Source organism: Pseudomonas sp. R37(2017) (assembly GCF_002113375.1).
GTDB lineage: Bacteria > Pseudomonadota > Gammaproteobacteria > Pseudomonadales > Pseudomonadaceae > Aquipseudomonas.
In genome coordinates, this window is the sequence record NZ_NEHO01000022.1 from 1 (window position 1) to 86,958 (window position 86,958).

48 protein-coding genes and 1 rRNA gene are annotated in these 86,958 nt (G+C 62.4%); 34 read left to right on the forward strand and 15 right to left on the reverse strand.

Going from position 1 to position 86,958, the window contains the following annotated elements:
* Nucleotides 1-17 precede the first annotated feature (17 nt).
* Nucleotides 18-133, forward strand: a 5S ribosomal RNA gene (gene rrf / locus CAG47_RS24870).
* Between the two features lie 183 nt (nucleotides 134-316).
* On the forward strand, nucleotides 317-2,209 hold the full coding sequence (gene mrdA, locus CAG47_RS24875; protein ID WP_085728388.1) for a penicillin-binding protein 2: 1,893 nt from the start codon (nucleotides 317-319) through the stop codon (nucleotides 2,207-2,209).
* 12 nt (nucleotides 2,210-2,221) lie between these two features.
* Here mrdA and CAG47_RS24880 read toward each other — a convergent pair whose 3' ends face one another.
* Nucleotides 2,222-3,181 (reverse strand): LysR family transcriptional regulator, encoded by a 960-nt coding sequence (locus CAG47_RS24880; RefSeq protein WP_085728390.1) that lies wholly within the window; start codon nucleotides 3,179-3,181, stop codon nucleotides 2,222-2,224.
* A 154-nt stretch (nucleotides 3,182-3,335) separates the two neighbouring features.
* On the opposite strand from CAG47_RS24880, the gene CAG47_RS24885 reads away from it, so the two are divergent.
* The 6 genes from CAG47_RS24885 to CAG47_RS24910 all read left to right on the forward strand — a co-directional run bounded on the left by CAG47_RS24885 (nucleotide 3,336) and on the right by CAG47_RS24910 (nucleotide 8,864).
* Entirely contained in the window at nucleotides 3,336-4,637 is a 1,302-nt protein-coding gene (locus tag CAG47_RS24885; RefSeq protein ID WP_085728392.1) for an MFS transporter, read from the forward strand.
* Nucleotides 4,634-5,389 (forward strand): class II aldolase/adducin family protein, encoded by a 756-nt coding sequence (locus CAG47_RS24890; RefSeq protein WP_085728395.1) that lies wholly within the window; start codon nucleotides 4,634-4,636, stop codon nucleotides 5,387-5,389. Before CAG47_RS24885 ends, CAG47_RS24890 begins: the two co-directional genes overlap by 4 nt.
* The gene (locus tag CAG47_RS24895; RefSeq protein ID WP_177409075.1) at nucleotides 5,386-6,327 is read left to right on the forward strand and encodes a glyoxylate/hydroxypyruvate reductase A; all 942 of its coding nucleotides are present in this window, start codon (nucleotides 5,386-5,388) and stop codon (nucleotides 6,325-6,327) included. The genes CAG47_RS24890 and CAG47_RS24895 overlap by 4 nt, the downstream gene beginning before the upstream one ends.
* A gap of 142 nt (nucleotides 6,328-6,469) precedes the next feature.
* On the forward strand, nucleotides 6,470-7,849 hold the full coding sequence (locus tag CAG47_RS24900; RefSeq protein WP_085728397.1) for an MFS transporter: 1,380 nt from the start codon (nucleotides 6,470-6,472) through the stop codon (nucleotides 7,847-7,849).
* Nucleotides 7,850-7,867: 18 nt separating this feature from the next.
* A complete protein-coding gene (locus tag CAG47_RS24905; RefSeq protein WP_085728399.1) occupies nucleotides 7,868-8,260 on the forward strand; it encodes a RidA family protein in 393 nt (130 codons plus the stop codon).
* Nucleotides 8,253-8,864: an RraA family protein gene (locus tag CAG47_RS24910; RefSeq protein WP_085728401.1), complete on the forward strand. Its 612-nt coding sequence runs from the start codon at nucleotides 8,253-8,255 to the stop codon at nucleotides 8,862-8,864. The genes CAG47_RS24905 and CAG47_RS24910 overlap by 8 nt, the downstream gene beginning before the upstream one ends.
* A gap of 91 nt (nucleotides 8,865-8,955) precedes the next feature.
* Here the strand turns inward: CAG47_RS24910 and CAG47_RS24915 are convergent, their stop codons facing one another.
* Genes CAG47_RS24915 through CAG47_RS24950 form a run of 8 tightly spaced genes read right to left on the reverse strand, consistent with a single transcriptional unit; the run spans nucleotide 8,956 to nucleotide 17,945 of the window.
* Nucleotides 8,956-10,086 carry a glycosyltransferase family 4 protein gene (locus CAG47_RS24915; RefSeq protein ID WP_085728403.1) on the reverse strand — a complete coding sequence of 377 codons (1,131 nt, stop codon included), beginning with the start codon at nucleotides 10,084-10,086 and terminating at the stop codon, nucleotides 8,956-8,958.
* 1 nt (nucleotide 10,087) lies between these two features.
* Nucleotides 10,088-11,218 carry a glycosyltransferase family 1 protein gene (locus CAG47_RS24920; RefSeq protein ID WP_085728405.1) on the reverse strand — a complete coding sequence of 377 codons (1,131 nt, stop codon included), beginning with the start codon at nucleotides 11,216-11,218 and terminating at the stop codon, nucleotides 10,088-10,090.
* Nucleotides 11,202-12,569: a glycosyltransferase family 1 protein gene (locus CAG47_RS24925; RefSeq protein ID WP_085728407.1), complete on the reverse strand. Its 1,368-nt coding sequence runs from the start codon at nucleotides 12,567-12,569 to the stop codon at nucleotides 11,202-11,204. Before CAG47_RS24925 ends, CAG47_RS24920 begins: the two co-directional genes overlap by 17 nt.
* Nucleotides 12,566-13,819 carry an ABC transporter ATP-binding protein gene (locus CAG47_RS24930; RefSeq protein WP_085728409.1) on the reverse strand — a complete coding sequence of 418 codons (1,254 nt, stop codon included), beginning with the start codon at nucleotides 13,817-13,819 and terminating at the stop codon, nucleotides 12,566-12,568. Before CAG47_RS24930 ends, CAG47_RS24925 begins: the two co-directional genes overlap by 4 nt.
* Nucleotides 13,819-14,616, reverse strand: coding sequence for an ABC transporter permease (locus CAG47_RS24935; protein ID WP_085728412.1), 798 nt, complete (start codon nucleotides 14,614-14,616; stop codon nucleotides 13,819-13,821). Before CAG47_RS24935 ends, CAG47_RS24930 begins: the two co-directional genes overlap by 1 nt.
* Nucleotides 14,617-16,059 carry a mannose-1-phosphate guanylyltransferase/mannose-6-phosphate isomerase gene (locus CAG47_RS24940; protein ID WP_085728414.1) on the reverse strand — a complete coding sequence of 481 codons (1,443 nt, stop codon included), beginning with the start codon at nucleotides 16,057-16,059 and terminating at the stop codon, nucleotides 14,617-14,619.
* Nucleotides 16,060-16,062: 3 nt separating this feature from the next.
* A complete protein-coding gene (gmd, locus tag CAG47_RS24945; RefSeq protein WP_085728428.1) occupies nucleotides 16,063-17,034 on the reverse strand; it encodes a GDP-mannose 4,6-dehydratase in 972 nt (323 codons plus the stop codon).
* Nucleotides 17,031-17,945 (reverse strand): GDP-mannose 4,6-dehydratase, encoded by a 915-nt coding sequence (locus CAG47_RS24950; RefSeq protein ID WP_085728498.1) that lies wholly within the window; start codon nucleotides 17,943-17,945, stop codon nucleotides 17,031-17,033. Before CAG47_RS24950 ends, gmd begins: the two co-directional genes overlap by 4 nt.
* 421 nt (nucleotides 17,946-18,366) lie before the next feature.
* Between CAG47_RS24950 and CAG47_RS24955 the strand changes: the two genes are divergently transcribed.
* The 6 genes from CAG47_RS24955 to CAG47_RS24980 all read left to right on the forward strand — a co-directional run bounded on the left by CAG47_RS24955 (nucleotide 18,367) and on the right by CAG47_RS24980 (nucleotide 25,187).
* Nucleotides 18,367-19,944, forward strand: a complete 1,578-nt coding sequence (locus CAG47_RS24955) for a glycosyltransferase (RefSeq protein ID WP_256577536.1) — start codon at nucleotides 18,367-18,369, stop codon at nucleotides 19,942-19,944.
* Nucleotides 19,938-21,233: a glycosyltransferase gene (locus CAG47_RS24960; protein ID WP_085728432.1), complete on the forward strand. Its 1,296-nt coding sequence runs from the start codon at nucleotides 19,938-19,940 to the stop codon at nucleotides 21,231-21,233. The genes CAG47_RS24955 and CAG47_RS24960 overlap by 7 nt, the downstream gene beginning before the upstream one ends.
* Nucleotides 21,230-22,114 carry a bifunctional 2-polyprenyl-6-hydroxyphenol methylase/3-demethylubiquinol 3-O-methyltransferase UbiG gene (locus CAG47_RS24965; RefSeq protein WP_085728434.1) on the forward strand — a complete coding sequence of 295 codons (885 nt, stop codon included), beginning with the start codon at nucleotides 21,230-21,232 and terminating at the stop codon, nucleotides 22,112-22,114. Before CAG47_RS24960 ends, CAG47_RS24965 begins: the two co-directional genes overlap by 4 nt.
* Nucleotides 22,111-23,268 (forward strand): acyltransferase, encoded by a 1,158-nt coding sequence (locus CAG47_RS24970; protein ID WP_085728436.1) that lies wholly within the window; start codon nucleotides 22,111-22,113, stop codon nucleotides 23,266-23,268. Before CAG47_RS24965 ends, CAG47_RS24970 begins: the two co-directional genes overlap by 4 nt.
* Nucleotides 23,262-24,095 carry a class I SAM-dependent methyltransferase gene (locus CAG47_RS24975; RefSeq protein ID WP_085728438.1) on the forward strand — a complete coding sequence of 278 codons (834 nt, stop codon included), beginning with the start codon at nucleotides 23,262-23,264 and terminating at the stop codon, nucleotides 24,093-24,095. Before CAG47_RS24970 ends, CAG47_RS24975 begins: the two co-directional genes overlap by 7 nt.
* Nucleotides 24,096-24,479: 384 nt before the next feature.
* Nucleotides 24,480-25,187, forward strand: coding sequence for a response regulator transcription factor (locus tag CAG47_RS24980; protein WP_085728440.1), 708 nt, complete (start codon nucleotides 24,480-24,482; stop codon nucleotides 25,185-25,187).
* Between the two features lie 45 nt (nucleotides 25,188-25,232).
* Here CAG47_RS24980 and CAG47_RS24985 read toward each other — a convergent pair whose 3' ends face one another.
* Nucleotides 25,233-26,741, reverse strand: a complete 1,509-nt coding sequence (locus CAG47_RS24985) for a sensor histidine kinase (RefSeq protein WP_085728442.1) — start codon at nucleotides 26,739-26,741, stop codon at nucleotides 25,233-25,235.
* Nucleotides 26,742-26,813: 72 nt separating this feature from the next.
* On the opposite strand from CAG47_RS24985, the gene CAG47_RS29120 reads away from it, so the two are divergent.
* From CAG47_RS29120 to CAG47_RS25025, 8 genes are all read left to right on the forward strand, one after another.
* Nucleotides 26,814-27,146, forward strand: a complete 333-nt coding sequence (locus CAG47_RS29120) for a hypothetical protein (protein ID WP_085728444.1) — start codon at nucleotides 26,814-26,816, stop codon at nucleotides 27,144-27,146.
* A 298-nt stretch (nucleotides 27,147-27,444) separates the two neighbouring features.
* Nucleotides 27,445-38,391, forward strand: coding sequence for a peroxidase family protein (locus CAG47_RS24995; protein ID WP_085728446.1), 10,947 nt, complete (start codon nucleotides 27,445-27,447; stop codon nucleotides 38,389-38,391).
* Between the two features lie 217 nt (nucleotides 38,392-38,608).
* Nucleotides 38,609-39,838: a Zn-dependent hydrolase gene (locus CAG47_RS25000; RefSeq protein WP_085728448.1), complete on the forward strand. Its 1,230-nt coding sequence runs from the start codon at nucleotides 38,609-38,611 to the stop codon at nucleotides 39,836-39,838.
* 124 nt (nucleotides 39,839-39,962) lie between these two features.
* A complete protein-coding gene (locus tag CAG47_RS25005; RefSeq protein ID WP_085728450.1) occupies nucleotides 39,963-40,988 on the forward strand; it encodes a histone deacetylase family protein in 1,026 nt (341 codons plus the stop codon).
* Nucleotides 40,989-41,218: 230 nt separating this feature from the next.
* Nucleotides 41,219-43,123, forward strand: coding sequence for a sigma-54-dependent Fis family transcriptional regulator (locus tag CAG47_RS25010; RefSeq protein WP_085728452.1), 1,905 nt, complete (start codon nucleotides 41,219-41,221; stop codon nucleotides 43,121-43,123).
* Nucleotides 43,123-44,841 carry an ABC transporter ATP-binding protein gene (locus tag CAG47_RS25015; RefSeq protein ID WP_085728454.1) on the forward strand — a complete coding sequence of 573 codons (1,719 nt, stop codon included), beginning with the start codon at nucleotides 43,123-43,125 and terminating at the stop codon, nucleotides 44,839-44,841. The genes CAG47_RS25010 and CAG47_RS25015 overlap by 1 nt, the downstream gene beginning before the upstream one ends.
* Complete coding sequence (locus CAG47_RS25020; RefSeq protein ID WP_085728456.1) at nucleotides 44,831-45,508, forward strand: S8 family serine peptidase; 678 nt, start codon at nucleotides 44,831-44,833, stop codon at nucleotides 45,506-45,508. Before CAG47_RS25015 ends, CAG47_RS25020 begins: the two co-directional genes overlap by 11 nt.
* The gene (locus CAG47_RS25025) at nucleotides 45,505-46,800 is read left to right on the forward strand and encodes an NAD(P)/FAD-dependent oxidoreductase (protein ID WP_085728458.1); all 1,296 of its coding nucleotides are present in this window, start codon (nucleotides 45,505-45,507) and stop codon (nucleotides 46,798-46,800) included. Before CAG47_RS25020 ends, CAG47_RS25025 begins: the two co-directional genes overlap by 4 nt.
* A gap of 123 nt (nucleotides 46,801-46,923) precedes the next feature.
* On the opposite strand, the gene CAG47_RS25030 is transcribed toward CAG47_RS25025, so the two are convergent.
* Nucleotides 46,924-48,414 carry an aldehyde dehydrogenase gene (locus tag CAG47_RS25030; RefSeq protein WP_085728460.1) on the reverse strand — a complete coding sequence of 497 codons (1,491 nt, stop codon included), beginning with the start codon at nucleotides 48,412-48,414 and terminating at the stop codon, nucleotides 46,924-46,926.
* A gap of 434 nt (nucleotides 48,415-48,848) precedes the next feature.
* Here CAG47_RS25030 and peaA point away from each other — a divergent pair, with 434 nt between their 5' ends.
* The 4 genes from peaA (at nucleotide 48,849) to peaD (ending at nucleotide 53,420) form a co-directional block, all read left to right on the forward strand.
* Nucleotides 48,849-50,429 carry a quinohemoprotein amine dehydrogenase subunit alpha gene (gene peaA / locus CAG47_RS25035; protein ID WP_085728462.1) on the forward strand — a complete coding sequence of 527 codons (1,581 nt, stop codon included), beginning with the start codon at nucleotides 48,849-48,851 and terminating at the stop codon, nucleotides 50,427-50,429.
* Between the two features lie 92 nt (nucleotides 50,430-50,521).
* Nucleotides 50,522-51,952 (forward strand): quinohemoprotein amine dehydrogenase maturation protein, encoded by a 1,431-nt coding sequence (peaB, locus tag CAG47_RS25040; protein ID WP_085728464.1) that lies wholly within the window; start codon nucleotides 50,522-50,524, stop codon nucleotides 51,950-51,952.
* Between the two features lies 1 nt (nucleotide 51,953).
* Nucleotides 51,954-52,277: a quinohemoprotein amine dehydrogenase subunit gamma gene (gene qhpC, locus CAG47_RS25045; RefSeq protein WP_085728466.1), complete on the forward strand. Its 324-nt coding sequence runs from the start codon at nucleotides 51,954-51,956 to the stop codon at nucleotides 52,275-52,277.
* Between the two features lie 24 nt (nucleotides 52,278-52,301).
* Nucleotides 52,302-53,420 (forward strand): quinohemoprotein amine dehydrogenase subunit beta, encoded by a 1,119-nt coding sequence (gene peaD, locus CAG47_RS25050; RefSeq protein WP_085728468.1) that lies wholly within the window; start codon nucleotides 52,302-52,304, stop codon nucleotides 53,418-53,420.
* A gap of 131 nt (nucleotides 53,421-53,551) precedes the next feature.
* Here the strand turns inward: peaD and CAG47_RS25055 are convergent, their stop codons facing one another.
* The gene (locus tag CAG47_RS25055; protein WP_085728470.1) at nucleotides 53,552-53,956 is read right to left on the reverse strand and encodes a lysozyme inhibitor LprI family protein; all 405 of its coding nucleotides are present in this window, start codon (nucleotides 53,954-53,956) and stop codon (nucleotides 53,552-53,554) included.
* A 161-nt stretch (nucleotides 53,957-54,117) separates the two neighbouring features.
* Here CAG47_RS25055 and CAG47_RS25060 point away from each other — a divergent pair, with 161 nt between their 5' ends.
* On the forward strand, nucleotides 54,118-54,600 hold the full coding sequence (locus CAG47_RS25060) for an SRPBCC family protein (protein WP_085728473.1): 483 nt from the start codon (nucleotides 54,118-54,120) through the stop codon (nucleotides 54,598-54,600).
* Nucleotides 54,601-54,915: 315 nt separating this feature from the next.
* On the opposite strand, the gene inhA is transcribed toward CAG47_RS25060, so the two are convergent.
* A complete protein-coding gene (inhA, locus tag CAG47_RS25065; RefSeq protein ID WP_085728475.1) occupies nucleotides 54,916-55,602 on the reverse strand; it encodes an isonitrile hydratase in 687 nt (228 codons plus the stop codon).
* An 88-nt stretch (nucleotides 55,603-55,690) separates the two neighbouring features.
* Here inhA and CAG47_RS25070 point away from each other — a divergent pair, with 88 nt between their 5' ends.
* A complete protein-coding gene (locus CAG47_RS25070) occupies nucleotides 55,691-56,701 on the forward strand; it encodes a GlxA family transcriptional regulator (RefSeq protein ID WP_085728477.1) in 1,011 nt (336 codons plus the stop codon).
* Here CAG47_RS25070 and CAG47_RS25075 read toward each other — a convergent pair.
* Both CAG47_RS25075 and CAG47_RS25080 read right to left on the reverse strand, forming a co-directional pair.
* Nucleotides 56,677-57,066, reverse strand: a complete 390-nt coding sequence (locus CAG47_RS25075; RefSeq protein WP_085728480.1) for a hypothetical protein — start codon at nucleotides 57,064-57,066, stop codon at nucleotides 56,677-56,679. The two genes, CAG47_RS25070 and CAG47_RS25075, sit on opposite strands and share 25 nt — an antisense overlap.
* A gap of 182 nt (nucleotides 57,067-57,248) precedes the next feature.
* The gene (locus CAG47_RS25080; RefSeq protein ID WP_085728482.1) at nucleotides 57,249-59,072 is read right to left on the reverse strand and encodes a glycoside hydrolase family 15 protein; all 1,824 of its coding nucleotides are present in this window, start codon (nucleotides 59,070-59,072) and stop codon (nucleotides 57,249-57,251) included.
* A 193-nt stretch (nucleotides 59,073-59,265) separates the two neighbouring features.
* Between CAG47_RS25080 and CAG47_RS25085 the strand changes: the two genes are divergently transcribed.
* The 6 genes from CAG47_RS25085 to CAG47_RS25110 all read left to right on the forward strand — a co-directional run bounded on the left by CAG47_RS25085 (nucleotide 59,266) and on the right by CAG47_RS25110 (nucleotide 86,563).
* Nucleotides 59,266-60,000 carry a thioesterase II family protein gene (locus CAG47_RS25085; RefSeq protein WP_085728484.1) on the forward strand — a complete coding sequence of 245 codons (735 nt, stop codon included), beginning with the start codon at nucleotides 59,266-59,268 and terminating at the stop codon, nucleotides 59,998-60,000.
* A gap of 259 nt (nucleotides 60,001-60,259) precedes the next feature.
* Nucleotides 60,260-69,493, forward strand: a complete 9,234-nt coding sequence (locus tag CAG47_RS25090; protein WP_085728486.1) for a non-ribosomal peptide synthetase — start codon at nucleotides 60,260-60,262, stop codon at nucleotides 69,491-69,493.
* Between the two features lie 39 nt (nucleotides 69,494-69,532).
* Complete coding sequence (locus CAG47_RS25095; protein WP_085728488.1) at nucleotides 69,533-70,591, forward strand: TauD/TfdA family dioxygenase; 1,059 nt, start codon at nucleotides 69,533-69,535, stop codon at nucleotides 70,589-70,591.
* A gap of 11 nt (nucleotides 70,592-70,602) precedes the next feature.
* Nucleotides 70,603-73,701: an amino acid adenylation domain-containing protein gene (locus CAG47_RS25100; RefSeq protein ID WP_085728490.1), complete on the forward strand. Its 3,099-nt coding sequence runs from the start codon at nucleotides 70,603-70,605 to the stop codon at nucleotides 73,699-73,701.
* Complete coding sequence (locus CAG47_RS25105; protein ID WP_085728492.1) at nucleotides 73,698-85,502, forward strand: amino acid adenylation domain-containing protein; 11,805 nt, start codon at nucleotides 73,698-73,700, stop codon at nucleotides 85,500-85,502. The genes CAG47_RS25100 and CAG47_RS25105 overlap by 4 nt, the downstream gene beginning before the upstream one ends.
* A gap of 95 nt (nucleotides 85,503-85,597) precedes the next feature.
* Complete coding sequence (locus tag CAG47_RS25110) at nucleotides 85,598-86,563, forward strand: alpha/beta hydrolase (protein WP_085728494.1); 966 nt, start codon at nucleotides 85,598-85,600, stop codon at nucleotides 86,561-86,563.
* Nucleotides 86,564-86,958: the final 395 nt, after the last annotated feature.

The following is an 86,958-nucleotide window of genomic DNA, read 5'->3' on the forward strand; positions in this document are numbered from 1 at the left end:
ACTCAGTAGCCGAATTTCTTGACGACCATAGAGCGTTGGAACCACCTGATCCCATCCCGAACTCAGAAGTGAAACGATGCATCGCCGATGGTAGTGTGGGGTTTCCCCATGTGAGAGTAGGTCATCGTCAAGATTAAATTCCAAAACTCCTATCTGCGCAGGCAGGTAGGGGTTTTGTCTTTCTGGCTCCTGCACGGTCAATTTTAAAAAAAATCACACAAACCTGGCTCCGCGCTTTTGGTAAGGTGCAGCTCATTTTTAACGGACTGAGTTTGCGCCCACGGATCGGCATTCTTTTCAAAGAGTTGCTGCACAAGTGCCTGAACCCATACCGATCAAGGACCACGAAAAAGAGACACGCCTGGTCAACAAGAGGCTCATGGCCTGCGCCGTGTTCGTTGCCGCCATTACCTGTGCTCTGGTGGTACGCCTGTATGTCCTGCAGGTAGTCGAGTTCGACTATCACTCGACCATCTCTGAAAATAACCGCGTCCACGTCTTGCCGATTACGCCTACTCGCGGATTGATCTATGACCGCAACGGTGTACTCCTGGCGGACAACCGCCCCAGCTTCAACCTGACCATTACCCGCGAACTCGCCACCGATGTGAAAGCCGAGCTGGACGAAGTGGTCAATCTCCTGCACTTGCCCGCGGAAGACCGTTCGCAGTTCGACAAGGCGATGAAGCAGGCACGTCACCCCTTCGTACCCGTGACATTGTTCTATGAGTTGAGCGAGGAACAGATTGCCGTACTCGCCGTCAACGAGTTCCGCTTGCCGGGCCTCGATGTCGAGCCCCAATTCGTTCGGCACTATCCGTTGGGAGCGCATTTCGCTCATTCGGTCGGCTACGTCGGACGTATCAACGAGAAAGAGTCAAAGGCTCTGGATACGGTCGAGTATCGAGGCACCCAATCGATCGGCAAGACCGGGATCGAAAAGTTCTACGAGACGCAACTGCACGGCCATGTCGGCTATGAGGAGGTCGAAACCAATGCTCAGGGCCGCGTGCTGCGGGTGCTCAAGCACACTGACCCGGTACCGGGGGAAAACATTGTCCTGAGCCTCGACGTCAAGCTTCAGGAAGCCGCCGAGCAAGCCCTGGGTGATCGTCGCGGCTCGGTGGTCGCGCTCGATCCGTCCACCGGTGAAGTGTTGGCCATGGTCAGTAATCCGAGTTTCGATCCGAATCTGTTCGTTACCGGCATCAGTTCCAAAGAGTACTCCACGCTGCGCGACTCCATCGACCGACCGCTGTTTAACCGTGTACTGCGCGGCCTGTACGCGCCGGGTTCGACCATCAAGCCGGAAGTGGCAATCGCCGGCCTTGACGCGGGTGTCGTTACGCCACAGACCCGTGTGTTCGACCCCGGCTATTACCAACTGCCGGATTTCGATCACAAGTACCGCAACTGGAACCACAGCGGCGATGGCTGGGTGGACATGGATGCGGCGATCATGCGTTCCAACGACACCTACTTCTACGACCTGGCACACAAGCTCGGTATCGATCGCCTGCACGATTACATGGCGATGTTCGGGCTGGGTGAGAAAGTCTCCCTGGACATGAATGAAGAAGCCCCTGGCCTGATGCCATCCCAAGCCTGGAAGCGCGCCACCCGTCGTCAGGCCTGGTTCCCGGGCGAGACGGTGATTCTAGGCATCGGCCAGGGCTACATGCAGGTCACGCCGCTGCAATTGGCCCAGGCCACGGCGCTGATTGCCAACAAGGGCGTATGGAATCGCCCGCACCTGGCCAAAACCGTGGACGGCGTCGCGCCGGTGGATGAGCATCCGATGCCGAACATACTGCTCAAGGATCCGCGTGACTGGGAGCAGGTCAACCATGGCATGCAGATGGTGATGCACGATGCCCGCGGAATTGCCCGGGCCGCAGCCGCGGGCGTGCAGTACCGTATTGCCGGCAAGAGTGGTACCGCGCAAGTTGTGGCGATCAAGCAGGGTGAGCGTTACAACCGCGAGAAAACCCGCGAGCGTAATCGCGACAATGCCTTGTTCGTCGGTTTCGCCCCGGCCGAGCGCCCGAAGATAGTGATTTCGGTGATGATCGAAAACGGCGAGGCGGGTGGACGAGTCGCCGGGCCGGTCGTCCGGGAGATCATGGACGCCTGGCTACTCGATCAGGACGGACACCTCAAGCCCCAGTACGCCGCGCCAAGCAAGGCGCCGGGCGATCCTCACGTCTGATTCATCAAGGCTTCACAGCACAGGCTCACGGATGCTGAGCATGTGCTGGAAGCTTTCGAGGAACACCGCTTCGGCCTGGCTCATCTTCTGTTCGCGATTCCACAGCAACTGGATATCGAAATCCACAACGCCGTCTTCCGGCGGCAAACGCCAGAGCAGGCCTTGCTCGACATCCCGGCGCACCAGGTGCGTGGGCAAGGCACCGATTCCGTAACCTGCGCAGATCAGGCGGTGAATTTCTTCGAAACTGGTGGAGGAGGCGACAATCTTGCCGGTAAAGCCTTGCTGGTCGCGAAACAGCGTCAGGGGTGAAAGATTGCCGCCCAATTGATCACTGGTGAAGCTGACGAAGTTTTCCGCCGCCAGCTGTTCCAGGGTCAGATCCTGTTGCCCGAACAACCGATGTCGCTGGCCGCAAAAGTATGCGTAGGTCTCGCGAAACAACACCCGTTGTTCCAGTCGTGGCTGGGGCAAGCGGCACAGGCCGACGCCGATGGTCGCCGTCTTTTGCAGCAGCGAACTGATGATGTTCGAACTTCCCATCACCTCGACTTCCAGCTCGATTTTCGGGTGGGTTTCATGGAAATCGGCGAGGAAATCATCGTAATGCCGAGCCTGCACACCACTGACGGTAAGGATACGAATCTTGCCCACCACATCGTCGTGACGGTTCTCCACCACTGTCCCCAGGCGTGAAATGTCTCCATAGATATCCGCCGCTATGCGCAGCACTTCTTCCCCGGTTTCCGTCAGGTCAAAGCGTCGCCCGCTGCGGGCAATCAACACGCACTCCAGTTGTTCCTCCAGGCGTTTCAGTGCCTGGCTCACGGCCGACTGGGTGATGTGCAGTCGCGCGGCGGCGCGGCTCATGCTGCCTTCCTGACCGATGACCAGATAGGTGCGCAGCAGGTTCCAGTCGAGGCGGTCATTGAGAAAGCGCCGGCCGACCCATGGGTTGGAAGTGGAGGGCATAAAACCTCATGCAGTAGCACTGCTAATAGTAAAGATAAGGATTTGAAAATTGACTAATCCTGGCACGGAAGCGATAAAGCCCACAAGCGCCACAGAGCGCAACCGTCATCAGCCTCAACACCTGCCCAAAACTATAAGTACACAGGGTCCTTGCATGCACACTACCGCCCAACCGCGCCGAGCCGCGGCCGCTGCCTTCATTGGCACGACCATCGAGTTCTACGACTTCTACATCTACGCCACCGCGGCGGCATTGGTGCTCGGGCAAGTATTCTTCCCCAGCAGCGACCCGGTCTTGAGTACCCTGGCCGCGTTCGGCAGTTTCGCTGTCGGCTTCATTGCCCGTCCCATGGCCGGCATGGTGTTCGGTCATCTGGGGGATCGTCTCGGGCGCAAGAAAATGCTGCTGGTAACCATGGCCCTGATGGGTATCGCAACCGCCGGGATTGGCCTGTTGCCCAGTTATGCCAGCGCCGGTATCTGGGCCCCCGTCGGGCTGATCGTCCTGCGTTTGATCCAGGGCATTTCCGTTGGTGGCGAGTGGGGTGGCGCGGTGCTGATGGCCAGCGAGCATGCACCGGCCAGGCGCAAGACGTTCTATGCCTCGTTCGCCCAACTCGGCAGTCCGGCCGGCTTGCTGCTGGCACTGATCGCTTTCCGTCTGGTGACGTCCCTTGAGCCGGAGGACTTCCTCGCCTGGGGTTGGCGCCTGCCGTTCCTCGCCAGTGGCGTGTTGATGATGATCGGCCTGTTGATCCGCTCCGGGGTTCACGAGTCGCCGGAGTTCGCCAAAGTCCAGGACAGTAACGAAACCGCCAAGTACCCGGTCATGGAGGTGATCCGCACCTGCTGGCGGCAGATCCTGTTCGCCGCCGCTGCGGTGACCATCGGCTCGGCCGGTTTCTTTTTCACCAACACCTTCATGATCACCTACGTCACCCAATACCAGGGCATTGCCCGCTCGACGATTCTCGACTGCCTGTTTCTGGTGACCGTCATCCAGTTGCTCTCGCAACCCGTCTCGGCGTTGCTGGCCGAACGTATCGGCGAAGGGCGTTTTCTCAAATTGGTCGCACTGCTGTGCATGGTCACCCCCTATCCGATGTTCCTGTTGGTCGGTACGCAGAACATTCTGTTGATGACCCTCGGCATTGCCTTGGCCGTGGTGATTCTCTCGGCGCTGTACGCGGTGATCGCCGGCTACATGACCCTGGCCTTCCCGGTGCACCTGCGCTACTCGGGCATTTCCATCGCTTATCAATTGGCCTGCGCCGTGGCCGGGGGCACCACGCCGCTGATCGGCACCCTGCTGGCCAGCAAGTTTTCCGGACAATGGTTGCCGCTGGCGGTGTTTTTCACCTTGCTCTCGGCCCTGTCCCTGATCGGTGTTTGCGGCCTGGCCCGCCTGCGCGCCAACCCGGTCGTCACCCACGCTGTCAAAGAGGTGTATTCGTGAGTAAACCTGCACACATCGACCCGGTTGAATGGCAAGCCCGTTGCGAACTGGCGGCACTGTATCGACTGGTCGCGCACTTTCGCATGACCGACCTGATCGACACCCACATCACCCTGCGGATTCCGGGGCCTGAACATCACTTCCTGATCAACCGCTACGGGGTGATCTTTGACCGCATGCGCGCCTCGGACCTGGTGCGCATCGATCAGGAAGGGCGGGTGGTCGATCCAGAATACGCAGGCCATCGGGTCAACGCCGCAGGCTTCGTGATTCACTCGGCGATCCACATGGCGCGTCCGGACCTGAACTGCGTGATCCACACCCACACGGCGGCCGGCATGGCGGTCGCGGCGCAGAAGCAAGGCCTGCTGCCGATCAGCCAGCATGCGCTGAAGTTCTACGGCAAGTTGGCTTATCACACCTATGAGGGCATCGCGCTGTCGCTGGATGAGCGCGAGCGCCTGATTGCCGACCTCGGCCCGCACCGGGCGATGATCCTGCGAAATCATGGCCTGTTGGTTGGCGGTTCAGGGGTTGCCCAGGCGTTCCAGGAAATCCATTTTCTGGAACGCGCCTGCCAGGCCCAGGTGCAGGCGCTGGCCGGTGGTTCGGCATTGCATTACCCGTCGCCGGAAGTGTGCGCGCACACCGCCGAACAGTTTGACCGTGATGAACAGGACAACATCATCGACCTGGCCTGGGAGGCCGCTCTGACGTTGATCGAGTCCCAGCGCGAGTCATATATGTCATGAATGCCGCCATCAATACCGTGGTTCTGTTGTCCCGCGACACCTTGCTGCTCAAGCAATTGCTGGCGGCGTTCGCCCGCAGCGCGCCACAGCTCACTGCCGTGCTGGCCGACGATTACCGGGCAGCCAATGCACCGATGGCCGCGTGCTGGTTTCCGTTGCCGGGCAGTCTCGGCGCGTTGCCGAACCTGCAGGTGATTCACTCGGTGGCCGCTGGCATCGATCACCTCGATCACGACCCGTCGTGCCCGGATTTGCCGATCTGCCGCGTGGTCGACCCGGGCCATCGCCAAGGCATGACCGAGTACGTGCGTTGGGCGGTGATTCACTATCATCGTGGCTTCGACCAAGTGCTGTCGCAGCAATCGAAACAGCACTGGGAGCGGCCGCTGCAACGGGCGGCGGGGCAGTTCAAGGTCGGTGTGATGGGGCTCGGCTCGCTGGGCAGCGCGATTGCGCTGGATCTGGCTGCGGCGGGTTATGACGTGCGCGGCTGGGCGCGCCGCGGCAAGGACTTGCCGGGTGTGCACACCTTCGCCGGGGCGGATGCGTTGAACCCGTTTCTCGACGGCGTCGAGTTGCTGATCAACCTGCTGCCGCTGACCAGCGAAACCCGTGGCATCCTCGGCCGGGCCACTTTCGAGCGGCTCGCCAACGGTGCGGCACTGGTCAACTGTGGGCGCGGCGCTCATCTGAACATCGACGATCTCGAACAGGCCCTGGCGAAAGGGCAATTGCGCGGCGCCTTGCTGGATGTCTTCGAGCAGGAGCCGCTACCGGCCGATCACCGGCTGTGGACGATGCCCGGCGTCACCATCACCCCGCACATGGCCTCGGCGGCTTCCCATGATTGTATTGCCGAACAAGTAGCGGAGAACTTCCGTCGATTGAATGGCGGCGAATCATTATTGAACTGTGCCGACCGATTACTGGGTTATTGAACCAACCGCAATAAAACTAAAAATGCCCTGCGAACTCGCCCGCTTAGTTGGGCGAGTCATAACAACAACCTTCGCCTCAACCGTTTTACTGCCAGTCAAAACAAATAAATAACGAGTTCTTGAAGAATTCCTGGAGACAGTGATGAGCGATCTATCGTCCGCAGAAAAGTCCGGCGCACCACCGGAAGTTGCAATCAGCATGAAAAAAGTCGCGGTAGCCAGCGTGATCGGCACCACCGTGGAATGGTACGACCTGTTCGTGTTTGCCACGGCGTCGGCCCTGGTCTTCAACAAAGTGTTCTTTCCGGATTTCGTGCCGCTGATCGGAACGTTGCTGGCTTTCGGCACCTTCGCTTCGGCGTATCTGGCGCGGATTGTCGGTGCGGCATTGTTCGGGCATTTCGGCGATCGCCTGGGACGCAAGTCGATGTTGTTGATCTCGCTGTTGACCATGGGCGCGGCCACCTTCGCCATCGGCTTGTTGCCGGACTTTGCCACTATCGGTATCTGGGCGCCGATCCTGTTGTTGCTGCTCAGGGTCGTGCAAGGCCTGGCATTGGGTGGCGAGTGGGGAGGGGCGGTGTTGATGGCGGTGGAGCATGCACCGGCCAACAAGCGTGGCTTGTACGGTTCCTGGGTGCAGATCGGCGTACCGGCCGGGACCCTGATTGCCAACCTGGCCTTCCTGGTGATCGCGGCGTGGCTGTCCCCTGAGGATCTGTTGGCCTGGGGCTGGCGCATTCCCTTCCTGGCCAGCGTATTGTTGATCGCAGTCGGCTTGTACATCCGCCTGAACATCTCGGAAACCCCGGCCTTCAACAAGGTCAAGGAAGCCGAGGTGCAAGTGAAAATGCCCCTGGCGGAAGTGTTCTGCAAGTACTGGAAGCAAGTGGTGCTGGGCGGTATTGCCACCATGTCCACGGGCGCTTCGTTCAACATCATCGTGGCGTTCGGTTTGACGTATGGCACACAGAATCTCGGTTTCAGCCGCAGCGTGATGCTCGGCGTGGTGTTGCTGTCCTGCGCCTGGTGCATCGTCATGTTGCCGGTATTCGGCGCGCTCTCGGATCGTGTCGGGCGCAAGCCGATCATTGTCGGCGGCATCATCGCCGAAGCACTGGTGGCGTTCCCGATGTTCTGGTTGATGGACACCAAAGAGCTGTCGCTGGTGGTGTTCGGTTACCTCTTGTTGATGACCGCCTTCGCTGCCAACTACGGGCCGATCGCGACGTTCCTCGCCGAACTGTTCGGTACCCGGGTGCGTTACTCCGGATTGTCGATCAGCTACATGTTGTCCGGTCTGCTCGGCAGCGCGGCAACGCCGATTGTCACCACGGCATTGCTGGCCGCGACGGGCAAAGGCTCTTCCGTGGCCTGGTACATGATCGGTGCGGCCCTGATTTCCCTGGTGGCGTTGGTGCTGCTGACCGAGACCTTCAAGAAAGACATCAGCGAAATTCCCGGCGTTGTCCCGAATCACGATTCGGCCCCCGGCAAACCCTTCAAATCGGCTGCGGCCTGATCCCAGGAGTGAAACAGCATGCGCAGAATTCAATCGGCCCCGGGCTACATCGGCCCGGTCGGCCCTTACTCACAGGCCGTGGTCAGTGGTCACCTGGTGTTCACCGCCGGGCAGATTCCGGCCCACGGCAGTCTCGACGAGCAGCCTGCCGATTTTCCCGAGCAGGTGCGGCAAACCCTGCGCAACCTTGAAGCGATCCTGATTGAAGCCGGGTCCGGTTTCAGCCACGTGATCAAGGTCAATGCCTACCTGACCGATCCCGCGCAGCTGGAGCCGTTCAACACCGTGTACCGCGAGTTTCTCGGCCATGCGCCACCGGCACGCACGACGGTGTGCGTGGCGTTGTGGGGCGTTTCACTGGAAATCGACTGTGTTGCCGAACTGATTGCCGGGGAGCCGCAACATGGATGAATTGCAACTGACCGAACAGCTCAAGGCCGTGAGTTTTCCGACCCTGGGGCATTTTCTTGAAGAGGGATTTGCCGACCCTCAATTGCGGGCCATGGTGCCCAATGTGAAAGTCGTTGGCCGTGCGCTGACCCTGAAGCTGGTGGGCGCCGATGCCATCGCCGTCAACCGGGCCCTGGCGCAGATCAGGCCGGGCGACGTGCTGGTGATCGACACGGGGGGCGACTGTCGGCATGCGCCGGTCGGGGCGGTGACCAGTTGCGCGGCGCGCAGTGCCGGGGCAGTGGGGATTGTGGTGGATGGCGCGGTGACTGACCTGCTGGAGCTGCGCGAAGCCGGGTTGCCGGTATTCGCCCGTGGCACCAGCCTGTTGACCACCAAGCTGCATGGTCGCGGCGACAGTGCAATCAATCAGCCCATCCAGTGTGCCGGGGTGACGGTGCAGCCGGGGGATTGGGTGCTGGCGGACGACAACGGTGTGTTGTTCCTCGACACCGCGTCGGCTATGGCCGTGATTGAGCAGGCGCTGGCCTCGGATCGTGCCGAGCCGCACCTGCTCGAACGCTTGCGTGCCGGTGAGCCGGTCGCACAGGTCTTGCGCGTCTAGTCCGTCAGCCATTGTTGCAGGTTTTCGAGAAAGTCGACGGCCTGCACAGGTTGTGCGCAAGCCATGGAAACTCTACATCGCGGGATCGGCGTCAGGCGTAAGCGAGGGCTTTTTCTTCCAGCAGTTCCTCATACAAGGCCGCCCATTTGCGACCCATTTCATCTGCGGTAAACAGATTCTGATAACGGGCCTGGGCGTTCTCGCCCATTTGTGCCGCCAGCACCGGGTTTTCCCAAAGCGTGCGCATCGCCTCGCGGAACGCCAATGGATTGCTCGGCGGCACCACCAGCCCGGTCTCGTTATGGATGTTGATGTAACTGGTGCCCGTGCCGATCTCACTGGAGATCATCGGTTTGCCATACATCGCGCCCTCCAGCAGCGAAATGCCGAAGGCTTCGGAACGCAGGTGTGACGGGAACACCACCGCATAGCTCAATTCGAGCAGGGCGACCTTGTCTTCGTCGCCGAGGAAGCCGAGGAAGTGCAGGTTCTGCAGGCCCAGCTCCCTGGCCTGGGCATGCAGCTCTGCTTCCAGTGGGCCGGCGCCGACGATCACCACGGGATAGTTCAGCCCCTGCATCGCTTCGAGCAGGATGTGCAGCCCTTTGTAATAGCGCATCACACCGACGAACAGGAAAAACCTGTCCCCCAGCTTCTCGCGCCAGCGCTCGGTCCGTGCCGTGTCGTGCTTCGGATAACCCGACTTGTCCAGGCCGTAGGTAATGACCCGGGTCTTGTCCCGGTAGTCCTTGAGCACATCGCTGGTGTGAAAGTAGTTGGGGGAAGCCACGGCGATTCGATCCGCGCTGTCCAGGAACCTGCTCATCAATGGACGGTACAGTTTGAGCAGATGACGCTGGCGAATGATGTCGGAGTGGTAACTCACCACACAGGGTTTTTTGGTGGCACTGACAAAATGCACCATGTCCATGAAGGGCCAGGGGAAGTGGTAGTTGACCACGTCGGCCTCAGCCGCGAGCTCACGAAACTGCTTGAACACGCTGTAGGAAAAACCGGTGGAGGCCAGTTGAAAATCCATCCTGGCCTGATGCACCCGGTGCTCGCGGATCTGCAACGCGCCCGGCGCCGGGTTGTTGCTCAGGGTCAGTACGGTGCTGTCGACACCATGGCGCGCACCGCTTTCGCTCATCTGGAAAATGACTTGTTCGATGCCTCCCATGGAGTCCGGCAAGTAGGTTTTGTAAAAGTGCAGAACGCGCATTTCAGTTCTCCATAGCCTGGCGGTAGGCGCGGGCGGTCACCGTCGCGCAACGCTCCCAGGAAAAAAGCTTCGCTCGCTGCAAACCCGTCTCGCGACAGGCTCGCCAGTGCGCCGCGTCGTCGATCAACCGTTGCATGGCATCGCGCAGCGAGTCCGGGTCCTGCGCCTCGATATAGTTGCCGGCGTCGCCAGCCACTTCCGGCATCGCCGATTCGCCCGTCAGAATCACCGGGGTGCCACTGGCCATGGCTTCCAGCACGGGCAGGCCGAACCCCTCGTACAACGAAGGGAAGACCAGCGCCCGGGCACCGGCCAGCAATTGCGCCAGATCCTCGTCGGGCAGGTACCCCAGCAGGCACACATGACCTGACGCGAGGGCCGAACGCAGTTCGTCGTTGAACTGCTCACGCTGCCAGCCAGCCATGCCGGCGATCAGCAGTGGAAAACACTGGCGTACGGTTTCCGGCAATCGGGCATGGGCGCGCAGGGCCAGGGTCAGGTTCTTGCGCGGCTCCAGGGTGCCGACGCAGAGAAAATACTCTCGCATCTCGACGCCGTGAGCCTTGAGGACCCGGTCGATGGCCTCGGGTTCACGGGGGTGGAATCGCGCGGCCACGCCCAGCGGTGCCACCACGAAGCGTTCGGCCGGCAGTGCGAAACAAGCCTGCGCCTGGTCGGCGATGTACTGCGAGTCGGTCAGAATCAACCGCGCCCGCTGGACACCGTCGGCCAGTCGCCGCTCGATTTCGCGCAGGCGCGCCGGGGGTTGGCTGTCGGGATAGTGCAGGTGCGTGAGGTCATGCAGCGTGATGATCGTCGGGCCATTGAACGACAGCGGCCACAGGCTTGGCTCGTGATACAGGTCAATGGCCTGGGAAGGGCGCTGGTCAAAACGCTTCTGTTCCAGCCAGCGCCGCGCCTGATAAGCCCCCGGGATCTTTCGCAGCAACGGCGTCAAACGCGAGTATCCGGGCATCGCCGCGCCAGGCAGGGTCGAACTCCAGCCCCAGCCATGGAACAACGCCAGTTCGACGTCCGGTTCCCTGGCCAGGGCCGTCGCCAGTTCGGCGACGTAGTGACCGATGCCAGTGCGCGGTGCCTGGAGGATGCGGGCGTTAAGGGCAATGCGCATGTTGTCTCTCTTGCATGAGCGGCACGTCTACAAGATTGCGCAGGGTGTGTTCGGCCAATTGCGCACTGGCTTCACGCCAGCCGATCCAGCGCCAGTCCGCGACGTCACGAGTGGCCGGGAATTGACCGCTGTTCTCGAAACGAATGACCAGATCAGCCAGGCTTTGTGGATCGGCCAGATCGAAGTACGCCATGAACTCGCCGCCGATTTCGCGAAAGACCGCAATGTCGCTACCCATGGCCGGCAGTCCACGCTGCATGGCTTCTACCAGCGGCAGGCCGAAGCCTTCCACAAAGGACGGAAACACCAGTGAGCTGGCGTGGGTGTAGGCATGCTCGAGGCTGGTGTCGCTCAGGTCATTGAACATGAACAGACGCAGGTTCAACTGCGGGTGATTACGGACCCGGGCCAGCAGTGCATCGCATTTCCAGCCGACTCGCCCGGCAATGCACAGCCGGGCATTGGAGCCAGCAGCCCAGGCCCGTTCGAAGGCGTCCAGCAGGTAGTCGTGATTCTTGCGCGGCTCGATGGTACTGACCATCAAAAACACCGGTTCCGGTGTTTTGAAAATGTGCGTCAGGCGTGGCTCGACGGCGACCGTGACTTCGCTCAGGTCCAGTTCCGAGCCGAGGTGGAAATAGTCGAACCACAATTCACTGGCCTTGGCAGGGCCCAGGCGGCGCTGCAATTCATCGCGCACCTGATCGCGCACCGTGGCGGAAATGGCCACATAACCGTCGGCGGTTTGGGTGATCCAGTCGAACCACTCGTTGAATACCTCTACCAGTCGTGTGTCGTAAAACTGCGGATGTGTCACGGGAATCAGGTCGTAAATCACCGAAACGATGCCAACGCCTTCACGTTTGAGTCGTTCGGCAAACGGGAAAAAATCGCTGTGCCAGGACGAGTCCAGCAGCACCAGTTGATCCCCAGGTTGGTGTTGCAGCGGCGTGCAACGTTTGGGCAGTTGATACTGGTTGATGCCCTCGATCGCACGCAGGGGAAGGCTGAAACAGGTGACCGCTGTCACTCGATAGGCCACATGCAGCAAACGCTTGATCACCCGCGAGTTGCTTCGACTGTGCAAGCGTTGATGCAATTGCCAGAAGCGGTGAGCCAAGCGCCCGAGTCGTCCACCAAAGATCATCAAGGCATCGAAGAACGGGATGTTCAGTGCACCGAGTTTCAGTACCCGATAGAGCTTGCCGTTAAGCATCACAACCGGGATGCATTCAATACCGTCGACCGATTCCGGTAGTTGGTTGACGACGTTGCGTACCACCCTCTGGATGCCCGAGTTGACCTTGGGGTGCTGGAATACGTGCGTGCATTCCACCAAAAGACGCGTCATTGCGTGCTCTCCGAGGTGGCCGGCGCGTTCGAGCGCGTGACGGTGGTCTTCGCGGCCAGCCACGAGCAGCCGACAAAATCCTCCTGGCGGTTGTTGATCACATGGAACACCAACCCGTAATCGCGCCACTCGAAGTTGCGGTCCAAGTGTGAATCCAGGCGTGACAGGCTCAACGCCACGGAATAGTTACCCTTGCCCAGCCCCATGACGAAAGCGAAGCGGTAGGTCACGCGCTCGCCAGCCTGCAGATCGGTCAGCGCCTGATCCTGGCGATGGGTGTTGATGCCGTACATGGCCTGGCCCAGGCGATCCTTGATCATGAAACCCAGTACCAGCCGCTCGATGTCCTGGCGAACTTCGACATCCACCTCCAGCACGACCGGCTGGCCGACTTCGGCAGCGTCGATGGACCGCTCATGTTTGTCGAGCAGCCGTACATTCAGAATCCTGGCTTCACCCGTTCCCGAAATGGTACTGACCTGGCCGCCAGAGAGCATTTCCTGACGCACGCTCTGACCTTCCCGCTCGGCGAGCAGGGCGTTGTAGTAATCCATGACGGTTTCGGGTGTGTCATGCATGGCCATGCGGCCGTTTTCCAGGAGGATCGCCGAGTCGCAGATCGACTGAATTGCCGAGCGGTCATGGGAGACGATCAGCAGTGTGGTACCGGCTTTGCGAAAACTGCGGATGCGGTCGAAACTTTTGTGCTGGAAGTAGGCGTCGCCCACCGACAGTGCTTCGTCGACGATCAAAATGTCCGGGCGCCGCGCGGTGGCCACACTGAACGCCAGACGCATTTGCATACCGCTGGAATAGGTGCGCACCGGGTGGTCGATGGCGTCGCCTATTTCCGCGAAACGTTCGATTTCCGGCATCAACGCTTCTATCTCTTCGACCTGCATGCCCAGCAGTTGCCCGGCCATGACCGCATTCTGCCGACCGGTAAAGTCCGCATGAAAACCCATGCCCAATTCCAGCAGGGCGGCGACGCGGCCTTCGAGTTCAATGGTGCCGCAGGTGGGATGGGTGGTGCCGGTGATCATCTTCAACAAGGTGCTTTTGCCGGCGCCGTTGACCCCGACGATACCCACCGATTCTCCGGGGGCAATCTGGAAGGTCACGTCCTGTAGTACCCAGTGCTGACGATGGCGGATCGGTGAGAACGGGACCAGCCATTCAACCAGTCGACTCCAGCGGGTAGGGTATTGTTTATAGGCCTTGCCCAGGCCGGTGACGCGTATGTGCCCCATCAGAGTTCATCCACCATTTCACCGACCCGCTGCCGAAACAGCCGCAGCCCGAAGATGAGGAGCAATACGCTGGCGAGCGTGATCGGCAGCAGCGAACTCCAGACAGGCCATTGGCCGTACAGGAAGATGTTCTGGTAGCTGGTGATCAGGTTGGTCAGGGGGTTGAGTTGCAGCAAACGCTGCACCCAATCGGGCAGGATGCTCATCGGGTAAACGATTGGCGTCAGCCAGAACCAGAATTGCAGGCAGATGGCGAAAAATTGCCCGACATCGCGAAAGAACACATTCAATACGCCAAGAATGATTCCCAACCCGGCACAGAACATCACTTGTAGCACCAGCAGTGGAATGAGCGCCAGCAACGCCAGGCCCGGTAGTCGACCGGTGATCAACAGAAAACCGAGGAACAAGCCGATGATGATTGCGAAGTTGATACCGGCATTCAACAGCACGATCACTGGCAGGCAGATCCGTGGAAAGCTGATTTTTTTCAGCAGGTTGGCGTTATCCAGAAACATGTTCTGGCTACGCACGGTGATTTCCGCGAACAAGCCCCAGGTCAGCAACCCGGCGCAAAGGTAGATGCTGTAGGCCATGCCGTCATCTACCCCAGGCAAACGCGCGCGCATGATCTGGGAAAAAATCACGGTGTAGACAATGATCATCGACAGCGGATTGAGCACGGTCCACAGGGCACCGAACAACGAATTGCGATAACGCGCCTGAAACTCTCGCTGGACGCTACCGAGGATGAATCCCCGATAGCTGCCCAGCGTACGGTAAAGGGAAAGCAGCATTCAAACCGTCCTGCCGTATTGATCTTCGAAGCGGACGATATCGTCCTCTCCCAGGTATTCGCCGCTTTGCACTTCGATGATCACCAGGTCGATCACGCCGGGATTCTCCAGGCGATGCTTGTGACCGGCGGCAATGAAGGTCGACTCGTTCTTGGCCACCAGGTGAGTGCCGGTGCCATTGTTGGTGACCTTGGCCATGCCTTCGACCACCACCCAGTGTTCATTGCGATGGTGGTGCATCTGCAATGACAGCTTGGCGCCAGGCTTGACCACGATGCGTTTGATCTTGAAGCGCGGGCCTTCCTCGAGCACGGTGTAGGTGCCCCATGGCCGGCTCACTGTACGGTGCAGGCGATAGGCTTCGTGTTCTTTGTCCTTGAGTTGCCTGGCCACCCGGCGCACATCCTGGGCGCGATCGGCATGGGCCACCAGCACCGCGTCGGCGGTGTCGACGATGATCAGGTTATCCACGCCCACGGTCGCTACCAGACGGTTTTCGTTCTGGACGAAGTTGTTGTGGCTGTCGATGAAAATCGACTCGCCGACGGCACGGTTGTTCTGTTCATCCGCCGGTACCAGCGCGGCCACCGCACCCCAGGAGCCGATGTCGCTCCAGTCGAAACGGGCCGGCACCACGGCCACTTTGTCGGAGCGTTCCATCAACGCGTAGTCGATGGAGATGTCCATGATTTCGCCAAACAGGGCCGATGACAGTTCCTGCTGCACGCTCCCGGCATTTTCCACGGGGGCACTGGCGGCCATGCAGGTCTGCGTCTGTTCCAGCAAGGCCGGAGCATGGGTTTGCAGTTCGGCCAGCAGGCTGGCGACCGAGAAGCAGAACATCCCGGAGTTCCACAGGAAGTTGCCGCTTTCCACGTAGTGCGTCGCGGTTTGCAGGTCGGGTTTTTCGACGAAGCGCCGCACGCTGGCAGCGCCTTTGTCGTCCAGTGGCGTGCCGGCCTCAATGTAGCCAAAACCGGTTTCCGGAGCGTTCGGCACGACACCGAAGGTCACCAGGTGACCGCTCCTGGCCAATGTCACGGCATGCTCGACCGCGTCCTTCAATGCCTCGACGTTGACGATCAGATGGTCGGCGGGCATCACCAGCATGATCGCGTCGTCGCCGTGCAGGGCCTGGAGGGAGAGGGCGGCGGCGGCAATGGCCGGCGCCGTGTTGCGACCCGTCGGCTCCAGCAGGAAGTGCCCGCGATGACGGCCCAGGTGCGCATCCCGAAAGTGATCCTTGCTCTGGAAGTAGTATTCGCGGTTGGTCACCGTGACGATATCGCCCCAGCCGTCGAGCAGCTCCGCGGCACGCCGATAGGTCTTGCCCAGCAGCGACTGGCCGTCAGGCAATGCCATGAACGGTTTGGGATGGCCTTCACGCGACACCGGCCACAACCTTGTCCCGGCACCGCCGGAGAGAATCACGGGAATCAGCATGGCCTACTCCTTGGCGACGCGTTTCATGTCCGCATCCATCATCATGCGGATCAAGGCATCCAGATCGGTCTTGGGTTTCCAGCCCAGCACTCGCTGGGCCTTGGCCGGGTTGCCGAGCAGCACTTCGACTTCGGCCGGGCGGAAGAACGCCGGGTCGATCTTCACGAAATCCCGGTAATCCAGGCCCACATGATCGAAGGCTATCCGGCACATCTCGCGCACGGTGGTGGTCACGCCGGTGGCCACCACGAAGTCGTCGGGTTTGTCCTGTTGCAGCATCAGCCACATGGCTTCGACGTAGTCACCGGCAAAGCCCCAGTCGCGCTTGACGTCGATATTGCCCAGGCGCAGTTCCTGCTGCTTGCCCTGCTTGATGCGGGCGGCGGCGTCGGTGACTTTGCGCGTCACGAACTCGATGCCGCGCAGGGGGGATTCATGGTTGAACAGAATGCCGCTGCTGGCGTGCAGGTTGAAGCTTTCGCGGTAGTTCACGGTGATCCAGTGGCCATAAAGCTTGGCCACGCCATATGGGCTGCGCGGATAGAATGGCGTGTTCTCGTCCTGCTGTTCGGCCTGGATCAAGCCGAACATTTCGCTGGTGGATGCCTGGTAGAAACGCGTGTGCGGGCTGAACTGGCGGATCGCTTCGAGCAGGTGGGTAACCCCCAGGCCGTCGACGATGCCGGTGGTCACCGGTTGATCCCAGGAGGCCGCGACAAAGCTTTGCGCGGCCAGGTTGTAGACCTCGTCCGGCGCCGACTTGATCACCGCACGCTGCACTGAACAGGCATCGGCCATGTCGCCGTCCAGGTAGACGATATCCGCCTCGACCCCCATCTCGCGCAGGCGCCAGCGCGAGTCGCTGCTGCGACGCGCGACCAGGCCGTGGACCTTGTAGCCTTTGTCGAGGAGCAGTTTGGCCAGATACGCGCCATCCTGGCCGGTGATACCTGTAATCAATGCACTTTTAGTCATTCTTGTCGTACTCGCTTCTCCCAGTCGGACAGGATCGCCCGCAGGGATTGTTGTGTTGTGATTTCAGACTTCCATCCGGTGGTCCGGGCCAGCCGGGCAGGGCTGCCGCATACCCGACGCTGATCGGCGGGGCGGAATCGCGCCGGGTCCTGGACCAGTTGCAGATCGACCTCGGCAAGATCTGCCAACTGTTCGATCAAACTGCGAATGCTCTGCTCGCGCCCCGAGCAAATGTTGTAGACCTGCCCCGGCGTGCCGTTCTCCAGCAATGCCAGATAGGCCGAGACCACGTCCCCGACATCGAGGAAATCGCGGGTGACGTCGATGTCCCCGACCTCCAGTAGTGGCGCTTGCAGGCCTTGTTTGATCCGGCAGATCTGGCGGGCGGCGCTGGCGATGACGAAGCTGTCTTTCTGCCCGCTGCCGATGTGGTTGAACGGGCGGGCGACCAGCACGGGCCAGCCTTCGCTCAGGCCCCATTGCAAACTCAGGAACTCTGCCGACAGTTTGCTCACAGCATAGGGATTGCGCGGGCAGGGCGGTTGCAATTCAGTGATGGGCAGATGCTCTTCAGCGACCTGGCCATAGACATCACCGGAGCTGACGTACAGAAACGTGCCGGTGAAGCCGCGCGCCTTGAGGGCTTGCAGCAGGTTCAGGGTGCCCAGCAGATTGATGTTCAGGGTGCCCGACGGATCACGAAAGGCCTGCGGGACGAACGTCTGGCCGGCCAGGTGAATCACCGCATCGGGCATGACCGGCCACAAGCCTTCGAGGCTGTCCGGCGCGGCAAGATCGTAGCGACCGGAAACAGGCAACAGCTCCCATTCCGAGGCGTCAGCCTGCAAACGCGATTGGATGTGCTGTCCAACGAATCCAGTCAGACCCGTGACAAACAGACGTTTTTTCAACAGCGACCCCCCGGTCATGCACTTCACCCTATTCCCACGGGCTTTACGGAAATTTCACGAACCAACAGGATGGTCCGAAAGGCAGGCGAAATGTTTGTTGTAGTTGTTTGGTGGTCAATCTGTGCCATTTGCTCGGCAATTTCAACAGGTCCAATCGTGACTGGTCAGTTCTCGTCAGCGTAGCCTGATTTATTCTCGTCGGGCGGTTCACGAATCCCCAACGGATGTGGTTAGAATGCCCCTCGTCACGATTACCCGGGGTTCGGCAGCGTCGCTTCGAAACTGCGAGAAACTGACCACTAAAACAAGAACGAAGACGGGCAGGATGACGATGGGCGAGCGCCAGTAACCACTGACTCGAACCGTGTTCTCCCCGTCATGGCGTGAGGCTGCCGGGATGGCGGTCTCACCGTGGGATACCATGAATTTTATTCTTTACTCCGACGTCAACGACAGCTCCATCAGCCAGAGTCTCGGCCGTCCCGAGTACAGTTATTACTTCGTGCTCAAGGCCTATCGCCCTGTGCTCGAAAGCCTTGGACGCGTGCATGTGGTGTCCTCCACCGTCGAGGTCGATCCGCTCTACAAACAGTTATTGGCCGCTGGCGAAAACAGCCTGTTCCTGTCGTTTACGCCGCCGCAGAAAACCCCGAACGACCTTGAGTGCCCGACGATCTGCGTGGTGGCCTGGGAGTTCGATTCGATTCCCGATGAACAATGGGATAACGACCCGCGCCAGGACTGGACGCAAATGCTGGCGCGCCAGGGCCGGGTGATCACGCTCTCCAGTCATACCGCAAGGGCAATTCGCCGGGCCATGGGCGAAGACTTTCCGGTGCTGGTGTTGCCGACGCCGTTGTGGGAAAACTTCGCCGACATTCGCAGTCGCCACACCAGCGCCCCGATCAGCGCCGGCTCGACCCTGAGCATCACGGGTTGCATCTTCGATACGCGCACACTCGGGTTGAGCGCCGATGCGCTGATTCCCGCCGTACCGACCGCCGAGGAACTGGCGGCGCTCGAGGCTGCGCTCGAGGCATTGAAGCCACCGCCGCTGACGCTCAAGCGCCGCTTGGTGATTGCTCGCCATTACCTGCATATGTGGCGCCTGGACAAAGGTAGATCGCTGCCAATCCCGGTGCATCGCACGCATTTTCTAAGCCAGTGGTATTGGGAAGGGATACGCGACTTGTTGTCGGATGCCGCCCATGAGCGCCTCGCTGGCTGGTTGCCGGCCATCGCAGGCCCGCAGACGATTGCAGTACCTGAGCCAGAACCGCGACAGTGGCCGGACACCTCCGCCCAGGTCGAAACACAGGTCGAGGGAGTGGTATACGTCACCGTGTTCAACCCGCGTGATGGTCGCAAGAACTGGCATCAGTTGATCAGCGCATTCTGCTGGGCGTTTCGTGAAACGTCTGACGCGACACTGGTGCTGAAGATTACCCAGAGCGATCTGTCGTCCTACCACGACGAACTGATGACATTGCTCGCACAGCTCTCGCCGTTCGCCTGTCGGGTGGTGGTCTTGCACGGTTATCTGGACGACGCGCAGTACGCCAGGCTGTACGAAGCCGCCAGTTATTACGTCAATGCCTCACGCTGCGAAGGGCTGTGCCTGCCGCTGATGGAGTTCATGGCCAGCGGTAAACCGGTGATTGCCCCGGATCACACGGCCATGGAGGACTATATCGATGAGCGTGTGGCGTTTGTGGTCAAGTCCAGCGAAGAGCTGACCATCTGGCCGCAGGACACTCGCATCATCTACCGCACCCTGCGTTTCCGGCCGGATTGGGGTTCGCTGAAAACCGCTTACGAAAACAGCTACCGCCTGGCCAAGGAACAACCACAGGAGTATCAGCGCATGTCCCTCGCCGCCGTCGAGCGCATGCACGGTTACTGCGCTTTCGCCCCGGTGCAGAAATGCATGGCGGATTTTTTCGGGCTGACGCCACAGGCTTTGCCGACAGCCACCGTGACGGATACCGCTTCATGCTGATCATCATTCATTCGGAAACCAACCAGCACACCATTGCCCAGAACCTTGGCCGCTCGGAGTACAGCTATTACTTCGTGCTCAAGGAGTACCGACCCGTGCTGGAGCGGTTGGGGCGAGTGGTAGAAGTCAGCGACCCGCAGACCGAAGTCGATGCCTTGTACATGGACTGTTTGTCCCGGGGTGAAGCGTGCGTGTTTCTGTCGTTCTCACCGCCTCATCGTACACCGGTCAATTTCACCTGCCCGACGCTGCCGGTGTTCGCGTGGGAATTCAGCACCATTCCCAACGAACCCTTTGCCGGTGACCCGCTCAATGACTGGCGCACTGTGTTGCAGGCAGCGGGTGCGGCGATTACACATTCCAGCTACACCGTGAATGCGGTGCGCGAGGCGATGGGCGCCGACTATCCGGTCATCGCGGTGCCAGCCCCGGTATGGGACCGGTTTTCCGAACGCGGCACCCACTTGCAACGTCAGCCGTTGGCCCGTCAGGTGCGGTTGACGCTCAAGGGGTTGCTGGCCGACAGCCGTGAACTCGACTTGCGAGCCTTCGGGCCCGTGGCAACCCGCGAAGGTGCGGGTATTGATTTCGATGCGCCGCCGAGTGAGCACGAGTTGGTCCTCGATGGCGTGATCTATACCTCGGTGTTCAATCCCGGTGACGGGCGCAAGAATTGGGAAGACATGCTCAGTGCCTTTTGCGTGACGTTTCGCGAGGTGGACGACGCAACGCTGGTGCTCAAGTTGACGCACCACGATGCCGAGCAAGCGCTGGCCGATATCCTTCACCACTTGTACAAAAACCAGTCCTACCGCTGCCGGGTCGTGCTGATTTACGGTTACCTGGCTGACGCGGACTATGAGCGACTCGTGCAAGCCACGAGTTATGTGGTCAACACATCCTATGGCGAAGGCCAATGTCTTCCGCTGATGGAGTTCATGTCCTGTGGCAAACCGGCGGTGGCGCCAAGGACCACGGCAATGATTGATTATCTGGACGCCGAAAATGCATTCCTGATTGACTCCACCGATGAGCTGACGGCCTGGCCTCATGACCCGCGCAGGGCGTTTCGTACCTTGCGCTACATCATCGATTGGGCGTCGTTGTGCAGGGCTTACCAATCAAGCTATGACGTGGCCAAGGGTGATCCCGGGCGTTATGCACGGATGTCCGTGCACGCAGTGGCCAGCCTCGAGAAATTCTGCAGCCAGGCGACTGCCGAGCAGCGGCTTGGCGTATTTTTTGAGCGTCTGTTCGAGAACCGTGTCGTGGAAACCCCTGAGGCATGATTCGCGCATTGGTCCGACGTTTCTTTCCAGAGACGAAACCCGAGCCCCGACCTGCACCATCGCCGGTCGAGCATTCCCGTGTGTCGCCAAGAGAGGTGGGCTTGCACGATGCCATGCATGACGGCTGGTTTGCGGGCGACAGCGGCGAATTGCTCAAGGGGTTTGCCATCACCGCCGACGACACCCTGCTGGATGTCGGTTGCGGCGAAGGCGTGGCGACCCTGTTCGCGGTTCGCCAGGGCGCTTCGGTGATCTTTACCGACAGTGAACATGACAAGGTTCGCGATCTTGCCCGGCAAGTGACCGCGCAATCGGACAAGCCGAACCTGGGGCTGGTCAGCAACAGTTTGCCGCTGCCCTTGGCCGATGGCTGCGCCAGCAAAGTCGTGTGCATGGAAGTGCTCGAACACATCGATCAGCCAGAGCCTTTCATGGCGGAACTGGTGCGCATGGGCCGCCCCGGTGCGCTGTACCTGCTGAGCGTACCGTCCCCGGTGGGCGAGCATTTACAGAAGGGCATCGCCCCGGCCAGCTATTTTCAATCGCCCAATCACGTACAGATTTTCAGCCCCGAGCAATTTGCCGCGCTGGTCGAGGGCGCGGGCCTGGTCATCGAGCATCGCCAGGCCTCCGGGTTTTTCTGGGTCATGGGCATGATTTTTTTCTGGGCCAGCGAACGGGCCGCCGGGCGTGAACTGGGTGGCGCGGTTCGCGACCGGATTCAGGCGCCGTATCCGCCACTGATGGAGAGCTGGGCGAAAACCTGGCAGGACTTGCTGGCCCAGCCCGACGGCTTGGCGATCAAGCGGATGCTCGATCGGTTCATGCCCAAGAGCCAGGTGATCATTGCCCGCAAACCGCAGGTCCGGGAGGGCGCATGAGCAACGACAAACGGATCATGGACATCGAGTTGCTGCGCGGCATTGCGGTGCTTGGCGTGCTGTTTCATCACCTGCAGGACAGCCTGTTCGCGGCGGCTGTTCCGTTGCTGCAGACCATCACGCTGTACTTCCAGCCGTGGTGGGGCGTGGATCTGTTTTTCGCGATCTCGGGCTTCGTCATTGCCCGCAGCCTGATCCCGGCCATGCGCCGCTGCACAACGCGCCGGGAATATTGGCAACAGACGCGCAACTTCTGGTTGCGCCGGGCTTTTCGCTTGCTACCGTCGGCCTGGTTGTGGCTGGCGCTGATGTTGCTGGCATGCCTTTTTCTCAATCGCTCCGGCGCATTCGGCACGCTGCAGGCAAACATTCAGGCGACTTTGGCCGGTGTGGCGCAGTACGCCAATTTCCGCTTTGCCGACAGTTTTTATCGCTACGAATACGGCACCAGTTTCGTGTACTGGAGCCTTTCGCTGGAGGAGCAGTTCTACCTGCTGTTTCCGTTGATGATCGTGCTGTTTCGCAAACACCTGGTGTGGGTGTTGCTGGCGTTGGTGGCGCTGCAATTGTTTACCTTGCGCACGCCGATCCTGATGGTGCTGCGCACCGATGCGCTGGCCCTTGGCGTGCTGTTGGCGATGTGGAGTACGCAACCGTCTTACCGGCGCTGGGAACCGACATGCTTGCGTCGTCCGTGGGCGGGCGTTGCCGCACTGATCGCGGTGTCGCTGCTGCTTAGCTTCATGGCGACGGATCGTTTCACCTTCACTTCCTACCGGATCGGCGTGATTGCGGTGCTGTGTGCGGTGCTGGTGTGGATCGCGTCCTACAACCGCGATTACCTGTTGCCGCGTGGCGTGCTCAAGAACCTGATGACGTGGGTCGGCAGCCGGTCCTACGGGATCTACTTGATCCATATCCCGGCCTGCTTGCTGGTTCGTGAATTCATTTTCCGTTTACAGGATGCCGGGCTGCCCAGTCCGGCTGGCCATCCGATTCTGATGTTGCTGATGGCTGGCGGCCTGATCGTGCTGCTGAGCGAACTCAACTACCGCTACATCGAAATGCCCATGCGCAACCGCGGCGCCTCGCTGGTCAAACGCCTGGGCGCCTCCCGAACAGCCGTCCCATCCTCTGGAGCTACCTCATGCTGAGCCTTTTGAAGAAACTCACGGCGGGCACGCCCGTGCCTGCGCAGCCAGAGACACCTCCGGCAGCGCCAGTGGCGGAGAAAGTCGACCCCTACATGCTCGGCCTGCACGATGCGATGCTCAGCGGCTGGTTCAATCAGCAGACCGGCGAACTGTTCACGGGCTTCCCGGTAACCCCCGAGGACACGCTGCTGGATGTAGGCTGCGGCGACGGCGGCAACGTGCATTTCTGCGGGATGCGCGGGGCGAAGATCATCATCGCCGATATCGACGCGGCCAAGGTCGAAGCGACCCGCCAACGCCTGAGCGATACACCGGCCCGCGATGTCGAATGCCATGTCACCGACTGCAACCCGCTACCGATTGCCGATGAAACCGCCACACGGGTGGTGTCGACCGAGGTCATCGAGCACGTGGACGATCCGGCGCAGTTCCTCGCGGAACTGGTGCGTGTTGGCAAACCGGGCGCGCTGTACCTGCTGAGCGTCCCGCACCCCAGCTCCGAAGACCTGCAGAAAGATATCGCGGCGGCCGAGTATTTCCAGAAGCCCAACCACATCCGCATCATCAGCGAAGAGCAGTTCAAGGCCATGGTCGGCGATGCCGGCCTGGAAGTGATCAGCCACAGCCAGTACGGGTTCTACTGGTCCATGTGGATGCTGCTGTTCTGGGAAGCCAAGGTCGATTTCAGCAATCCGGACCATCCGTTGCTCAACCACTGGGCGGATACATGGCAGGCGATCCTGGCCTCGCCACGGGGCGAACAGATCAAGCAGGCGCTGGATGCCGTGGTCGCCAAGAGCCAGGTGATCATCGCGCGCAAACCCTGATTGGCCAATTCTGTAGGAGCGGGCACCCGCTCCTACAGGGAAACGAGTTCAATCGCGATCAAGCTGGCCGGTAGCCATTGCCGCAAAAATGGGGAATTACACCCACCCCACCGGGTGTTTTCCACCAGATTCGAGGAAAACGCCTCCCTCATCCTTCCTCTCGATTGAAACATTAAGAAACATCCTGCTCATTAATCTGCGCTTTTTCTTCGCCCCAGGGTATTGGCTCATTTGTTGCGTTACCCCTCGGTGACCGCAACAACTGTCGTCCCGAACATCATGGAGACGGCGGGGCTTTTGCCGGATTCGGCATGACACGAGGGGTGGAAAATGAAACGCGAGACGCCACCATGCACCTCAATCGCCTCTAATGAGGAGCTTCCCATGAGTTCCATGATCAAGATCGGCATTGTTGACGATCACCCGCTGTTGAGGGATGGGGTCTCAATGGCGCTGAAGAAAATAGCTGACTTTCAGGTGGTCGAGCAGGGCGGGTCTGCCGATGATGCCATGGAAATTGCCGCTCGTTTTGCTCCGAATGTCTTGCTGATGGACGTCAATATGCCGGGCGATAGCTTTGCTGCCGTGCGGGCGATCTCGGCTTCTTCGCCGGCCGTTAAAATTTTGATGCTGACGGTATCCGAGTCCATCGAGGACGCCTATTCCGCCCTCGAAGCGGGCGCGCAGGGGTATGCGTTGAAAGGCATAAGCGGTCCTGAGCTTGTACAAGCGATCAGAAATGTTGCCAGCGGTGAAACCTTCATAACAACCAAACTTGCCAGCAAGCTGTTAACCAATATCAGAAAGCGCGGGGGGGACAAGCAAAAACTCGAGCTGACCCATCGCGAGGAACAGGTGATCCGGGAAGTATCCAAGGGCCTGACCAACCGCGAGGTTGCGATCAAGCTTGAACTCTGCGAGAAGACCATCAAGCACTACATGACGAATGTCATGTACAAGCTGCGCGTTCGTAACCGGACGCAGGCAGTCGCAGCCGTGATACGGCATTGGGAGAGCGACCATATATCCAGCCTTTGTGGTGCTCTTCAACGCCGCGACCTGGACAACGGTAAGGTGAACAACGAGCTGTAAGCGCTTGCGATGACTCGAGCGCACCGATCATTCTGGCCCTGAGGATCAGATTTTGAACTGTGCCCTGGCTTTGGTTCCGGCATGGGGTGTCGATTCAATGGTGAATACGCCGCCGAGGGATTCGACGCGATAGCGCATGCCGACAAGGCCCAGATGAGTCCTGGCTCGACCTGGCGCATTCGGCTTTTCGGTTGATATACCCACTCCCGCATCCTCGACCTGCACATGCAGAAGCCCTTCAGTGTGAGAGGCGCTGAGTTTTTGGCCTTTTCCTCCTGCGTGAACATAGGCATTGTTCAACGCTTCCTGGGCGAAGCGATAAATACCAATTTTCAGCGCGATCGGTACATCGTCCGGCAGCGTCTCAAGCTTCAGGTCAACGCACGTCTCGGTTCGCTCTTCGTGCCGCTCGGCAAGCAATACCAGCGCATCGTGCAGGGTCAGATCATTGATTTCCGGAAGTGCCAGGCCGAGCGATATTTCCCGCACTTCGTTCAAGGCATCCTTACCGGCACGCTTGATCATTTCGAGGGCCTCTACATCTGCGACGCCTACCGAGTCTTCGAGCTCTTCGAGACGAAGGAGAATAAGTGACAACAATTGGGCAGGACCATCATGAAGATCTGCCCCGATCCGACGCAGAGTAAGTTCATTGATTCTGGTGAATTCGCGATTGGCTTTAGTGACTTTGCGCTGAAGGGCAGCATTGTTTGAGTGCAACCTGGCTTGCTCATTCATTCGCCATTCAAGTGCTGTTTCTTGCTGTTTTATTATCTTGTCGCCACGCCGAACGATAAAAAACAACAATAAAATCATTGCCGTCGTTGCTGCTCCAACAATTGCCCACACCTTCTTGCGAACATTATCGATTTCGCGCTGCAACGCTTGCGCGGTTTCGTAAAACTCGCCAACCGCAACAATTTTTCCAGTACCGGCTTCGCGCAGTGGAGCAAAAATTTCATAGAGCGGAATATTCAGGCTTCGCTCAAAAGCATCCTCAACATCATCCACCGTAAAACTTTCAGCATCACTGTCCAACTCCGTATAAATCTTGCCCGTCAAGGCCTGAGAGATCTCCTCGGTCGGGAAAGTTTTCTGGACCGTGGATTTATCGGTGCTGTAGACAATCGTGCCGTCTGGAAGCCAGATCTTCACCGAGACAACATGTGTACTGAGCGAGGTGCTGGACAGCAAATGGTCAATGGTCTGAATAGTTTCATCGGGGAGTGCCTTTGCAGTGGTCAATTCCTGGGCGAAAGGTTCGAGAAGGTTCTGCATGTAACGCGCGCCCGTCTCTGCCGCCGTTTGAACCGTTGCATCCTCGATGCTCTGGCTTACAAGGTTTCCAACGAACGTCATGGTCAAACCCAGAATGATTGTGGCGCAGATTACGAACTGGGTTGAGCGGCTTAAATGGCGCAATTTCGCGCGGGTGCCCTGTCTCTCTGGCACTGCGCCACTGGAACTTTGGTCGGAGTCTGAATCGACCAAGGTCTGATCCGATTCATTGACCAAGGTCTCGGAATTTGGCTGGGCTTTCGTCTCTGTACACATCCGGGAGGCACCTCAATACTCATTTTCAAGGGAGTGTAAAACTGGTGTTTGAGGTTGAAGGCGGGAGGTGCGATGAGTATTTCAAAAAGATTCTCAAACAGTACTGGCGTTCCACTCGATCAGAACCAAACCCATGGTTCCAATGAGTTCCTGACACCTCCACCAGACGTGTGGAACCACTCGCCAATACATATTAGTCAATTCGCAGTCGATGCCAGTTTTCTCATGGATAAAAGGCTTGTTGACGAAGCCGCATGGACGCAGAACCGTGCCATCACCCCTGAGGAACTCCCGGACCATGGCGATCTTCGCGAGCCTGTTCCGGCCAATGACTCTGAACGCTGGATGTATGGCATCTGTGACAAGCCCCCTTTGCCTGGGAGCGCTCCATGGACAGATGCATAGAGCCCCGATACATGACGGGGCCTTTGGCAAGTTGCACCTTCTGTTCAACCTGCGTTCATGGGCCGTCGCCTCCTTGAGGGGCAATACCTGCCTGTAGGCACGGTTGTCACGGGGAACTGATCCTCAATCGAGCACTGCTGATTGCACGCCATTCAGCAAGGGCTCGGTGCGCCCGCAATAGCAGGTCCCGTCGTTCACTTTTCGCTTTTCAGTTATGGGGTTCAGCACTAAACCACGCGTTTACAGCCGTGTTTCATGCGCGTGGTTTCCTGATTGGTTAAGCATCGAGGAAACAGCCATGGCCAGCTTCATCAAGTCCGATCTCGAATTCATTCTCGAACAAATTTTCATCGCTGAACGGCATGCGGCAGGCGAGAGTCTGGCCGACATGCTGCCGAACGTCGAAGTTCCCTTCGGCCTGCGCACCATCACCGGCATCGACAACAACCTGGCCAATCCCCAGTTCGGTGCCGCCGACAATTTCTTTCCGCGCATGACGACGCCGGTGTTCAATACCGCGCAGGTTCAGCCGGTCGGTTTCTTCGGTCCCACCGATCCTGGCGGAACCACGCCCACCTCCTATCTGCAGACCAGCGGTGCGGTCTTCGATTCGCAGCCGCGCACCATCAGCAACCTGATCGTGGACCAGACCGCCAACAACCCGGCTGCGGTCGCGGCCGCAGCGGCCAATCCGGATTCACAGACCGTCACCAGCCCCGGCCTGGATGGCCTGTTCGGCACCGCCGACGACGTTTCCGTTTTCCAGATTCCCAACATCACGCCGGATGCAGGCCTGACCGTACCGTTCAACCAGTGGATGACGTTCTTTGGCCAGTTCTTCGACCATGGCCTGGACCTCGTCACCAAGGGCGGCAGCGGTACAGTCTTCATTCCGCTGCAGCCCGATGACCCGCTCTTCGTACCGGGCAGCCCGACCAACTTCATGGTGCTGACGCGTGCCACCAATCTGCCTGGCCCCGACGGCATCCTGGGCACCGCCGATGACATCCACGAGCAGAGCAATACCACCTCGCCGTTTGTCGACCAGAACCAGACCTACAGCTCGCATCCCTCGCACCAGGTGTTCCTGCGCGCCTATGAACTCAACGCCGCCGGCGATCCGGTCGCCACTGGCAAGCTGATCACCAATCGTGACCTGGGCGTCGATGGGCATTTCGGCACCGCGGATGACGTCGAAATCGGCGGCATGGCCACCTGGGCAGTCGTCAAGGCCCAGGCCCGTGATCTGCTCGGCATCAATTTGACCGATGCGGACGTATTCGACGTACCGCTGCTGGCGACCGATGCCTACGGCAACTTCATCAAGGGGCCCAACGGTCTTCCACAAGTCGTGATGAAAGGCGCGGACGGCATTGCCGGCACGGCCGATGACGTGCTCGTCGAGGGGAATCGGGCCGCGCCGATCAGCCTGACGAACGCCGTGCGCACCGGCCACCAGTTCCTCATCGACATCGCCCACAGCGCCGATCCGACCGGTGGCCTGACGGCTGACACGGACACCGTCATTGGCGGCCCGCAAGCACCCGGCACCTATGACAACGAGCTGCTCGACAAGCACTACATCGCCGGCGATGGCCGCGTCAACGAGAACATCGGCCTGACCACGGTGCATTCCATTTTCCACAGCGAGCACAACCGGCTGGTCGAGCAGACCAAGGAGACGGTGCTGGCTTCTGCCGACCTCGATTTCCTCAACAAGTGGCTGATGCCCGACGCTCAACTGACAGCGCTGCCAGTGACGCCGGCCGAAATCGCGGCCCTGCACTGGAACGGCGAGCGGTTGTTCCAGGCCGCCAAGTTCGGCACCGAGATGCAGTACCAGCACCTGGTGTTCGAGGAATTCGCGCGCACCATCCAGCCGCAAGTGGACGTCTTCCTGGCACCCATGGGCAACGACACCACCATCAATTCGGCGATCGTCGCCGAGTTCGCGCACACGGTTTTTCGCTTCGGTCATTCGATGCTGCTGGAGACGGTCGATCGTTTCGACCCCAACTTCAACGTCGTCGGCGACGGCAATCCGGTCGACCCGGGCAATCAACAGACCGGCCTGATCGCAGCCTTCCTCAACCCGCTGGCATTTGCCGCGAGCGGCCCGACCCCTCAGGAGGCGGCTGGCGCCATCGTGCGCGGCGTGACTCGGCAGGTGGGCAACGAGATCGATGAGTTCGTCACTGACGCTCTGCGCAACAATCTGGTCGGCCTGCCGCTCGACCTTCCCGCGCTCAACCTGGCACGTGGCCGGGACGCCGGCATCCCGTCACTGAACGCGGCGCGGCGCGAGTTCTACCACATGACCGGCGACAGCCAGTTGACCCCCTACACGAGCTGGGCCGACTTCGTGCAGCACATGAAGCACCCGGAATCGCTGATCAACTTCATCGCCGCCTACGGCACGCATTCAACCATCACTGCTGCCACGACGCTGGCGGACAAGCGCGCCGCGGCTGCGGATCTCGTGCTCGGCGGCGCCACGGCACCGGCCGATCGCCTGGACTTCCTGAACAGTACCGGTGCCTGGGCCAGCACCGCCGGGGCGGACGGTATTCTGCACACCGCCGACGACGTGACCACCACCGGCCTTGACGCCATCGACTTCTGGATCGGTGGCCTGGCCGAGGAGAAGATGCCCTTTGGCGGCCTGCTGGGTTCGAGCTTCAACTTCGTCTTCGAAACCCAGTTGGAAAATCTGCAGAACGGTGACCGCTTCTACTATCTGGCCCGCACCGCAGGGCTCAACTTCGGCACCGAGCTTGAGAACAATTCGTTCGCCAACCTGGTGATGCTCAACAGCAACGCAACGCACCTGCCGGCCAACATATTCCAGACACCGGCCTTCATCCTCGAGGTCGACCCGCTGCACCAGTTCAACCAGAGTGTGGTGGCCGGCCCTGACGGTATTGTCGGCACGCTCGACGATCTGCCAGCCAACGCCGACCCGTTTGGCCCGTCGGATCACCCGATCGGCTCACCACGGAATGACCCTTTCACACCGCTGGTGATCCGCGACAACCCCGACACGGTAGGCCCGGATACCAACTACCTGCACTACACCGGCGGCGATACGGTTGTGCTGGGCGGCACGGCCGGCAACGATATCCTCATTGCCGGTGACTCGGACGACGATACCGTCTATGGCGACGGCGGCAACGACCGGCTCGACGGCGGCTACGGCAACGACAACCTCTTTGGCGGCGCCGGTGACGACATCATCACCGACATCGGCGGCGACGACGTCATCCACGGCGATGACGGCAACGACGTCATCCAGGCCGGTAACTCGACCCTGGCCGGCAACAACCTGGTCCTGGGTGGTGCGGGCAAGGATTTCATCATCACCACCGAAGACATCACGATGACCTTCGGCGGCGCGGGTGACGATTTCATCCTCGGCGCCAAGGTCAACCTCGCGCCGACCGGCAACGAAGGCGATGACTGGATCGAGGGCGGCACCCAGGACGGTGCGCCCGGCGATAACATGAGCCCGACACTGACCGACGATGTGCCCGGCAACGACATCTTCATCGGCACCGGCGGATTCGATGAAATGATCGGTGAAGGCGGCGACGACATGTTCGTCGCCAGCGATGCCCAGGACAAGATGGACGGCATGTCCGGGTTCGACTGGACCACCTACAAGAATGACAAGTACGGCGTGACCGTCGACATGGTCGTTCCCTTCTTCAGTCCCTATCACCCGGTGGCCGATGCCGCGGGCAATATCGTGGGTGCATTCGCGCAATCGGCCGATGCGGTCTATGACCGGTTCGCCGAAGTGGAGGGCCTGTCGGGGTCGGCCTTCGGCGACTTCCTGCGCGGCGATGAACAAAACGCCGCCATCATCGCCAACATCACCGCCAGGGGCAGCATCCTCACCAACTTCGATCTCGTCAGCGGCCTGCGCGACTTTGTCGGCAGTGCCGGTTTCGGTGCCGACGGTATCGGGGGGACGGCCGACGATCAGTTCGGCGCGGGCAACATCATCCTCGGCGGCGATGGCAGCGACATCATCGAAGGCCGTGGCGGCAGCGACCTCATCGACGGCGACAAGTGGCTCAACGTGCGCATCAGCGTGCATCAGAACCTGGATGGCACCGGACCGGAAATTGCCAGCTTCGACAGCATGACGCCGCTGATCCCGCTCATGCTCAACGGCACCTTCAATCCCGGCCAGCTCGTCGCCGTGCGTGAGATCCTGCCGGGCGTGGGCGGCTTCGACACCGCCAACTTCCTGGGCCCGCTGGCGAACTACACAGTCACCGTCAACGATAACGGCACGCCGGCCGACTTTTCCGACGACATCGTCACCGTGACCGACAATGTCGGCAAGGAAGAAACCGACCGACTCACCCATATCGAGCGGCTGCAGTTCTCCGATCAGTCGATGGTCCTCGTGCCCGGGCTCAACGCTGAGCCCGTGGGGGCGCTGGCGGTGGATAACACCACGCCGACCGTTGGCCAGGTACTGACGGTGTCGGCGGCAGGCCTCACCGATGGCGACAACGCGGGCGGGGCGATCCACAATTCCATCAGCTACGTATGGCAGTTTGAAGCGACACCGGGCTCGGGCGTCTTCGAGGACATCATCCTCGGGCCAGGCCGCATCGGTATCGGCTTTACCAGAGCGGACACGCCCACTTTGAAGGTGACGTCGGATCTTGCCGGCCTGGCGGTGCGCGTCAAAGGCATCTATGTGGACGATCATGGCGTGACCGAGCAGGTATTCTCGGCACCGACCACGTTAATTGCAGCCGCGCCACCGGCCCCCGTGGCGGCGCCTTCGCTGATCGATCCGCAGACCACGGCCCCCAGCAATGGTGTGCGTTACACGCAATCGGACCTGGCGTTCATCCTTGACCAGATCAAGATCGCCGAACACCACGCGGCTGGTGAGAACCTGAACTCGCTGCTCGACAACATACGGATGCCATTCGGTTTGCGTACCGTCGAAGGGACGGAAAACAACCTGCTCCATCCCGAGTTCGGTGCCGCCGATAACCCATTCCCGCGCCTGACCACGCCGGACTTCCGCCCGGCCGAAGCCGGTACGAGTTACACCCAGACCAGCGGCCTGGTGATCGACTCGCAACCGCGGACCATCAGCAACCTGATCGTCGACCAGACCGCCAACAACCCGGCGGCGGTCGCGGCCACCTTCGATCCTGGCCTGGATGGCGTCCTCGGCACCGCTGACGATGTCCTCAAGGTCGGTGCGCAGGTGGTGACCGGAACCCGCACAGACGGCACGACGTTCCAGACATTCTTCGACCCGAACGTGAGCCCCGACGCGGGCCTGACCGCGCCCTTCAACCAATGGATGACCTTCTTCGGCCAGTTTTTCGACCATGGCCTGGACCTTGTCACCAAGGGCGGTTCGGGCACCGTGTTCATTCCGCTGCAGCCCGATGACCCGCTGTTCGTGCCCGGTAGCCCGACCAACTTCATGGTGCTGACGCGCGCCACCAATCTGCCAGGTCCCGATGGCATTCTGGGCACGGCCGACGACATCCACGAGAACACCAACACCACCTCGCCGTTTGTCGACCAGAACCAGACGTACAGCTCGCATCCTTCGCACCAGGTGTTCCTGCGCGCCTATGAGCTCAACGCAGCGGGCGATCCGGTCGCCACCGGCAAGTTGATCACCAATCGTGATCTGGGCGCCGATGGGCATTTCGGCACCGCTGATGACGTTGAAATCGGCGGCATGGCCACCTGGAAAGTGGTCAAGGCGCAAGCCAATGATCTGCTGGGGATCAACCTCACGGATGCCGACTTCGACAACGTGCCATTGCTGGCGACCGACGCCTACGGCAACTTCATCAAGGGTCCGAACGGCTTTCCGCAGGTGGTGATGTTGGGTGCGGACGGCATTGCCGGTACGGCCGACGACGTGCTCGTCGAGGGCAATCCGGCGGCGCCCATCAGCCTGGTCAACGCCGCGCGCACAGGCCATGCCTTCCTCAACGACATCGCGCACACCGCCGTTCCGGTGGACGACAACGGCGTAGCGCTGCTGCCCGATGCCGACACTGTCACGGGTGGCACGCCTGCGCCAGGCTTCTACGACAACGAACTGCTGGACGCGCACTACATTGCCGGCGACGGCCGGGTCAACGAGAACATCGGCCTGACCACCGTCCATTCGATCTTCCACCATGAGCACAACCGGCTGGTCGATCACACCAAGGAGGTGGTCCTGGCGACTGCGGCAAGCGGCGATGTATCGTTCCTCAACGAGTGGCTGCTGACTCCCGTCACTGCTGTTCCCGCCGACACTTCGACCCTGGACTGGAACGGCGAGCGCCTGTTCCAGACGGCGAAGTTCGGTACCGAAATGCAGTACCAGCACCTGGTGTTCGAGGAGTTCGCGCGGACCATCCAGCCGATGGTCGATCCGTTCTTCGCCCCGGGCCAGGTGTACGACACTGCGATCGATCCAAGCATCGTTGCCGAGTTCGCACACACCGTCTATCGCTTCGGACACTCGATGTTGCTGGAGCAGGTCGACCGGCTGGATCCGAACTTCGCCTCGAGCGATATCGGGCTGATTCAGGCCTTCCTCAATCCGCTCGAGTTCGCCGGCAGCGGCGCCACTCCGGAAGAGGCGGCCGGTGCCATCGTGCGCGGCGTGACCCGGCAGGTGGGCAACGAGATCGATGAGTTCGTCACCGAAGCCCTGCGCAACAACCTGCTCGGCCTGCCGCTCGATCTGGCCTCCATCAACCTGGCGCGCGGCCGCGATACCGGCATTCCGTCCCTGAACGCGGCGCGGCGGGAGTTCTATTTGCCCACCGGTGACGCCGAGCTCAAGCCCTACACGAGCTGGGCCGATTTCGTGCAGCACATAAAGCACCCGGAATCGCTGATCAACTTCATCGCCGCCTACGGCACACACTCGACCATCACCAGCGCCACCACGCTGGCGGACAAGCGTGCCGCGGCTGCGGACCTGGTGCTCGGCGGCGCGACTGCACCGGCCGACCGTGTCGACTTCCTCAACAGCACGGGTGCCTGGGCCAGCAACGCGGGTGCGGACGGTATTTTGCACACGGCGGACGATGTGACCATCACCGGCCTGGATGCCGTCGATTTCTGGGTTGGCGGGCTGGCCGAGGAGAAGATGCCCTTTGGCGGCATGCTCGGCTCGACCTTCAACTTCGTCTTCGAGAACCAGATGGAGAAACTCCAGGACGGCGACCGCTTCTACTATCTGGAGCGCACCGCCTCGATGGACTTTGGCGCCGAGCTTGAGAACAACACGTTCGCCTCGCTGGTGATGGCCAATACCAACGCAACCCACCTTTCGGGCAGGGTTTTCCTGACCCCGGCCTACACCCTGGAGGTCAATCAGGCGCAGCAGTACAACCCGAGCGTGATTGCCGGTCCCGACGGCGTTGTCGGCACCGCCGACGATCTGCCGGCCAATGCCGATCCATTCGGTCCGTCGAACCATCCAATTGGCTCGCCGCGCAGTGACTTCCTCACGCCGCTGGTGATCCGCGACAACCCCGCCACAACGGGCCCGGATACCAACTACCTGCACTACACCGGCGCGGACACGGTCGTGCTGGGCGGCACGGCCGGCAACGACATCCTCATTGCCGGTGACTCGGACGACGACACGGTCTATGGCGATGCCGGTAACGATCGGATCGATGGCGGCTACGGCAACGACCAACTCTTTGGCGGTACCGGGGACGACATCATCACCGACGTGGGCGGCGACGACGTCATCCACGGCGAGGACGGCAACGACGTCATCCAGGGCGGCAACGGCCTCAACCTGATCCTTGGCCAGGCTGGCCAGGACTTCATCATCACCGGCGAGGACTCGGCCGACAGCAGCGGTGGGCTGGGCAACGACTTCATCCTCGGCAGCAAGGCGAACGAGTTCGCCCGCGGTGGTGAGGGCGACGACTGGATCCAGGGCGGATCCGCCGATGGTGTTGCCGGCGACAACTTCGACGCGTTCGGCAATGACCCGATCAACGGCAACGATGTCTTCATGGGCGATGGCGGACCGGACAACTTCGACGGGGAGGGCGGCGATGACATCATGATCGGCAGCCCCAGCGAAGCGGACCGTTTCATCGGGTTCTCCGGGTACGACTGGGCGACCTACAAGGACGATCCTGCCGGAATCACCATGGGCCTCAACTCCAGGCTGCGCTTCTTCGACCAGCCAGCGGTACCGGGCTCCAACGCGTCGATCCTGGCCCGGCTGGACCTGGTGGAAGGGTTGTCGGGATCGTCCCACGCCGATTTCCTCAGCGGCGATGACTCCACTGCCGACTTGCTCGCCGTTGCTGGCGCCAAGGGCAGCGTGCTCACCAACTTCGGCCTCATCAGCGGCCTGCGGGAACTGGTCGGTAGCGCCGGCAACGGCGTGGACGGCATCGCCGGCACAGCCGACGACAAGTTCGACGGGGGCAACATCATCCTCGGTGGCGCCGGCAGCGATGTCATCGAAGGCCGTGGCGGCAACGACATCATCGATGGCGACAAGTGGCTCAACGTGCGCATCAGCGTGCGGCAGAACATCGATGGCACCGGGCCGGAAATCGCCACCTTCGACAGCATGACACCCCTGGTCCCGCTCATGATGAACGGCACCTATAACCCCGGCCAGCTCCAGATCGTGCGCGAAATCCTGACGGCGACCGGTCCCGACTTCGACACGGCGTTGTTTTCCGGCAATCGTGTGGACTACACCGTGGTCGATAACCTCAACGGCACCTTTACGGTGACCGACAGTGTCGCTGGCAGGGACGGCACCGACACCCTCAGCCATATCGAGCGGTTGCAGTTCGCCGATCAGGCGATGGTGCTCGGCGGTTTGAACTCGGCGCCAGTCGGTTCGTTGCGCATCGACGATCCAACGCCCGCCGTCGGCCAGACGCTGACGGTATCGGCGGCAGACATCACCGATGCCGACAACACGGCGACCGGCGGCGCGATCACCAGCCCCATCAGTTACTTCTGGCAATTCGAAGCGCGCCCCGGCTCGGGTGTCTTCGAAGACATCACCTTCTTTGCCGCCGGCGAGGTTGCGCGTGCAGAGGGCACGACTGTCACAGTGGGCTCGGAACTCAGGGTCGCACCACCGGCAACCCTCATTGGCGCCGTGCCGGCTATTCCGCAACTCGTCGTGGCAGCCGGACTGGCCCTGCGCGTCAGGGCAGTCTACAAGGATGCCAATGGCGTGCTGGAAGAGGTGTTCTCGGCGCCGACCGCACCGATCACGGCGGCCGGTACCGGTACCATCAATATCCTGCCGGTTGGCACGGTGCTGATCAGCGACACGACCCCGGCGAAAGACGCGATCCTGACCGCCACGGATGCGTTCACCGACGCCAACGGGACCACGACCTCGGTGATTGCCCACCAGTGGCAAATGGGCAGCGGTGCGATCTTCACCGATATCGTTGGCGCGACAGGCACGACCTTCACACCCGGCCAGGCGCAGGTCGGTCAGCAACTGCGTGTCGTCGCGACTTACACCGATGACTTGGGCACGCTCGAGCGAGTCACCTCTGCCGCAACGTTCGTGGTCAGTGATGTGTTTGTCGGTACCGCCGGTGTCGATGTATGGACCGGCACGGCAGGCGACGACGTGGCCAGCGGAGGTGCTGGCAATGACATCCTCAACGGCTTGGGCGGCAACGACATCCTCAATGGCGATGCGGGCAACGACCTCCTCATTGGCGGTACGGGGAATGACCAGATGGCCGGCGGAACCGGCAACGATACCTACCGCGTCGATTCAGTCGGGGACGTGGTGGTCGAGGCGCCGGGCGAGGGGCAGGACTCCGTTCAGACCACGCTGGGCAGTTACACGCTGGGCGCCAATGTCGAACATCTGCTTTACCTCGGGACCGGCGACTTTGTCGGCAACGGCAACGCGTTGAACAACGTCATGACCGGTGGAGTGGGGAATGACACGCTCAACGGCGGTGCCGGCAACGACACATTGCTCGGTGGCGCCGGCAACGACGTGCTCATTGGCGGTGCGGGCAATGACCGGATGACCGGCGGAGTCGGCAACGATACCTTCCTCGTCGATTCGAACGGAGACCAGGTGGTCGAGGCGGCAGGTGAGGGTTCCGATTCCGTACAGACCACGCTGACCAGCTACACGCTGGGCGCCAATGTCGAGCATCTGCTCTACCTCGGCGCCGGCAACTTCACCGGCAACGGCAACGCGCTGAACAACGTCATCACCGGCGGGGTGGGCAATGACAGCCTCAACGGCGGTGACGGCAACGACACATTGATGGGCGGTGCCGGCAATGACGTCCTCACTGGCGGCACGGGTAATGACGCAATGGTCGGCGGAGCCGGCAACGATACCTTCCGCGTCGATTCAGTCGGGGACCTGGTGGTCGAGACGGCGGGCGAGGGTGCCGACTCCGTACAAACGACGCTCAACAGCTACACACTGGGCGCCAATGTCGAACATCTGCTCTACCTCGGAGCCGGAAACTTCACTGGCACCGGCAACGCGTCGAACAACGTCATGACCGGTGGGGTGGGTGATGACACCCTCAACGGTGGTGACGGCAACGACACATTGCTGGGTGGTCGCGGCAACGACGTCCTCAATGGCGATGCGGGGGCCGACCGGTTGGAAGGCGGAGCCGGCAATGACACCTACCGCGTCGATTCAGCCGCGGACGGAGTCATCGAGTTGGCGGGTAACGGTGAGGACTCGATACAGACGTCGCTGTCCAGCTACACACTGGGCGCCAACACCGAGCATCTGCTCTTCACCGGGGTCGGCAACTTCGTCGGTACCGGCAACGCGTCGAACAACGTCATGACCGGTGGGGTGGGGGATGACATCTTCAACGGCGCGGGCGGCAACGACACATTGCTCGGTGGCGCCGGCAACGACATCCTCGATGGCGGTGCGGGTAACGACAGTGTTGCTGGCGGTGCCGGCAACGACACGATGAATGCCGCCAGTGGCAACGATATCTTTGTGTTCGCTGCGGCCTTCGGTAACGACCGGATCCTCGGCTTCGATACCGATGCGGCGGGAGGTCAGGATCTGCTCAACATCGCCGGGCTGAACATCACGGCAGCGACCTTTGGCAGCAGTGTCAGCGTCGTCGATCTCGGGGCGGATACGTTGCTCAACTTCGGCGCGGACTCCATCACCCTGGTCGGTGTGGCCGATCCAACAACTGTCACGGCCTCGGACTTCATTCTGGCCTCGTAAGGTCCTGGCAAGTCCTGTCGCAGAACGGAGGGGAGGGCAATGGATGCCCTCCCTTTTCTTGTTTCTCAAATATAAATCCTGCTAATACTTCGAATAATAAATAGAAAATTGACTAATCATTGTCCCGAAACGAAAAATCATCCCCAGACCGTCGCCATGCCAGCGCTGAACGGGTGGAACTGGCCAAGGCCTGAGCTGAATTTTCCGGGAGAAACTCATGTTGAAGATTAATGGCGATCGCCTCTGGGCGAGTCTGATGGCAATGGCCGAAATCGGTGCCACCGCCCGTGGCGGCAGCTGCCGCCTGGCCCTGAGCGACGAGGACAAGGCCGGTCGCGAACTGTTTGCCCACTGGTGCCGCGAAGCCGGCATGACCCTGAGCGTGGATGCCATCGGCAACCTGTTCGCCCGCCGCGCCGGTACTGATCCCGACGCTGCACCGGTGATGATGGGCAGCCACCTCGACACCCAACCCGAAGGCGGACGCTTCGATGGCGTGTACGGCGTGCTCGCCGGCCTGGAAGTGGTGCGTTGCCTGAACGATCTGGGCATCCAGACCCGCAAGCCGCTGGAAGTGGCGGTGTGGACCAATGAAGAAGGCGCACGCTTCACCCCGGCGATGTTCGGTTCGGCAGTGTTCACCGGCATCATGGCGCTGGACACCGCGCTGGCGGTGCGCGACATCGATGGCATCAGCGTTGCCGAGGCGCTGCAACGTACCGGTTATGCCGGCGGGCGCCCGCTGGGTGGCGCGGTGGATGCGTACTTTGAAGCCCACATCGAACAGGGGCCGATCCTCGAGGACAACGCCAAGAGCATTGGCGTGGTCAGTGGCGGCCAGGCGATTCGCTGGCTCGACGTACGGGTCGAAGGCATGGCGGCCCACGCCGGCACCACGCCGATGCCGCTGCGCAAGGATGCCTTGTACGGCGTGGCGCAGATGATCCAGGCCATCGAAAGCCTGGCGGCGGACTTCGCCCCCGAAGGCCTGACCACGGTCGGTGAGCTGAGCATCAACAAGTCGTCGCGCAACACCATTCCGGGCCTCGTCAACTTCACGGTCGACTTGCGTCATCACCGCGATGCAACCATCGAGGCTATGGAACGGCAGGTCCGTGCGCGGCTTCAGGCAATCGCCGACGATCGCGGATTGAAACTGGCAATCACCCCACACTGGATCAGTCCGGCGACGCCATTCGACGCTGACTGCGTGGCGGCGGTGCAACAGGCCGTGAATGCGTTGGGCTACGCCCAGCAATCGATCGTCAGCGGTGCCGGGCATGACGCGATCCACCTGGCGCGGTACTGCCCGACGGCCATGGTATTCATCCCTTGCGTCGCAGGCTTGAGCCACAACGAAGCCGAAGATGTACTGCCCGAGGATGTTCGACAGGGCGCCGATGTGTTGCTCAACGCAGTTCTGTCGCGCGCCGAAAAAGTCAACTGAACCCAGGCCCCCTGTAGGAGCGAGCATGCTCGCGATGGCGGCACAGGCACCGCAGGGGGTCAGACCGCCAGTGTCATCGTTGGCGACCATCGCGAGCGTGCTCGCTCCTACAGGTATTCATTCCATGCGCAGTTTTTTCCACCCCGAACAATTGCTCCACCACCCACGCAGTTACTACTCCCGTGGCCAGATGCGCACGCCGCAGGAAGTGCCGGAGCGTGCGCAGCGCCTGGTGCAGGCGTCTCATGCGTTGGGTTTTACCGTTGAACAACCGGCCGATGCCGGTCTCGCTCCGCTGCTGGCTGTGCACGGCGCCCCGTACCTGGCGTTCCTGCAGGAAGCCCATCAGCGCTGGAAGGAAATTCCCGAGGACTGGGGGGACGAGGTGATGTCGAACATCTTCGTGCGCGAACCCAATGCCCTGCGCGGGATTCTTGCGCAAGCCGCGCGCTATCTGGCCGATGGCAGTTGTCCGGTGGGCGAGCAGACCTGGCGTTCGGCCTACTGGTCGGCGCAAAGCGCCATCGCCGGTGCCCGGGCGTTGCTCGATGGCGAGCCGGCAGCCTATGCCTTGTGCCGTCCACCGGGTCACCACGCCCGGGCCGAAGCGGCGGGCGGTTTCTGTTATGTGAACAACGCGGCGGTGGCGGCGCAGGTATTGCGTGCCGGTTTTTCGCGGGTGGCGGTGCTGGATACCGATATGCACCACGGGCAAGGGATTCAGGAGATTTTCTACGACCGCGATGACGTGCTCTACGTTTCGGTGCACGGCGACCCGACCAACTTCTATCCGGGGGTCGCAGGTTTTGCCGAAGAGCGCGGTACCGGGTCAGGCGAGGGTTTCAACCTGAACTTGCCGATGGCTCATGGCGCCAGCGAGGCCGACTTCCTCGAACAATTGGAGGTTGCGCTCAAGGCGGTGACGGACTTTGGCGCCGAGGTGCTGGTGCTGTCCCTGGGCTTCGATATTTTCGAGCTGGACCCGCAAAGCAAAGTGGCGGTGACCCGCGAAGGTTTTGCCGTGCTTGGCCAGCGGATTCGCAGCCTCGGGCTGCCGTGCCTGATCGTGCAGGAGGGCGGCTATCACCTGGAGAGTCTGGAGGATAATGCCAAGGCGTTTTTTGTCAGCCCTGAGGTGTGGCAGCTCTGATTTATCGGCGTCTGTGACGACGCCTTCGCGAGCAGGCTCGCTCCCACAGTCGAAGATTGGCGGGCGACGCTGAACCTGTGGGAGCGAGCCTGCTCGCGAAGAACGCTGATACGGTCCACCTGACGGAACACAAGCGCCCTACGGCACTTGCCATAGCCCTGACGTTAACGTAAAGATTGCGGCAGGGCGCCGACGTATGACGGCGCAGGGCGGATGACCCGGAGCGCTTGATGACGCTGATAAAAACAAATTCCCCCAAACAGCATCGCGAAGCCCGGCTGGCCCGGGAAAAACTGCACCTGGAAGGCGAAGTGCCGGACGGCGTCCTGCGTGCGGAAATCGATGCTTCGTGGCGACGCAGCCTGAGCCATGGCGTGCATTTCAATGCCAAGCACGAGCTGGCGCTGGAATCGAGCGCCAGCCTCGACGTGTTGCTGGCCAGCAATCGCCTGCTGATCGACGCCGCGTTGCCGGCCATCGATTACCTGGCCGAACGTCAGGGCAAGGAAGGGCTGATCATCCTGGCCAACTCCGATGCCACCATCCTCGCCGTCGAAGGCCGCGCCGACCGTCTCAAGGGCAGTGGCCTGCAGGACATTACCCTCGGCGCCTGCTGGAGCGAAGCGGTCCGTGGTACCAACGCCCTCGGCACCGCGCTGGTGGAAGCGCGACCGACCCTGATCGATTGTGGTGAACATTACCTGGATCGCCTCACTGATTTTTCCTGCACCTCGGTGCCGATCCATTGCCCCCGGGGCGACATTCTTGGCGTCCTCGACCTGACCCGCGAAGGCCCGCTCGGCCGCGCCCACGACAGCACGGCGCTGTTGGCCATGGCTGTCAGCCAGATCGAAAGCCGGGTGTTCAACGCCAGTTATCCGGACGAAATCGTCCTGGCTTTCCACAGTCGACGGCAATACCTGGAGTCCCCGTGGCAAGGCTTGCTGGCGGTGAGCCTCGGCGGGCAGATCCTGGCGGTCAGCGCCCAGGCCTGCCAGTTGCTTCACGCCGAGCGCTCGGCTTTGGTCGGGCGGCGCTGCGAGGAGTTTCTCGGCGTCGACGGCCTGCAATTGTTGGCGCGCCTGCATCAGGGCGGTGTCGGCAGCCTGCAGACCGCCAAGGGTGAATTTTTCTACAAGACCCTGCGCGCGCCACAACGCACGATCAACGTCGGCAATCCACCGCGCACTACGGCGAAAACAGCCAAGGCGCAACCGGATCTGGAAGCGCTGGCCGGCAGCAACACGCGCTATGCCCGTGCCTTGCGCATGGCCCGCCAAGGCCTGGCCAATGAACTGCCGGTCTTGTTGCTGGGTGAAACCGGCACCGGTAAAGAAGTGATCGCCCGCGCCCTGCACATGGCCGGAGCGCGTTGCGACAAACCTTTCGTGGCGGTGAACTGCGCGGCCATTCCCGAAGGCCTGATCGAGTCCGAACTGTTCGGCTATCGCGAAGGCGCGTTCACCGGTTCACGCCGGGGCGGCATGGTCGGGCGCTTGCAGCAGGCCCATGGCGGTACCCTGTTCCTCGATGAAATCGGCGACATGCCTCTGGCCCTGCAAGCCCGGCTGTTGCGGGTGTTGCAGGATCGCAAGGTCGCGCCCCTGGGCGCGGGTGAAGAACAGGACATCGACGTCGCGCTGATCTGCGCCACCCACCGCGATCTCAAGCGCCAGGTGGAGGAAAAACACTTTCGCGAAGACCTGTTCTACCGGGTCAACGGCATCAGCGTGATGCTCCCGGCCCTGCGCGAACGCGAAGATTTCGGCGCACTGGTCAGTCGCCTGCTGACGACACTGGGCGCCCCCGCCGCGGTCCTGCACGACGACCTCGATCGTTTGCTCGGCGGCTATCACTGGCCCGGCAACATTCGCCAGCTGGAGATGGTCCTGCGCACTGCGCTGGCCATGCGCGAGCCGGGTGAAACCGTGCTGACCCTCGACCACTTGCCCGACAGCATGCTCGACGAATTGACCGCCAGCGAACGCCCACAGGCCGGCAGCATCCGTGAAAACGAACTGGAGCTGATCCGTCAGTCCCTGGACACGCACCAAGGCAATGTCTCGGCCGCCGCCGACGCCCTGGGCATCAGCCGCGCGACTCTGTATCGCAAGCTCAAACAGTTGCGTTCGTGATGCAGCGACTGATCGTTCGGCTGATCGACAGCCAGGACCCCGAGGCCCTGCAAGCGTCGCTGCGCTGGCTGTATGGCTTTGTGCGCCCCCATCGCCTGGCGATTGCCGGGCTGCTGGGCCTGTCGGTCTGCGCCTCGGCGTTGGTACTGGTGCAGCCGTGGCTGACCAAGCTGTTGATCGACGATGGCCTGTTGGCGCGCAACTTTCCAATGCTGGTAGTGATCGCCGGGCTGATGATCGTGGCCGGGCTGCTGGGCACGGCGCTGTCGGGCATCAACCGCTACCTGCACACGCGCCTGTCCGGGCGCATGCTGTTTGCCCTGCGCGATGACCTGTACCGGCATTTGCAAACCCTGTCGCCGAGCTTTTATGGCCAGCGGCGCATCGGCGACCTGATGTCGCGCCTCGATGGCGATGTCGCGGAAATCCAGCGGTTCGCCGTGGACTCTCTGTTCTCGGCGGTGTCGAGCGTGATCGGCCTGGTGGTTGCCATCGCGATGCTGTTGACGTTGTCCTGGAAGCTCTCGCTGCTGGCCCTGGTGTTGATTCCCCTCGATGTCCTCTGGCTGCGCTGGATGCGGCGCAAGGTCGAGCGCGATGTGCGGCAGTTGCGCGAGCGTTCGGCGGACATGTCGTCGTTCATGGTCGAGACATTGCCGGTGATGAAGTTCATCCAGTCCGCCGGTCAGCAACAGCGTGAGGCGCGGCGTCTCGAGACACTGGGGCAGGGCTACATGAGCCAGTTGCTGCGCCTGCAAGTCACCGAATTTTTCACCCAGGCCGTACCCGGCACGCTGACCTCGCTGTCTCGGGCCTGCGCATTTCTGATCGGCGGTTACTGGGTGGTGCAGGGCACCTGGCAACTTGGTGCGCTGATTGCCTTTTCCACCTACCTGGGGATGGCCGTGGGGCCGGTGCAAAGCCTGCTCGGGCTTTACGTCGCCATTCAGCGGATGACCGTCAGCCTCGGCCGGGTCATGGAGTTGCGCGGGGAACAACCGACTGTATTGACGCCCGCCGCGCCACGCGCGATGCCCGATGGTGGTGATCTCTGCTTCGACAACGTGCACTTCGCCCATCCTGGTCGCCAATCGACCCTGCGCGGCATCGAAGCGCGGATTCCCTACGGTATGAAAGTGGCCCTCGGCGGTGGCTCGGGCGTGGGGAAATCCACCCTGATCGACCTGCTGCAACGACATCACGATCCGCAATCGGGCCGGGTCCTGCTGGGTGAGGTCGATCTGCGCGAACTGGATCTGTTCCAGCTGCGTCGGCGCATTGCCGTCGTCAGCCAGGATATCGTGCTGTTTCGCGGCAGCCTCGCCGACAACCTGGCCTATGCGGTGCCGGACGCCAGCCGCGAGGCGATTGCCGAGGTGGCGCGGCTGGCGCAACTCGACAGCCTGATCCAGTCCTTGCCCGAAGGCCTCGACAGTCCGCTGGGCGAGCGCGGTCAGCAGTTGTCCGGCGGGCAGAAGCAACGCATCGCAATTGCCCGTGCGCTGTTGCAGGATCCTCTGATCCTGGTGCTCGATGAAGCCACGTCCGCGGTGGACGAGGCCACCGAGCGCGAAGTCATCGACGCCATCGACCGCTTGTTTGCCGGGCGTACGCGCATCCTGATCAGCCATCGCCCTTCAACCCTGGCCGATGCCGATCTGCGTTTCGAACTGCTCGACGGCGTGCTGACGTCGAAAACGGTGCTGCATGAAATCTGAACTGCGTATCGGTGTGGTGGACAGCGGCCACTCGGCAGCACAGCGGGTTCAGGTGATCGCCGGTCGGCGTTTTTCATTGCTTGATGACGGCCTGGCCGAGGGCGACTTGCGCGACGATCCACTCGGACATGGCAGTGCGGTGATCGAGGCGATCGGCCGGCGCGCACCCTCGGCGCTGTTTTGCGTGGCGCAGGTGTTCGACCGGCGCGGTGTCACCAGCGCCCTGCAGATCGCCACGGCGATTGACTGGCTGCTGGGGCAGGACGTGCGACTGATCAATTTGAGCCTTGGCCTGCGCCAGGACCGCAGCCTGTTGCGCGCGGCCTGCGCGGCAGCGGTGGCGCGGGGCGTGCTGCTGTGTGCGTCGAGCCCGGCCCAGGGGGAAGGGGTGTTTCCGGCCAATTATCCGCAGGTGTTGCGGGTAACCGGCGATGCGCGCTGCGCGGAACAGGAATGGTCGTGGCTCAACACAGCCCAGGCGGATTTCGCCGCGTGTGTGCAGGGCACCTACCCGGGGCAATCCGGGGCGAGCCTCGGTTGTGCCGCCTTGAGCGGGCACATCGCCGGGTTCCTCGTCGAACAACCCGGCGCCAGCAATGAGCAAGTTCTCGAGTGGTTGCGCGAGCATGCCCGTTACCGTGGCCCGGAACGGCGCTTCGGGCCATGACCGACATCGTCATTCTTGGCGCCGGACCGGCCGGCGCCGCCGTCGCACTGGGGCTGCGGCGGCTGGGCCATGGCGTCACGCTGATCAGCGAGTGGCGCCGGTTTGCGGCGCTCGAAGGGGTATCCGTGCGGGTTCTGGAAGCCTTGCGCAGCGCCGGCCTGCAACACGCACTGGCGGATGCGGCCTTACCGTCCCAGCGGCAGGTCTCGTGGAATGGCCTGCAACATGCGCAGAACATCGAATACTTGCTGGACCGGCCGATTTTTGACCGGGGCCTGCGCGAGGATCTGCGCCTGGCGGGGGTCGAGTTGATCGAGGGCCGGGTGCTCACGGTTCAGTCATCGGCCGATGGCCATCGAATTGAAATCGACGGCCGCGAACCGCTGTTCGCGCCGTTTCTCGTGGAGGCCCGCGGACGCCAGGCCCCGGCAATCGGCAAAGGCCTGCGCGGCCCCGAGACCGTCAGCTTGCTCAATCGCTGGCAGGGTTCGCCGGGCAGCATCGCCAGCGCCGTGGAAAGCCTCGAGGATGGCTGGGCATGGATGGCGCGCCGTGCCGATGGCCAGTGTTACTGGCAATGGACGGTGGACGTGGCCAGCGCCGGGTTGCCGGGCAAGGCCCTGTTGCTCGATTACTGCCGGCGACGGCGCCAGGGTTCGCAGCTGGCCACGGCATTTTTTGCTGGCGGAGCAGAAACCGATCTACAGCTGCATGCCCGCAGCAGCACGGCGATTCTGAGCCCCCGGGTGTGTGGCGAAAACTGGATTCGGGTCGGCGATGCGGCAATGGCCGTGGATCCGCTGTCGGGCAATGGTGTCTTTCAGTCGTTGTCTTCGGCGTTGCAGGCTCCGGCGGTGATCAACACGCTGTTGAGCAAGCCCGAACGAGCGGCGCTGGCCCAGCGTTTTCACCAGCAGCGGGTGGAACAGTTGTTTTTGCGTTTTGCCCGAATCGGCCGGGATTTTTATGCCGATGAACAGCGTTGGCTGGACCAGCCTTTCTGGCAGGCACGACGGACCTGGCCGGACGCCGAAGTGGCCCATGCCGAAGCGGATTTCAATGCACTGAGGATCGAGCGGGCGCCGGTGCTGCGTGATGGGCTGGTCGATGAGGTCGAGGTGGTGATCACGGCGGATCAGCCATTGGGTATCTGGCATGTGCAGGGGGTCGAGGTGGCACCGTTGGTGCGCAGACTGCGCAGTGAGCCGGCTGAACAGGTGTTGGCCGGGTTGACGGTGGAGCAGGGAAGGAGGGTTCGCGGTTGGTTGTTGGCTCAGGGGTTCAAACCCTGAGTTCCGGGTTGTCCGGATGGGCCTCATCGCGAGCATGCTCGCTCCTACAGGGGAATTGTGTACGGCGCAAAATCACTGTAGGAGCGAGCCTGCTCGCGAAGGCGGCCTAAAGAACGGCGCAAATCACAACTTGATCAACACCGACTTCAATTCGGTGTAATGCTCGATCGCCGCATACCCCATCTCACGCCCGACCCCGGACATCTTGTAGCCGCCGAACGGCAGCGCCGGGTCCAGGGCGCTGTGGCAGTTGACCCACACCGAGCCTGACTTGATGCGCGGAATCATCCGGTGCACCGCCGCCAGGTCATTGGACCAGATACTCGCCCCCAACCCGTAGGGGCTGTCATTGGCCATGCGCAAGGCATCGGCTTCGTCATCGAACGGGATGGCCACCAGCACCGGGCCGAAGATTTCTTCCTGCACCAGCGAGTGCTTCTGATCGACGTCGACAATCACCGTCGGCTTGACGAAGAACCCCGGACCAAACTGCTCGCCACCGCAGGCAATGGTCGCACCGCTTTCCCGGCCCTTTTCGATGTAGCCGTATACGCGCTCCTGCTGCCGCGCCGAGATCAACGGACCCATTTCGACACTCGGGTCCAGGCCGTTGCCGAGTTTCATGGCGTTGGCGATATCGCTGATGTCCGCCACCACATTGTCGAAATGCTTGCGCTGCACATACAGCCTGGAACCGGCGCAGCAGACCTGGCCCTGGTTGAAGAAAATCGCGCTGGCGGCTCCGGCCGCGGCCGTTTTCAGGTCGGCGTCGGCCATGACGATAGTCGGCGACTTGCCGCCCAGTTCCAGGGTGACCCGGGTCATGGAGTCCATGGCGATCTTGCCGATCTGCTTGCCCACGGCGGTGGAACCGGTGAAGGTCAGCTTGTCCACCAGCGGGTTGTGGGTCAGCGCCGAACCTGCGGTGATGCCGGTGCCGGTGACGACGTTGAACACGCCTTCGGGATAACCGGCTTCCAGTACAAGCTCGGCGAGTTTCAGTGCGGTCAGCGGGGTTTCGTCGGCGGGTTTGAGCACTACGGTGCAGCCGGTGGCCAGGGCCGGGCCGAGTTTCCAGCAGGCCAGCAGCAGCGGGAAGTTCCAGGCGACGATGGCGCCGACCACGCCCACCGCTTCACGACGGATGAAACTGTGGAACTGGTCGTTGGGCATCAGCGGTGCCGACACGTCAACGGTCGAGCCTTCGATCTTGGTCGCCCAGCCGGCCATGTAGCGCAGGAAGTCGATGGACAGTTGTACGTCCATCACCTGGGCCACGGCTGCGCTTTTACCGTTGTTCAGGCATTCCAGTTGCGCCAGCAGTTCGGCGTCGCGCTGCATCAGGTCGGCCAGTTTCCACAGCAGGTTCTGCCGCTCCCGGGGACGGGTGCGGGTCCAGGCCGAATCGTCGAATGCCTGGCGGGCGGCGAGGACCGCACGGTCGACATCTTCCGGCGTGGCCCGTGGCACCACGCACAACACCTCACCCGTGGCGGGGTTGTGCAGGGGCATGGTCTGGCCGTCGGCGGCCTCGACCCAGTCACCGCCGATCAGCATGCGCGGGGCGCGTTGGATGAACGCCGAAGTGGCGGGAAGCAAGTTTGGCAGCGACATGTTGAAACCTCGTCTTGTTCGTGTGACGAGGTCTTTCGCAATGGCTGTGCCAGTTGTGGTTTTTACCTTCGAAAGCCCGAACGGGCGGGCCTGGCCGTTGTTTTCAGAACCGGCATGACGCCAACAATCGTCGCAAATTGCGACGCCCTGTAGGAGCGAGCATGCCGCAAGCGGGCACCCGCTCCTACAGGGGTGTCTCAGGTTGCAACAGTTGTCGCGAAATTGAACGTGTTGCCGCGATGACATGACTGGCAAAACTCCCACAGATTCCGACAAGTTATTGATTCAATGAGGTATTCGTAAGCTGGCACGCTCTGTGAATTGCTCATCGCAGACGTTTCTCTTGCCTCCGTCAGCGGATCAACGCCGGCGGCAGAAACCATAAAAACGATAAGCCACAACAATAAGAACGCACCGTGCGAGGTTCGACGTTGATGAAGAGAAAACTCCGATCAGGCATGAGCGCCAGCCTGCTGGCCGTAGCCACGTTAGTGGCGCTGCATTCGCCCCATAGCCTGGCAGCCCGCGACGCCCAGACCATCCTCAAGGAAACCTGTCAGGGCTGTCACACCCCCGAAGCCGATAACGCCCTCAGCCGCATCAGCCACCAGCGCAAAACGCCGGAAGGCTGGCTGATGAGCATCGCCCGGATGCAGACCATGCACGGTTTGCAGATCAGCGACGACGATCGTCGCACGCTGGTCAAATACCTGGCCGACACCCAGGGCCTGGCGCCGAGCGAAACCGATGGCGTGCGCTACGCACTGGAGCGCCGGCTCAACACCGTCGAGCACTTCGACGACCAGACCAGCCAGATGTGCGGCCGCTGCCACTCCGGTGCGCGGGTCGCCCTGCAACGGCGTCCGGCGCAGGAGTGGGAACGCCTGGTGAATTTCCACCTCGGTCAGTGGCCATCCCTGGAGTACCAGGCACTGGCCCGTGACCGCGACTGGTTCGACATCGCCCGCAAGGACATGGTGCCGCTGCTGGCCAAGCGTTATCCGCTGGACAACCCCGCCTGGAAACAATGGCAGAGCGCGGCGCCCAAAGCCGATGCACTGGTCGGCGACTGGAGTTTCAGCGGCCACTTGCCGGGCAAGGGTGAGCTGGCTGGTGTGATGAGCGTCACCGCTGACGGCAGCGATACCTTCAAGGTCAGCGTCAAGGGCCAGTACGCCGATGGCAGTCCGTTCAATGGCGACGGCAGTGCAATTCTCTACACCGGCTACGAATGGCGCGGCAACGTGACCATCGATGGCGTGACCATGCGCCAGGTGTTCGCCGCGCAAGGCAATGCCATGCAGGGGCGGATGTTCGAGGCCGAGCACGACGAGCGCGGCCTGGACTTCGTCGCCGCCAAGCAGGGTTCCCAGCGCTTGCTGGCAGTGCAGCCGGGCTATGTGAAGGCCGGTAGCGAAACCGAAGTGACCCTGATCGGCAGCGGCCTGAGCGGCAAGCCGAACTTCGGCAAAGGCGTGGAAGTGGTCGAAGTCGTCTCCCAGAGCCCGGAGCAGATCAAAGTCAAACTCAAGGCTGCCGCCAATGCCCAGCCGGGCCTTCACGCAGTCACCGTCGGCACGCTGAAAGGCCCGAGCCTGTCGGTCTACAGCAAGATCGCCGAAGTCAAGGTCGTACCGGAATTCTCGGTGGCGCGAATCGGCGAGGGCGGTGGCTCGACGCCGAAAGTCCAGGGCCGTTTCGACGCGGAAGCCTGGGGCAAGGGCGCCGATGGCAAGCCCTATCGCATCGGCGTGTTCCCGGCGCAATGGAAGGTCGAGGCCTTCGACGACCGCGCCAGGGAAGACGAAGACGTCAAGTTCGCCGGCACCATGCAGGCCGACGCGGGCGTGTTCACCCCGGGCGATGCCGGGCCGAACCCGGCACGCAAGATGTCCACCAACAACGCCGGCAACCTCAAGGTGATCGCCGCCGTCGACGACTCAGGGAAATCCCTGACCGGCGAAGGCCACATGATCGTGACCGTGCAACGCTGGAACAATCCACCCATTCCGTGATGTTGAAGCGAGAGCTTGGCTGAAAACGCTTTCAGACACTTTTCGGAATGAGCGCAAGCCCCGCCAACCGGGGCTTGCACAGGAGGTTTGCGATGGGCGCTATCTTGAATCTGGTCGAACGCAACCTGCACGAAGTGCAGGTCGATGCCGACCGCATGCTGTTTCACATCCCCAGCAGTTCGCTGTTCGCCAGCGATGAACTGACGGGCACCATCATCGATACCCTGCGCGGCCCCGGCTGCTCCTCGGACGACCTGATCCAGCGCCTGGCCGCGCGTTTCAACGGCGAGGAAATCACCGAGACCCTGCGCGAGCTGATGGCCCTGGAACTGGTCAGCGACGGCTCGCCGCTGAGCCCGGACATCGCCGTCAAACGGGTCGAGCGCACAGCGATCAACACCGTGGTGCTGAACGTCAACACCGGCTGCAACCTGAGCTGCACCTACTGCTACAAGGAAGACCTCGACAAACCGTCGGCGGGCAAGAAAATGGACGTCGAAACGGCGATTGCCTCAGTGGAAATGCTGCTGCGCGAATCCCCGGACGAAGAGCGTTTCACCGTGGTGTTCTTCGGCGGCGAACCGCTGAGCAACCGCAAGCTGATCGAATACATGGTCGACTACTGCGAGAAGCGTTTTCGCGAGGCCGGCAAGTTCGTCGAATTCGTGATGACCACCAACGCCACGCTGCTCACCGAAGAAACCGTGGACTACCTCAACGCTCACCGTTTCGGTTTGTCCGTGAGCATCGACGGGCCGAAAACCGTACACGACCGCAACCGCATCACCGTGGGCGGGCAGGGCACCTACGACGTGGTGCGGCGCAAGGCCGAGATGCTGCTGTCGCGCTACAACAGCCGTCCCGTCGGCGCACGGGTAACGCTGACCACTGGTGTGACCGACGTCGAAACCATCTGGGATCACCTGTTCAACGAATTGGGTTTTGCCGAAGTCGGCTTTGCCCCGGTGACTTCCGGCGACATCAGCAGCTTCAACCTCACCAGTGACGAGCTGGTGCAGGTGTTCGCCAACATGAAGGCCCTCGGTCGGCGCTACCTGGACGCGGCGCTGGAGCATCGCAACATCGGTTTCTCCAACCTGCATCAGTTGATCACCGACATCCACGAAGGCCACAAGAAAGCCCTGCCATGCGGCGCGGGCCTGAAGATGCTGGCGGTGGATCACAAGGGCGAGCTGAACCTGTGCCACCGCTTCACCGGCTCATCGATGCCGACCTTCGGCAACGTCCACAGCGGTGTGAAGCAGATGGAGTTGAACGACTTCCTGTCCCAGCGCCTGGACCGCACCAACACCGGCTGCAACGACTGCCAGATCCGCAACCTGTGTTCCGGCGGCTGCTACCACGAGAGCTACGCCCGCTATGGCGACCCGACTCATCCGACCTATCACTACTGCGAACTGATGCGTGACTGGGTCGACTTCGGCATCGAGGTCTATACCCGGATCATGGCCAATAACCCTGCGTTCATCAGCAGTTACATCACTCCGCGCAAGGCTCACTGATATGAAACATCTCAAGGCAATCAATAACAAAGCGTTGAAGCTGGACCAGGCCGCGGACGAAAACCGCATTGAAGAAGTAGTGGCGATGAGCTCCGTGGCGGGTTGTGCCTCGACCACCGACCCGGGCTGGGAGATCGACGCGTTTGGCGGTGTGTCGTCGCTGTGCCAGCCGATGGAAGCCGACCTCTACGGTTGCTCCGACCCGTGCTGGTGGCCGGCCCAGGTGCCCGACATGATGAGCACCTACCAGGACTGGAACAAGGATGCCCAGGCGTCCAACGACAACTGGCGCAACCTCGGCACTGTCTTCCCGAAAGACAAGTGATCAGATAACAAGAAGGATTCCAGCATGCACAGCATCAAAGCCTGCGGCCTGGCCGCTTTCGCCGTCCTGAGCAGCTGTTCGGTCAGTGTCCTGGCCGATGAAAACAGCGCACTGCAAGACGGTCACGAATACATGTTGACCACCAATTACCCGAACAACCTGCACGTGATCGACCTGGCCACCGACACCTTGTTCAAGACCTGCAAGATGCCCGATGCCTTCGGTCCCGGCACCGTGCAATTGTCGCCGGACCGCAAGACCGCCTACGTGCTGAACAATCACTACGCGGATGTCTATGGCGTCGAACTGGACAGCTGCAAACAGGTGTTCCACGCCAGCATCACCCAGAAGCCGGGGGAGAAGGCCCGGTCCATGTTCGCCTTCACCCTCAGCCACGACGGCAAGGAACTGTTCACCGTCGCCAACCCGACGCTGATGATGAATGACCACTACGAAGTGCAGCAGCCGCGGCTCGACGTGTACAAGACCGACGCCGGGATGGATGCAAAGCCGGTGCGCAGCTTCCCGGCACCGCGCCAGCTGACCATCATGCAGAGTGGCGACGACGGTACCTTGTATGTGGCGGGGGCGGACGTCTACAAGGTCAATGTGAACACCGGCAAATTCGACGTGCTGATCCCCAGCCGTCACTGGAAACGCCCGAACTACAGCGCGCCGGACGTGCTTTATGTGTGGAACCAGCAGACGTATCGGCACGACTTCTCGCTGCTCTACACCGCAGCGAAGTTCAAGGACAAGAAACAGGACCCGGCTACCGCCGAATACCTGTACGGCCTGTTCAGCGTCGACCTGAAGACCGGCAAGACCGAAACCACCGATTTCGGCCCTTTGACCGAGATCTACTTCAGCGGCATGCGCTCGCCCAAGGACCCGAACCTGATGTTCGGCGTGCTCAACCGCCTGGCCAAGTACGACATCAAGCAGAAGAAAATGCTCCAGTCCGCCGCGCTCGATCACTCGTATTACTGCATTTCCTTCAACAAGGATGGCAGCAAGATCTACCTGGCGGGGACGTTCAACGACGTGGCGATCTTCGATGCCGACAGCCTGAAACAGACGGGCAGCATCAAGTTGCCGGGCGGGGACATGGCGATTACCACGGCGCAGGTGTTTGTCCGGTAAATCGTGGCGCCTGAGCTGACGCCTTCGCGAGCAGGCTCGCTCCCACATATTGATCGCATTCTTGCTGAAAGAACTCGGTCAATTGTGGGAGCGAGCCTGCTCGCGAAGAGGCCCTGGCAGGCGCTAGAGATTCAAATCCCCGGCACCGGACAACTCATATCCCCCTCCTGACACTTCAGGTAAGTCTTGAACGTCTCCACCCGCGCCTTGGTCAATTGCGTCACGCAATTGCTGTAGATCAGCGGATACACACTCCCGCCTTCCACCCCGGACGCCGAGAACTGGCATTCGGCATCGCGAAACGCGACCCACGAGCGCTGCGCTCCCACCAGCAACTTCTTGCCGTCGGGATTGCCCTTCAGGCGCGAAGTGATTTGCTGGTAAAGCGCATTCAACTCCTTGTCCGCCGTCGCCTGCTGCAGCGACGCGCACTGGTTCATCGTGGCCTGGTCGACGGCGTTGTCGCAGTTCACGGCGGCATGGGCCGGGTAGGTGAACAACAAAGGCATCAGCGCCAGGAGAAAGCGTGCGTGCATGGCAGTCACTCGCTGTGTCAGGGGAAGTCTGGGATGCAGTGTAGCGAAGCGACTCGCCATGCAAGGATCGCGATTACGACAGCTGACACCCGGTCCATACAACTTTCCGACTGGACATGTGGTCTTACAGGCCTACTGTTGTTCAGTACAGGAGGTGTCGTATGAAACCAGTACCCAATAGTTTTGAACGCAAGATATTACTCAAATCACCGCGCTCCCATGTATGGCGCGCCTTGGTCGATGCAGAGGCGTTCGGTCAATGGTTTGGCGTTGCGCTCGAAGGCCGGCGTTTTATTGCCGGCGAGTGGACGCAGGGGCAAGTCACGTATCGGGGATATGAACATGTGCTGTGGAATGTGCTGGTCGAGCGGGTCGAACCACAGCAGTTGTTTTCGTTTCGCTGGCATCCTTACGCGGTGAATCCGAAGATCGACTACTCCCAGGAGCCCACCACGCTGGTGAAGTTCGAGCTGACGGACTACGAGGACGGCACGTTGCTCAAGGTGTCGGAGTCAGGTTTCGCTCACATTCCCGACATACGCCAGAAGGAGGCTTACTACATGGATAGTCGAGGCTGGGAAGAGCAATTGAGCAGACTTGAAAATTTTCTCATCGAAGGTGAAAAGGCCCGTGAGCGTGAATGAGTTTGAACTTTGAGCCCCTGGCGGCCAACAATCCGTTGGAAGTCTGAGGCGTCTAAGGGTTTTCGGAAGGTGCCTTATAGCGAATGTCTTACACGCGATGGTAGTGATATCGCCTGTTACAATTTGGATCCGATGCGTATTCTGGCCTTACCCACTGAAGCACAGGATGTGCTCAGGATCATGGATGATCGGCCATAGGCAAGGAACGCTGCGACAAGGAGTCGTCATGGTCTTGGAAAAACCCGCCTCGGCGGGTTTTTTTGTGGGCGCAGGAAAAACCGCGGCGGCAGGCAGCGGATTCCTGCCGCTGTTTTTTCACTGCAGGTCGAGTTTCGCCGCCGCCCGCTCGGTGATTTGCGCCCGTAGTTTCAACGAGCCGGCAGCCCGCTGGCGGGCCTCTTCCAGCACACTGGCCGGCGCCGTCTCGGGGCTGCCCGCATCAAATGGCGGGGCAGGTGCGTATTCCAGTTGCAGCTGCACCAGCTCGGCGGTGGCCGGGTCGAACAACTCGGCGGCCAGGGTCAGGGCGAAGTCGATGCCGGCGGTGATGCCGCCTCCGGTCAGCAAATTGCCATCGCGCACCACCCGATCGTTCACCGCGATGGCGCCCAGCGGCTTGAGCAATTCGTGATACGCCCAGTGGGTGGTGGCGCGTTTGCCCTTGAGCAATCCCGCCGCGCCCAGCACCAGCGAACCGGTGCAAACCGAAGTGACATACCGGGCGTTGGCAGCCTGGGCCCTGAGAAAGTCCAGGGTCTGCTCATCTTCCATCAAGGGGCCGACGCCGCCGCCACCGGGCACGCAGATCACGTCCAGCGCCGGGCAATCGTCGAAGGTGATGGTCGGTTTCAACAGCAGGCCAGTGCTGGCGGTGACCGGCATCAGGTCCTTCCAGATCAAATGCACTTTCACATCCGGCAACGAGGCCAGCACGTCATAAGGGCCGGTCAGGTCCAGTTGCTGGACCTGTGGAAACAACAGAAAGCCGATCTGCAACGTCATGGTGTTTTTCTCGTGAAGTGGGTGGACGGCTTAACTTTAGGCCCGTAGGATTTGGCGTATACGCCAATATCCCCACGAATTACGCCAAATGTCGAAAACCATCCATGTGCTCGCTTTCGCCAACGTGCAATTGCTCGACGTCACCGGGCCATTGCAGGTGTTTGCCTCGGCCAACGACATTGCCCGCCAGCAAGGCCTGCCGCCGCCCTATGCGCCGACGGTGATTGCCAGCGGCGGCGGGGCGGTGATGTCGTCGGCGGGCCTGGCGCTGTTGGCCGAACCCTTGCCGGACAAGGGCACTGATACCCTGATCATCGCCGGTGGCTGGGGTGTCTACGCGGCGGCGCAAGATGCGCCGTTGGTCGCCTGGGTGCGCGAACATGCCGCTGGCTGTCGCCGAGTCTCCTCGGTGTGCACCGGTGCGTTCCTGCTGGCGGCCAGCGGCTGGCTCGATGGCCGGCGCGTGGTCACCCACTGGACCCGCTGCGAGCAACTGGCGCAGCAGCATCCGCGTTTGAAGGTCGAGCCCAATCCCATCTTCATCAATGACGGCCCGGTCTGGACCTCGGCCGGGGTGACGGCCGGCATCGACCTGGCGCTGGCCATGGTCGAACAGGACCTGGGACGCAACATCGCCCTGGAAGTCGCCCGGCAACTGGTGGTGTTTCTCAAGCGCCCGGGTGGCCAGTCGCAATTCAGCGTGACCCTGTCCCTGCAACAGGAAGGCAACCGTTTCGACGAACTTCACGCCTGGATCAGCGAAAACCTTACCCAGGACCTGGGTATCCCGACCCTGGCCCTGCAGGCCGGCATGAGCGAACGCAGCTTCGTGCGCCACTACCGCGCCGACACCGGTCAGACCCCGGCTCGGGCGATCGAACTGATCCGCGTCGAAACCGCGCGGCGCCTGCTCAGCGATACCGGCGTGCCGATCAAGCGGGTGGCGGTGCAATGCGGCTTCGGCAGCGAAGAAACCCTGCGCCGCAGCTTCCTGCGGGCCATGGGCGTGACGCCGCAGGCTTACCGGGAGCGGTTTTCGGTCAGTGGCGCAGTAGATCCAGTGTCCAGTTCACGTCAGGCTTCCGCTTCCGCCACCTGATTGAAATATTTCGCCCGATCCGGCGTAAACGTCACCACCATGCCTGTTCGTGCACACGTCAGTGCTCGTTCTTGCGCCAGGTCCACGTCCAGGTCTTCCCCGCGCAAGCCTTGCCACTGGGCGAGGTATTTGAGGGAACCGTATTTCTCGAGTTTCTTCAGGCTGCGGCTGACGCCACCTTTCCAGCCCAGTACCGGCAACTCGCCGGCGAGGCACTGTCGGGCGAGGTCGGGGAAACGGGCGGCACGCTGGCGGCCGACTTCCCAGCATTTGATCAGGCCCTTGTCGTCGGCTTCCCAGAGTTCCTTACGGTTCAAACCGGTTCGGAGTGGGGTGTCAATTTTGCGATGGATGCGTTGGGTCATTCTGGTTCCTTGAATTCGGGTGGTTGTGGACAGCTCCGCTGTACCCGTAGAGCAAGGATGTTAGGTGGGGATGTAACAGCTGGCAACAAGGTAGGTTCGGGGATGTTGCATGTGGTTTTGTTTAAAAAGCGTAGGCGCTCGGATTACACAGATGACTGGTGAAATCCGATCTTGATGAGCGCTCAAGGCTGCCAGACAACCTTTTCCCCACTCAAGCGCCGGTCCAGAAAACACGCGGCACTGATCAGTGCCAGGTGCGTCAGCGCTTGCGGTGTGTTGCCCATGTGCCGCCCATGGCTGTCGAACTCTTCGGCATACAGCCCCAGCGGGTTGGCGTACCTGAGCAACTGTTCGAATTCCAGATGGGCCTTGTCCAATTGGTTGGCGCGGGCCAGGCATTCGACGTACCAGAACGAGCAGGCGGCGAAGGCGCCTTCGCTGCCGGGCAGGCCGTCGATCTGGCTGTCGTCGTTGCGGTAGCGGTAGATCATGCCGTCGCGCACCAGGCTCTTTTCGATGGCTTGCAGGGTCGCCAGCCAGCGCGGGTCGCGGGCGCTGACGAAACGCACCAGCGGCATCAGCAGCATCGAACCGTCCAGGCCGGTGCCGCCAATGTGCTGGACGAAATGCCCATGCTCTTCACTCCAGAAGTTCTCCCAGATGTCGGCGTAGATCGCCTGGCGCGTCTGGTCCCAGCGGGCGAACGGGGCGGGCAGTGAGCGTTTCGACGCCAGGCGGATGGCGCGGTCCAGGGCGACCCAGCACATCAGTCGTGAATGCAGAAAATGGTACTGCTCGCCGCGCATCTCCCAGATGCCGACATCCTTTTGCTCCCAGGTTGCGCAGACCTGATCCACCACCTCCACGGTATGTTTCCAGCCCTCATGGGAGATGGCTTCGCCGTACTTGTTGACCAGGTAAATCGCGTCCATCAGCTCGCCAAAAATGTCGAGCTGGACCTGTTCACAGGCCTGATTGCCGATGCGCACCGGTTGTGCGCCACCATGGCCGGACAGATGCGCCAGTTCGATCTCCGGCAACTCCTGGCGTCCGTCGATGGCGTAGAGAATGTTGAGCTTCATCGGCTTGCCCTGACAGTCACTGACCCGCCCGCGCAACCAGCGCATGTAGGCGTTGGCCTCTTCGACGAAACCCAGGCGCATGAAGGCATAGACGGTGAATGAGGCGTCACGGATCCAGGTGAAACGATAGTCCCAGTTACGCTCGCCGCCGGGGCTTTCCGGCAGGCCGAAGGTCGCGGCAGCGAGAATGGCGCCGTGTTTGCGCGAGGTCAGCAACTTCATCGCCAGGGCCGAACGGTTGACCATCTCACGCCAGCGACCGCGGTAGTTGGACTGGCCGATCCAGTCGCGCCAGAACTTCAGGGTGCGCTGCAGGCACAGTTCGCCGGCGCCTTTCTTGAAGCGCGGATCGTCGAGGGCGCCGAGCAGGAATTCGCCCGTCTGGTCCTGTTCGAGGGTGAATTCGGCAACGGCCGCGTTGGCGTCGATGTGCAGGACCTGATCCGAAGAGAGCCGCAGCGACGGTTGATCGGCGGCGTCGAAGATCACGTCCTGCTTGTCCATGCGAGCGCGAGTGTGGGCGCGGGCGTAATCATGGCGCACCGCGCAACGCATGTGGAACGTGGCGCGGCCGCTGACCACGCGGATCCGCCGCATCAACAGTGGCAGGTCGTCTTCGGTGTCGCCGACGGGCAGCAGGTCGGTGACTTCGATCACAGCGCGGTCACTGAGCCAGCGGGTTTGCAGCACGTTGGTGTCGGGCAGGTAGATCTGTTCGCGGCGGGCGTCGGGCAAGTCCGGCGACAACTGGAAAATCCCCGCTTCGGGGGTGTCCAGCAGTGAACAGAAAATCGACGGGCTGTCGAACTCCGGCCAGCAGAAAAAATCCACGCTGCCCTTGTCGTTGACCAGCGCCGCGCTGCGCATGTCGCCGATGAAGCCGTGGGCGTCGATGGGGCTTTGGCGTTCGGGGTGATCAGCCATTGTCGCGAAACTCCGGGAAGCAGGGGCCTAAGTAGCTGACTGGCTGGGGGCGGTGAGAGTTCATTTGGCTGGGTGCCGAGGTGGCCGTGAGGGCCTCTTCGCGAGCATGCTCGCTCCTACAGGGTTATTCACATGGCTAATTCCTTGGGCGCCTCGTCCGTTCTCCAGGCAGACAACTTTCGAGGAAAGCCCGGTGCCCCAGCTGACATTGCTGTGCCTGCCCTATTCGGGCGCGAGTGCCATGGTCTATAGCCGTTGGCGGCGCAAGCTGCCGCAGTGGCTCACCTTGCAACCGGTGGAGCTGCCGGGGCGTGGCGCGCGCTATGGCGAGTCCTTGCACACCGACATGCGCCGTCTGGCGCTGCAACTGGCCCATGAGCAGAAAGCCACGCTCAAGACGCCGTACGCGCTGTTCGGCCACAGCATGGGCGCGTTGCTGGCCTGCGAGATGGCCCACGCACTTCGCGCGCTGGGTTGCCCGGAACCGGTGGTGCTGTTCGCCTCGGGTACCGCCGCGCCGACCCTGCGCGCCGACTACGACCGCGGCTTTGCCCAGCCCAGGAGCGACGCCGAACTGATCGAGCAATTGCGTACCCTCAACGGCACCAGCGAAGAGATCCTGGCCAATGAAGAGTTGATGAGCCTGACCCTGCCGGTACTGCGCGCGGACTTCCTGTTGTGCGGGCGTTTCACACCGATCCAGCGCCCGTTGCTCAAGTGCCCGGTGCACGTGCTCGGCGGCAAGGCCGACCGCGCCACCACCGAGCAATTGATCGGCTGGAGCCAGGAAACCCTCGGCAGTTTCTCGGTGGACATGCTCGCTGGCGGGCACTTCTTCATCCATGAGCAAGAGGCCAGGGTGCTGCGGGTGATCAAGGATCAGCTTGAGGTGCATCATCGGCGGCATTCCGTGGCTGCCGTGGGTTAACACCACTCCCAAGTTTCACCCAATCCTTGTGGGAGCGAGCCTGCTCGCGAATGCGGTTTATCAATCAACGTTGATGTTGGCTGATCCACCGTTTTCGCGAGCAGGCTCGCTCCCACATTTTTGATTTTCAGCAGCCCCGAATTTCGCGTTTCACTCCCTCCTGATACTTCTCCCCATCCGCTAATTTTTCCCGCCTGCATTCGTTTTACAGGGACGACGCGCCTTTGCGCCTGCTGCCTACTGATGTGGATGCCGATAGATGAATGCTGATGACGCCTTGAAACTTGCTCGCCGGTTTATCGGGTTGCCCCTGGAAAAGCGCCAGATGTTCCTTGCGGCCTTGCACAAGGAGGGCGTGGATTTCGCCCGATTCCCGATCCCGGCCGGCATCGAGGCCGAGGATCGCCAGGCGTTGTCATACGCCCAGCAACGCATGTGGTTCCTCTGGCAACTGGACCCCCACAGCGGCGCCTACAACTTGCCAGGCGCGGTACGGCTGACCGGCCGCTTGAATCTGTCGGCGCTGGAGCAGGCGTTCGCCAGCCTGGTGGCGCGGCATGAAACCCTGCGTACGGTGTTCCAGCGTCAGGTCGACGGCAGCTTGCAGCAAGTGCCTGCCACGGCGCCGCTGCCGATCGAACACATGGATTTCAGCGCACTGCCGGGCGAAGAACGCGAACGGGCCGTGGCGCAAATCGCAGAGCAGCAATCGCTGCTGTCATTCGATCTGGCGACCGGCCCGTTGCTTCGGGTCACCGTGCTCAAGCTCGCTGACCAGGAGCACGTGCTGTTGCTGACCCTGCACCACATCGTGTCCGATGGCTGGTCGATGAACGTGTTGATCGACGAATTCATCCGCTGCTACGACGCCTTCGATGCCGGCTCACAACCGAATCTGCCGCCGCTGCCGATCCAGTACAGCGACTACGCGCTGTGGCAACGCCGCTGGCTGGAGGCCGGCGAGCAGGCGCGGCAATTGGCGTACTGGCAGGCGCAACTGGGCGATGAGCATCCGGTGCTGGAATTGCCCCTGGACCATTCGCGCCCGGCGATGCCGAGCTATCGCGGCACCCGTTACGAATTCGCGGTCGAGGCGCAACTGGCCGAGCTACTGCGCAGCACCGCGCAAAAGCACAACATCACCCTGTTCATGCTGCTGCTCGGCACTTTCAATGTGCTGTTGCATCGCTACACCGGGCAGACCGACATCCGCGTCGGCGTGCCCATCGCCAACCGTAACCGCGGGGAAATCGAAGGCCTGATCGGCTTCTTCGTCAACACCCAGGTGCTGCGTACCCAACTGGACGGCCGGACCCGGGTCGACGATTTGCTGCGCGCCGTCAAGGAAACCGCCCTCGGCGCCCAGGCCCATCAGGACCTGCCGTTCGAACGCCTGGTCGAAGCGCTGAAACTCGAGCGCAGCCTCAGCCACACGCCGTTGTTCCAGGTGATGTACATCCACCAGCCGCATGTGGCCGACATGGCCTCGGTCAGCACCGCCTCCGGCCTGGTACTGGGCAGCATCGACTGGCAAAGCCGCACCACCCAGTTCGACCTGACCCTCGACACCTGGGAAAAGGGCGGCAAGCTGCACGCCGCGCTGACCTACGCCAATGACCTGTTCGACGCCGATACCATCGCGCGCATGGCCCGGCACTGGACACGACTGTTGCAGGCGATGGTCGACGACTCGACGCAAAAAATCGGCGAAATGCCGATGCTGGCGGCCGAGGAACAACAGGTGCTGGTGCAGGACTGGAACCGCACCGCCGAGGCCTATCCGCTCGAGCAGTGCCTGCACCAGCTGATCCAGGCCCAGGCCCAACGCACCCCTGAAGCGCCGGCGCTGGTGTTTGGCGAACGCCAGCTCAGCTACGCGCAACTCGATGCCCGCACCAATCGACTGGCGAACTATTTGCGCGAGCAGGGCGTCGGTCCGGATGTGCTGGTAGGCATCTGCGTCGAGCGGTCCCTGGAAATGGTCATCGGCCTGTTGGCGATTCACAAGGCCGGTGGTGCTTATGTACCGCTGGACCCGGAGTACCCGACCGAACGCCTGGCCTACATGATTGACGACAGCGCGATCAGCCTGCTGCTCACGCAAAGCTCCCTGCTCGCCGCCTTGCCCCCCAAAGCCATCAAGGTCATCGCCCTGGACCGGGAGCAAGACTGGCTCGACGGCTACAGCGACACCTGCCCGCAGGTGGACGTGCATCCGTTGAACCTGGCCTACGTGATCTACACCTCCGGTTCCACCGGCAAACCAAAAGGCGCCGGCAACAGTCACGGGGCGCTGGTCAACCGTTTGTGCTGGATGCAGCAGGCTTATGCCATCGATGGCAGCGACTCGGTGTTGCAGAAAACCCCGTTCAGTTTCGACGTGTCGGTCTGGGAGTTCTTCTGGCCACTGATGACCGGCGCGCGCCTGGTGGTGGCGCCGCCGGGGGCGCATCGCGAACCGGCGCAGTTGATCCGCCTCATCGCCGACTACCGCATCAGTACGCTGCACTTTGTGCCGTCGATGCTCCAGGCATTCATCCACGAGCCGGGTGTCGAGAGGTGCACCAGCCTCAAGCGCATCGCCTGCAGTGGCGAAGCCTTGCCGCTCGATGCGCAAATGCAGGTGTTCAAAAAGCTGCCCGGCGCAGGCTTGTACAACCTGTATGGCCCGACCGAGGCGGCCATCGACGTGACCCACTGGACCTGTATCGATGAAGGCGCCGACAGCGTGCCCATCGGTCGGCCCATCGCCAACCTGCGCACCCATGTGCTGGATGCGCAATTGCTGCCGGTTCCGGTCGGTGTGGCGGGGGAGTTGTACCTGGGCGGTGCCGGCCTGGCGCGCAGCTATCACCGGCGTCCGGCGCTGACCGCCGAACGTTTCGTGCCGTGCCCCTTCCATGCCGGTGCACGCCTGTACCGCACCGGCGACCGCGTGCGCCAGCGTGCGGACGGCGTGATCGAATACCTCGGACGTCTCGACCATCAAGTCAAACTGCGCGGCCTGCGCATTGAGCTGGGGGAAATCGAGACGCGCCTGATGCAGCACGCGCTGGTGCGTGAAGCCGTGGTGCTGGTGCAGGGCGGCAAGCATCTGGTGGCGTATCTGGTGCTGGAAAACGCCGATGTCGATGGACAGTGGCCGCAAACCCTCAAGGCCTGGCTGCTCGGCGGCCTGCCGGAATACATGGTGCCCACCTACCTGATGCCGCTGGACGCCTTGCCGGTGACCGCCAACGGCAAGCTCGACCGCAAGGCCTTGCCGCAACCCGACGCCGCGCCGCAACAGGTATTCGTCGCCCCGCAAGATGCGCTGCAGACCACGCTGGCGCAGATCTGGCAGGAGGTGCTGGGCGTTGAGCGGGTTGGGCTCGAGGACAATTTCTTCGAACTCGGCGGCGACTCGATCATTTCCATCCAGGTGGTCAGCCGCGCCCGCCAGGCCGGTATCCGTCTCAGTCCGCGGGACCTGTTCCAGTACCAGACCGTGCGCAGCCTGGCGCTGGTCGCGGCATTCGACAGCCGCAGTACCATCGATCAAGGCCCGGTCAGCGGCGAGGTGATCCTGACTCCAGCGCAGCATTACTTCTTCGAACAGGCCATCGCCCAGCGTCAGCACTGGAATCAATCGCTGTTGCTGACACCCCGGGAAGCGCTAGATCCGCAGGCGCTGGAGCGAGCGCTGGTGGCCGTCATCAATCACCATGACGCCTTGCGCCTGCGCTTTATCGACGGCTCCGAAGGCTGGCGGCAGCACCATGCCGGGCCCGTCGAGTCCGCTGAGTTGTGGCTACGTCATGCGTCTGCGGCCGAAGCCGTGACCGCCCTCTGTGATGAAGCGCAACGCAGCCTCGATCTGGCGAACGGGCCGTTGCTGCGCGCCTTGCTGCTCAGCCTCGACGATGGCAGCCAGCGCCTGCTGCTGGTGGTCCATCACCTGGTGGTGGACGGGGTGTCGTGGCGGGTGTTGCTCGAAGACCTGCAACAGGCTTACCGGCAAGTGGCATTGCCCGAGAAAACCAGCGCCTGGCAAGCCTGGGCCGCGCACTTGCAACGGCATGCCGGCACCCTGCTTGAACAAATGCCGTACTGGCAGGCGCAACTGGCGGATGCCCGCGACCTGCCATGCGACAACCCCCAGGGTAGCTTGCAGCAGTGCCACGGGCACAAAGTCGAAACGAAACTCGACACCGGACTGACCCGCCAATTGCTGCAACAGGCGCCGGCGGCCTATCGCACCCAGGTCAACGACCTGTTGCTCACGGCGTTGGCGCGGGTCATCTGCCGCTGGAGCGGGCAGGGCTCGACGCTGATCCAGTTCGAAGGCCACGGCCGCGAAGACCTGGGTGACGACCTCGACCTGAGCCGCACTGTCGGCTGGTTCACCAGCCTGTTTCCCGTGCGCCTGCAACCCGAAGCCGGGGCGGCGAACTCGATCAAGGCGATCAAGGAACAACTGCGCGCCATTCCCGGCAAAGGCCTGGGCCATGGACTGCTGCGCTACCTCGGCGAACCGGCGCAGCGCCAGGCCCTGCAAGGTTTGCCGACGCCGCGCATCACCTTCAATTACCTGGGGCAGTTCGATCGTCAGTTCGATGACGCCGCGCTGTTCGTCCCGGCTGCGGAAAGTGGCGGCCAGGCCCAGGGCGACGATGCGCCGCTGGCCAACTGGCTGACCGTGGAAGGCCAGGTCTATGGCGGGCAGCTCTCGCTGCAATGGGGCTTCAGCCGCGACATGTTTGCCGAGGCCACCGTACAGCAACTGGCCGATGCCTATGGCGAAGAACTCAAGACACTGATCGAGCATTGCTGCACGACAGCGGCAGGTCAGGTCACGCCGTCGGACTTCCCGCTGGCGCGCATCACCCAGGCACAACTCGATGCCTTGCCCGTCCCGGTGCCGGCCATCGAGGACGTTTACCCGCTGACGCCGATGCAACAGGGCATGCTGTTCCACACCCTGTACGAACCCCAGGCCGAGGCCTACATCAATCAGTTGCGCCTGGACATCCAGGGGCTGGAACTGGCGGCGTTCGGCCGGGCCTGGCAGGCGGCGATCAAGCGTCACGACATCCTGCGCAGCAGCTTCCACTGGCTGGGGCTCGAGTGCGCGCACCAGGTGATTCACCGCCAGGTCGACCTGCAACTGCAAGTGATCGAAGCGGCCGACATCGACCTCGAGGCATTGGCCGCCGAGGAGCGCAGTCGCGGCTTCGAACTCAGCGCCGCGCCGTTGTTCCGCCTGCTGCTGGTGCGTCGAAGCCATGACGACTGGCACCTGATCCATACCAGCCATCACATCCTCATGGACGGTTGGAGCAACGCGCAGTTGCTGGGCGAAGTGATCCAGCACTATGCCGGCCAGTCGCCGACCCAACCGTTGGGGCAGTACCGCGACTACCTCGGCTGGATTCGACAGCAGCCGCTGCTGGCCGCCGAGCAGTTCTGGAAACAAGCGCTGGTGCCGCTGGAAACGCCGACGCTGCTGGCACAAGCCTTGCCGACGCCCGCCGAAGGGCGGGGCATGGGCGAGCATCAATTGATCCTCGAGAGCGCCGCACTACAGCGCCTGAGGGATTTCGCCCGCCAGCGGAAAGTCACCCTCAATACGCTGCTGCAAGGCGCCTGGGGCCTGTTGTTGCAGCGCTACACCGGCCACTCCTGTGTGGCGTTCGGCGCCACCATTGCCGGACGTTCCGCGCCGCTGCCGGGCATCGAGCAGCAGTTGGGGCTGTTCATCAACACCTTGCCGATCATCGCCGCACCGCAAGCCGGGCACTCGGTGGCGCGGTGGCTCGACGACCTGCAAGCCCTGAACCTGCGCCTGCGCGAATTCGAGCACGTGCCGCTGTACGACATCCAGGGTTGGGCCGGGCAACAGGGGGCGCTGTTCGACAGCCTGCTGGTGTTCGAGAACTTCCCGGTGGCCGAGGCCCTCAAGCAAGGGGCGCCGGCGGGGCTGACCTTCGGCGCGCTGCACAATCACGAGATCACCAGTTACCCGCTGACCCTCGGTATCGAAGTCGGCGCCACCTTGCGCCTGGACTTCAGTTTTGACCGAACCCTGTTCAGTGCCACGCAAATCAACCAGTTGGGCGCCAGCCTGGTGCAGGTGCTGGAGCAGTTCGTCGCACAGCCACAACAGGCACTGGGCGCGGTCAGCCTGCTGGACCCTGAGGCCCGGGCCAGGGTGCTGGCGTGCTCCCGTGCGCCTGCGCCGGAAATCCACAGCCCGTTGCTGGCCCATCAGCGCTTCGAGCGACAAGCGGCTCGCACGCCCGACGCACTGGCGGTGATCGTCGGTGACGAACGCCTGACCTACGCCCAGCTCAACGCGCAGTCCAACCAGCTCGCCCATCGCCTGCGCGCCCACGGTGTGGCGCCGGGGCAGCGAGTGGGGCTGGCGGTGCGGCGCAACGCACAGATGATCGTCAGCCTGATGGCCATCCTCAAGGCCGGCGCCGGTTATGTGCCGCTCGATCCGGATTACCCGGCCGAGCGCCTGGCCTACATGATCGAAGACAGCGCCATGGACCTGCTGCTGGCGCAACCTGGGCTGCTGACCGATGTAGCGCTGCCGCCAGGTCTGCCGCGCCTGGCACTGGAGGCGAGCGCCGAGGGTTACTCCATGGACAACCCGGAAAACCTCGCCAGTGCCGCAGACCTCGCCTACCTGATCTACACCTCAGGTTCCACCGGCCGCCCGAAAGGCGTATGCCTGGCCCACGCCGCGCTGCGCGAGTTTTGCGTGATTGCCGCGGACTATTCGCAACTGGTCCCCGAAGACCGCGTACTGCAATTCGCCACGTTCAGCTTCGACGGCTTTGTCGAACAGTGCTACCCGCCGTTGTGCGTGGGCGCGGCGCTGGTGCTGCGCGGCGATGAACTGTGGGACACCGATACCCTCTATCGCCAGATCATCGAACAGGGCGTGACCCTGGCGGACTTGCCGGCGGCCTACTGGTTCCTCTTGGCTCAGGAATGGGCCGCGCAACCGCAGCGGGACAAGGGGCGCTTGCGTCAGGTCCACGTTGGTGGCGAGGCCATGTCGCTGGAAGGTTTGAAGCTGTGGCACGCGGCCGGTCTGGGCGATGTGCGCCTGCTCAATACCTATGGGCCAACCGAAGCCACGGTGGTGTCCAGCACCCACGAATGCACGCTGGCCGATACCCGCAATCACCTTGGCGTGCCCATCGGCAAAGCACTGCCGGGGCGTGCGTTGTATGTGCTGGACAGTGAAGGGCACCTGCTGCCGAGCGGTTGCGTCGGCGAATTGTGCATTGGCGGCGACGTCGGCCTCGCCCAGCGCTATCACCAGCGTCCCGGGTTGAGTGCCGAGCGTTTCATGGCCGATCCGTTTTCCGCCACACCGGGTGCGCGGTTGTACCGCAGCGGCGACCTGGCGCGTTATCGCGAAGACGGTGCGCTGGAGTACCTGGGACGAATCGATCACCAGGTGAAAATCCGTGGTTTCCGGGTCGAGCTCGGGGAGCTCGAAGCGTACCTGCAAGGCCTGCCGATGATCAGCGAAGCCGCGGTGCTGGTGCACGAAGGCGTTGGCGGCAAGCAGTTGATCGGCTATGTGGTGCCGGCCAGCGATGAGCTGCTGGCGGCGGATGCGCGTCGACTCACCGACACCGTGCGCCGCGCCCTGGGTGAGCGCCTGCCGGACTACATGCTCCCGGCGCAACTGGTGGTGCTGGGCGCGTTGCCGCTCAACCGCAACGGCAAGCTCGACCGCGCCGCGTTACCGGCACCGCAGGTCTGGGAAGCCGAGGCCGGCAGTGCGCCGCAAGGTGCACTGGAAATCGAGCTGGCGCTGATCTGGCAGCAGGTGTTGCAGGTCAGTCGCGTCGACCGCGAAAACAGTTTCTTCGAACTGGGCGGGCACTCGTTGCTGGCGACGCAAATCGTCTCGCGGATCCGCCAGCGCCTGGGTCTGTCGGTGAGCCTGCGCAGCCTGTTCGAACATCCGCGCCTTGAGGATTTCGCCGCTCAGGTGCAGGCGCTGCAACACACCTGCGAGCGCCCGCCGCTGGTGGCCGACACCTCTGGCGAACGCTCGCCGCTGTCCTTTGCCCAGCAGCGCCTGTGGTTCCTGTGGAACCTGGAACCGCACAGTTCGATGTACAACATGCCCGGTGCCTTGCGCCTGCGGGGCGAGTTGAACCTCGGCGCCTTGCGCCAGACCTTCGAAACCCTGGTGCAGCGTCACGGGGTGTTGCGTACCACCTTTTATGAAGAAGACGGCCAGGCCTGGCAGCGGGTGCACCCGCGACTGCCGTTGAGTTTTGTCGACAGCGACCTGCGGCATCTGCCGGCGCCGGACGCCGAAGCACAACGGTTGGCCCGCGAAGAAGTCGCCCGGCCATTCGACCTGCGCCACGGTCCGTTGCTGCGGGTGCGGGTGCTGCGGGTCGCGGAGGAAGAGCATGTGCTGCTGCTGACGATGCATCACATCGTCGCCGATGATGGGTCGTTCCGCGTCCTGATCAATGAATTCGCCACGCTGTACCCAGCCCTCTGCCGTGGCGAAATCCCGCAACTACCGGCGCACAGCGTGCAGTACGCCGACTTCGCCAAATGGCAGCGCCAGTGGCTGGAGCAGGGCGGTGAACTGCAACGCCAGCTCGATTACTGGCAGCAACGCCTCGCTGAGCCGCAAGCGGTGCTGGCGTTGCCCGCCGACGGTGACCAGCGCAATGCGCCAGCAGGTGCCGGTGCGCATTTCACCTTCAGTGCCGAACTGAGCCAGCAGTTGCGCGACTTTGCCCGGCAGCGCGATGTGTCGCTGTTCATGCTGCTGCTGAGCGGTTTCACCCTGGTCCTGGGCCAGCGTACCGAGGTCAGTCGTGTGCGCATCGGCACCGATATCGCCAATCGAAATCAAGCCGGGCTTGAAGAAATGGTCGGCTTCTTCGTTAACCAACTGGTACTGCAAGTGGAGGTCGATGCCGAGCAGTCGGCGGCGCAATTGCTGGACGCTTGTCGCCGAGCGGTGCTGGAGGCTTCGGACCATCAGGATTTGCCGTTCGAGCGTCTGGTGGAGGCCTTGCGCCTGCCGCGCCGCGCCGGACGTTCGCCGTTGTTCGACATCAAGCTGATTTACCAGGAAGGCGTCGCTCGCCTGCCGTCGATGGAGGGCCTGCAAGTCGAAGACTTCCCGTCCGGGCGGCAGGCCGCCGAGATCGGCATGGTCGCTGCGTTCTACAACGACGCACAGCACATCCACCTGAGCTTCGAGACACCGGCGGGCCAGTACCTGCCGAGCACGCTGGAAAGTCTGTTCGAGCAGATTCAGGCGGTGCTGGAGGCGCTGTTGCGCAGTGACCGGTTGTCGGTGGGCGAATTGCTGAACCTGGCCAGCGCCGTGCAACGCCGCGCCGATGCGCGCTTGAGCGAGCAACGCAAGGCCTTGCTCGGCGGCGCCATGGCGATCAAGCGGCGCTCGGCGAACCGTGGCGCGCCGGCCGCACAAATCACGGCGGACTGATTCAGCCGGCGTCGCCGTCATCATTTTCCGGAGGGGTTTATGACCGTTTCAACGACCAAGTCCATTCCCAGGATGGGGCGTGGTGCCCGCAAAAGCCTGTCCACTGATCCGACGCGGCTGGTGAGCTTTTCGCCGATGTTCGAAGGCCACAGCCTGCCGCTGGTGTGTCGTCCGGCCGTGTCCGGCGTGAGCCTGGAGGAGTGGGCGAGCCAGAATCGCGGGCTGATCGAAAGCAAGCTGCTGGAACACGCGGTGATCCTGTTCCGCGGTTTCCAGGTGGCCGATATCGGCGAGTTCAATCGCTGCGTCGACGGGATTTCCGGCGGTGCCCTGGAGTACCTGTTCCGCGCCTCGCCACGGACCCAGATCAGCGGCCAGTTCAAGATCTACAGCTCCACCGATTACCCGGCGCCGGAGAAGATCTTCCCGCACAACGAACACTCGTATTCGCCGGTATTCCCGCGTCACCTGTACTTCTACTGCGACACCCCGTCGACCACCGGCGGAGAAACGCCATTCGGTGATACCCGCCGGATCCTGGAGCGGATCGACCCGGCGGTGCGCGAAGAGTTTGCCCGTAAACGCATCATGTACGTGCGCAACTACGGCGACGGCATGGGGCTGCCGTGGCAGACGGTGTTCCAGAGCGAGGATCGCGCCGAGGTCGAAGCCTACTGCGGCAAGATCGGCATCCAGGCCGAGTGGAAATCCGGCAACCGCCTGCGTACCCGACAGAACGGCCCGGCCATCGTGCGCCACCCGCTGAGCGGCGAGCGCATCTGGTTCAACCACGGCACCTTCTTCAATGCGCTGACCCTGCCGGACAGCATCCGCGACAACCTGCTGCGTGAATTCGGCCCGCAGGATCTGCCCCAGAACACCTTCTTCGGCGACGGCTCGCCGATTCCCGACGAGGTGATCCGCCACCTGCAAGGCATTTACCGCGAGGTGATGGTGGAGTTCGCCTGGGAGAAGGGCGACGTGGTCCTGCTCGATAACATCCTCAGCGTGCATGCGCGCAACGAATTCACCGGCTACAGAAAAATCCTCACGGCCATGGCCATCGCGCAGAAAAGCGCCGACCTGGATCAGGAATAAGGACACCCGACATGAACACCAGCGCCCTCGAACCTTCGGTAGACGTATTCCAGACCTCGGCCCAGCAGGCCTTTTATTTGCGTGCCCAGGAGCTCGGCGCCCGGCCGCTGTTCGCCGCCCTGACATTGCCGCTGGCCGGGCCGGTGGACGCTCAGGCGTTGCGCCGAGCCGTGGAAACACTTGGCCGGCGCCATGAAATCCTGCGCACGCTGTACCGCCGCCTGCCGGGCATGAAATGGCCGGTGCAGAGCCTGTGCGATGCATTGCCGGTCACGCTGCCGGGCAACCAGCCTTCGGTGGCCGAGGCCTTGAGCCGCAGTCGCGAAGCCATGGTCGAAGATGCGAATCGAGCGCTGGTGGTGGCGCAGGTCGAAGGCGAAGCAGGGCAGTCTTTCATCACCCTGCTGACCCCGGCATGCAGCTTCGACGAGGTCTCGCTGCGGGTACTGTCGAGCGAGCTCGGCAGCCTGCTGCGCGGCGAAGCCCTGGCAGAAGACGAGGACGCGCTGCAATACCTGGACTACACCGCGTGGCAGGAGGAACTGCGCGAAGAGGATATCGGTCACCAGGGCGCGGCGTTCTGGCGCAACCTGCAACAGCAGTTCGCCGTGGTCCATCGTTTGCCTTTCGAAAAAGCCGCCGAAGTATCCCTGGCTCGCCGTCAGGTTGTGCGCACCGACGCCACCTGGCTCACCGAAGTGCAACGGGCCGCTGTTGAAACGGGCGTTGAGGCCGGGCAATTGGCGTTGTTGCTGTGGACCGCGTTCGTCGCCCGTATCGGCCAGCAGGAAAAGCTGCTGATGGGCTGGCAGGTGGACGGGCGCAACGAGCAAACCGCCGCCACCCTCGGACGCTTCGCCCGGCGTTTGCCGGTGGCCTTCGAGCACCGCAGCCAGCAGACACTGGCGCAAGCATTGGCAACCTTTGCGGCAAGCATCGAACAGTCACTGTCCTGGCTCGACTGCCTCAACGAGTTCGAGTCGAGCGCCGAAGGCACTGCGCCGTTTCGCTACGGCTTTGTCTATCAAACCGCTATCGAGGCCGGAATCGAGGTGGACGACGCCAACCCTGAAATCCTGCGTCTGCGTGTACAGGGCGAGCAGTTGCAGTTGTCGTGCCTTGACGGCGCGCTGCCAGAATCGATGCTGGCCGAGTGGCTGGAGCAGTTTGTCGAGTTCAGTCGCCAATTGCTGGCGTCCGCCGAATTGACCCTGGCTCAGGCTGACCTGGTGAGTGCTACGCAACGGAGTCGCCTGATCGAAGGCTTCAACCCGAACGCCACAGAACAGGCATTGCCGTATCGCTTTCTGCAAGAATTGTTCAGCGAACAGGCGCGCCTGCATCCGCAACGCATCGCCCTGAGCGTCAACGGCCAGCGCCTGACTTATGCCGAGCTGGATGCACGCTCCAACCAGGTGGCCAATACCTTGCGCGACCAAGGCGTGGCTCCGGACGAAATCGTCGCGGTCTATGGCCAGCGCTCGCTGGAAATGCTCATCGCCCTGTTGGGCACGCTCAAGGCCGGTGCGGCGTACTTGCCGCTGGACCCGAACTACCCCATCGAGCGTCTGGCGTTCATGCTCGCCGATACCGGCGCACGCCAGGTGCTGGCCTGCCAACCGCTGCCTGAAGCGTTGCACAGTGAGCGGACCCTTTCCCTGACGCCGGGGGCCGAGGTCTGGTCCGCCGCGCAAACCCGGCCCGAACCACAAGGCGACAGCGCGAATCTGGCCTACGTCATCTACACCTCCGGATCCACCGGCAAACCCAAGGGCGTGATGATCAGTCATGCCAACGCCGTGGCTTCGACCCTGGCGCGCAATGCTTTTTATCGCCAGCCGCTGCGCGCCTTCCTGATGCTCTCGTCGTTCTCCTTCGACAGTTCGGTGGCCGGGGTTTTCTGGGCGCTGGGGCAGGGCGCGACCCTGTGCCTGCCGGACGAAGACAGCTACAGGGACCCGGCCCGACTGGCCGCATTGATCCAGCAGGAAGAGGTTTCCCACTACCTGACCTTGCCGTCCTACCACGCACAGATTCTCGAACACTTCGACCGCCAGGCCCTTGCCTGTGTGATTGTCGCCGGCGAAGCGTGCAGCAATGCACTGGTGCAGAGGCATCGCGAGGTATTGCCGGGGGTGGCACTGGTCAACGAATACGGGCCGACCGAAGGTACCGTGTGGTGCTCGGCCTGGGAACTGCCCCAAGGCGACGAGGAAGACAGCATTCCCATCGGCCAGCCGATTGCCGGCATGCGCATCCACGTACTCGGCCCGGACCTGCAACCGGTGGCCGTGGGCGTCGAAGGCGAGTTGTATGTCGGCGGTGTCGGCATCGCCAGGGGTTATCTGCAGCGCGCCCCACTGACGGCCGAGCGCTTTGTTCCGGACCCATTCACCGCAAGCACGGGCAAGCGCCTGTACCGCACCGGCGACCTGGCACGCTATCGCGCCGATGGCGTGCTGGAGTATCTGGGCCGGGTCGATCAGCAGGTGAAAATCCGTGGTTTTCGCATCGAATTGGGCGAGATCGAAGCGGCCATGCGCAGTGCGCCCGGTATCGAGGACGCCGCCGTGATCGCCCAGCAAACCCCTAATGGCCCGCAACTGCTGGGCTTCGTGGTGGCCCCGGCCGACACCGCCGACATCCACCTCAACGCGTTGCGCAGCCATCTGGCGCAAGCACTGCCCGAGCACATGCAGCCGGCGCGCTTGCAGGTGCTGGAGCGTTTCCCGTTGATGCCCAACGGCAAACTCAATCGCCAGGCCCTGCTCGATCTCGACGTGCGTCACAGCGCCTTCGTTGCTCCGCGCAACGACCTGGAGAAAACCCTGGCGGCCATCTGGGCCGAAGCGTTGCAGGTCGAACGCGTTGGCGTGCATGACAGCTTCTTCGAACTCGGCGGGCACTCGCTGCTGGCCACGCGCATTCGTGCACGGATCCAGGAAGAACTGCACCTGGCGATCCCACTCAAGCTGTTTTTCGACGGCGATACCCTCGAACGCCTGGCGGTGGAAATCGAGCGGTTCCGCCAGCAAGGCGAGCACCAGCAAAACGACGTAGACGCCCTTGAAGCGTTGTTCGACGAAGTGGATGAGGAACACGCGCGATGAGTGCCGCACCGGACAGAATGATGACCCTGGCCCAGCGTTTCTGTGGCTTGAGTGCCCACGCCCGGCGTGCGTTGCAAGAAAAGATGCACGCTCAGGGGCTGACCCTGGAGCTGCTGCCGATCCCGCCACGGGACCGTAGCATCGATACGTTGCCGGCGTCCTACGCGCAGCAGCGCTTGTGGTTTCTCTGGCAGATGCAGCCCCAGGCCACCGCCTACAACCTGACCGGCGCCTTTCGCCTGAACGGCGAGCTGGACCGCGACGCATTGGCGCAAACCCTGACCGCACTGGTGCAGCGTCATGAAGTGCTGCGCACCACCTTCGTCTTCGATGATCAGCAAGTGCTGCAAAAGATTCACCCGCGGATGGACGCGCCGCTGGTTGAGGTCGTGGCGGCCAACGAAGGCGACTTGCAATGCCAGATCGCCCTGAACGCCGAGCAGCCGTTCGACCTGCTGCACGGTCCGTTGATGCGCTGCCGCTTGATCCGCCTCGAGGCCCGGCAACATGTGCTGGTGCTGACCTTCCATCACATCGTCACCGATGGCGGCTCGCTGCCGATCCTGCTGCAGGAATTTACCCGGCTGTATGGACAACTCAGTGCCGGGCAGGCCGCGCAGTTACCGGAGTTGGGCATCCAATACGCCGACTTCGCCCGCTGGCAGCGCCTGTGGCTGGAGGCCGGCGAAGCCGAGCGCCAGCTTGATTACTGGCGCGGACAGCTGGGCAACGAACACCCGCCGCTGAACCTGCCGACCGACCGCCGTCGCCCGGCGATCCCGAGCCAGCAGGGCGCCAGTGTCGAATTGAAAGTCAGCGCCGCGTTGACCGCGCAACTGCGTGAGCTGGCCCGCCGTGAAGGCTGCACCTTGTTCATGCTGCTGATGGCTGCTGTGCAGACGCTGTTGCACCGTTACAGCGGTGAACAGGACATTCGCGTCGGCGTACCGATTGCCAACCGTACCCGCCAGGACGTGGAAAACCTGTTGGGCTTTTTCGTCAACACCCAGGTGCTGCGCAGCCGGCCCCGGGCCGACCAGCCATTCGTGCAGTTGCTGGCCGAGATCAAGGCCGCGGCACTCGGCGCGCAGGTTCATCAGGACCTGCCCTTCGAGCAACTGGTCGATGGCCTGGGCGTCGAACGCAGCCTGAGCCACACGCCGCTGTTCCAGGTAATGTTCAACCACCAGCGCGACAATGGCGGCGCGCAACGCTGGGACCTGCCGGGGCTGAGCGTCGAACCGCTGGTCTGGGACGAAAAGACCACCAAGTTCGATCTGATGCTCGACACCGTCGAAGACGACGAGAGCATCCACGCATCGTTCGTGTATGCCACCGAACTGTTCGACGCTTCGACCATCGAGCGTCTCGGCCGGCACTGGCTGAACCTGTTGCAGGCGATCTGCGCTGACAGCACCGTAGCCCTGGCGGACCTGTGCATGCTCGACGCCGATGAGCAGCAGGCCACCTTGCTCGACTGGAACCGCAGCGCCGTATCGAATGTCGATCAGGCGAACGCCTTGTGCGCCCATCAACTGATCGAAGCCCAGGCCGCCGCGCACCCGTACAACATTGCCGTGACCTGCGACGGTGTCACCCTCACTTACGCCGAACTGAACCGTCGCGCCAACCGCATCGCCCATCGCCTGCGCGAGCGCGGCGTCGGCCCGGACGTGTTGGTGGGCATCGCCCTGGAGCGTTCGCTGGACATGATCGTCAGCCTGTTGGCGATCCTCAAGGCCGGTGGCGCCTACGTGCCGCTGGACCCGGAGTACCCGCAGGAGCGTCTGGCCCATATGCTCGCCGACTGCGGCACAGGCCTGTTGCTGACCGACTCCGCGCAGTTGCCACGCCTGCCATTGAGCGAGGGGATCGAGGTGATCTGCCTCGATCTCGCCCGCGACTGGCTGTTGGAGGCCAGTACCGACGACCTGCCGAACCTGGCTGTTCCAGAGAACCTGGCCTACGTCATCTACACCTCCGGCTCCACCGGCAAACCCAAAGGCACGCTGCTGCCTCACAGCAACCTGACGCGCCTGTTCAGTGCCACCGGGCACTGGTTCGGCTTCAATGCGGGCGATGTCTGGTGCCTGTTCCACTCCTATGCCTTCGACTTTTCCGTGTGGGAAATCTTTGGCGCGTTGTTCTACGGCGGCAAGCTGGTGGTGGTGCCTCACGGGGTCAGCCGCTCCCCGGAAGACTTCGCCCGCTTGCTCCGCGATGAGCGCGTCACCGTGCTCAACCAGACGCCCTCGGCCTTCCGCCAGTTGATGCCGTTTGCCTGCGCCAATGGGCAAGGCATGGCCCTGCGTTACGTGGTGTTCGGCGGCGAGGCGCTCGACGTGGCCAGCCTGCGTCCCTGGTACGACGCCTTCGATGACCGGCAGCCGTTGCTGATCAACATGTACGGCATCACCGAAACCACGGTGCATGTGACTTACCGCCCGCTGTCCCGCGCCGACCTCGATGGCGCCAACAGCTCGCCGCTGGGCGAGCCGATCAGCGACCTGCGCTGGTACGTGCTCGACCCGCGCCTGAACCCGGTGGCCAAGGGTTGCGTCGGTGAGCTTTACGTCGGCGGTGCCGGCCTGGCCCGTGGTTATCACCAGCGCCCAGACCTGACCGCCACGCGCTTTGTACCGGATCTGTTCGCCACTGCACCGGGCGTTCGCCTGTATCGCACCGGCGATCTGGCGCGTTACTGCGCCGATGGCAGCATCGAGTACGCCGGACGTATCGACCATCAGGTGAAGATCCGTGGCTTCCGCATCGAACTGGGAGAAATCCAGGCTCGCCTGCAAAGCCATCCGGCCATCGAGCAAGCACTGGTGCTGGCACCGCAGGTCAACGGCAGCCCGCAACTGGTCGCCTGGTTCACCGCGTGCGGCGACGACAGCGATTTGCGCCCGTCCCTGCGCGAACACTTGCAAGCCGGTTTGCCGGACTACATGGTGCCGGCGCATCTGCTCAAGCTCGACCACTGGCCGCTGACCGGCAACGGCAAACTCGATCGCGGTGCGTTGCCCAAGCCCGACGCGGCACTGGCGCAGCAGGCTTATACGGCGCCATTGGATGACGTGCAGAGCGAGTTGGCGGCGATCTGGCAAGACGTGCTCAAGCTTGAGCGTGTGGGCATCGAAGATAACTTCTTCGAGCTGGGCGGCGACTCGATCATCTCCATCCAGGTGGTCAGCCGCGCGCGTCAGGCCGGGATTCGCATCGCCCCGCGGGACCTGTTCCAGCACCAGACCGTGCAGAGCCTGGCGAAGGTGGCGGTACGCAGTGAAGGGATGCTCATCGACCAGGGGCCGGTGCGCGGCGAAGTGCTGCTGACGCCGATCCAGCACTGGTTCTTCGAACAATCCATCGAGGCCCGTCATCACTGGAACCAGTCGCTATTGCTGGAAGTGCGCGAGCCATTGCACAGCGGTTGCCTGCAACAGGCCCTGGCCGCGTTGCTGGAGCATCACGATGCGTTGCGCCTGCGTTTGCATCATGTCGACGGCGTCTGGCAACAGGCCCAGGCCGAGCAGTGGAACAGCGTCGAGGTGCTGTGGCAGCGTCAGGCCGCCAATGCCGATCAGCTGCTTGAACTGTGCAACGCCGCACAGGCCAGCCTGAACCTGCAGGACGGTCCGTTGCTGCGGGCCTTGCTGGTGGACATGGGGCCCCAGGGCCAACGCCTGTTGCTGGTGGTGCATCACCTGGCGGTGGACGGGGTGTCGTGGCGTTTGCTGCTTGAGGATTTGCAGACGGTTTATCGGCAGGCCCGGCAGGATCAACCCCTGCACCTGCCAGCGAAAACCAGCGCCTATCAAGCCTGGGCCGCGCGCTTGCAACGGCACGCCCGGAGCCCGGAGCTGGCGACGCAAGCCGCATACTGGCAAGCCCAATACCACGACGTGGCGGTGCAACTGCCTGCCGACAACCCCCACGGCAGTCTGGCCAGCCAGCATGCCGTCAGCGTGGAAACCGTGCTCGACAGCACTTTCACCCGCCAACTGCTGCAAGACGCTCCGGCGGCGTATCGCACCCAGGTCAACGACCTGTTGCTGACGGCGCTGGCGCGAGTCCTGGGGCAATGGACCGGTCAATCTTCAACGCTGGTCAAACTGGAAGGTCACGGCCGCGAAGACCTGTTCGACGACATCGACCTGACCCGCACCCTGGGCTGGTTCACCTCGATCTTCCCGGTGAAGCTCACCGCGACGGGCGATCTGGCCGCGAGCATCAAGGCGGTCAAGGAACAACTGCGCGCCGTGCCCGACAAGGGTATCGGTTTCGGCATCCTGCGCTATCTGGCCGACGTCGGCCTCGAGGACTTGCCGTCGCCGCAAGTCACCTTCAACTACATGGGCCAGTTCGACGCCAGTTTCGACGAGCAGGCGCCATGGCGCCCGGCGCAGGAAAGCGGCGGTGCCGAGCAGGGCGCGTCGGCCGAACTGGAGCGGGGCCTGAGCATCAACGGCCAGGTCTACGCGGGGCAATTGCGCCTGAACTGGACCTTCAGTGGCGAAGTGTTCGAAGCGCAAACGGTGCAGCGCCTGGCCGACGCCTATGCCCTGGAACTGCAACGACTGATCGAGCATTGCCTGGGCAGTGCCGGTGGCCTGACCCCGAGCGACGTGCCGCTGGTAAGCGTCGATCAGGCGCAACTCGATGCCTTGCCGCTGGCAGCGAGGCGGATCGAAGACATCCTGCCGCTGTCGCCGATGCAGCAAGGCATGTTGTTCCACAGCCTGTTCGCCCCGGACGCCGGTGCTTATGTGCCGCAGATGCGCTTGGATGTGCAGGGGCTGGACGTCGAGGTGTTTGGCAATGCCTGGCAGCAGACGCTGGCGCGCCATGAAGTGTTGCGCGCGGCGTTCTTCAGTGAAAGCAACGGTTCGCGCCCGCTGCAAGTGATCCTGGCCGATGCCACGCTGCCGCTGACCGTGCTCGACTGGCGCGATCAAACGGACCTGGTCCAGGCGCTGGATCGATTGGCGGATGAAGATCGCCTACGCGGTTTCGACCTGACGGCGGCGCCGCTGCTGCGCCTGACCCTGGTACGCACGGCCAGCGATGTTCATCACCTGATCTTCACCCACCACCACATCCTGCTGGACGGCTGGAGCACCTCGCAGGTGTTCGGCGAAGTGCTGCAACGGTACTCCGGCGTCATGCCCGCGCCGAGCGTCGGCCGTTACCGCGATTACATGACTTGGCTGGGAACGCGCGACCGTGCCGCCTGCGAAGCGTTCTGGCTGGAGCAATTGCAGCCGTTCGCCGAGCCGACGCGACTGGCCGGCGCATTGCCAGGACCGGTCGCAGGGCAGGGCGACGGTCATCGCACCCTGCACCTGAGCCTGGACCGCGCGGCCACCGAGCGCCTGGGCGGGTTCGCCCGTCAGGCCCGCGTCACGCCCAACACCCTGTTGCAAGCGGCATGGCTGGTGCTGTTGCAGCGCTACACCGGACAGCGAACGGTGGCGTTCGGCGCCACCGTGTCGGGGCGTCCGAGTGAGTTGCAAGGCATCGAACAGCAGGTCGGGTTGTTCATCAACACCTTGCCGGTGATCGCCACGCCGCACCCTGAGCGCACCGTGAGCCAATGGATCGACGAAGTCCAGGCGCTCAACCTCAAGTTGCGCGACGTCGAATACACACCGCTGGCGGACGTGCAGCGTTGGGCGGGCCACTCTGGCGAGGCGTTGTTCGACACCCTGCTGGTGTTCGAAAACTATCCGGTGGCGCAAGCGCTGGAAGAGGGTAACGCCACGGCACTGAAGTTCTCCGGTATCCGTCATCACGACCAGACCAGCTTCCCCTTGGCCATCGCCGCCGAGCTGGGCGAATGCCTGGACCTGCGCTTGAACTACGACACCGCGCTGTTCAGCGCCGAGGCCATCGAAAGCCTGGGCGCGCGCCTTGTGGCGTTGCTCGATGCCATGGTCCGTGGGCCGCAACAGCCATTGGGGCGCTTGAGCCTGCTCGATGCCGCGCAAACCGCGCAGCAGGTCGAAGGCTTCAACCGCACCGCACAGACCTGGGCGGATGTGCGCCCGGTCTACCAGTGCTTCGAAGCCCAGGTACTGCAGACCCCGCAGGCCCCGGCGCTGGTGTTTGCCGGCCAGACCCTCAGCTATGGCGAACTCAACCAGCAGGCCAACCGGCTGGCGCACCACCTGCGCAGCCAGGGTGTCGGCGCCGACGTGTTGGTGGGCATTGCCGCAGAGCGCTCGCTGGAACTGGTGATCGGCCTGCTGGCGATCATGAAGGCCGGTGGCGCCTACGTGCCGCTGGACCCGGACTACCCCCGTGAACGCCTGGCGCACATGTTCGACGACAGCGGCGTACATCTGCTGCTGACCCAGCGTCATTTGCTCGAGCAGTTGCCGATTCCGCCCGCCACCACGGCCATTTGCCTCGATGACATGGCCGGTTTGCCGGACGGCCTGAGCAACGAAAACCTGCCCGCCGTGGTTGAGCTGCAATCATTGGCCTACATGATCTACACCTCCGGCTCCACCGGCAAACCCAAGGGCGCGGCCAACCACCATGAGGCCTTGTACAACCGCCTGGCGTGGATGCAGGGCGCGTACCCACTGGACGGGCGCGACACCGTGTTGCAGAAGACCCCGTTCAGTTTCGACGTGTCGGTCTGGGAGTTTTTCTGGCCATTGATGACCGGCGCGCGCCTGGCGGTAGCCGAACCGGGCGCCCATCGCGATCCGGCGCAATTGGTCAGCCTGATCGAGCAGTACCAGGTCAGCACCCTGCATTTCGTGCCGTCGATGTTGCAGGCGTTTGTCCAGGGCGAAGGCTTCGAGCGTTGCGCCAGCCTGCGGCAGATCATGTGCAGCGGCGAAGCCTTGTCGGCGGACTTGCAGCACAACCTGTTCCGCGTGCTGCCCAACGTTGGCCTGTACAACCTGTACGGCCCGACCGAAGCGGCCATCGACGTGACCCACTGGACCTGTGTCGACGACGGCGGCATCAACGTGCCGATCGGTTATCCGATCGCCAACCTGGTGACCCACATCCTCGACGACAGCCTGCAACCGCAGGTGCCGGGTTGCGTCGGTGAGCTGTACCTGGGTGGCATCGGTCTGGCCCGTGGTTATCACAACCGTCCGCAGCTGACGGCCGAGCGTTTTGTCGCCAGCCCGTTCGCTGAGCGGGGCGAGCGTCTGTACCGCACCGGCGACCTGGCGCGTTACCGCGACGACGGCGTGATCGAATACGTCGGGCGCATCGATCATCAAGTGAAGATCCGCGGCTTGCGCATTGAGCTCGGGGAAATCGAAGCCTGCCTGCTGGAGCATCCATCGGTGCGCGAGGCCGTGGTGATCGCCCTCGACGTGGGCAAGTCCAGGCAACTGGTGGCTTACGTCACCGGTGATGCGACCCTTGATCCTCTCAAGCGACACCTGCGCAACGCGCTGCCCGAGCACATGCAGCCAAGCCATGTGCTGCTGCTGGACCGGTTGCCAGTGACGCCCAACGGCAAGCTCGACCGCCGGGCGCTGCCACAGCCTGACCAGGCAGTGCGCGAGTACGTGGCGCCGCGCACTGCCGTGGAAGCGACCTTGCAAGCGGTGTGGCAGGCGCTGTTCGAAGTGCCGCAGATCGGCATGCAGGACAACTTCTTCGAGCTGGGCGGCGATTCCATCGTCTCGATCCAGGCTGTCAGCCGCGCACGCAAGGCGGGCTTGAGCATTTCGCCCAAGCAGGTGTTCAGCCATCCGACCCTTGCCGAGCTGGCTACTGTGGCGCAAACGGTCATGGCGGATGAAGCCGTTCCAGCGCTGGTCGCATCGGCAGTGAAAATCGAGCTGAGCGAGGCGCAGTATCAGGCGCTGGAATTGACGGCGGACGAAGTCGAGGACGTTTATCCGCTGTCGCCGATGCAACAGGGCATGTTGTTCCACTCGGTGCAGGACGGCGATTCCGGGTTGTACGTCAACCAGGTTGAAGTGGGCATGCGCGGCGTCGATGGCCCGCGTTTCCGCGAGGCCTGGGCCGATGCCGCGCGGCGTCACGGGATTCTGCGCACCGTTTTCCTCTGGGAAGGCGACAAGGAGCCGTTGCAAGTGATGTTGCGCGCTGCGCCTGCGCTGCTGACCGAACTGGATTGGCGTGGGTTGGATGACCAGCCCGGACGCGTCCGCCAATTGGCCCTTGAGGAGCGCGAACGCGGCTTCTCGCTGAACCGTGCGCCCTTGCTACGCCTGTTGCTGGTGCGTCTGGAGGACGACCGCTATCGCTTGATCTGGACCTACCACCACATCCTCATGGACGGCTGGAGCGTGTCGCGCCTGATCGGTGAAGTGCTGCGTCATTACAGTGGTGAGGCGCACGAGCCGGTGGCCGCCTATCGCGACTACATCGACTGGCTTGGGCAGCAAGTGGCCGAGACCAGCGAGAGGTTCTGGAAAGGCAAGCTCAGCCACCTCGAAGGCGCCACGCACCTGGCTCGCGCCTTGCCGGTCAAGGCGCCGCAAGCCGGTCATCACGCGATCTACACCCACCTGGACGCCGGGCAGACCTCGCGTTTGCAGGCCTTTGTCCAGCAACAGCAAGTGACCCTCAACACCCTGGTGCAAGCCGCGTGGCTGCTGCTGTTGCAGCGCTACACCGGCCAGCGCACGGTGACGTTCGGCGCCACCGTGTCCGGGCGCCCGCAAACCCTCGACGGCTCGGAGCACATGCTCGGGCTGTTCATCAACACCTTGCCGGTGGTCAACAGCGTGCCGACGCAAACCTGCGTCGGTGACTGGCTGCGCGAGATCCAGGCCTACAACCTCGACATCCGCGACTTCCAGCAAACCCCGCTCAGCGATATCCAGCGTTGGGCCGGGCAGGGCGGGCAGTCATTGTTCGACAGCATCATCGTGTTCGAAAACCAGCCGGTGGACCGCACCCTGCGCGAGTGGAACGGTGACGCCCTGCGCTTCGAAGACGTTTGCGATTTCGGCCTGACCAGTTTCGCCATGGACCTGATGGTCAGCCTCGACGAGGGGCTGCGCATCGAGTACATGCACCAGCGCGATCAGTTCGATCTGGCCACCGTGGAAATCCTGCGCAGCCACATGGAAAGCCTGATGCAGCGCCTGTGCGACGACGCCGGACGCGCCGTCGGTGAACTGGGCCTGCTGACCCTGGACGAAGGCCGGGCGCTGGACGGCGAGTTGCCGGTGGTGGCAGAAGGTGACGAGACGCCGGTACACGAACTGATCCGTCAGCGTGCGCGACTGCAACCGGAGCATACGGCGCTGGTCCTGAGCCATGCCGAGGGCGACGCCGAACACCTGAGCTATGCCGAACTGGACCGGCGCTCCGATGCGCTGGCGGTGCATCTGCTGGAACAGGGTGTACAGGCCGAAGACGTGATCGGCGTGTTCATGGAGCGCTCGCTGGAGCTGGTGGTGTCGTTGCTGGCGGTGATGAAATGCGGCGCCGCCTACGTGCCGCTGGACCCGCAATACCCGCAGGAACGCCTGCGCTACATGATGGCCGACAGCGACATGCGCCTGTTGCTGACCCAGGAGCGGCTGCGCGATAGCGCGCAACTCAATCCGGGCACGGCGATGCTGGCGGTGGATCGCTTGAACCTCGACGTCGAGGTGGCGAGCCCCTCGTGCACGGTGCACGCCGAGCAACTGGCCTACCTGATCTACACCTCGGGTTCCACCGGCAAACCGAAAAGCGTCGCCGTGGCCCACGGGCCGTTGAGCATGCACGTGCAAGCCATCGCCGAGCTGTACGAGATGGACCCGGACAATCGCGAACTGCATTTCATGTCGTTCGCCTTCGACGGCGCCCATGAACGCTGGATCACTGCGCTGATCAGCGGCTCGACCCTGGTGATCCGCGATAACAGCTTGTGGACCGCCGAACAGACCCTGGCCGTGCTGCACCGCCAACGCATCAGCGTCGCCTGCTTCCCGCCGGCGTACCTGTTGCAACTGGCCGAACACGCCGAGTTGCAGGGCGGCGATCCACCGCCGGTGCGCATCTACTGCTTCGGTGGCGATGCGGTGTCGGACGCCACCTTCGAGCGGGTCAAGCACACACTCAAGCCGCAATACCTGGTCAACGGCTACGGCCCGACGGAAACCGTGGTCACGCCGCTGCTGTGGAAAATCGCCGCCGACGGCCATTGCCAGGCGATGTACGCGCCGATAGGCCAACGTGTCGGCAGTCGTAGCCTGCATGTGCTGGACATGGACCTCAACCCGCTGCCGGTGGGCATGGTCGGTGAGCTGTACATCGGCGGGCGGGGCGTCGCCCGCGGCTACCATCGCCACCCGTGGACGAGCGCCGAGCGCTTCGTTGCCGATCCGTTCAGCAGCGAAGGCGGGCGCCTGTACCGCAGCGGTGACCTGGTGCGCCGTCGCGAGGATGGCGTGTTCGATTACGTCGGGCGCATCGACCATCAGGTCAAGGTGCGCGGTTTCCGCATCGAGCTGGGCGAAATCGAGGCCCGCTTGCGCGAGCAGGCCGGGGTCAACGATGCGCTGGTGGTGGTGCGCGACAACGGCCAGGGGCCGCAACTGGTGGGCTATGTGGTGGCAGTGCAAGACGATGGCCTCGGCCCGCGTTGCCTGGCGGCATTGCGCGAGAGCCTGCCCGACTACATGGTGCCGATGCAGGTCGTGGTGTTGCCGCGCTTCCCGCTGACCCCCAACGGCAAACTCGACCGCAAGGCCTTGCCGGCTCCGGCCTTCAGCGGCCGCGACTACGTGGCACCGCGTACAGCGCTGGAGTGGGCGCTGGCGGACATCTGGCAACAGGTGCTGGGCATCGAAAAGGTCGGCATTACCGACAACTTCTTCGAGTTGGGCGGTGATTCGCTGCGCACCCTCAAGGTGATCTCGAAAGTGCGTGCCCTGAATGAGCCGGACTTCCAGCTCAAGCTGCGGGACATGATGGCCAAACCGACGATTGCCGGGCTGTCCGGTGCCGATGAACAACCTGTGCGCCAGAGTCCGCAGCCGCTGTTGTTGCTCAACCAGCCGGTGGACGAACAGCCGGCGCTGTTCTGCCTGCACGCCGGTTTCGGCACGGTGTTCGACTACGAACCGCTGGCCCGGCGCCTGGAGGGTGAGCGCACGGTGTACGGCGTGCAGTGCCGGATGCTGCTCGACCGGCAGTGGCAGGACACCTCGCTTGCGCAGATGGCCGCCGATTACGTCGAGGCGATCCGCGCCCGGCAGCCCCAGGGGCCGTACCATGTGCTGGGCTGGTCGTTGGGCGGGGCATTGGCGTTACTGGTCAGTGACCTGTTCGAACAGCAGGGCCAGCGTGTGGCGTTCGTCGCTCTGGTGGACAGCTTTGTGCCGACCCAGGCCAATGCTGTCGCCAGCCCGGAGGAGTGGCGTGTGGACCTGGCCGAGTTCCTCGGTGCGACCCTGGGCATGGAGGGCGAGGTGATTGACCGGGTGTTGAGTATCGAGCCGGTGGGGGACCACGACGCGGTGAGGCGAATCATTCGCGCGGTGATCGACAGCCAAAGCGATCAGGCCAGCGGTTATGCGCTGCTTGGTGCCGATGAGTTGGCCCAGACATTCATGGTCGGCACGCGCTTGAAGGCGCTGTCGCGGCAAGTCGACACCCTGCCGATCCCACAAGCCGCGCTGCATTGCTGGTGGGCCGATGGCAACCCGACGGACGAACGCGCGACCCTTGAACGTCGGCAGCCTCGGTTGCGCAAGGTGCAAACGGTGAAGGCTGGCCATTTCGATATCCTGCAGCAGGGTGAGTGTCTGGACGCCGTGGTGGCGGCGCTTGGCCGCGAGGTGGTGGCGCAACTCTAGCGCTTGCACGGAGCAAAGACAGGCTCGCCCTAATGAACGGTCCTCACGGTTCGTTTATCAGGGCGAGCCTGTTTATTTTTTGGAGAATACCGCCCATGGCACTGCACCCGGACATCGAAGGGTTTCTAGAGCTGGCCGAGTTCGGCCGCCTCAGCGGCAAAAGCCAACCCATGCATGAGCTGAGCCCTGACCAAGCGCGACAGCAATTCGAGCAAACCTCACAGTTGCTCGATGCGGCCCCGACGGGCGCATTGACGGTGACGGCGGTCAGCATGACGGCGCGGGACGGGCATTTGCTCAATGCGCGGCTGTATGCCAGGCCGCAACCGGACAGCGAACCGCGCCCGGTGTTGTTGTACTTCCATGGCGGCGGTTATGTGGTCGGCAGCCTCGATTCCCACGACACGCTGTGCCGGCGCCTGGCGCTGGTGGGGGAGTTTGCCGTGTTGTCGGCGGATTATCGCCTGGCGCCGGAACATCGTTTTCCTACCGCCTACAACGATGCCGAAGACGTGACGCGCTGGCTCGCGGTCACCGGAGCCAAAGCGTTGGGACTGGACGCGAATCGGCTAGCGCTGGCCGGAGACAGCGTCGGCGGCAGCCTGGTGGCATCGCTGTGTATCGCCATTGCCCAGGACCCGCTGGGCTGGCCCTTTGTACCGCGCCTGCAAGTGTTGCTGTACCCGGTGATCGACGCGGTAAAAAAACGCCCGTCGCTTGCGCGCTTCGCCGAAGGCTATCTGCTGGAGGCCGCCACGCTGGAGTGGTTCTACCAGCAATACCAACGCAGTGAAGCGGATCGCGCCGACTGGCGTTTTTCGCCCCTGTACGCCGAGGACTTGCAACGGCTGACGCCGACGGTGCTGTGGCTGGCCGAGTACGACCCGTTGCTCGATGAAGGCCTGGCCTGGGCCGAGAAACTGCGTGCCGCGGGGCAACCTCTGGTACTGGAGGTCAAGGCCGGCATGACCCACGACTTTGCACGGATGGGCGAAATGGTCCAGGAAGTGCCAGGGATGCTGGTGCAATTGGCGGCGCAGATCGGCGAGAGTTTGAGCTGATGTATGGCTGCCCCTGTAGGAGCGAGCAAGCTCGCGATGGTGGTGTGTCAGGCGACGTGGATGTTCGATGTACCGCCCTCATCGCGAGCATGCTCGCTCCTACAGGTATATATGGCGTTCCCGGGATTTTTGCCTGGCCGTGATCTCCTGTAGGAGCGAGCAAGCTCGCGATGGCGGTGTGTCAGGCGACGTGGATGTTCGATGTACCGCCCTCATCGCGAGCATGCTCGCTCCTACAGGTATATATGGCGTTCCGGGGATTTTTGCCTGGCCGTGATCTCCTGTAGGAGCGAGCAAGCTCGCGATGGCGGTGTGTCAGGCGACGTGGATGTTGGATGTGCCGGCCTGATCGCGAGCATGCTCGCTCCTACAGGTATATATGGCGTTCCCGGGAT

What these genes read in the sequence shown, in the direction of transcription:
- CAG47_RS24880 (WP_085728390.1), bottom strand. Translation starts at nt 3,181, where the DNA reads ATGCCCTCCACTTCCAACCCATGGGTCGGCCGGCGCTTTCTCAATGAC.
- CAG47_RS24885 (WP_085728392.1), top strand. Translation starts at nt 3,336, where the DNA reads ATGCACACTACCGCCCAACCGCGCCGAGCCGCGGCCGCTGCCTTCATT.
- CAG47_RS24895 (WP_177409075.1), top strand. Translation starts at nt 5,386, where the DNA reads ATGAATGCCGCCATCAATACCGTGGTTCTGTTGTCCCGCGACACCTTG.
- CAG47_RS24900 (WP_085728397.1), top strand. Translation starts at nt 6,470, where the DNA reads ATGAGCGATCTATCGTCCGCAGAAAAGTCCGGCGCACCACCGGAAGTT.
- CAG47_RS24905 (WP_085728399.1), top strand. Translation starts at nt 7,868, where the DNA reads ATGCGCAGAATTCAATCGGCCCCGGGCTACATCGGCCCGGTCGGCCCT.
- CAG47_RS24910 (WP_085728401.1), top strand. Translation starts at nt 8,253, where the DNA reads ATGGATGAATTGCAACTGACCGAACAGCTCAAGGCCGTGAGTTTTCCG.
- CAG47_RS24915 (WP_085728403.1), bottom strand. Translation starts at nt 10,086, where the DNA reads ATGCGCGTTCTGCACTTTTACAAAACCTACTTGCCGGACTCCATGGGA.
- CAG47_RS24920 (WP_085728405.1), bottom strand. Translation starts at nt 11,218, where the DNA reads ATGCGCATTGCCCTTAACGCCCGCATCCTCCAGGCACCGCGCACTGGC.
- CAG47_RS24925 (WP_085728407.1), bottom strand. Translation starts at nt 12,569, where the DNA reads ATGACGCGTCTTTTGGTGGAATGCACGCACGTATTCCAGCACCCCAAG.
- CAG47_RS24930 (WP_085728409.1), bottom strand. Translation starts at nt 13,819, where the DNA reads ATGGGGCACATACGCGTCACCGGCCTGGGCAAGGCCTATAAACAATAC.
- CAG47_RS24935 (WP_085728412.1), bottom strand. Translation starts at nt 14,616, where the DNA reads ATGCTGCTTTCCCTTTACCGTACGCTGGGCAGCTATCGGGGATTCATC.
- CAG47_RS24940 (WP_085728414.1), bottom strand. Translation starts at nt 16,059, where the DNA reads ATGCTGATTCCCGTGATTCTCTCCGGCGGTGCCGGGACAAGGTTGTGG.
- gmd (WP_085728428.1), bottom strand. Translation starts at nt 17,034, where the DNA reads ATGACTAAAAGTGCATTGATTACAGGTATCACCGGCCAGGATGGCGCG.
- CAG47_RS24955 (WP_256577536.1), top strand. Translation starts at nt 18,367, where the DNA reads ATGAATTTTATTCTTTACTCCGACGTCAACGACAGCTCCATCAGCCAG.
- CAG47_RS24960 (WP_085728432.1), top strand. Translation starts at nt 19,938, where the DNA reads ATGCTGATCATCATTCATTCGGAAACCAACCAGCACACCATTGCCCAG.
- CAG47_RS24965 (WP_085728434.1), top strand. Translation starts at nt 21,230, where the DNA reads ATGATTCGCGCATTGGTCCGACGTTTCTTTCCAGAGACGAAACCCGAG.
- CAG47_RS24970 (WP_085728436.1), top strand. Translation starts at nt 22,111, where the DNA reads ATGAGCAACGACAAACGGATCATGGACATCGAGTTGCTGCGCGGCATT.
- CAG47_RS24975 (WP_085728438.1), top strand. Translation starts at nt 23,262, where the DNA reads ATGCTGAGCCTTTTGAAGAAACTCACGGCGGGCACGCCCGTGCCTGCG.
- CAG47_RS24980 (WP_085728440.1), top strand. Translation starts at nt 24,480, where the DNA reads ATGAGTTCCATGATCAAGATCGGCATTGTTGACGATCACCCGCTGTTG.
- CAG47_RS24985 (WP_085728442.1), bottom strand. Translation starts at nt 26,741, where the DNA reads ATGTGTACAGAGACGAAAGCCCAGCCAAATTCCGAGACCTTGGTCAAT.
- CAG47_RS29120 (WP_085728444.1), top strand. Translation starts at nt 26,814, where the DNA reads ATGAGTATTTCAAAAAGATTCTCAAACAGTACTGGCGTTCCACTCGAT.
- CAG47_RS24995 (WP_085728446.1), top strand. Translation starts at nt 27,445, where the DNA reads ATGGCCAGCTTCATCAAGTCCGATCTCGAATTCATTCTCGAACAAATT.
- CAG47_RS25000 (WP_085728448.1), top strand. Translation starts at nt 38,609, where the DNA reads ATGTTGAAGATTAATGGCGATCGCCTCTGGGCGAGTCTGATGGCAATG.
- CAG47_RS25005 (WP_085728450.1), top strand. Translation starts at nt 39,963, where the DNA reads ATGCGCAGTTTTTTCCACCCCGAACAATTGCTCCACCACCCACGCAGT.
- CAG47_RS25010 (WP_085728452.1), top strand. Translation starts at nt 41,219, where the DNA reads ATGACGCTGATAAAAACAAATTCCCCCAAACAGCATCGCGAAGCCCGG.
- CAG47_RS25015 (WP_085728454.1), top strand. Translation starts at nt 43,123, where the DNA reads ATGCAGCGACTGATCGTTCGGCTGATCGACAGCCAGGACCCCGAGGCC.
- CAG47_RS25020 (WP_085728456.1), top strand. Translation starts at nt 44,831, where the DNA reads ATGAAATCTGAACTGCGTATCGGTGTGGTGGACAGCGGCCACTCGGCA.
- CAG47_RS25025 (WP_085728458.1), top strand. Translation starts at nt 45,505, where the DNA reads ATGACCGACATCGTCATTCTTGGCGCCGGACCGGCCGGCGCCGCCGTC.
- CAG47_RS25030 (WP_085728460.1), bottom strand. Translation starts at nt 48,414, where the DNA reads ATGTCGCTGCCAAACTTGCTTCCCGCCACTTCGGCGTTCATCCAACGC.
- peaA (WP_085728462.1), top strand. Translation starts at nt 48,849, where the DNA reads ATGAAGAGAAAACTCCGATCAGGCATGAGCGCCAGCCTGCTGGCCGTA.
- peaB (WP_085728464.1), top strand. Translation starts at nt 50,522, where the DNA reads ATGGGCGCTATCTTGAATCTGGTCGAACGCAACCTGCACGAAGTGCAG.
- qhpC (WP_085728466.1), top strand. Translation starts at nt 51,954, where the DNA reads ATGAAACATCTCAAGGCAATCAATAACAAAGCGTTGAAGCTGGACCAG.
- peaD (WP_085728468.1), top strand. Translation starts at nt 52,302, where the DNA reads ATGCACAGCATCAAAGCCTGCGGCCTGGCCGCTTTCGCCGTCCTGAGC.
- CAG47_RS25055 (WP_085728470.1), bottom strand. Translation starts at nt 53,956, where the DNA reads ATGCACGCACGCTTTCTCCTGGCGCTGATGCCTTTGTTGTTCACCTAC.
- CAG47_RS25060 (WP_085728473.1), top strand. Translation starts at nt 54,118, where the DNA reads ATGAAACCAGTACCCAATAGTTTTGAACGCAAGATATTACTCAAATCA.
- inhA (WP_085728475.1), bottom strand. Translation starts at nt 55,602, where the DNA reads ATGACGTTGCAGATCGGCTTTCTGTTGTTTCCACAGGTCCAGCAACTG.
- CAG47_RS25070 (WP_085728477.1), top strand. Translation starts at nt 55,691, where the DNA reads ATGTCGAAAACCATCCATGTGCTCGCTTTCGCCAACGTGCAATTGCTC.
- CAG47_RS25075 (WP_085728480.1), bottom strand. Translation starts at nt 57,066, where the DNA reads ATGACCCAACGCATCCATCGCAAAATTGACACCCCACTCCGAACCGGT.
- CAG47_RS25080 (WP_085728482.1), bottom strand. Translation starts at nt 59,072, where the DNA reads ATGGCTGATCACCCCGAACGCCAAAGCCCCATCGACGCCCACGGCTTC.
- CAG47_RS25090 (WP_085728486.1), top strand. Translation starts at nt 60,260, where the DNA reads ATGAATGCTGATGACGCCTTGAAACTTGCTCGCCGGTTTATCGGGTTG.
- CAG47_RS25095 (WP_085728488.1), top strand. Translation starts at nt 69,533, where the DNA reads ATGACCGTTTCAACGACCAAGTCCATTCCCAGGATGGGGCGTGGTGCC.
- CAG47_RS25100 (WP_085728490.1), top strand. Translation starts at nt 70,603, where the DNA reads ATGAACACCAGCGCCCTCGAACCTTCGGTAGACGTATTCCAGACCTCG.
- CAG47_RS25105 (WP_085728492.1), top strand. Translation starts at nt 73,698, where the DNA reads ATGAGTGCCGCACCGGACAGAATGATGACCCTGGCCCAGCGTTTCTGT.
- CAG47_RS25110 (WP_085728494.1), top strand. Translation starts at nt 85,598, where the DNA reads ATGGCACTGCACCCGGACATCGAAGGGTTTCTAGAGCTGGCCGAGTTC.